Raw genomic sequence first — 81,829 nt, forward strand, 5'->3', positions numbered from 1 at the left:
TCAATGGCTTACTGCCAGGATTTGATCAGCTCGTCATAGGAAATCGTGACGGGCTCTTCGTCTTCGTTCTCAAGCTTTGGCTTGGGCGAACCGGGCTGCGACAGCCAGTACTCCGGATCCTGCTCTTCGTTCATGACCGGGCCGTATTCGCCCTGAACACCGGCACGCTCCAGACGGATCAAGACTTTTTCCTGATCTGCGCAAAGTGAATCCAGCGCTTCTTGCGGGGTTTTCGCACCGGACATTGCGTCGCCGATGTTCTGCCACCACAGTTGGGCCAGCTTCGGATAGTCAGGCACGTTGGTGCCGGTTGGCGACCACTGAACCCGTGCAGGCGACCGGTAGAATTCGACCAGACCACCCAGTTTCGGCGCACGCTCGGTAAAGCTTTCGTGCTGGATCGTGGATTCACGAATGAATGTCAGACCAACATGGCTTTTCTTCACGTCCACAGTCTTGGAGGTAACGAACTGCGCATAAAGCCACGCGGCTTGTGCACGGTCCACAGGTGTGGATTCCATCAGCGTCCAGGAACCGGCATCCTGATAGCCGATCTTGGTGCCTTCGGTCCAATATGCACCATGTGGCGAAGGGGCCATGCGCCACTTGGGCGTGCCGTCTTCGTTCATCACGGGCAGATCAGGTTCAACGGATGCTGCGGTAAAGGCCGTGTACCAGAACATCTGCTGGGCGACGTTGCCCTGGGCAGGAATTGGCCCCGCTTCGGAGAATGTCATACCGGCTGCGGCTGGCGGGGAATATTTTTCCAGCCATTCGATCGCCTTGGTCACAGCATAAACAGCCGCTGGCCCGTTTGTGGCACCGCCCCGCGCAACACACGACCCGACGGGCTGTGATTTCTCGTTGACGCGGATACCCCATTCGTCGACGGGCAGACCGTTCGGTTCGCCCACGTCACCGGCACCAGCCATGGACAGCCACGCGTCAGTGTAACGCCAACCCAGCGACGGGTCTTTCTTGCCGTAATCCATGTTGCCAAAGACTTCGCCTTCGACACCCAGACGCGACAGGTCGCGGCCGGTGAAGAACTCTGCGATGTCCTCATATGCGGTCCAGTTGACCGGAACACCCAGATCATAGCCGTATTTGGCTTTGAAGTCGGCCTTGTTCTGTTCGTCGTTGAACCAATCGTAGCGGAACCAGTAGAGGTTCGCGAACTGCTGGTCGGGCAGTTGGTAGACCTTGCCATCGGGACCGGTCGTGAAGGACAGGCCGATGAAGTCTTCCAGATCAAGGTTGGGGTTTGTCACGGCCGCGCCTTCGCCCGACATCCAGTCGGTCAGGTTGCGCGCCTGCTGGTACCGCCAGTGCGTGCCAATCAGGTCCGAGTCGTTGATATAGGCGTCATAGATGTTTTCGCCCGACTGCATTTGCGTTTGCAGCTTTTCAACAACATCGCCTTCGCCGATCAGGTCATGCGTGATCTTGATGCCGGTGATGGCTTCAAACGCAGGCGCAAGCACTGTCGACTCGTATTCATGTGTCCCGATCGTTTCGGAAACGACATTGATCTCCATACCGACAAAAGGCTGTGCCGCGTCGATGAAGAATTGCAGTTCGGCTTCTTGCTCGGCGCGGGTCAGCGCCGACAGTTCACCGATCTCGCTGTCCAAGAACGCCTTGGCGGCCTCCATGTCGGCGAATGCGGGTGCTGCAAACATGCAGGCCGCAAGCCCGATGGCCGTGGTCCCTTTTAATCGCAAGTTCATATTGTTCCTCCCTAGATAGAACGTTTCAAGTTGCCCGGTTCTTGCGCGCCGGGCCCTGTTCGCCTTCCCTCAGACCCAGCGAAACACCGCCACGGCATAGAAAAAGCATACGACCAACGCCCCCCACTGGGGCGCGCTGAGCAGTCCAAGCCAAGCCAGATTGATAAAGGCCGAGCCCAGTAGCGTGATGAACAATCTGTCACCCCGCGTCGTTTCGATCCCTAGAACACCATTGCGCGGCACCTCGGGAAATTTGATTGCAAGCACCGTGAACGTGATCAGCGTGACCGCGATCAGTGCGAAAAAGGCGGCGGTCGGCCATGTCCATGCCATCCATTCCATTAGATTTCTCCCTTATACGCGCCCAAGGGCAAAACCCTTGGCGATGTAGTTGCGAACAAAATAGATGACCAAGGCACCAGGCAGGATTGTCAAAACGCCCGCCGCAGCCAGCACGCCCCAGTCGATGCCCGCGGCCCCCACGGTACGGGTCATGGTGGCGGCAATCGGTTTGGCGTCCACACTGGTCAGGGTGCGGCTCAGCAACAGTTCGACCCAGCTGAACATGAACAGGAAGAACGCCGTGACGCCGATGCCTGACGCCACCAGCGGGGTGAAGATGCGGATGAAGAACCGCGGAAAGGAATAGCCGTCGATATAGGCGGTCTCGTCGATTTCCTTGGGCACGCCGCGCATGAACCCTTCGAGGATCCAGACCGCCAAAGGCACGTTGAACAGGCAATGCGCCAGCGCCACCGCGATATGCGTGTCGAACAACCCGACCGAGCTATAGAGCTGGAAGAACGGAAGCGCGAAAACAGCAGGCGGAGCCATCCGGTTGGTCAGCAGCCAGAAGAACAGGTGCTTGTCCCCCAGAAAGGTGTAGCGGCTGAACGCATAGGCCGCGGGCAAAGCCACCAGCAAAGAGATGACGACGTTCATCACGACATAGGCCATCGAGTTCAGATACCCGGTGTACCACGACGCATCGGTCAGTATCGTCACGTAGTTCTCGAGGGTCAGGTCCTGGGGCCACAGGCTGAATCCGTTCAGGATTTCCGTGTTGGTCTTGAGGCTCATGTTGAGCAGCCAGTAGATCGGCAGCAGCAGAAACAGCAGGTACAGCCCCATCACCACGGCACTGCCGTTTATCCGAAAACCGCCCCCGCCGCGCTTTTGTGCAAGATCAGACATCAGTGGCCATCCCTTTTATCAAGGTTCGTCATGACGGTGTAGAAGACATATGAAATCAACAGGATGACGAGATAATACATGATCGAAAACGCTGCCGCAGGTCCCAGATCGAACTGACCAAGCGCCATTTTCACAAGGTCGATCGACAGGAAGGTCGTCGAATTGCCCGGCCCCCCGCCGGTGACCACAAACGGTTCGGTATAGATCATGAAGCTGTCCATGAACCGCAACAGGATCGCGATCATCAAGACCCCCATGATCTTGGGCAATTCGATGAAACGGAAGACTTTCCAGCGGCTGGCCTGATCAATCTTGGCGGCTTGGTAATAGGCATCCGGGATCGACTGCAAACCGGCGTAGGCCAGAAGAGCCACCAAGGATGTCCAGTGCCAGACATCCATCACGACAACGGTGATCCATGCGGCATAGAAATTCTGGGTGTAGTTGTAGTCCACGCCCATTGCATCAAGCGTATAGCCCAGAAGGCCAATGTCCACGCGCCCGAAAATCTGCCAGATCGTGCCCACCACGTTCCACGGGATCAGCAAGGGCAAGGACATCAGGATCAGACAGACCGAAGCCCAGAACCCTTTCTTCGGCATGTTCAGGGCCACGAACACGCCCAGCGGGATCTGTATGAACAGGATAATCGCCGAAAAGGCGATCTGGCGGCCCAACGCATCCCACATCCGCTCGGAGGACATGAGTTCCTTGAACCACTCAAGCCCGGCCCAGAAGAACTGGTTGTTGCCGAACGTATCCTGCACCGAATAATTCACCACCGTCATCAGCGGAATGACCGCCGAGAAGGCAACAAGCACAAGCACGGGAAGAATGAGAAACCATGCCTTTTGATTGACGGTCTTATTCATCACGCATTCCTTTTGATTTTGTCGGATAAGGGATGGTCATCTCAGGCCCCCATCGGCGCGACACGCCAGCTGTCTGAATAGACGTTTACGCCTGCGGTATCGAAAACGATCCGGTTCATGTCGGGCGAGATACCTTCACCTTCTGCGGCAATGACGTTGATCTCTGTGCCGTGGAAATCGGCACGCACGATCTTGTGGCGGCCGACGTCCTCTACGCGCTTGATGGTCACGGGCAGACCCACGTCGCCAGCGGCCAAGGCGGTAAATTCGGGCCTCACGCCGATTTCGACTTTGCCCTTTGGCGTGCCAAAGCCCTTTCCCAGCGAAATCTGCGTCCCCGCCACGACCGCCTGATCGCCGGTCACCTGCGCGTCCAGCACGTTCATGCCGGGCGATCCGATGAAATAGCCGACGAACGTGTGTTCCGGCGTCTCGAAGAGCTGCTGCGGGGTACCGATCTGCACGACGCGGCCATCATACATCACCACCACCTTGTCGGCGAAGGTCAGTGCCTCGGTCTGGTCGTGGGTCACGTAGATCATGGTGTGGCCGAATTCGTGGTGCAGGGATTTCAGCTGCGTGCGCAATTCCCACTTCATATGCGGGTCGATCACCGTCAGCGGTTCATCGAACAGCAGGGCATTCACGTCCTCGCGGACCATCCCGCGCCCCAACGAAATCTTCTGCTTGGCATCGGCGGTCAATCCGCGCGCCTTGCGGTTCAGCATCTCTTCCATACCGATCATCTGTGCGATCTGCTGCACGCGGTCCTTGATATAGGCCGGGTCAGCGCCACGGTTGCGCAGTGGAAAGGCCAGATTGTCGCGGACGGTCATGGTGTCGTAGACCACCGGAAACTGAAAGACCTGCGCAATGTTGCGCTGCGTCGTCGGTTCCATCGTCACGTCGCGGTCATTGAACAGGATGCGGCCCTGGCTGGGGTGCAGCAGGCCGGAGATGATGTTCAAGAGCGTTGACTTGCCACAGCCCGACGACCCGAGCAGGGCATAAGCTTCGCCATCTGCCCAGTCGTGGTTCAGTTCCTTCAACGCATAGTCGTCCTCGCGCGTCGGGTTCGGCAGGTAGGAATGTGCCAGATTATCAAGGGTGATCTTTGCCATGATGTCTCTCCCTCAAGCTGCGGTTGCATAGGATGCAGCGGCAACAGAGGTGCCGTCTTCTGCAAAAATGTAGATATGTCTGGGGTCAAGATAGACGTTCAACGATGTGCCGATCCTGAGGTCCTTGACACCGTGCACAAGGCCAACCCAGTTTTCGCCATGATGGTCCAAATGCACAAAGGTCTCTGACCCGGTGATTTCCGTGACATTCAGTTTGCCGTTGAATTCCAACGCATCGGGCGCGTGTTTTTGCAACTCCAGATGGTTGGGGCGGAAGCCCGCCAGATAGTTACCATCTGCCAGCGGTGCCAATGCGCCAGTGGCCGCAGCAGTCTGACCGTCACCGAAAACCACGCTGTCGCCGGATTTGCGGATCTTGAGAAAATTCATCGGCGGGTCGGAGAAAACGCGGGCCGTTGTCGCATCCACGGGTTGACGGTAAACGACCGGGGTCTGGCCGAACTGGGTTACCCTGCCCTCCCACATCGTGGCGGTGTTGCCCCCCAGCAAAAGCGCCTCTTCCGGTTCGGTGGTTGCATAGACAAAGATCGAACCGGCTTCTTCGAAGATCTTCGGGATCTCGGCGCGCAGTTCCTCGCGCAATTTATAGTCGAGGTTGGCAAGCGGTTCGTCCAGCAACACAAGGCCCGCGTCTTTTACGAGGGCGCGCGCCAGTGCACAGCGTTGCTGCTGGCCACCCGACAGTTCAAGCGGTTTTCGGTCCAGCATACCGGTCAGCTTCATCAGGTCAGCGGCCTTTTTCACCGCCGTATCAATCTGGTCCGCCGTCTGGCCAAGCAGACGCATGGGGCTGGCGATGTTGTCATAAACCGTCATCGACGGGTAGTTGATGAACTGTTGGTACACCATCGCCACACCGCGGTCCTGAACCCGCATGCCGGTGACGTCCTTGCCATTCCAGATCACCTTGCCGCTGTTGGGCACGTCCAGCCCCGCCATCAGGCGCATCAGCGACGTTTTCCCCGATGACGTCGGCCCAAGCAGGACGTTCATCGTACCCGACGACAGTTCCAGATCGGTGGGGTGAATATGTGTCTGGCCGTTCACGACCTTGGACACACCTTCTAGAACAAGCGACATTTCTCTTCTCCCTTCGCAGCTTATACTGCGTTTGGTGCAGATGGCACGGCAGCCGCATCGGCAAGCCATGCGTCCAGCCTATCAATTTCCTGCTTTGTCAGTCTCAGGCCCAGTTTGGACCGGCGCCAGACGATATCCTCGGCACTGCGCGCGAATTCCTTTTCAACCAGCCAACCGGCTTCTCGTTCGGTCAGGTCGGCACCGAAATCCTGCCCAAGATCGGCTTTGGTTTCGGCCTCGCCCAGAACGTCAAACGCTTCGATGCCATAGGCTTTGACAAGCCGCGCGGCCCAGCGTTCGGACAGGAACGGATAGCGCGCCATCAGCCGGTCGTTCAGGGCAGCAACGCCATCGACCGGAAAATTACCCCCCGGCAACGGCACGCCAGCGGTCCAGTCCTGGCCTGTCGTCGGGCAGAATGGCGCGATCTTTTCCAGCGCCGATTCAGCCAGCTTGCGGTAGGTCGTAATCTTGCCACCGAACACATTCAGAATGGGCGCACCTGCTGATTGGTCGACCTTCAAAACATAGTCGCGCGTCGCCGCCGTGGCCGAGCTGGCCCCGTCGTTATACAGCGGCCGCACGCCGGAATACGTCCAGACGACGTCATCGGCGGTTACGGGGTTTTTCAGGTATTTCGATGCGAATTCCAGAAGATAGGATTGTTCTTCCGGGGTGCAGACCGGTTTTGCGTTTGTATCGGCGTGATCGGCGTCCGTTGTCCCGATCAGGGTAAAATCCGTCTCGTAGGGGATCGTAAAGATGATCCGTCCGTCTTCGCCCTGAAAGAAATAGCATTTATCATGATCGTAAAGCTTGCGCGTCACGATGTGGCTGCCCCGGACCAACCGCACGCCTTCGGTCGAATTGATCCGCACGGTGTTGCGAATGACATTCTCGACCCACGGCCCCCCTGCGTTGACGATCATGCGCGCAACGATCACGCGCTGTTCACCGGTGTCTTGCCCCTCGACTGTGACATGCCAAAGGCCATCGACCTGTTCGGCGGACACCACCTTGGTGCGAACATTGATCCGCGCGCCCCGCTCTTGGGCGTCGCGCGCGTTCAGCACCACCAACCGGCTGTCTTCAATCCAGCAGTCCGAATACTCATAGGCCTTCTGAAAACGGTCCTGCAAGGGCGCACCCTCGGGAGAACCGGGCAGGTTCAAGGAGGTCATCCCCTTCAGGATCTTACGGCCCCCGAGATTGTCATAAAGAAACAACCCGAACCGGATCAGCCACGCCGGGCGGCGGCCTTTCATCCAGGGCATCACAACGCTCAGCACCTTTGACGTCGGCGTGTCGCCCTCGAACCGCATGTCCGGATGATAGGGCAGCACAAACCGCATGGGCCAGCTGATGTGCGGCATGGCCCGCAGCAGCGTTTCGCGTTCAATCAACGCCTCGCGGACCAGACGGATTTCCCAGTATTCAAGATACCGCAAACCACCGTGAAAAAGTTTGGTCGATGCCGAAGACGTCCCAGACGCCAGATCGTTCATCTCGGCCAGCTCGACCGTCAGACCACGGCCTACAGCGTCACGCGCGATACCGCATCCGTTGATGCCCCCGCCAATGACGAAAAGGTCGATCACGTCCTGATGCTGCCACTCGGTCAATGACGCCTCCTCGCATCCTTGCTGCGTCCCGGCCTCCCTGCCTGCGACGTCTCGGTACTAAGCACCATGCAAGGTGATCGGTCAATAACGAATGTTCGTATATATTCGCTTTCGGCTATATCCTTGAATTACATTCTCTTTTCGGTTCGCCCACAGGTGCGTTTGGGCAAATACTTGCAAAACGCGCGATTCGACCCCTTGACGGGAGGACCAAGTCGTTGATTGTTCGGTAACCGAATACAGCCCGTGAAACATCGTCTTGCGGTCCCCGCAGCTTCCAAAGGAGAAGGCTTTGGTCTCGAACTTCAGACAACAAGAGATACTGGAACTTGCCCGCAAAGAGGGCAAAGTCACCGTTGACGGCCTGGCCGAACGCTATGACGTGACGGTCCAGACCATCAGGCGCGATCTGTCTGAACTGGCTGAAACCGGACGGCTTGCGCGGGTGCATGGCGGTGCGGTCATTCCATCAGGTGTCGTGAATATCGTCTATGACGAACGGCGACGCCTGAACGAAGACGGCAAGAAGGCGATTGCCGTGGCCTGTGCGGCATCCATCCCCGACGGGGCATCGGTATTCATGAACATCGGCACCAGCACCGAAGCCGTCGCGCGCGAGCTTCTGGACCATGAAAACCTGTTGGTCGTGACAAACAATCTGAACATCGCAAATATCCTGGCGGCCAATCACAGCTGCGAGATCATCCTGACCGGCGGTGTCCTGCGCCGTGCGGACGGGGGCCTTGTCGGCGGGTTGACCGCCGAGATGGTGAAACAGTTCAAGTTCGATTTCTCGGTGCTGGGGTGCTCTGCCATTGACGAAGACGGTGACCTTCTGGATTTTGACGGTCAGGAAGTTCTGGTAAGCCGAAGTGCGATCCAGCGGTCCCGCAAAGTGATGGTGGTCGCCGACCACCACAAATTCGACCGCAAGGCCCCCCTCACGATTTGTTCGCTCAGCGATGTAAGCCGGCTTTTCACCGACGGAAAGCTGCCCAAGAAGCTGATCGAAGACTGCAAACGCTGGGGCACCGAGGTCGTGAATGTCTAGGGCCGGACGCGTGCCCGCCCCATGAAGGATCACAGCAACACCGGCTGGATTTTCGTGCTTCCCGCAGCCTTGCTCTTGGGGCTTGTCGGGGTGATCCCGCTGGTCACTGTCATAAATTACTCATTCTTCGAGATCTTCATTCTGGACCAGCGGTTCTGGGTTGGCACGGAATGGTACGGCGACATCATACGATCGGGCCGTTTCTGGTCCAGCTTCGGGCGCAGCGCGCTTTTTTCGGCGCTGGTGCTGTGCATCCAGATCCCCTTGGGCATCGCCATCGCGCTGTGCATCCCCAGAAACCAATTCTGGGTGGGATTGGCGCTGGCGGGCATTGCGTTGCCGCTGCTGGTCCCGTGGAACATGATCCCGTCCCTTTGGCTAAGCCTTCTGAACCCCGGCACCGGCATCCTGGGGCGCATCATGGCGGACTATGGCTGGACGACCGACTGGAAGCTTTCGGCTGTCCAGACATGGGCGGTTCTGTTGGCAATGGACACCTGGCACTGGACCAGCCTTGTCGTGATCCTGTGCTATTCCGCCCTGACCACGATCCCTTCCGCCTATTATCAGGCCGCCAACATCGACGGTGCCGGCCCCTGGCAAGTGTTCCGCCACATCCAGCTGCCCAAGTTACAGCATGTCCTGCTGATGGCCGTCTTGTTACGGTTCATGGATTCCTTCATGATTTACACCGAAGCGTTTCCGATCAACGCCGGGGGCCCTGACGGTGCGACGATGTTCCTTGCCGTCGATCTGGGAGAAGACATCAAAGCCTTCAACTACGGCCCCTCCGCCGCTCGCTCCGTGCTGTATTTCCTGATCGTTTTGACGGTGGCCTGGGTATTTATGAAACGCCAGAACCAGATTGACGCGCCCGAAACGCGCGAAGGCCATTGAGGATGGTTCGGCGTGCGCTCCCCTTCATAAAGACGACCATTCTGCTGGCTTTCATCGTCTTTGCCTGCCTGCCGCTTGTCCAAATGACCATCATCAGTTTTGTCGCCACCCTGCCCCGCCCGGACACCGCCGTGGGTAGCCTGACGTTGGGAAATTACGCCAATATCCTGAACGACCCCAACCTGCGGTCCGCCTTTGGCAATTCGGTCGCCTATGTGCTGATCAACATCTGCATTACTATTCCGGTCGCCATCCCTGCCGCCTATGCCTTTTCACGGATGTCGTTTCTGGGGGACAAACACCTGTTCTTCGCGTTCATTGCCTTTCGGATCACGCCACCAGTGGTGCTGACATTGCCTGTGTTCCAGCTTTTTTCCGCGCTCGGCATCTCAAATTCCGTGTTCGGCATCGCCTTGGCGCATTGCCTTTTCAATCTACCGATCTCGATCTGGATCTTGCAGAGTTTCATTTCTGCAATCCCAAAGGAACTGGATGAAACCGCATTTTTGGACGGCTATTCGAAACCGCGTTTCATCTGGACCTTCCTGTTGCCGCAAATCGCCCCGGGCATCGCGGTCACCGCGTTCTTTTGCTTCATGTTCTCTTGGGTCGAAGTGGTCTTCGCACGTATCCTGACAACCACCAACGGCAAGCCGATCAGCATGGCGATCAACGCCCTGTTCGGGTTCCAGACCGACATCGGCTTGGTCATGGCGGTGACATTGGCATCCATGATCCCGGGTGCCGTGCTGGTCTTTTCGATGCGCCATCACCTGTCCCGAGGCTTCAAACTGGGCAGAATTTAGCGGTTCACGCGGGGCCTCGCCCGGCGTTTCAGCAATATCGCGCGGAATTTCTGCCGAGCGGATCATTTCCGTGTCCCTTCGGATCATTTGGCGGCTAGTATCCAAGGGGCCGCCCCCCGTACCGCATGGAGACCCTTGATGACGCAATCCCCGGACACCGCAGAAAACACTGTGCGCCACCCGCTTGATCCGATTACGGCCCACGAAATCCAGACCCTGAAAGCTGTCCTTGCCGAGGCTGGACATGGTGGCCCACAGATGCGCTATGCCTATGTCATGCTGCGCGAACCGGACCATGGCGTGCTTGACTAATTCCGGATCGGGGATGCGGTTCCGCGGGAACTGGGCGTTCTGGTAACCGATTTGCAGGCCAACACAGCCCGCGAAATGGTTGTCGACATCCCCGCATGCACCATCCTGCGTGATCGCCCCCTGGATCCCGCAACCGATGGCTGGGGCCCGATACTGGACGAAGACTACCTTGCCGCCGGCGACATCGCCAAGGCTGATCCCGCCTATGTCGCCGCGATGGCCAAACGTGGCATCACCAATCTGGACGAGGTGTGCTGTGCGCCCCTGTCAGCGGGGGTTTTCGGCCATGCGGAAGAGATCGGAAAACGTATGATCCGCGTGCTAAGCTTTCATGCCAAGGAAAAGACCCACAGCATGTTCGCCCATCCGATCGACGGGATCGTGGCGCATGTAAACCTGACCGAGCGCAAGGTGATGCGGCTTAGCGACACGGGTTATCTGCATGTGCCCCAGGATTCAGGCGACTATCTGGACCCTGAAGTGACCGGACCGATGCGCGACACGATGAAACCGTTGACGATCACCCAGCCCGACGGGGCCAGCTTTGAAATCAAAGACAATGTCCTGACCTGGCAGAACTGGCACATCCGCGTCGGTTTCAATGGGCGCGAGGGGTTGACCCTGCATGACATCAGCTTTGACGACCAAGGCACGCGCCGCAAGATCCTGAACCGGGCGTCGGTGTCGGAAATGGTCGTTCCCTACGGCGAACCGTCGCCGAACCACAACTGGCAGAATTACTTTGACGCGGGAGAATACACGTTCGGGCGTCTGGCAAAATCGCTGGTTCTGGGCTGTGACTGTCTGGGCAAGATACACTATGTCGACGCCACCGTGGTCGACGATTTCTGTGAACCCGTCCCGATCAGAAACGCGATCTGCATCCACGAAGAAGACTTTGGCACGCTGTGGAAACACACCGATTTCTTCACGGGCCAAGGCACCGTGCGCCGCCAGCGCCGTCAGGTGGTGTCGTTTTTCGTGACCGTCGGCCCGAAGGCCCGTATGAATTCGCCACCGAAATGGCACCGGGTCTGGGCGCTCCGATCCACCAACACATGTTCTCGGCGCGGCTGGACGTGGCGATCGACGGCCAGCGCAATCATGTGGACGAGATCGAGGTCAAGCGCCTGCCAATGAGCGATACGAACCCGGTCGGCAACGCCTTTACCCGCACCATCACCCGTCTGACGTCCGAAACCGACGCACAACGCGACGCCGCCAATGACAAGGGGCGCGTCTGGCGCATCGGCTCGAACGAACGCAAGAACCGTTTCGGTGACGCCACCGGCTTTGTGCTGATCCCCGAAGGTCAGCCACTCTTGCTGGCCGCTGATGCCGCATCGATCCGCAAGCGGGCCGGTTTCGCCACGCATAGTCTTTGGGTGACGCAGTTTGATCGCGACGAACTTTGGGCTGCTGGCTATACTCCGAACCAACATCCAGGCGGCGCGGGTCTGCCCAGCTATGCTGCGGGCAACCGGTCTGTCGATGATGAGGACATTGTCGTCTGGCACACTTTCGGTCTGACCCATTTTCCGCGGAGTGAAGACTGGCCGATCATGCCGGTGGACTATGCCGGCTTCAAGCTGCGGCCCGAAAACTTCTTTGACCGCAACCCCACGCTGGACGTTCCCGAAGACCCCAATGGCGCGCGCAAAGACGGTGGCTCATCCTGCTGTCATGGGGCCGACTGATCGCATGAGAAAGTTTGACCACCTCACGAAACCCTAACACCGTAAAATACAATGGCTGGATGTCATCGCCCTTGGCCGCAGCGATGATCCTGGCACGGAACAGTGTTGTCTGAAGTATCAAGGGATCGGCCAAGTTTTCGGCAGTCTTACCATCCTGCGGGCGCTTACCTTGGGTGGGTAAACGGGGAACAGTTCAGTTCAATATACACAGTTTTCTAAAGCCATTCAGAGCACATCTCAGGCCACCTGCGGCCTCAACGTCCAGCGCGGACGAATGCGCCAACTATGGGGGTTCGCAGGTCACTCCGATCCTCGCGGTTGAATACTTTCAATCACACCAGCAAGCCTCTTGGACTGCTTTTAAGAAGGTCTTTAGGACCGATTGAAGCGCCGAAATCCCACCCGCTTCGGAGATCACGCAACCTTGCTTTCCCGGGTTTCAGGCTCGGACGTCTGGAAACGGTGGGTCAATTCCCGCAGCGCAGTCGCGCTTTTGGCGAGGCTGATACATGCAGCATTCGTCTCTTCGAACTTTGCGGCATTAAGTTGGGTCGCCGCGCCCAAGTCCGAAATTGAGGAGTTAAGGGTTGAAATCTCCACGCTCTGTGTCTGACTGCTTTGCGCAATTACATCCATTTTCGAAGTAGTCCCCAGGACGGCGGTGACAACTTCCTTGAGGGCGATCACCGTATCGGCGATCTTTTTGGACCCTTTGGCGACTTGTGCTTCAGAACGGTTGATCAATGCGCGGATGTCCGTGGCACTTTCAGATGATCTTTGTGCGAGGGCGCGGACTTCGGATGCAATAACGGCGAAACCGCGCCCGGATTCGCCTGCCCGAGCAGCCTCAACCCCAGCATTGAGCGCAAGCAAGTTTGTCTGGAACGAAATGGAGTCGATGACTTCAATGATCTTGCCAATCTCCTGACTTCCATTTTGAATGGCCTCCATCGCGACGGACGCATCCGAGACGACATCACCGCTTTTCGATGCGCTGGATTGAGCATGTTGCGAGGACGTGTTCACTTCGGCAACCGTTCTGACGTTGTCGTTGACCGTCTTAGTCAAATCTTTCAGCGCGTTCGAAATATTGGTGAGCGTCATCGCCTGCTCTTCGGTTTGCTTGGCCAGATGATCAGTCGATGTGGAGATCTCATGAATTTCAAAATCCATCTGCGTCGATCTGTTCGCGACTTCGGAAACCATATCCTCAAGCGACTGAACCGCCGTGTTGAAACCCTCTTTCAATTCATTGTACTGGGGTGGGAATTCCTTGACAATTCTGGTGGTTAGATCACCGGCTTCAAGCTGCGCCAAGCCCATGCGAAGGGCTTCGACGATGCCCGCTTGTTCCTGAGTTCTTGCCAGATCTCTTTCCATCTCGACTTGCTGGTTTTTCTGTCTTTCTGTCTCCAGACCCACCCGGTTTGCCTCTGTTTCGTTCAAACGTGCCAGTGATGCTTCTGCCTTTTCTTTCGCGGAATGTGCATCTTCCTTGGCACGCTCCGACTCCGTTTGCGAAACCTGCGCATCCTGTCGGGCGGCGTCAGAAAGTCTCAGGCTTTGCTCCAACGCATCCGCCTTAACCTCCATCTCTTTGTTCAGACGCTGAAGTTCGAGAACCGCAATCACCAAGGCAGCAGTCTCGAATACAACGATCACGGCGTGTACTGCAGTACGCCCGATATTCTCTGCAAAACCACCGGAGGGGTAGACCAGCGACGGCATGAACACCGTCAGCGACGCATGGTGCACGGCGATGACAACGGCACCGACAAGCAAGGCCGGAACGCTGCGCAGCGCGACAAGACAAGCCAGCAAGGCGAAGAAAAACATGTGGCTGTCAATCTGCCACGGGTGTCCTTGAAAGGCGTTTGTAAACGCGATGGCTTGGCCAATCAAAGCAATGGCAGCACCAATCGAAAGCAGGTTCGACTGGCTGCGCCCCATCATGAAACCGAAGGCAAGAAAAACTGTTGAGACGACGGCGGTCGAAATCATCGCCGTTCCAACAAGGGCAGCGATCAGTGTGACGCAGGGGAACATTAACGCCGAGGTCCAGAATATCATTCGAACGGGTGACGAGGTAATGTTTGAAAACAGCATTTTTTGTTCCATCACTAGCTAACCGACTCTTTGATTTTAATCCCGCAGAGCAAGGCCAATGCACTTGCGGGCATGATTAGATAACCGGATTTTTGTAAATCCGCATGTCCGGTTGGCACTGCGGTGATCAACCGGGCGAAAGTGGCACGCAGCGGCCCGATTTCCTTGGCCCCGACACGCGCAAGATCGCGTGTCAGACCAGCTGATGCGCGGGGTTCGAGAACCAGATATATGTCGGCACCGTCCGGACGGCCCGATTGCGCCATGGCGAATGTCACGGGACCGATGGTCATGGCAAGAAGGAGAGCCGCACAGAGCCAGAGACTGGTTTTAATCATGGCTTGACCTAAGCGATCTTGAGTTACCTTTAGGTTAAGGCCTCAAAGGACTGCCGCTGGCATTGCTGAAAAGTTTAACCGAACAGGCAATTTCCAACCAAGATGGGAGCTATGATTATGGTGGTCTAGAGAACTGTAAAGCGCGGTAAGCCTTGAGTTATCTCATCCAAAACTCATGTGATTAAAGAATAAAAGTAATTATATTTCAGTGCATTGATGAACTTCATTAATCCACCCCACATCCGCTTGTTCGCGATTTCCTGTTCCTCATAAAAAGCTAAAGCAAGATGGCAACAATCACCTTACCAACGTCCGACGTTTGAATGCTGGCATCAGGTGCGCTGAGCGTTGTCAGCACGGCTGTCACCAACAGGACCCCAGCCACAAAAACCGACTCGAGCAGGATCGACTGGCGCAATCTGACACCTGCACCGGGGGCATTGCGCTGCAATTCAGGGGTCAGCCGCATCTTGTTCCATGCGGCAAGGCCAAGCACGGCCAGAAACAACCCCAGTTTGATGGCAAAAAACTGGCCATAGGGAGTGTAGAGCGCCCCGAGGAAATCACCTGTCAAAATCCAGAGCGCCACGCCTCCGGCGACCGTTAAGGCGGCAACCACCCCCATCGCTTTGCGTCCGAATTCATGCGCTACGGCCCCCGCCCCTTGTCCGGCCCCCGCCCCTTGTCCGGCGGGCTGCCCCGCAAGACGGTAGAGCGGCGCAAACGAACCGACCCAGAACGCCAAGCCCAGGATATGAGAGGTGATCAGGACAGCCAGCAAGAGCCTTGGTTCTTCCAGCGCATGACCACGCATGATGAATGAGGCTGCGACAATGCACGCCCCCAGAACCGCCAGGCTTTGTCCGGACCAATGACGGATGACGATCGCACAGATCAACGCCAAACCCACAAGACGCAGCGCCACGCTGGTCCCCAAGGGGCTATCAGCGACCATCGTCAGCAGCATCGGATCGGCAGCCCCCTGCCAGGTGCCCCCCATCAGAAAACTCGCACGCAGGGGCAGACGCAACACCGACAGGACGGCTGCCAAGACAGCGCAGGAAATGGCGATCCGTTTAAGGATTTGCACTTCGGATTCCGGCAGCGTTTTCAGAGAGATGGCGCTTAGCACACTGCCCGCCGCCAGCAGCGTCGTCACATAGACCAGCGCCTTGGTACCAATCGACAGCCATGTCAGCATATCGGCAGTCGCAAGGGTGCCTAGCATGATCTGTCAGTCCGAAATTTCAAAGCTGAAGGCCCCTTGCATCGGGTGCCCGTCCCCGGCCAATCCGCGCCAGTCAACCTTGTATTCGCCGGGTGGCAAGTCGTCGGGTTCAGCCGTGAAATTTTTGACCGGCTGCATGTTATCATTGCGCGTCAGGGCATGTTCGGTGCCGGTCTGGTCCGTCAAGGACACCAGCGTCACCCGCAGTGGCATCGTGAACGTCATACCGATCAGATCAGGGGCCATGGCCAAGACTGCGCCATCGGCAGGCTGCGTGGCTTCCTTTTTGGAGTGAGCCTCCGCAGGTGCCGTAAGACATCCAAAGGCAACCGCAAACGCCGCCATCTGTCGTACATAAAGCTTCATCGAAACATCCTTTTTATCATCGGCCCCGCAGGCCGAGGCATTTCAACGGTAAGCTGGCCAGAAAGCAACCTCTTTGGCCAGCCCACGTCCTTGCTTATTCGGGTATCATGCCGGCGATGGCAAACATACCGTCTTCGCCTTTGATCAGCATAAGCGTGACGGCATCACCTGCGGCAACATCTCCCATCGCCAATGCATCGGGCATCAATGCCATATCCATGGTCATCGCAGGCCAGCCGATTTCGGGGATCGGCTCGTGGCTGACGTTGGCGGTACCGTCACCGATCGCATTCACGATGGCCTTCGTGTGCACAGCTTCCTCCATCTGCGCGTCAGTCATTCCCATTTTGGCATGGTCCATCGTCGAATGGTCCATTTGGGCATATGCAACCGGTGCGGTCATACCAAAGGCCACAAGGGTCAAAGAGAGCGTTTTCATAAGTCGTCCTTTCAGGTTGGGTTAATTCATTGGCCTATTCGGCCGGGACTGGTGCTGCCGTCGGGCCGGGCCCGCGCGACAATTCGCGGTTGACCCGTTTCAGGGCCAGCCGCTTCCAGATCACGAAGATCGCTGGAATGACAAAAAGCGTCAGCAAGGTGGCCGTGGCCATTCCGCCGACCATCGGGGCCGCAATCCGCTGCATGATCTCGGACCCCGTGCCGGTGCCGTACATGATGGGGATCAGCCCGGCAAAGATCGTGGCCACAGTCATGATCTTGGGCCGCACACGCAGCAATGCCCCCTCAAAGACTACCTCCTCGACGTCCAGCGGGGTCATTTTGCGGGCATCCTCCGCAGCCTGTGCCCGGCGCTTTTCCCAGGCAAGGTTAAGGTATAAAAGCATGACAATCGCCGTTTCCACCGCAACCCCTGCAAGCGCGATAAAGCCCACCAGCACGGCGACCGAGATGTCGAAGCTGAGATACCACAAGAACCAGACCCCGCCCGCCAAGGCGACCGGCAGGGCCGCAAGGATGATCGCCACCTCGATCACCCGGTTGAAGGCCATGAACAGCATCAGCGTGATGATCAAAAGCGTCGCGGGGGCCACCAGTTTCAGCCGTTCCTGCATGCGTTCGATATATTCATATTGACCCGACCACGTGATGGAATATCCAGTCGGCAGCGTGACCTGTTCGGCGACGCGCGTGCGGGCCTGTTCGACATACCCGCCCAGATCGCGGCCCTTGATGTCGATGAACACGAACCCCGTGCGCCGCGCATTTTCAGACCGGATCATCGCAGGGCCATCGACCACTTTGATTTCCGCCAGTGTTCCCAACGGGATATGCGCGCCCGACGGTGTGACCACCGGCAAATCGCGCAGCCGTTCGGGGCTGTTGCGCCAGTCCTGCGGATAGCGCAGGTTGATCGGAAACCGTTCAAGTCCTTCGACGGATTCCGACACCTGCATGCCACCGATTGCCGTCTGCACCACGTCCTGAACATCGCGCACCGTCATCATATAGCGGGCGGCCGCCGCGCGGTCGGGGTTGATCTCGATAAAGCGCCCGCCGATGGGCCGTTCCGCATAGGCCGATGCAGTGCCGTCGATGCCGGTGACCACGCGCTCTACCTCGATCCCGATCTGTTCGATCACGCCCAGATCAGCGCCCGAGATCTTGACCCCCACAGGGGTCTTGATGCCCGTGGCCAGCATGTCGATGCGGTTCTTGATCGGCTGGATCCAGACGTTTGTCACACCGGGGATCTGCACGACGCGGTCCAGTTCGCTGCGGATGTCCTCCATCGTCATGCCGGGTCGCCATTCGGCTTCGGGCCGCAGCTGGATCGTCGTCTCGATCATGGTCAGCGGGGCCGGATCGGTCGCGGTGTCAGCGCGCCCCAGCTTGCCATGCACGGTCAGCACCTCTGGCACGGTGGCGATCAGGCGGTCGGATTGTTGCAGCACCTCGCGCGCCTTGCCGATAGACACGCCGGGGTACAGCGACGGCATGTAAAGAAAATCACCTTCGTTCAGTTCGGGCATGAATTCGGTCCCGATGCGTTGCAGCGGCCACCACATCGAGGCCACCAGCGCCCCCGCCAGCACAGTCGTCGCCCATGGCCACGCGACGGCGGCATCCAGAAACGGCCGGTAGACGAAGATCACCAAGCGGTTAAGCGGATTCTTGCGCTCGGGGATGATCCGTCCGCGCACGAAATAGCCCATCAGCACAGGCACCAGCGTGACCGACAGGATCGCAGCCGCCGCCATGGCGTAGGTCTTGGTAAAGGCGAGCGGCTTGAACAGCCGCCCTTCCTGGCTTTCCAGCACAAACACCGGCAGGAAACTGACGGCGATGATGGCCAGCGAGAAGAACAACGCAGGGCCGACTTCCTCGCAACATTCCCGGACGATCCGCCAGCGGTTCGCGTTGGTCAGCGTTTCCTTCTCAAGCCGCCGGTGCATCGCTTCGATCATTACGATCGCCGCGTCCACCATCGCACCGATGGCAATGGCGATGCCGCCCAACGACATGATATTGGCGTTCACCCCCTGAAATTTCATGATGATGAAAGCGGCAAAGATACCCAGTGGCAGCGACAGCAAAATCACCAGCGATGACCGGACGTGCAGCAGGAACGCAGCGCAGACCAAAATGACGACGACGAATTCCTCGGTCAGTTTGTTTTGCAGATTCTCGATCGCGCGCTCGCTCACGCCCGCCCGGTTGTAGGTCGTCACGATCTCGACCCCTTCGGGCAGGCTTGTGCGCAGATCGTCGATCCGGGCTTCGACCGCCTTGATCGTGGCCAGTGCATTGCCGCCCCACCGCAGGATCACGACACCCCCAACAGCATCGCCGATCCCGTCGAATTCGCCCACACCGCGCCGCATTTCGGGGCCAAGACGGATGTCGGCAACGTCCGCCAGTGTGATCGCCGCACCGCGCGCATTCACCATCAGCGGGGCCTTGGCCAGATCGGCAATCTCGTCGACATAGCCGGTCGACCGCACCATGAATTCGGCTTCGCCCATTTCGATAACGCTGCCGCCGGTTTCGCGGTTGGCCCCCTGAACCGCCTGCCGAATCTGTGCCAGTGTCACATCGTAGGCGCGCAGTTTGTTGGGGTCGACGACGACCTGATACTGTTTGACCATGCCGCCGATCGTGGCAACCTCTGACACACCGTCGACGGTTTGCAGTTCGTATTTCAGGAACCAGTCCTGAAGCGTGCGCAGTTCGGCCAGATCATGTCCGCCCGTACGGTCGATCAAGGCGTATTGGTAGATCCAGCCGACCCCCGTCGCGTCCGGCCCAAGCTGGGGTGACACACCTTCGGGAAGGTTTGCAGTGAGCTGGCCCAGATATTCCAGCACCCGGGTCCGCGCCCAGTAAAGATCGGTGCCATCCTCGAAGACGACATAGACATAGCTGTCGCCGAAAAAGGAAAATCCCCGCACGTCGCTGGCCCCCGGCACGGCCAGCATGGCGGTGGCGATAGGATAGGTAACCTGATCCTCGACCACCTGCGGGGCCTGCCCGGCGTAGGGCGTGCGCACGATGACCTGTACGTCGGACAGGTCCGGAATGGCATCGACCGGGGTTTCGCGGATCGCCCAAACCCCGACCACCGCCATCATCACTGCAAGGGCCAGAACGATCAGACGGTTCGCCAGCGACAGGCGAATGACCGCCGCGATCATTGGGTGACCTCGGGGGCCGCTGCGACACCGACCAGCGTCATTGAAAAGTCAGGGTTCTGTTTCAGCAACAGGGTCTGTTCCCCGCCCGTGGGCAGGGTTTCCGCATCCACAGACGGATCAATCGCAAAATCCATCGTCATACCCGGCATACCGATCTGCATCATCGGGCCGTGGGTGATATTGGCCATGCGGCTGTCGGGATCGACCGAATTGATCGTCCCCATCACCTCTATCGGCGGGACCACGGGTGCGGCAGCGGCAAGGACCATCGTCATGCCATCAGGGCGCGCGAATGTCAGGGTCATATCCCGCCCTGTTACCAGCGCGGCGGGGTCAATCGCAGCGTCCAGCGCAAAGTCCATGGTCATGCCCGGCATGCCGATTTCCTTGATCGGACCGTGGCTGATGGTGGCCATGCGCGTCGCAAGGTCAACGGCGTCGATGGTGCCCGAAACCACGATGGCGGCAGCCTTGGTCGGTTCGGTTGACTGCGCGACCGGCTTGGTCTTGATAGCCACTGCATCCCCGCGTACGGCGACAATGGTAAAAAGCCCGTCCTCGCCCTTGGTCAGATCAAATTCGATGGGCTGATCAAGGGGCACGTGCGCCGCATCAACCCCCGCGACCGGCATGTCCATCTGCATCGACGGCCAGCCCAGTTCCGGGATCGGATCGTGAGACACAGTCAACTTGCCATCTGTCGTAACGGCCAAAACAGTCCCGGTGCCAGTGGCCGCGATGCCGTCGTCACCGCCAAGTTCAATAAGGCCAAGCAGACCATCCGCACCGCGCGCCGCGCGAAAGGCGACCTGCTGGCCCGGCTGCAAACGGTTTAACGCAACATCGGCCCGCACGGGAAATTGCGAGGTCATTGCAGGCCAGTCCAGCGCGTCCAATGCCCCGTGCCGGATCGTCGCCATGCGTGTCTCTGCATTCAGCGCCAGCAATTCACCACTGCCCCGTGCGGGGTCCTGATCCGTGGGGGCCATGCGCATCAATCCCGCGCTCAGCGCGCTTTCACTGTCGATCAGGAATTGCGCAGAGGCCACGACCTCTTCGCCCGGGGCCAGCCCCTGCACAATCTCGGTCGGGCCCCCCGTTCCGAAATTGTCCCGCAACCCGGTGGTGATCAGGCGCGGCTTGAACGTGCCGTCGCCGGTCTTCAAGATCACCCGTTCGGCAGATCCGGTGCGGATGATCGCTTCGGTCGGGACGGTCAGGGCCATGCGTGTCTGGTTGGGGGTCAGGGTGACAGTGCCGAACATGTTGGGCTTCAGTAGCCCTTCGGCATTGTCGAACCGCAGACGTACGGGCAAAGTGCGCGTCTTTGCATCAAGTTCGGGGTAGATGTAATCGATCTTTCCCTCAAAGCGACGGCCTTGCAGGTGTTCAAACTGCGCGACGGCGCGCATGTCATCAGTCAACCGCGCAATGTCACGTTCAAACACATCGACGATCAGCCAGACGGCGTTGAGTTCGGTCAGCGATACCGCGCGGACACCGGGTTGCAGGAACATCCCGTCCGCCGCCTCAAGCGAGATCACGACACCGTCCTGGGGGGCCAGAACCTTGATATTGCGGGCAATCTCGCGGGTCGATTCGATCTGGGCGATCTGGTCGTCGGACATGCCCAGGCTCTGCAACTTGCCCCGCGCCGCGTCGATGATGCGTCGGTCGCCAGCCTGAAGCGCGCGCACCAGATCGCCGGAAGAAGACCCGATAACCTGCGAGAACATCTCGAACAAAACATCGCCCTTGCGCACCCGGTCACCGACCGCGCGCACATTCAATGCCTCGATCCAGCCATCAACGCGGGTGTGGACATGGCTTGTCAGATGGTCGTCATAGGCGATGATCCCGACCGTTTCGATCTGGCGGGACACCTCGGACATCCGGGCAATCGCAGTGCGCACGCCGATGGCGTTGATTTCAGCGGGCGACAGCGTCACTTCGGCGGGATCGCCGGAGGGTTCCTGACCTGCATAGACAGGTATCAGATCCATCCCCATCGGCGACTGGCCCGGACCGGGCTGCCGGAAATTCGGATCCATCGGGGCAACCCAATACAGGATATCGGGTTCCCCAGTTCCGGCTGTATCCGTCGGGTTCAGGTAAAGCCGCTCAAGGTAAATGCCGCCCGCCACGCCCGCCGCAAGGGCAAGAATGCTGAGTGCTGAATATCGTCCACGCATGATCAGATGATCCCCGGCCGCAAAATGCGACCGTTTTCAAGTATTGATAGAAACGATGCCGCGATATGCGACGCCGAAAGGCAATCAATCAGATGATTTGTGGGGGACGGTCTTGGGGCGTGTGAGGGCCTGAGGCCAGCACCGTGCCGCTGTCGAAAACGCGGCGCGTCGGCAAAAGCAAGGCGACTGCGACCGGTTGGGTCACAGTGAACGTCTCGTGAAAGCAGCACATGGACGGTGTGCAATGCGGTACATTCTTAGAGCTGCTGCCATTGTCCTGCGTGGTGTGCTCAGGTGCGGTATGCCCGGTGTGGTGCATCTGAACTGCCTGCGTGTCACAATCGCCGCCGGCAGTTGCATGGTCGTGATGGTGCGCATGATTATCACCGGCAAACGCGGAACTGGCCACCCCTTGCAGCAAGATCGTCAGCACCAACAGCAAAAGCGCCATCGCTTTCGCGATTTTCGTGTTCCCGAATCTTTGGCCAATGCTTTGCATGCGCAACCAATCCAATCGAAACGCTCGGGTTTCAAGTCAGAACTTCGTGATTGCGTTTCGTGCGGTCCGCTGCGCCCCATCGGCCACGCAGCACATACCACCGTTTCAGCGCAGACAAACCGGACAACCGCTTGAGGTGTGGCCGGTTATTTAGTCATCGCGCGATCACGATATCCGCCCGCAGCCCCCCCAGAGTGTCCGACGCCCCCAATCGCAGCACGCCGCCATGCGCCCGCGCGATATCGGTGGCAATCGCCAACCCCAGCCCGACACCGCCGCCCTTGTTCTGGTTGCGCGACGGGTCCAGCCGGGAAAAGGGGCGCGCGGCTTCGATGCGACGGTCTGCGGGGATACCGGGGCCATCATCTTCAACGCGGACGCGCAGCGTCTTGTCGGTCAGCAAAACAGACACCTCAGCCCGCGTACCGTAGCGAACCGCATTCGAGATCAGGTTGTCCACGGCGCGCAGAAACGCGGTCTTGCGCAGGCGGACCATGCCGGTGCCGTCGCCCTCAAAGGGCAATAAGGTGACATTGCGCCCTGCCCGCTGCGCTTCGGCCACGGCAGCTGTCATCAAGGCACGCGGGTCCAGCTTTTCAGGCTCGCCTTCGGCAGCACCTTTGGCAAAGTCCAGAAATTCGTCCAGCATCCGTTGCATGTCATCCACGTCCTGCAGCAGCGGCCCGGCCTCGTCATCCTCAAGCATCGCAAGGCTTAGCCGCATGCGGGTCAGCGGCGTGCGCAGGTCATGGCTGACGCCCGACAGCATCAAGGTCCGCTGTTCGATCTGCCGTTCGATCCGCGCGCGCATGTCGACGAATGCGTTCCCCGCCGCACGCACCTCGACGGCCCCCGAGGGACTGTAGGGCACGTGCCGCCCCCGGCCAAAGGCTTCTGCCGCACGGGCCAGTCGCTTGATCGGACGCAACTGGTTGCGCAGATATACGAATGAAATCAACGTCATCAGAAAGCCGAAAACAAATGTATAGACAAAAAGCTGATGCGGATTCGATGCCGAAATCCGCCTGCGGTCAAAGCCGATGCGGATCGGCCCGAGATCGGTCAGGGTCACCAGTTCCACGCGACCCGGCTGGATCAGATCAAGGGTCTGAAACCCCGGCAGCCGGTCCTGAAACCGTTTGATCATCACGCGGCCCGAATAATCATACCACGTCAGTTTGTTGCCCTGCGGCACCGCGTCAGTGGGCAGCGGCGTGACCTGCATCTGCAACGGGGCCAGGTTTTGACGCACCAGCGGCGCGATCTGATCGACCGACGGGGCCTGCGCCGCGACGTCCAGCACCAGCGCCACTTCGCGCAGCACCGTATCGGTCATCTGATGGGTCACACCCTCGTAATTACGCTGCGCAAAGATCACCGTGACCACAAGTTGCAAGATCACAACAGGCAGCAGCAATATAAGCGCGGCGCGCCCATAGATCCCGCGGGGCATATATCGTTTGAGCCATACAAAGAACATAAGGTAGATCTTAACCAGCCCCCTGCCCCTGTGAAAGGCCAAACCATGCTGCCCCCTGACGACTTTGATCCCCCAATCGGTATCGCCCAAGAACTGGAGCCCGGCTTGCGCCGTATCGTCGCCGACAACCCGTCCCCCATGACCTATCGCGGCACCAACACATATCTTGTCGGCACGCGCGGCATTGCGGTAATTGATCCCGGACCCGCGTCAGAGGCTCATCTGGCCGCCATTCTGGGGGCCATCCGACCAGACCAGCACATCAGCCATATCATCGTGACCCACACCCACCTGGATCATTCCCCGCTGTCGCGCGACCTGGCGCAGGCCTGCGGTGCACCGATCCTGGGATTTGGGGGACCCGCTGCGGGACGTACGCCAATCATGGAAACATTGGCCAGCGATGGCGACATCGGCGGAGGCGAAGGCATTGACCTCGACTTTAGCCCGGATCAATGCGTGGCGGATGGGGACATGATCGCCGGTGACGGGTGGTCACTGCAAGCCATCCACACGCCGGGTCATATCGGCAACCACCTGAGCTTTGCCTGGGGCGATGCCTGCTTTAGCGCCGATCACGTCATGGGCTGGGCGAGCTCTCTTGTCTCCCCTCCCGATGGCGATCTGACGGACTTCATGGCCTCCTGCGCGCGCTTGCAGCGCGACATCTGGCGCGTGTTCTACCCCGGTCACGGTGCCCCGGTCAGTGACCCCGCTTCCAGAATGGCGTGGCTGGTGTCCCATCGCCGCATGCGCGAAGCCGGCATCCTTGAGGCTCTTGCCGCTGGTCCCGCCACGGCCCAAGCGCTGGCCGAACAGATCTATACCGAAACACCCCCCGCCCTGCTTGGGGCAGCCATGCGCAATGTGCTTGCACATCTGGTTGATTTAACCGGCAAAAACCAGGTCGCCCCTGTCGGGCCCCTCGTAAAATCAGCAGCTTTCAAGCTGATTTGAAAAGCTTTGATAAAAATACGAAAAAACTACCAAAACCCTCTGGACGCCACAAAATACCACTGCTATATCGCCCAGACCGTTCCGACGTAGCTCAGCGGTAGAGCAGTTGACTGTTAATCAATTGGTCGTAGGTTCGATCCCTACCGTCGGAGCCATTTACAACTTAAGTTGTTGAAATACCTACCGAAGTCACAGCGTGGCTTCGTAGGTGTGGCATCAGGGTGTTACATCCCCTCCAGCCAAATGGCATGACCGTTTCGTTTCCGTCCCAATCGGATCTGACACGAATGTTGAACCAACCCCATCTCTCAAAACGCGGAAATACCTATCAGTGGCGGCGTCGTTTACGCCGACAATCCACAGGAATCGTTGATATCAAGCTCTCGCTGGGGACGACAGACCTGCGCTGCGCACATATATTGTCCCGCAGGATCAGTGCGGAAAGCGATATCGTCATGGAGCAACTCATTCACCAACAGATCACGTCAGACATGGCGCGGCGCTGGCTTGCCAGCGTCATTTCGAAAGAGCGGGAGAAGATCGAGAATCTCAAACTGCTGCATCGTTTTGATTCCCGCGATCTGGCAGATGACAATCACCACGATCAGGCAACAGCGGACGCTTGGGCAAAGGTGAATGCGGACGGCCTGAACGGCGCGACGTCTGATCAGCCATTGGTATCTTTGAATCTGGACATCATCCGCAATGACCTAACAAGCGAAGCCCGCCAGAACATCATTCAGCGCGATTTCAAGGCATTAACGGGCCATCCACAGCTTTCGGCCTTTGACCGTGCAAAGCTGGTATCCTTGCTGATCGCTGGGAAGTCCGCTGCATGGAACCGGCACGAAGAGGCCTTGGCAGATATCGACACTGCGGCGGATGACCTTTGGGACAGGGCCTCTCAATTGCTCGCACCAGAGCCAGAGGCGCCCGCCGCCCCCCTGCAGCTTGTCCCTGCCCCCGAGGTAGAAGCTGACACTCTCGATCCCGACATGCACGCCGTTGTGTCCCGCATGAACGACATGAAGCGCAGCGAAGGCATCGAGGAAAAGACCCTGCGCCAATATGAGAGCTTTGCTGGCCTGTTTACCACGCTGACGGGCATCCATGACGTGCGCCAGATCCGGCAAACGGATGCCACGGGATTTCGCGCGGCGCTTTACAAGCTGCCGAAAAGCTGGGGCAAAAGCCCTGCAGACCGCAATGCCACCCGCGAAGAGATCATGGCCCGCGCCGCCAAACTACCGCCGGAAAAAGTCGGGCTGTCCATCGGCACGATCAACCGCCACCTTGAGCATCTGGGCCAGATCGTTGAGTGGGCCTCTGATGAGGGCATTTCGGTCAACCCCAAGCTCAAACCCGGCAAATTGCGACGCAAGGATACCGTACGGGACTGCGACAAGAAACAGGCGTTCACCGAGGCAGAGCTGCACCGCCTGTTCAAATCTCCAGTTTGGACCGGATCGAAGTCCGAATATCACCAAACCGATCCGGGCACCAATATCTACTGCAACGGCGTTTATTGGTCGCCTTTGATCGGCGCTTTTACAGGGGCCCGGCGTGAAGAGATCGCCGGTCTGGCCCCTGCTGACATTGTTGAGCGCGATGGCATCCCATGCCTCAGCATCGAGGATTCCGAGGTGCGGCGGATCAAGAACATCTCGTCAAAACGGATCGTGCCGATCCACAGCCGTTTGATCACGCTGGGGTTTCTCGATTTCGTGGAAGAAGCTCGCGCCAAGGGGCAAGCCGAGCTGTTCCCTGATCTGCGCGAACCTGCAACGGGGAAACATGGCCGCAAACTGGGCCGCCGGATGCGCCAGATCGTCGATAAAACCTTTGGTGCCGAAGGTGCTGGCCTGTCGTTCCACAGCCTGCGCCACTATGTTCAAGCAGTGCTGGAGCACGTTCCCGAAGTGACCGACAAGGTGCTACGCGACATCGTCGGTCATGAGGGCAAAGACACCCATGAGCGCACCTATAGCAAACCTACGCCGCCCGCTGTACTGCAGGCGGCCATTGAGAAGCTGCCAGCCGTGATCTGATCAAGTTCCCGGCCCGTCAGACGTCGGGTCGGTTTGCGCATGTGCATGTGCATTCAGAATGCGGTTCAACTCGGCCCGCTGCTCTGCCTCCAAATTCTCGCGCTGCTCGAGAACATAGGCCGCATCTGCGGCAATCTCTGCGCGCTCGTGGCTCAGGGTTTCTTCAATCGTGCGGCGGATTGATTGCGCGAGGGGCATCAGTTTCGGCATTACAGGTTGAATGCGTTTTGCAATCCGCCTGCGATCCTCACTGACCTTTGGCGCATTCGGTCCCCAGACCAGCTTGTCCTCACTCGGTTTTGGCCCGGACATCCAGCGCAAGACGGCACCGCCAAGCAAATCGATGCCGTCCACAAGCGTTTTCATCAAAGACACCACCTTTGTAAGCTTCGCCTCAGCGGTCACAACCTTTGCTTCAACATCCGCCAACTCAACTTCTGCCGCCGCCCGCTTTATCTTCTCCTCGTCCAAGGCCTGCGCTTCAGCCTGCCTTGCCGATTTCAGTGACCGAACCATCTCTTCAGTCTGGAGCAAGTCCTCCCTTTCCTTCTTAGCCGCCGACCGAAGGCGATCAAGCTTGTGGCCCTGCTCCGCAACCTCATCCTTAACCTGATCTCGTTCCAACGCAGCGCCCTCAACCTCCACCAACACATCAGCCAGCCCTGTCTTGGCCTTTTCTGTTTCCGCCCTCACTCCCTGCAATTTCCCGACCTCAGCACCCATCTCCTCCTTCACCTGCTGCAACTCTCCCGCCGCCGCTTGCGCTGTCTGAACAATATTTGCTGCCTTTTCTTCGATGAAGCCGAGCGTCGCTTCGGCATGAGCCCTCTCTTTGCAGGCGGCATCCGCTGCCCGCTCCTCTTCTTTACGGTGGCGCTCTGCCGCCGCCACCTCGCGCGTCGCGGCCTCTTTCCTGTGACGCGCCGCCTTTACTGCGCGTTTGCGCGATTTCCGGATCGTGGCCTTCTCGTCTCTGACAATCATCCATTCACCTCTAAACTGATCGCGCCTCATAGCTACAGCCGCCCCTGGCCTTTGCCCTGTTCCCAAGATCAGATTGGCCAAGATCGAAAAGGCCTTGCCGTCAGACAAGGTGAAAGACCTACGCGCGTTTTTGGAGTGCCTGGGGCAGGACGCCGTGACATACATGAATGGATGACGCATCAGCTGCTCGATGCGTGGGGCCCGTTTTCCTAATCATCGTGACAAATTTTTTCCGTAATCGCTCTACATGCAACCCGGTGACGCCGTCGATGACGAAGACGACACATCAGTGCCGTCCTCCGTGCTCGTCTCTGCGATATTGGTCCTGATTAGCTTGGTGATCTTGATGTTCGGCGCACGTTTTCTGGTTGATGATTGCGGCATCACTGGCGCTGACCGCTCTGCTTTTGACCCGTCCAGTGATAGGCAGGGGCATCGGGTTGGTGGCGCTGATCGCATACGTTGTCTACGGTTGGCCTGCGCACTAATTTAAGGGCTTTTAGCGGTCATCCGCTGCGTGGGGCACGAACAGCCGGTCTGATATGTGCTGCCATTCGCCGCATCACGCACTAAGTCACATACTGCGGACTAAGCGAGCTTTCGCAGAAAACTTGGAGTTTCTTCGCTTCTCAACGATCCACAGGAATTCAACGCTATGTGCTATTTTTCTGCTTCAACCTAATCTGATGTCTGAGACGGCCAATTCATCAAACAAAGAGGCCATGAATTTTGCATGTTTATCCAATCTGTCAAATGAGGCGTCATATGCGAGTGCAACGGATGCAATGTCTTCACTAAGCTCATACTGACCGAATTTTTTTGGTGACTTGGCAAGGTCGTACAGCACATCAATAATCCAATTTTTGTTCAAGATTTCCATAGGATACATCCCCTTTTTAGTAGATTCGCTCTCATTAATTAGTGATTAACCATGGTAAGAGCAGTAAGGTAGTGAACATCGGAACAGGACTAAATCGCTGGGGGATACTTATTGTATCCTTAAGTATAGTTTGAATATAACGTTCAGGCCCTAACTTCTGGTTCGATGAATGCAGAACCGTCAACCGCTATAATTTCTTTGGCATGAGTGGGCTGATTTTGTTGAAAAACTCCGCCACCCAAAAATGGCGTCCAAAAACCGGAACATGGTTCTCGAAATGCAGGCCATTGCAAATATTGGCTACGGAACGGGCGGTTCAGCGGGAAGGTGTTCTGAGAATTCGATCGACTCTGAGCAGACACCGAGTTTTTCAACACAATCGGCTAAGACCGGACCTTCGCACCGCGGCAGGGCCAAGCGCTGGTCGCACCCAAGCGTGGCGTCGCTCCCGGCCCTAAGCGGGCATTCAGGTTTGTTGCAGCGAAGGTCCGGTTGTCGTATTTTCCCCGTCAGATCTGGTGCAGCGCCTGATGGCGAAAGCTTTGAGGATTTAGCGGTGACCTCTTGGTCGAATGGCTGAATCGTTGTGAAAACCGGCTTGAGCTTGCGCAATGGTGAACTTGTGCTATCAGACCTTCATCATGGAACGGCTTTTTCGCATATGGCCTTTGCGCGTCGCGGTAACGCTGCTGGTTCTCGCCTTGGCGAGTTCAGGGTTCGCGCATCGTTTCGCCACCCCGGATGATCAGGCCGCAGCCGCCTACATGCAGGCCTTTGGTCTGGATGCGGGCGCGATCTGCGGCGATGTCGAGGGTGACGGTGCCGCGTCGGATTGCGAAGCCTGCCGTCTGCACGCAGCCATGTCCCTGCCTGTCCGGGCAATTTCCGAGATTGTGATCCAGCTTTCGCTTGATCCGGCCGAGTGGACGTCGGCCCCACCCGTTCCGCACGCGCTGACCGCCGAAGCCACCCGCCCGGCACGGGCCCCGCCAACCGTCTGAGTTTTCCGATCCTTTCGTAAAACACGCCCGGCCTGTCGCCGGGATCAGACAGTTGGAGACCACAATGAAGAAATTCGCAATTCTCGCGGCGCTTGTCGCGACCCCGGCCTTTGCCGATCAACCCGTAACCATCAATTTCGCCGCCGAGATCGGCGGGCAGCCCTTTGCCTGTGATGCCACATATGCTGGCCTTGGCAGCACCGGTGCCGCCGTTCGTGGCGCTGATTTCCGGCTCTATGTCAGCGATGTGGCGATGGTTGCCGCCGATGGCAGCCGCGCGTCTGTGACGCTGGACGCAAGCGATTGGCAACATGCAGGCGTGGCGCTGCTGGATTTCGAGGATGGCCGCGCCGCCTGCGCCAATGGCACCGCGCCGATGAACACCGCGTTGCAGGGCACCGTTGCGGCGGGCGACTACATCGGCGTCGCCTTTAAGGTCGGCGTGCCGTTCGAGATGAACCATGGCGACCCGACCACGGCACCGTCGCCGCTGAACCTGACCTCAATGTTCTGGAACTGGCGTGGCGGCTATAAATTCATACGGATCGACATGGTTCCGACCGACCGCAGCAAAGACGGGCCGAAGGGCTGGTTCCTGCACCTTGGGTCCACCATGTGCGCATCCGAGGGCAAGACCGATGCCCCCGAGGCCCCTTGCAAGAACCCCAACCTGATGGAGATCACGCTGGACGGGTTCGCCCCGGCGACGCAGACCGTCGTGATCGACCCGTCAGATGTGGTGGCGGGTGCCGATCTGCGCGTCAATGCGGCAGATACCTCGCCCGGGTGCATGTCCTTTTCCGGCGATGCGGATTGCATGACGGTGATGGCAAAGCTGGGGTTCAGCTATGGCGACCTGCCGGCCACCGATCAAGCCCTGATCCGCGGGCGCTGAGCCATGCGACACGCCGCGCTTGGCGTGGTGCTGGCGCTTTTGGCCGGGGCTGTGATGGCCCCGGCCCAGGCCGAAGGGGGTTTCGACTGGCCCTTGCCGGACTGGATGCCGCGCCCGCCCGTGCCCGAGGACAACCCGATGAGCGCCGTCAAGGTCGAGCTTGGCAGGCACCTGTTCTATGACGCCCGCCTGTCAGGCGATGGCACGGTGGCTTGTGCCTCGTGCCATGACCCCGCGCGTGCCTTTACCGACGGGCGCGACCGGGCGGTTGGCATTCATGGCACAGTCGGCAACCTGAACGCGCCCAGCCTTGCCAATGTGGCCTATCTGCCTGTGAACGCTTGGGCCAATCCGCATATGACCTCGCTTGAATTTCAGGCGCTGGTGCCGCTGTTCGGTGACGCCCCGGACGAAATGGGCGCAACCGGACAAGAATCGCGCATTTTCGCCACTCTCGCGACAGACCCTAATTACAGCAGGGCTTTCGCCGCCGCCTTCCCCGACCGGCCCGGCCCCGATCTTTTCACCGTGACGCGCGCGCTGGCGGCGTTCCAGCGCAGCCTCACGTCGTTTGACAGCCCCTATGACCGGTTCAAATACGGCGGCGATCTGGACGCGCTGTCAGAGGCCGCCAAACGGGGCGAGCAACTGTTCTTTGACCATCGTTTCGAGTGCTATCACTGCCATCAGGGGGTGCTGTTTACCGACAATTTCCAGCGCGAGGGCAGCCCCTGGGTCGAAACCGGTTTTCACAACACCGGACTATACGCCGATTATCCCGCAACCGCGCCGGGCCGGATCGAAATCACGGGCGAGCCCGGTGATGCCGGACTGTTCCGCACGCCAAGCCTGCGCAATGTCGCGGTGACGGCACCCTATATGCATGACGGGTCGATCGCCGATCTACGTGGCGTGCTGGCGCATTACGCGCGCGGCGGACGCGAAGGGCATGCCAATCAGGACGGTATGATCGTCGGCTTTCAGGCGTCCGAGGCGGAAATCGATGACATCCTCGCCTTTCTGAACAGCCTGACCGACGAGACATTCCTGACCAACCCCGCCCATGCCGACCCATGGCCCGATGATCACCTCGCCCGGATCAACCGGGCAGCCCCATAAAGCCCCATAGAGAAAGGACAACAATGAAACACGCTCTTATCGCCCTGCTGATGCTGGCAACACCCGCCATGGCCCATGACCAGATGGCCGGCACGCTGCATATCATCCACCCATCGATCCCGTTGCCCGCTGGCATGGCCAAATCCGCCGCGGGCTATGTCACCATATCGAACGAGGGCGAAAGCCCCGAGGAGCTGGTAGGCGTGCGCAGCCCCTTTGCGGCCTCGACGACCCTGCACACGACCCTTTTTGAGGACGGCATCGCCAAGATGCGCCCGCTGATCGGCGTCACCATTGCGCCGGGTGAGGTCATCAACCTTGAACCCGGCGGGATGCATGTGATGTTCATGGGCCTGACCGGCACGGTCGCCGAGGGCGACATGATCCCCGCCACGCTGATTTTTCGCAACGCTGGCGAAGTCGCGGTGGAATTCATGGTCGACCCCGCTGATGGCGTCGACCATTCGACGATGGACCATTCCGGGTACTGACGGATGCATCTGGTCGGCATCATAACGCGCGCGCTGCTGCTTTTGGCGCTTCTCGGCATCGGATCGGTGCCCGAGGGGATGATGCGCGCGGGTGGGGCCGACGGGATGCGTCTTGTCCTTTGCACGACGGAAGGTCCGCAAGAGGTCTGGCTGTCAGACGATGGCCGGACAACACCGATAAACGAACACGACAACGAACATGACCGCCCCCACTGCGTTCAGGTATCCATCGGCAGCGTCGATCTGACACCGCCGCAGCCTGTTGCCGTGGCGCTCCGATTGCGGCTGACTGAACTGATCAGCAGCGGTGAGGCTCTGCCCACGGGTCAGACCGCACGCTCATACAATCGCGCCCGCGCGCCGCCCCGGTTCGCCTGATCCATCAGCCCGGGGGCAATGCGCCCTCTTTTTCTACCCTGAAACAAGGCTGAACCGCGTGGCTGCGGGGTTTTCCCCATGGCCCCATCCTGCGGCGCAACCTTTGCCTGAACGCATGACAGCGGCGGATCGCGCCGTTGCAAAACTAACAATCCAAAAGGACACCGAATGAAACTGGTTTTGACAAGCTGCCTCACCGCATTGGTGGGCACGACCGCAATGGCACAGATTACCATCACCGATCTGCGCGACCGAACCGTAACACTGGAGGCCCCCGCCGAGCGGGTGATGTTGGGCTTCTATTATGAGGACTACCTTGCCGTCGCAGGCGATGGCGCAGTCGACAAGATCGTCGGCCTGTCGCGTGGTCCCTGGGCCGAGTGGCGGCCCAGGCAATGGGAAGCCTACACCCAGACCTTTCCGCAACTGAACGATCTGCGGGATGTAGGCGATACGGAATCGTCCACATTCTCGATCGAAAGCGCCATAGCAACCGATCCGGACCTCGTGATCCTTGCCGGTTGGCAATATGATGCCTTGGGTGAAACGGCTGGGCAATTCGACACGGCAGGTATCCCGGTTCTGGTGCTTGATTACAATGCGCAGACCCTGGAAGCGCATCTTGCGTCAACCCGTGCCTTGGGTCTGGCGATGGGCACTTCTGACAGGGCCAACGCCTTGGCCACCCTTTATGCAGAAAAGACCGCTGATACCGAAGCCCGTCTTGCCCGATCGGACGCGCGGCCGAAGGTCTACGTCGAGCTGGCACAGAAGGGTCCGGACGAGATTGGCAATTCATATGCAGGGGGCATGTGGGGCGGTATCATCGACCGGCTCCAAGGGCAGAACATCGCCAATGGCCAGATCGAAAACTGGGGTCCGCTGTCACCGGAATACGTGCTGGCTGAAGCGCCCGAGGTCATCCTGCTGTCTGGCTCGGAATGGCTGAACCGTCCCGCTGCCGTGCCGTTGGGGTTCGGGGCCGATAAGGGTTTGGCGCAGCAACGGATCGACGCCTACAAAGCCCGCGCCGGATGGTCGGATCTGCCTGCGGTTCAAAATGGCAAAGTCTATGGCATCTATCATGGCGGTACACGCACGCTGTCTGATTTCGCCTATTTCCGTTTTCTCGGAAAAGCGCTGCATCCCGAGGCCTTTGCCGATGTCGATCCAGAGGCAGAACTGGCACAGTTCTACGCTGACTGGCTGCCGATCGAGCCAGTTGGAACTTTCGTGATGCACGCGGAATGAGTGATCTCGCCAGTGACCAGAGCGCCGCAAAGCGCTTTGGTTTCGGTCAGGCGGGGGCGGTAAGCGCCGCCCTCGCACTCCTGATCTGTCTGATGGTGGCCGACCTTGTCACCGGTCCGGCGGGATTACCGCTGGATGACGTGCTGCGCGGGCTGATGGACGGGCCTGCAGCCGAGGATCGCCGGTTGGCCGTGATCCTGTGGCACCTGCGGATGCCACAAACGATCATGGCGGCCCTGGTTGGCTGCACGTTGGGGATTGCAGGCCTGATGATGCAGACGATCCTGAACAACCCGCTTGCCAGCCCCTATACGCTGGGGTTTTCCGCCGCCGCAGGTTTCGGTGCGGCCCTGGTCATTCTGTTCGGCTCTGCCCTGCCGGTGGCCATGTGGATCGGCGTACCGCTTGCGGCCTTTGCCGCGACGTTGACTGCTGCAGCGCTGGTGTATCTGGTCGCGCGCTATCGCGGCGCGTCACCCGAGATGCTGGTGCTGGCGGGCATCGCTGTGCTCTTTCTGTTTCAATCGTTGCAATCACTGCTGCAATTCATGGCCGCGCCCGAAGTGCTGCAACAGATCGTGTTCTGGCTTTTTGGCAGCCTGCTCAAGGCCAGTTGGACCAGCGTGAAGGTGATGAGCGTTATTCTGGTGGTCACCTTACCTTTTATCCTGCGCGAGGTCTGGAACCTGACCGCGCTGCGCCTTGGCGATGGCAATGCCGCCAGCCTTGGCCTGAATGTCGAAGCCCTGCGCCGCCGTGTTCTGATCCTGGTTGCCCTTCTGACGGCGGGCGCGGTCAGCTTCACTGGAACCATCGGGTTCGTTGGCCTGATTGCACCGCATGTCGGGCGGGCGCTGGTGGGCGAGGATCACCGCTTTGGCCTGCCGATGGCGGGCATCATGGGTGCGGTGGTGCTGGTCGCGGCTTCTGTCATCGGGAAAGCAATCTCGCCCGGTGCCGTGATCCCGGTCGGCATCATCACCGCAATCGCCGGCATCCCGATGTTGCTGGCGATCATTCTGTTGAAGGGAAAAAGATGAGCCTGATTCTTGAGGGTTTCACCGTGGATGCGGGCCGCCGCCGACTGTTGCACATTGATGCGCTGGATCTGCCGTCAACCGGGCTGATCGCCGTGATCGGCCCGAACGGCGCTGGTAAGTCAACGCTGCTCGGGGCACTGGCCGGAGTGATCGCGCATCGCGGCACAAAAAGTCTGGACGGCGATTGGCCCGCGCCGGAACGCATCGGGTTCATGCCGCAGAATTTCGCAGTTTCGGCGGCCATGAGCGCGGCCGATTGCGTGCTGCTTGGACGGCGCGAGAGACTGGGCTGGCGTGTCACCGCACAGGACCGCGCAGAGGTTGCCCGCGCACTCGCAGCTCTGGACCTCAGCGCGCTGTCTGATCGTCGGATGGATCGCCTGTCCGGCGGCCAGCAACAGCGCGTTCTGCTGGCGCAACGCCTGATCCGTGACCCGCGCGTACTGATCCTCGATGAACCCACCAGCGCGCTTGACATGCACCACCAGCTCGAAGTTCTCGACCACCTGCGCGCCCTCGCGTCCGAACGGCTGGTCCTTGCCGCCTTGCATGACCTCACCCTCGCAGCGCGCCATGCCGACCATATTGTTTTTCTCGACAACGGAGAACTGGTCATCGCGGGTCCCACCGCAGAGGTGCTGCGCCCCGCAAGCCTCAACCACGCCTACCGCATCGACAGCGAGATACTTACGGACCGCAATGGCGGAGCGGTCATCGTGGCCCACCGTACCGTGTCGAACTGAGCGATCTGGCAAGTGCTCCAATGCTTCTCTGCCGTTCGTCCTTGATGCAGCGAAGGTCTGTTTTCCGCCAACATGGCACATTACCCGGACAAACCTGATACCCGCTGAAGCGCGAGATCCCCCGCCTACTCCACCCACTCCCCGATCTCGTATCCTTTATCCTTGAGAACGGCTTTTAGCAGCCTCCGTATCATCTCGGGCCTGCTTGGATCATCTGCTTCCTTTGAGATCAGATCATCGACAGCTTCGAGCGTTTTCGCATGAAGACGCACGAGCACGCCTGTCGTATCTCTTTTTGGTGGTGCCATTTATCTCTACCTTAGCCCGTTCGTGATATTAATATCACGAACGGCTACCGCGACAAGGTGAATCATGCCTTTAGAGGTTTTTTCTTCAGAATATTATTGCAATATTGATATCAGTATTGCATACAGTAAGCAGATGACGGGCAGCTGTAACTGCGCGCCATCCTAATCACAACGATCCTTAGGAGATCCTCATGACTTCCCTCACAATTACCACGCGCGCAGCGCGTTCCGCCACCCCTTCGCTGTTTTCTCTCAAAGCATTTGAAGCGGTACTGCTTCATATGGAGCGCACCATCGAGCTGGACCGGGACGTGCAGCACATGCCGCATCATGATTACTCCGCCGTCGAGAGTGCGGGTGAAGCGACGGCCGATGCCTGGGTCGCGACCGAAGCATCCGCTTTTGCATTTCTGCGCGCGCATGCAGGTGCCACTGCTGTTCCTTTGCTTGTCGAGACGGTGAAGAATCTGGTCTCACTGCTCGATATCGAGACGGGCGATCACCCCACACTGAGTGAGACAATGGAAGCGGCAATTGCCCGTCGCGCATCTGCAACGCGCGGCACGGATCTGCGCAACATGTTGAACCGGGCGCTGCCTTTGTTGTTCGGCATCGCGTCTATGCAGGCCGCGTTTTTCGAGCGGGATCACGCCCAGCACGCCGCCTGATCTCAAGCGCACGGGCCGCGTCTTGCGCGGTCCCTACCCTCCCTCTTTCACATCAAATATAGGAGCGCTTCATCATGATGCTGCCCACCGTCTCCCCTATGCCTGCCGAGCACCCATCCACACCTGCCGCACTGTTTCCCGACTATGTCCGGCTTTCACGCTCCGCGAGCCCGACTTACGCCCCTTTTGACGGAAAGGTCCCTGCAAAATGGCGGAAGGCCGCGCGCAAAAAGGGCTTCACCATCGTTGATCGCGTCAAAGACCGACTGCATGTTGCTCTGCTCTGTCATGACTGCGGTTGCACACATGCAAAACGGGTGAGTGTCGTTCTCGGGCATAGCCCCGAATGCCCCCATTGCATCAAACACCAGCGCATCGAGCATGCACGGACAGTAGGTGCAGTGCTCTTGGGGCGTGACCCCAAAAACCGCCACTATGGGTTTTACCAGCTCTCGTGTGGACATCGGGTGCGGCGCCAGTACCACCGGGTAGCACGCGCTGCTGACGGTGGGCACAGTCTCGGCTGCGAGACATGTCGCGAAGAGCGTTATCGCGCGCAAGCAAACAAATTTGGGTGGGACCTCCTGGGTCCCGCCTCACGCGGCAAACCGGGCTACCGCAGCTATCGCCACACCTGCGGTCAGACGCAGGATATCATGGTCGGCAACATGGTCTGGGGCGATTGCGCCTGTTCGGGCTGTAGTCTTGGCAGAACGGCGCGGCCTTCCCACATCTACATTTTTCGGATTGACCTTCCTGGACGACCCGTTCTCAAGCTCGGCTACAGCGCACGTCCGGCAAAGCGCCTCCGGCACCAGTTGGGCATCGACAAAGGCATCACCACGGAGGTGCTGCGTGTCGTGAACCTGCCGACCGGACACGACGCCCGGGCAGAGGAGGAACGCGCGCACAGGACGCTCACCGCGCAGTTTCCGGACATGGTTGTGGCCAAGGCCGAGTATGGCGACGCCATCAACGTCACACGCGAGATCTATCGCCCCAAGGCTGCACCACTCATCCGCCGCCTCCTCGACGAGATCGAAACGCGCTTTCCCGATACCGGCGAACGGTTTCCGGACATCGCTGCCTGATCCCTCTCCTTCCCGTTATTCATTGAACAAAAGGAGGCATGCCAATGCCCCATCCTTCCATCGCGCGCGACAGCGCAACTCCCGCCTTCACTCTCGACCTGATGCAGAATCTCCTCCGGCACGTCTATGTCGAGAACCACCGGCGGACCAATACCCCTGCCCGGTTCGCATCTTCAAAGCCCCCCTTCGATGATGACACTGACGACGACTTAATGGACTTTCCGGACACGCCCGAGGACGTCCCCACCCTGCCCTCGTACAAAACTACAGCCGCTGACAATCTCGGATCTGAAGAAATTGCTGAGTTGCAGGCGCGCGGCATCGACCCCTATGCCACTGCAGCCGATGGCACCGCCTGCCTCCAGCAGGCAAAACTGCCGCTGGCCCGACTGATTTTTGCCGCACGCTTTGCGGCCATCTTCAAAACGCCGGACATGGCGCGGTCTCTTGTGTCACCGCAAGCTGTTACGCTGCTGTCGATTCCCGACGATGAAGAGCGTCAAGTCTTCTTCGACATGTTCCCGGACATTCTGGAACAGACCGCAAAGGCACTTGATGACTTTGGCATCAACGTGCATGGGATCGCTGTTGCGGAGCTTCCGAATGTTCAGGCCGCATCAAGCAATCGTGGCCGCAAAGACTTCAACGACAAGGTTGACCGGCTGATCGCCGAAGGCAACAACGTGATCGTTTGCGCCAGAACCCGCGATGATCTGCCGCCCAGCGGAAAGCTGCTTTGGATGCGGACCGCTACATTGCCCCCAATGACGGGCGATATGGTCATCGAGATCTTACGGCAGACCCATTCCATCACGGGACAAGTCTCCGAGGCCGCCATCCGCGACCGCCTCCCCGATGACCTGGCTCTTCAAGCCCTGCACATGCCGCTGCTCAAAAGTGCGTTTACAGAGCAGACCACCCTTATGGTTGCAGCGCGCCTCTACGCTCTGACCCGCCGCCTTGACACAGGCAAAGTGGCGCGTGGCCCAACCCTTGATGCCATCTATCTCCCGCCCCAAGCGCAACAGGAAATGCAGCATCTCCTCGGCGACCTTGCACAGTGGCGGACCGGCCATCTGCCGTGGTCCGAAGTCACTTCATCAGTGCTTCTCTACGGACCTCCCGGAACAGGCAAAACGCTGCTCGCTCAAGCTCTTGCTGGCTCTGCGGGCATCCCGCTCATCGCAACCAGCTACGGCATTTGTCAAAAAGCGGGCCATCAGGGTGATTTTCTCAGGACATTGTCCGAGAGCGTGGAAAAAACAATCGCTTCTGCCCCCTGCGTTTTCTTCGTTGATGAACTGGATAGTTTTTCCAAACGATCTGTCTCTCACCGCAACTCGGGCTATGTCGCCGCCATCGTCAACGCACTGCTCGAGCACATCACAACGCTCAATAACACTGCGGGTGTCATCGTTCTGGGTGCAACAAATCTGCCAGAGAACGTGGATCCTGCAATTATTCGCCCCGGCCGTTTTGATCGGCATACGGCGCTTGAGAACCCCGACCGCGCAGGGATCAAACGGATCTTCGAGATTGAGTTGGGCGCAAGCGCTCAGGATCTCGATCTTGCGCCTGCCGCCGACCGCCTGCTTGGTATGTCAGGCGCGCAAGTTGCAGCCGTCGTCCGCGACGCCCGCGGACAGGCGCGTCATAGCAACACGACGCTCGGCAACCATCACCTCAAGGCAGCTGTCGACCATGTTGCCCCCGAAGGACGCCAGGAGGATCTGCACCGCATCGCCATCCACGAGGCAGGCCATGCCGTCGTCGCACATAGTCTTGACCTCCCCCTGCCCGACATGGTGCGCATCACGGCCCGCGGCGGGGCCTATCATGGAAAGATGCCCTTTGCCGCAACAAAGAAAACCGTCTGTGATCAGATCGCCGTTACCCTGGGGGGCCGTGCCGCAGAAGCGGTCCTTCTCGGATCAGTCTCAAACGGCGCAGAAGCCGATCTGGAACAGGCGACCGAGCTTGCTTTCAAAGCGAGATATTCATGGGGCCTCTATGCAAACAACCTGCTTTCCGTCGGTTCCGTGAAGTTGGCGCAGCTCGATCCCCTCGACCCCCTCGGATCAGTTGTGAACTCGGATATCAAAGGCCACTATCTGCGTGCGAAAGAGATCGTTGAGGGCAACGCAAAACTGGTGGAGCGGGTGGCAGAAGCCCTCTTGGAGCAGCGGGAGATCGACGGGGACGCGTTGGCCGAGGTACTGGCCGCGCACGACATCACGAACTCTGATCGACCAACGGAGGCGTTGGTTGGCTAACCTTCAGGGCCGTCTTTACCAGTGCGGCGAGCAAACACGGACAAGGACCTTGTCGGCCACCACCATGGTGATGAAACAGATGGCCGATATCGTGATCCAACACCGCTTGAATTGCTTCAGGAGGTCGTTGAAGCAATTCGTGTAGTTTTTTGAAGGTTCTCAGGGATAGAACCGCTTAGAATGGATCGAAGGTAGGTCCTTCGTCCCTCATACTCCGTAATGGCACTTGCCAGTCAAAAAGCGTCTGAAAGCGGCCTGCTAGGGCATACCAACGCTCATCCCATTCCTGCCCGCCAGGCTCAATAGCAAGCTGAACGAGGTCAAAACAGCCCTGTCGACCTGTGTCATCCTTTAACAGGATAGAGGAATAGTCCGGACTGAATTTCTGTGTGGCTTTCAGCCCCGCATCCTTGGCCAACCGTTTCAATCGGAAAAACCAGATTCCTCGTCCTGCGTCGCCACGTCTGTAAGAATTTTCAGGTAGGCCATCATCTCGGTCAGCTGCCTGTTGAGCTGTGCCAGCAGACGTTCCTGCCGGTCGCCCTTCTCGATGAGGCTCTGGAGGAGATTGAACAGGCGGTCCGCGAAATCGAGGTCCTTCTCCTGTTCCTCTGTGTCGAGGAGCGTCAGGATTGGCATCAATTTCCGAATGTCTTCCCGTGTCAAATCCAGTTTCTCGTGAGTGATCTTGTGGTTCGGGTTGAGATCGGTCATCGTTATATCCTTCAATAGATGAAATTTCTGGGAGCGCTTTGTTCCCAATGTGCTGTCTTATGCGTCGTAGAAAGAGGGCTGTTCTTGCGAGGCGGAGCCGAGTTGCGAACGCCAGTCTGCGCAGGATGTTCTTTGAGGAGAACGCGGAGCCCGCGTCCCTTGGGTTGATCCGGCGTCCGGTCTCTGCATGCTCGGGGATCAGATAGCCGGCATTTTGCGCGCAGATATCAATCTGCCATGGCGACTTAATCCGGCGCAGTCCCCGGTTCAGCATATCGAGAGTTTCTGGCCGGAACCGGCCCATCACCGCATTCACGTCTGTGGCGAACTGGAAAGCAGCGGCGTTTTTGCGCTGCCTTCGCTTTGGTATCGGCATCACCAGGCACATTTCCGGATCAGGCATCCAGTCTGGTTCAGGTAGGCTAAGCCGATGACACAGGTCACGCGCCAGCTTTTGTGTGAAGGCGACGGATGTAGCAACCTCAAGAGAGCGGCCCGTAAAGGTCTGCCGTGCCGCAATGATGTGTACATGGTCGCAGTTTGTCTGCTCGCCGCCCCAAACGACCCATGGCACAATGTCTGGCGGTAGGCCACTTTCTCTCAAGACATGCCGCGCGACCTCGTGCCACTGCTCCTCATTCAGCTGAATTCCAGCCGGCAGCGACAGCGTAAAATGGACAAGGCCATCCCCTTTTGGTTCTTCGAAACGAGCGAAAAACTTGATCAAGGCTTTCGTATTCTTTTCTGGAACACTGCCGCTGAGCACATGACCGTCCTTGGATGGATAGTACATCAGAGGATCGGCCTTTGAGGGAAATGTTGCGTGCCTCCACATCAATCAGACCCTTGGATCAGGGCAGTCATCGCTTCCCGGACATGGCGAGAAATCGTCTTAATCTGACGTGGTTTCAACAGGTGGAGGCGCCCACTGTCCGCCCGTACCAACTGATGGAGCGAATAGGAAATATGTGACAACTGCATGAAGACATCATCGGGTGTGTGCTGTCCGTATTCCGCGGCAGCATGACTGAGGAATTTTGCCCGCGTCGCAAAGCCATAACGTTTCGCTTTGGCATCGATCGATGCGAACTCTTCGGGGCTAGCGCGGTATGTGTAGTTTGTCTTGTTATTGCTCATGATCTCACCTGAATTTGTGAAATCAGAATACAGGGCATGAACCTGAAAAGCTGCTTTTCTCCTTTATTGCGAAGGCGGAGATACCTCTGAAAACCCCAATAATCGTATGAAATAAAGGGGATTCAATCCGTAGATGAGGAATAAATAAAAATGACGCCAGCAAGAGGTTTTCGCCTGCGACCGATCCATCCCATAATTTATTTGGCGGATACAAAATGACGTCACACTTTAGGTTCCCAAGATCAGGAAAACCCAAAATGACCCGAATTACACACCTTTGACGGGCTGAACTTGCTCAAACATGACTCAGAAAATTGATCGGTTAATAATCAACTTCAAGCGGGCTATGATGAACCTGCACTGTCTTGAGCAATCCGAGAACCCCCTCTAAGGTTGTACGAAACAAAATATAGCTTTCATAATAAGCGCATAGCCCTGAGGAATATCCGAGCCGTAAACCTGTCAACGGCGGCGTAACAACCTGCCATTGGGGCGGAGCAAAAGTCGGCCACTTGGTTACGCGCCTTGGGGCGTGATGCCATTAAGTAGCAAGCACGTTCCATGGCGCGTTGGCCGTCAGGCCAACCTGATGATGTGTTAAGTTTTGGTACGCTTTGATTTGCTCTGATTGAGCCTGTAGCTTTCACCATTCATTTCCAGAATGTTCACGTGGTGTGTCAGCCGATCCAGTAATGCGCCGGTCAGTCGTTCTGTGCCGAAGGTTTCTGTCCACTCTTCGAACGGCAGGTTGCTGGTGATGAGTGTTGATCCACGCTCGTAGCGTTGCGAGATCAGTTCGAACAGCAGTTCAGCGCCTGTTTTACTGAGCGGCACAAAACCCAGTTCATCGATGATCAACAGGCTGACCTTAGCGAGCTGGCGTTGCAATCGCAGCAGCCGTTTCTCGTCTCGCGCTTCCATCAACTCGTTCACCAGTGAGGCCGCCGTGACAAAAGCGACAGGCATGCCCTTTTGGCAGGCGGCCAGGCCCAACCCGAGGGCGATGTGGGTCTTTCCAGTGCCAGATGGGCCAAGTGCGATGACATTCTCCCGCCGTTCGACCCAATCACACCGCGCCAGATCCAAGACCATCATCTTGTTCAACGACGGGATTGCCTTGAAGTCGAAACTGTCCAGGCTTTTGACGGCTGGGAACTTGGCCGATTTGATCCTGCGCTCGACCATGCGGCGTTCGCGGTCGATCAGTTCAAGCTCGGTCAGCCGGGCCAAATAACGGACATGATCCACGCCCTGCGCGGCACAGATGCGCGCGAGCTTGTCGTGTTCACGCTGGAAGGTCGGTAAGCGCAGGGTTTTGAGATGGTTGGCCAAGAGCAGTTCTGGTGCATCGGTCATGCGCCACCTCCATCCAGCAGGCTCATGTAGGATGCGGCTGATGTCGTCGCGACATGCGTTCTGGGCAGAAACGGATAGAGATCCAAATCCAACCGAGGCTGCCTGCGTTCAACGCGGCATAGCACAAGGTGTTTGATGGCATCAAAGCTGATGGCTCCCATTTGAAGCGCATCTTTGACTGCATTGTGCAGCACCTCCATCTCAAAGCGTTCCAGCAGACGGAGGACCTGCACGTACTCGCGCTTCCCAGCCTTGCCCTGCCGCGCTTTGAACCGCGCCGGGTTTGCCGGAGGCTAATTTGTCTTAGTTACGCGGCCATGTCTGATCTTTCCATAGCGGCATAGAAGTTTGCCTCTGCTTCGGCTGGCGGGATGTTCCCGATTGGCTCCAGCAGGCGGCGATTGTTGAACCAGTCGACCCATTCGAGGGTGGCATATTCGACGGCTTCAAAGCTGCGCCATGGCCCGCGTCTGTGAATGACTTCTGCTTTGAACAGGCCGTTGATCGTCTCGGCCAAGGCATTGTCATACGAGTCGCCGACGCTGCCGACCGATGGGGCAATTTTGGCTTCAGCCAGCCGTTCGGTGTACTTGATTGATAGGTATTGGGAACCGCGATCCGAGTGATGCACCAGTTGATCTTGTGCTGGCCTGCGTTGATGAATGGCCTGTTCAAGTGCGTCGAGAACAAAGCCAGCGTTTGCTGTACGGCTGGCACGCCAACCGACGATGCGCCGCGCAAAGACATCGATGACGAAGGCCACATATACGAACCCTTGCCAGGTTGCGACGTAGGTGAAGTCACTCACCCAGAGTCCGTTTGGCGCAGGCGCATAGAACTGGCGGTTCACCCGATCTAATGGGCACGGCAGCGCCTTGTCAGGCATGGTTGTTCGTGGCTTCTTGCCACGAATGACGCCTTCGATGCCAATGTCCTTCATCAGTCTGGCAACAGTGCAGCGTGCAATGTCAAAGCCTTCCCTGCGCATCTGGTGCCAAATTTTACGAACGCCATAGACCTTCAGATTCTCCTCAAAGACACGTTCGATCTCAGGCGTCAGTTCTTCGTCACGTTTGGCGCGATCCGACAGACGCGAAGGATCAGCCTGCTTGGCCAAATGATCATAGAAAGTGGCTGGGGCAATCGGCAGAACCCTGCAAATCGGCTCGACCCCATGATCTGCGCGGTGATCGTTGATGAAGCGGATCATTTCTTGAACGGGCGGTCGAGCTCCGCCTGTGCAAAATACGCAGAGGCCTTGCGAAGGATCTCGTTGGCTTGCTTCAACTCGCGGTTCTCACGTTCAAGCGCCTTCATCTTCTCGACCATCTCGGTCGTCACGCCACCACGCTGACCGGTGTCGACCTCGACCTTCTTCACCCATTCGTTCAGCGTTTGCGGCGCACAGCCGATCTTCGCAGAAATTGACAGGATCGCAGACCAGCGGCTGTCATGCTGCCCTTGATTGTCCAAAACCATCCGTACGGCACGTTCGCGCACTTCTGGAGTATATTTGTTCGTTGTTTTGTTCATGATGCTCCATCCTACTCATGAGTTGGAGCCTCCGGCAAACCCGGCGCGGTTCACTTCCAACAACCGTTGCAACGTTGAAAATGCATCAGGTAGGTTCCAGTTTTGCAACGGAGCTGCCTGATCAAAGGCCATGATCTTACGCTCAATCAGTCGTAGATAATGCACAGGGTCAAAGGTGATATCGTCTTTGTCGTATGACCTGACATGCTGCGCAATCACCTCAGCAGCGCAGCCAATAACGACCCGATCCACAAATCCCTTTATCCAGACCTCACGGTGACCAAAGGCCACCGGCACTGAGTAATCATTGCCGCGATAGCGCACCACGGATGTCGATGTGACCTGGCCACTGCGCAGGTCGCAAGCTTCAAACGGCGCATCTGGCAAGCCCTGCATCGCAGCCAGATCAGCCTGCAATCGTTCACCGATGCTGATCTTATAGCCGCGCAAGATGTCTGCTTGCCGTTTGCAGCACTGTTCTTCGAGGTAATCGTTGAACGCTGCCCAACTCGCAAAGCGGGGCATTGGTACCATGAAGTTACGACGAGAATAGCCGACGAGACCTTCGACTTTACCTTTATCGTTCCCCTTTCCGGGGCGACCGTATCGGTCTCGGACCACGTAATGCGACAGCATCGCGCTGAACCGCTGTGTTCTCTGACGTTCGCCATTCGGCATGATCTTTGCAACCAAGCAACGGTCATTGTCGTAGAGCACCGACTGTGGCACCGCTCCAAAGAACGCAAACGCGTGAACATGCCCATCCAACCAAGCCTCGGTGTTCGCGGCAGGATAGGCACGGACATAACAGGCATCACTATGCGGCAGATCCAGCGCGAAGAAATAGGCTTTCTGCTCAATGCCACCAATCACAACCAACGCTTCGCCAAAGTCGGCCTGCGCATGTCCGGGCGGATGGCTCAACGGCACGAACATCTCACGCGAACCGCGCTTCTTGTTGCGCACATAATCTTTGACGATGGTGTACCCGCCGTTGAAGCCGCATTCATCACGGAGCCGTTCAAAAATGCGCTTGGATGTGTGTCGCTGCTTACGAGGGCGCATCTTGTCTTCCGCCAACCACCGATCAATCTGATCGATATATGCATCCAACTTCGGGCGTTTAATCGCCGCCGTCCGCCGGTATCCAGGGGGCTCAGAATGCGCCAACATCTTCCCAACACTGTCCCGGCTGATCCCAAAATCCCGAGCTATCTGCCGCCCGCTCAACCCATCCTGAAAATGGGCGCGACGCACCTTCAAATATAATTCCACAGTGAATATCCCCAAACCCTCCCATCAAATGAAAGGGCCAAAGTGGCCGACTTTTAAGCCGCCCGCGACCGCACTACGCCGCCGCTACCGTGGTCGAGTATTGCTCCGCCGATCACACACTTTGGGCTTAAGAATTATTAGCTTCAGCGTTTTTTTCAGGGCAGGGCCAAAAAAATGTCAGGCCATTTGAAAGGGTAACGATGCGGACGCTACGTCGACATTCGCTTCATCGTAGCGAAGGTCCGCTTTGTCCCGCTTCTACGACATTCGGCGGTAGAGAATGCTGCACGACCGACCAAGGTCTGCTTTGGGGAAGCTGCAGCGCAGCGCCCATCATCTGCGCCAATGTCTGCTCCGGGCCGTTCGCTCGACTTTGCAAAGTACACTATCTGCGCATTGCTGCCTTTGGTGGAGTGTGCAGCACGATTGATCGGGGGGTTCGATCTTTGAATGGCGGCTTTCGCGTCACCAAGGCATGGACCGAGCACTTGCAGCGAGTGCACACTTTCCGCCCCTTGGTGCCGATCGACATGAACGGCCCAAAGCCGACCTTGGTGCATCACGAAGCGGACTGCAGCAAAGAGCTCAAAATGACTGATGCTGCAAATCTTAAGCCTGCGCTGAGGGCGGGACGGCCTCGCTCTTGGCTTTGTTAGAGCAACCTTTACAACTGTCGCCTCAACATTTCAGAGTTGCAGAGAAAATCTGAAATACGGCATCAGCGCAAAGCGGATAACCTTATGGCTCGTTTTGAAACAGAGAGAGGGAGATGTGTCAGGCTTAGTCATCTCCAAACGCTGGAAATCTTCCCTGCCCGCCTTAAGCCGATTTACTCTGAAAAGATCGCCCTACCCTCCCGTTTCAACCCTAATCAGCCTTACCTGATCCGCCGTCAGATATCCCGTCGCAGTCTCGCCTTCTCTCGCCTGCCATTCAGCAACAGCGCGCCGGGTCTCAGAACTAAATATTCCGTCGGTGGGCGATGATTTGTAGCCAAGCCGCACCAGTCGGCGCTGCAAATCTACCCTCTCTGCGCGCGTAAGCCCGAGAAGGCTTTCCTCTAGCGCTGGACCAGACGCGCTATCATCCGGCGCAGCGGCAGCAGTTCCCGCTTGGTTGGCGATCAACCTGACCTGAGTCTCAGTGACGTACCCGGTAGGCGTCCCTTGGTTCGCTCGCTGCCAGGCAGAAATTGCTGCACGCGTGCGGCTGCCCCAGAGCCCGTCTGCCACACCAGCATCATAACCGACCGCTTTCAGTTGGCGTTGGATCGTAATCCGTTGAGCGCGCGTAAGGCGCAACGCTGCCTCGATCTGAGCAGGCGTCAAATCGCCCGACGACTGATCCTCAGAGGGTGGTGTCACCACAGTGCCCCGTGCCAGCAGCCGCAATTGCTCGCCTGTGACGTAACCAGTGACTTTGTCACCCCTGTCTCGCTGCCAGTTGGAAATAGCACTGCGGGTATTGCGACCCCAGATGCCGTCGGTGCCGTAGGTCTTGTAGCCCATCCGTGTCAACTCTCGCTGCACCGACACGCGCTGTACGACGGTGGTGCTCAGCCTAGCCTCAGCCTGAGCAGGCGTCAAATCGCCCGACGACTGATCCTCAGAGGGTGGTGTCACCACAGTGTCCCGTGCCAGCAGCCGCAATTGCTCGCCTGTGACGTAACCAGTGACTTTGTCACCCCTGTCTCGCTGCCAGTTGGAAATAGCACTGCGGGTATTGCGACCCCAGATGCCGTCGGTGCCGTAGGTCTTGTAGCCCATCCGTGTCAACTCTCGCTGCACCGACACGCGCTGTACGACAGTGGTGCTCAGCCTAGCCTCAGCCTGAGCAGGCGTCAAATCGCCCGACGACTGATCCTCAGAAGGTGGTGTCACCACAGTGCCCCGTGCCAGCAGCCGCAATTGCTCGCCTGTGACGTAACCAGTGACTTTGTCACCCCTGTCTCGCTGCCAATTGGAAATAGCACTGCGGGTATTGCGACCCCAGACGCCGTCGGTGCCGTAGGTCTTGTAGCCCATCCGTGTCAACTCTCGCTGCACAGACACGCGCTGTGTGAAGGTGATGCCCAGCCTAGCCTCAGCCTGAGCCGCTGATGCCGGAGAACCCTCAACCGGCGTGCCCAGCCGTGCAAGGGCATTTTCGGCATTGGTACGGTACCTCCCGTTCTCAAACTTCGCCAGATAGTCGCGGTAGGCTGAGACGGTATTTGCGTTCTGCGCGGCGACATAGGCGTTTCGGTCCACCTCTTGCTGGATCAGTGATTGGGCAATACCACCGATGACGTCGCTCAGATCCCGCCCCAGGACGGGCGTGCTCAGCCCAAAACTTGCCATTAAGATAAGAGGGAGTGTGAAGGTCCGCATTGGGCTTCCTTTTCTGAAGAAGGGAAGCGTCTGGTGCCACCGCTTGTACCGATAACCTGACCTTCCCCTATTTGCATAGCGCTCATGAACAATCGAGTGATTTTGCCTACTGATCAAGCGCTTTAAGCCCCGGCAGAAGATTGATGAGCGAAACCGCTCAAATGGGTGTTGTCGGAAGGATTTGAACTAGTCTTAACCCTCCAGCAACCGGAATGTGTTAGGCGGGCTTGAAGAGACGTTGGTGTCTCAAGCCATGGCAGTGCTTCAACGCTGGGACTTTGCTGGTTAATTGGGCAAACTATCCTTTTAAGACCATTGTATCAGCAACAGATTTCGATCCTATCGGGAGCTCGACCTAAGTGCATGGTCAGCCCAATTACGCATGCTTTCCGCCCTTGGTGTCGATCGACACGAACGGCCCAGTGCGGACCTTCGAACAAGGTGCAGGTAATGGCGGGTCAGAGCCCAAAGTGTCGAATGCTGCAGAGGTAACGAATGACTACTTTTGGAGTATCCGATACGAGGGAAATGTAATGCGATTTGCAGCGTTGAGGCGATAGTTTTCGGACTATAAAACCAATTGCAGTGGAACGACCCGCTCCCGCCTGCAAATAGTTGGATCAGCTACCCTTCGATTATAATTATCGTCCCGACCATTCCAGCGCCGTGATGTGGATCACAGAAATACTTATACGTTCCCGGCACAGCCAATACCTGTCAATAAATACCGCCCGCAGGTATTTCGCCGGAATCAAAGCTTTCTGCTCCAGCAGGCAGTTCAGTCGACGCGGTTTCTTCTGGCGTGGCAGGGCGTGTCGATACCGAGTGAACAAATGCCGACACATTGTGGAACTCGACAGTGTCACCGACCAAGATAGTTTGCGGTGTCGGTGCGAAACGAAAGATCGGTTATATGTCGATCACCACCGCCGTGCCAGGTTCTGTTTCACCAGTGACAGCAGGGCCGGTCGTCGTACAAGCGACAGCCAGATAAAGCGGTGCGATGGCCAAAATTATAGGTTTTTTTATGATTATTGATGTCTGTTTGGCATATCTTTGCCGACATGATTTTTGAAAATTCTTGTGAAGCTGCTGGCAGTGAACACCATTTATCTGCCAAATGAGATATCTGACATCATAATGCTCGGGTCACTGCGATCCGTAGACCGCAATCGAAGCGTTCCATCCGAGACACGCCATTCGACGTTTTGTGCAAGCTTACCGCCCGTTGCTGGATCAGTTGCGCTAAAGTTGAAAGCGACAATCCCATCGCGTTGGGTACCTACGATACGAACACTGCCAATGCCATCTGGGTTGGACCAACGCCCCGTGATCCGCTCTATGCCTTCTGACCCTGTCAGTGTTCCTGCTATGGTCAACCTACGTCTAGGCACAACGCATTGACCTGAGAGCGTCAATGTCAAAGCTGACTTGTCATAGCTATTCGCTATCTGGCAACGCACTGTCTCTTGCGGGCCTTGCAGGGTTTCTCTGGCCCAGCCTGATCCTCTCCAGCTGCCATCCATGTCGGCAAGAGGCCCTGACAGCGCAGTCGACGCCGCCGTCAGCGCTATGAGGAAAGTGATTTTAGACAGAAACATCTGCGGTCCTTTTCCAAGTCAACAAAGCAGGCAGTAATAGAAGATCGATCAACAATGCAGCCCATAGCGTTGCGATCATCATGCCGCCAAACAGGCGGATCGGGGTAAAATCGCTGAACAGCGTCACCGACAATCCCACCGTCAGCAAAAGCGTCGTCAACACCATGACTTGTCCCGCTGACTTGGCTGCTGTCGTCACGGCCTTTGCAGAGGTTTCGCCATTCGCCTTCGCATTGTAGAACCGGTTGAGAAAGTGAACGGTGTCATCAATGGCGATACCAAATGCGATTGTCAGAGCAAGAACGGCTGTCGGACTAAGCTGACCCTGCGCCCAAAAATGCAGCGATGCGCCGGTGATCATAAGCGGCAAGGTGTTAGGAATAATGAGTACCGGAATCAAGCGAGCCGAACGAAATGCGATGGCCACTAGAACCGTCGCGCCAAGGCTCGCTACGATCAAGCCATACGAGAGCTGTTCAATAAGACTAACAGCTTCTTGCCGCATGATCGTGGGCAGGCCGATGATCGTGTCAGCACCTGCCGTGACGGCGGTGTCATAGATCAGATCAAAGTGGGCCAAACTTTCATCGCTGCGCATGGGTTCGGGCATGGACACAAAGATGCTGGCAGTATCATTTTCACTGCGCAGTTGATCGACCAGAGCATTTGGGAGAGTTTCCAGCTCTTCTGCCGTCGGCTGCTCGTTTGGATGGCCCAGCCAACGTGCAAAATTCACTTCCGAAAGGACCGTCTTTGACGGGCTGACGGCCTCGAGCTGTGCGACCAAGTTTTGCCTTTGCACCCAGTCACCTGTAGTTTCGACGATCATCTGGAAAACACCGCCGAAATCATCTGCAATAGCGTCGTTGGTTCTGAGGGTTGCGCTGCTATCTGGGAGATTTTGATAGAGAGGAAACCATGCCTTCGTCTCGCTAAAGCCCCATGTCGCGGCAACAAGGGTCAAGATACAGGTTGCCACCGTTGCGCTGGGAAGCGATGCACCTATAGCTGTCAGTTTGTTTGCAAAAACCGCGCTGGTTTGGGGAATTGGCTCGTCTGATAGCGGTATGATCCGCCCCAACAATGCGAATGTCACGATGACGAATACAAAGGACAGCGTCGTGCCGATTGCACCCAGTATTGCAAACTCAAAAAGCTGCGCGTTTCCAGTAAACATGATGCTGGCGAATGCGACCGCCGTTGTCAGCGCCGTCAATGCACATGCGGGACCGACGTCTTCAATAGCACCCCGCAAAGAGCCATTCTCTTTTAGATGTGCCGTGAGGTGAACACCGTCAGCGACTCCCAAAACCAGCAACAGGATCGGGATGACATTGCTCAACACGGTGATCGGATACCCCAGCCAGACTGACAGCGCCAGCACACTTGACGCCCCTAAGAGCGCCGGCACAACCGCCAACAGCGCCAGCCGCAAATCACGCAACAGCGCAAAGGCGGCAAGCGCGATAACCAAAGCGCCCCAGACATTCAACGCGATCAGATCATCCTTTAACCCGGAAACGATTTCATTGCTGATAATGTCTTCGCCGGTCAGGCTGGCAGATAAACCTGCGGGTAAGGCGCGGTCCAGTTCTGCTTGGATATCGGTCATTGCAGTGGCAATGGTCGTTTGATCGGTGTCGATCGACACACTGAGCAACATCGCCGTCAGAGTGTGGTTTACAAATGTTGGCAACCCTGTGTCCAAAGCCTCAAAAGTGGTCAAGTCATCCGCAAAAGTCGCATCAATCTGGGTTCCGAATAGGGGCATTCCTGACGGTGCTTCGACAGAGGGTGGCCGTCTGAGGACAAAAGGCGACGCAACTGCTGTGACTCCCTCCACAAATTCAAGGTCCAGCGACAAGTCGCGCAGTGCGGTCAATTGCTCTGCATTTAGCGCCCCTTGCGATGTGACGTAGACCATTGCAGTGCTGAGAGGGGGAGATTGCTCGGCCTCATACGCGCGTTGCGCCTGTGACAATTGGCTGTCTGATAGAAAAACACGGTGGATATCATCGTCAAAGGAGAGGCGGGAAAAACTGGTGCCAATGAGGGCCAGTGCGGCGAGCAGGCAAAGCGCGATGATACGTGGAAATATGAGGGCGACCAAGCCCAGGCGTTCAGCCCCGAACCCTATGCCCCACGACAAGATTAGGCCGTCCGAAGTGGCGCAAGCGCTTTGTGCTCCATCCCAATGCGAACCCACAACATGACGGCATTCAGCCCGGTAAAGACTACTGCTACCCAAACGAGGCCCAAAACCATTGGCGCGACAATGATTTCGGCCACGACCAGCATATAATTGGGGTGAGAGAGGTATTTGAACGGGCCGCGCACAACCAGCGGTTCTTCAAGGATGATGATGCGCGTTGTCCATGGGCTGCCCAAACTGCCCAGTATCCAGACCCTGAAAATTTGCAGAACTGCAAACACGGCAAGCCATCCGAAAGTGACCGCTTCATCGTATCCAAAAATCAACAGGCACGTGATCCATGCGCTATGCATCACTACCATGACCGGATAATGCGACGCGCCTACCTCGTAAGCGCCCTTTGCCAAAAGGTTTGCAGTGTTGCGTTTTGCGATGACCAGTTCGCTAAGCCGCTGGATGACGATAAATCCAAGGAAGAGCAGAGTTGCAGTTTCTATCATGCCGCCTCCGCGGTGACGTGGAACGGCATGAAGGACGCGGTGAATCCTGGTCCCAATGCACAAGCCATCATTTGCCCTGTATTTCCTGCCTCAAGCACTGATTTCATTACGAACATCACTGTTGGGGCTGACATGTTTCCTGCTGCCCTCAATGTGTCACGTTCTGCGTTCAACGATCCCTGTTCAAGGCGCAACGCGCCCTCGATCGCATCCACGACCTTTGCGCCGCCAGGGTGGCAAACGTATCGGTCAATTTGACCGTGGTCCAAATTTGCGGCCTTCAGCGCTCCATCGGTTGCGGCGGCGAATTCTTCCGTCACAAAGGTCGGTATCGAGCGATCAAAGACAACGCCAAAGCCCGTTTCATCAACATCCCAGCCCATGATATCAAGCGTGCCTGGCCACATTTTTTGGTGGCCTTGGCTGAGTGTGATGATCTTGCCGGAAGCCGGCGCGGCAGAACTGATACAAGAGGCGGCAGCCCCGTCACCAAATAGGACCGTCGCGATGATGTCAGCTTTTTGGAGGCGATCTGCGCGAAACGACAGGGAACATGCCTCAACAACGACCAACAGCACTTTCAATCCTGGTCGGCCTGCTGCAATTGCTTGCGCTGTAGATAGTCCTGAAACGCCACCAGCGCATCCCAAACCAAAAACCGGAACGCGCATGACATCTTCTCGAAAGCTCATTTCGGAAAAGACTTGAGCCTCTAAGGACGGCGTCGCGATACCCGTAGACGTCACAGTGACGACGCAATCGACGTCAGCCCCAGTCCAACCTGCATAATCAAGAGCGCGTTGTGCTGCCTCAATGAACAGCGCCTTTGCACCTGTCATGAAAGCTGCATTCCGGTCTGACCAGCCATGATTTTGCGTGAACCAGTCGATAGGCACAACGGAATATCGCTTGTCGATACCGGCTGTGTCGAACGTCTTCGACAGCCGGTCAAACTGCGGGTACTTCTGACCAAAGATGATGGATGCGCGTTCCCTGACCTCGGATTGAGTTAAACAGTGCGGCGGCAACGCGGTGGACAAACCATGAAGATAGACTGACATCACAAACCCTTTACAAACTTAGGGCTGATCGGATGGCGTTCAGTCCTCAATAGAGATGTAGCTTTTTCGCTAAATGAACAACTCGCAAGAGGCTGTTACGTTCCGTCATCTAGAGGGTAGAACCCTGTCACCTTCAACAGCTCTGGGTTTGCGGGGTGCATACTAACATCGCTTTCCCGCAAGCGGACGCTGGCGCGACTGCAGCGAAAGATCACTTCGTCCGCACTGTGCCATTTCATGCCCGGCGCAGCGAACGACCGCTGTCCGCCGACCATGCTTGCCTCAGTTGCGTGGGCATCGGATACACGCTATGGAGTGCTACATCATACTGCGGCATCATCCACGGCTACGTTGCGGTCATATCTATAATATTCAATGACTTACATAGACGTTGAAGATTGCTCCGATCCCTACCGTCGGAGCCATTTCCCTCATAAGTTTTTGTTTTATAAGATCTTTTGAGGGAAATGGTATTTGACTGCGGCACCGCAGTATTCCACCACCTCAGCCAGTTGCGTCCCATCCGTTTGCAAAGAACGGAACGAAAATGAACACGCAACCTCACCTGTCAAAACGCGGCGATGTTTACCAATGGCGGCGTAAAACCAGACGGTTTTCCACAGAAATCATTGATATCAAGCTCTCTCTAGGGACGACGGATCGTCGCCATGCGCTTATCTTGGCCCGGAAAGTCAGCGCAGAAAGTGACAGGATCATGGAGCATATCGTCGGGAGCCGCATCACGCCGGAGCATGGTCGGGCGTTTTTGTCTGAGGTCATTCGCCAGGAACGGGCGAAGATCGCGCAGCTTGCCATGCTCAGCCGCGTCGATAGCCTTGATCCGGCAGATGACGCCCGCCACGATGCGGCCATGGCGGAGGCTTGGGCGCGCGTCTCAACCGATGGTCTAAACAATTTGGTTCCGGCAGATGCGTCTGATTTGGTGCGCAGCAATATTAACCTGATCAGAAAGGACCTGGGCAGCGATGCACGCAGGCAGGCGCTGCTGCGTGTCCTTAAAGAGCAAACAGGCCAAGAAACGCACTCGGCTCTGGATTATGCCATGCTGAAGGACCTCTTTGTATCGGCAAAGGCAAAAGCATGGGCCGGAGAAGCCCCGGAAGCGGCCCCAAAGCCCGAGATCGTGCCGGACGAGCCGACCGCAACTGAACTACCCTCCCCTGCCCTCACAGCCGTCGTCGAACGTATGAACGCGATCAAGCGCACGGAAGGCATCGAGGAAAAGACGCTGCGCCAGTATCAGAGTTTTGCTGCCCTCTTCACAATGCTGACAGGGCTGGATGACATCACCAAAATTCACCAGCCCGATGTGAAATCCTTCCGCGCTGACCTGGCCAAGATGCCTAAAAGCTGGGGCAAAAGCCCCAAGGATCAGGCGATGGCCCGGGATGAAGTCATGGCAAAGGCGGCATCGCTTCCGTCCGACAAGGTCGTGCTCTCGGTCGGCACAATCAACCGGCATCTTGACCACCTGAACCAGATTGCGGAATGGGCACGCGACGACAATCTGCCGGTCGATCCGAACCTGAAACCCACCAAGCTGCGCCGCAAGGAAACCGTCCGCGCCCGTGACAAACGCGATGCCTTCTCCGTCGAGCAGCTCCGTAAGATCTTTCGAAATCCCGTCTGGACCGGATCACGCTCGGAACGCCACCAGACCGAAGCGGGATGCAATATCTTCAAGAATGGGATCTATTGGTGCCCGCTCATTGGCGCTTATACCGGTGCCCGCCGAGAGGAAATCGCGGGCCTTTCGCCATCGGATATTGTCGATGCCGACGGTATTCCATGCTTCTCGATCGAAGATTCCGAACTGCGCCGGATCAAGAACCTGTCTTCACGCCGATTGATCCCTATCCACTCCCACTTGATAACCCTCGGCTTTCTGGAACACATCCAGAAAGCAAGAAATGCGAAGCAAAAAAGTCTCTTCCCCGATCTTTATGAAGCTGGGAATGATGCCTTTGGGCGCAAGGTCGGCCGTCGAATGCGGCAAATTATCGATCAAGAACTGGGTGCAGAAGGCACAAAACTTTCGTTCCATAGCCTCCGGCACTACGTGCAGAACGAGTTAGATCACGCAGGCATTGAAGACAAAGTCGTCCGCGATATCATCGGGCATGAAGGCAAGGACATCCACGATAAGGTATATCGCAAGGGTTCGCCGACGACTGAGCTTTCGCGGGCGATTGAGGCAATTCCCGATGTTGCTATTCCGCCTAAATGCTAGCGCCCTCAAATATGGGCGGGAAGCCCCCATGCTGCGCTGCGCACCAAGGTCGGCTATGCGCAGACAGCGGACCCTGCAAAGTTGCGAACCATGGTCGTCCTTCAGGACGTGAACGGCCCAGACCTGCCGTTGGCCAGATGTCCGAGCGCTGCGTTGTAGCTTCCCCGAAGCAGACGTTCGACACATTGTGCAGCATTTTATTTACCAAAGGTCCGGTGAGCGGGACTTAGCGTCCTGTCGCCGACCTTCTGTTAGATGAACCTTTTGCCAGCCGTCTAAGCTAAGAGCTGACGAAACACCTTTGACATTTCGGCCAGAGAATAGGGCTTCCGCAGCCAGAGTGTACCGGCATTGGGGATACCACCGTCTTCAGCATATCCCGACGTTATTAGTTGCATTATTTGTGGGTATAGGTCCTGAACTTGAACGAGGAGTTCAGCGCCCGTCATACCGCTGGGCATGATCATATCGGTAAAGACGACGTCGATATCATTCCTTTTCGCCAGAATGTCCAAAGCCTGCTGCCCGCTTTCGGCCTCCACAACTTGATAGGCGAGTTTTTCCAATCGCGCGACAGCTATCTTGCGGACACGGGCGTCGTCTTCGACGACCAGGACCGTCCGATTGCCGCCAATGTCAGTGTTCCTTTCGTCATTGGTGATCGCACACTCGTCCTCGCTTGCGTCTGTCATAGGCAGATAAAGATTCACTGAAGTACCATGCCCAAGTTCGCTGCAAATATCGAGGTGTCCACCAGATTGCTTTGCAAATCCGTGAACCATGCTCAGCCCCAGGCCAGTGCCTTTGTCTTGCACTTTGGTCGTAAAAAACGGCTCCATAACTCTTGATTTTATGTTGGCAGGCATCCCCACACCGTTATCCGAAACCGTCAAGCGTACGTATTTTCCGGGCTCGATGCCATAGCTTCGGGTGGCCTCCGCCTCAGCAAATACCATATTTTTGGTCTCGATGGTCAGACGGCCTCCTTCTGGCATCGCGTCTCGGGCATTGATCACCAGATTGAGCAGTGCGCTCTTAGTTTGACTGGGGTCTGCAAGCGTATTTCCCAAATCAGACGCCAGTTTCTTGGTTATTTCTATAGTTTCCCCGAGTGAGCGGATCAACATGTCGGACAAGTCTTCAACCAGATTGTTCAGGTTTAGTACCTTTGGTTGAAGCGGCGACTGGCGCGCAAATGACAAAAGCTGTTTCGTCAGGCTTGCACCGGTTTCCGTTGCTCCTATTGCTTCGGTTAGAAGGTTTTCTGCATATTTATCACCTCGAACGCGATCAAAAAGTAACTCGCAGTTCCCCAATATAACTGTCAGTAGATTGTTGAAATCATGCGCAATCCCGCCTGTGAGCTGACCGATGGCTTCCATTTTCTGAGACTGGCGAAGTCGTTCTTCAGTGTGAAGTTTATCGGTCACATCAGATTGCGCACCGATAAAGTGAGACACATTGCCTTTCTCATCTCTAACAGGCGAGATACTAACCTCAACTGTCAGCTGCGAACCGTCTTTGCGATAATTTCTTAGTGTTTCGCGGGCTGGGACTGAATTACGAATGGCAGATCGGATACGCTCAAGGCCTGGTTGGTCACGATCATCACCTTGCAAAAAACGCGGGTTCTGGCCCAGCATTTCTTGCATTGTATAGCCTGTCATCTGCTCCATGGCTTTGTTGGCATAGACGATCGGATTGTCGTCCTCTCTGGCATCGGTAATCAGGATGCCGGTATCTACCTCGGCAATTGCAAGGTCGCGCAGGCTTAGCGCTTCCGTTTGGTTATGGAGTACAGTGATGTCTTGGATGACAGCAACGAAAGCTAAGCCTTCACCCGAGTGAACAAGCTGCAAATGGACTTCGACAGGATAGGTGGAACCGTCTTTCCGTTGGTGTACGGTTTCGAATATCAGACGTTGCTCAATGCCGTTTCTCAACGGCTCGACAATTCTGTTGAAGGCGTCGAGCGTCATATCCGGCTTGATATCGATGGGTGTCAGTTCGAGAAATTCCGCGTAGGAATAACCCATGTTTTTTCGGGAACCAAAATTCACATGAATGAACTTCAGCGTATCGGCTTCAAACATATAGATTTCATTAAGCGAAGTCTCAACAATCTGAATGAGTGATTTAAGACGGCTTTCCATGTTCACCTGATCGGTGATGTCGCGCCCATTGCCACGATAGCCTGCAAATTCTCCGTTCTCGTCATTAAACGCTTTGCCGCTGGTTCTAACCTTGCGGTGCTCGCCATCATCTCTGACAAACGTAAACGTGAAATCCTTCCAGTTTTCATGGGCCATCATTTTGGCCTTATTTTCTCTAAAAAGGTGGGCTTCTGACGCAAGCCGATTGCGTTTGGTGAAATCGTCAAATGACCTACCGAGCAGATATTCCGGTGCGATGCCAATCACCTGCCGTAACTGACCTGAGACGAACGAGAACCTTAATTCTCTGTCGAACTCAAAGAGCCAATCCGATCCCGCTTCAGCGAAATCGCGCAAGCGTTTCTCATTGAGACGCATCTCTTCAATAAGACGCTCGGCTTTTTCAATACTTTCAATTCGAGGATTTCGAGTCACACCCGAACACTCGTATTTCCACACAGTAATTCCATGTGTCGCGCCCCCACGTAACAGCAGAAAAAGCTACCCGAGTCTGGAGAGAAAGTACAAGCGTAGGATGACTAATTCAAGTGGAATTCTGCAAGATTGACCAATGTCTTCTTTAGGGAATTTGCTAACTTCTAATTCTCATGTCGGATTCGAGCCGGGACTGACATCCTCCACAAAGGGCGGAGAGGGGTCGATCGCTGCGGTCTGCAGAGAGGTCCGCTGTACGGACAAAGCTGCCGTTGTCTGTAGGCAGCTTCGAGTGCTCGTTGGATGGCATTTGCCATCCCGAAGGGCGGCTCAAACTGGCTCCGCTATTGGCCCCATCTATTCGGGTGTTTGCAAAGACTGCTCAAATGTTGCATTTCAACGTCGTTGGAGCTGTTTTGCGCTTCGGCTACTAACGTCGAGGTGAAATCATGGACGTGGTCGTTATAGGCGCAGGACTGTCTGGACTAACAGCTGCAGCGGTGTTGCGCGAGGCAGGTGCCAGTGTGCAACTGCTCGAAGCGGATGCACAGATTGGAGGCCGTATTCGCGCACTACGAGATCCGACCAGTGATCATGCAGTTGCCGATCTCGGCCCTACCTGGGTTTGGCCAAACCACCAACCTGTGGTTGCGCGTTGGCTTGACATTCTTGGTGCGACAACCTTTGAGCAATTTAACGAAGGTGATGCTGTCGTCGTCGGTTATGGGCCTACACCGCTGCGCCAACCTTTGCCCGGCCAAGATGGTATGGTCCGCATTGCAGGTGGACCATCGACCTTAATCGACACCCTGACCAACCGTGTTGGCCAGATCAATATCCGAAGGTCAGCTCCGGTTACTGAAGTGTCTGAAGACGGGCCAGATCACATGGCCGTCCATCTTGGTTCAGGCGAGATCATCACGGCACAAAAGGTGATTATCTCGGTTCCACTACGTGTTGCAGCCAAAACTATGCATCTTCCCTGGGCGTCATCCGCCTTGATTGAGACCATGCGTGGGATGCCAACGTGGATGAGCACCCAAGCCAAGGCCGTCGCAATCTATAACAAGCCTTTCTGGCGAGACGACGGACTGTCCGGCAGGATCGTTAGTCGGATCGGACCACTTGCTGAAGTCCATGACCACACGGGTGTGGACAACGCGCCTGCAGCGCTGTTCGGCTTTGTGAGCTGGTCTCCGGAACAAAGAAGAGCGGAGCCGGAGCGTCTCAGGTTGGCAATCTTGGAACAGCTTTCAGATTGCTTTGGAAAAACTGCAGCGCGCCCCCTTGATCTGGCGATCCAAGACTGGGCAATGAACCCTCGCATCGTAAACGAGCTGGATACCTTGCAACCCGCAACTCATCCTTACATCGGTCCAGCCAACTTGAGGCAACCGCTTCTTGATGGTCGCGTTCGGTTCGCTGTGTCCGAAGCGTCAGAGCGTAGCCCCGGTCTAATCGAAGGTGCCTTTGCGATTGGAGAGAAGGCAGCCTTGGAGTTGCTTGGGACCGATCTATGAGGTCAAGCTTGTGTAAGAGGATTCGCGAGGCCGCTTTCCTTTGTCGACTACCGCCTTCATGAAGCCATGTCTGCAATCGGTTGTCTTGGGCTCATTGCTGCCTTTAGCCGCGAATTGCAGCAAGGTCCGGTCTGGGCCGTCCTTGCCATCCAGCGAGGCCCTGCGGCCTCGACACTGCAAAGGTCGCAAATCTGCACACGGCCGACCTTGGTGCGCAGCGCAGCATGGGGCTTCGGTCTGCTACGCCTTGAATGGCCGCTTATGCAATTCTGGCAAAGAACCTTCGCAGACGCAGCTAAGGTCCGGTTTCCGCCCGACCTGCATGTTCTCCCTCGGCGGGAGAGTCACAAGACATGGGTCCGATCTGGGCTGGGACCGGCCATCAGGTTGGTCGCGCCGAAGCATGCAAGGTCAAGATTTGCGTGCCGCACCGCCGCAAGTCCGGTTTGAGCCCAAATTACCGACCTTCTGCGGAGCCTTGAACGTCCGCATTCAAAAAAACGCCGTGCGAGAGAGAACAGTTTTTTTGTTAACTATTGAGATTGTCTTTGATACACTTTGTCTATTGTTGCGGTACATAGACGAGTTCCGCTTTTCGGGAGCGAATACCATCGACGTTGACATGCTACGCAAAATCGATCCTGCAGAAATTGTCGCGAGCCTAAGAGAGAGCCTTTTGGTTCTCACTGAGGACTTGGTGGTCGAATACGCTAACGATCAGTTCTTCGCCACCTTCGAGGTCGACCGTGATGAGACGATCGGAGCAACCTTATCGTCGCTTGGGAACGGGCAGTGGAATATTTCGACGTTGATCGGCGAACTGGAGCGCATTCTTGACCATGGTCAAAAAGTTGAAGATGTGGAGGTCGATCACGTTTTCCAACACATAGGTCGTCGCGTCATGCGGCTTAACGCGCGCAAGACGATCCGTCCTGGGAATGGGTCACGGCGTATTCTGTTGGCCATAGATGATGTGACGGCCGAGAGCGACGCGGCCGCAGCTCTTGAGCGTGAGCAGCTGTTGTCCAAGGGTATCGTCGATACCGTCCGCGAACCTCTCCTAGTTCTTGATGATCGGCTCGAAATTATCAGTGCCAGTCGTGCGTTTTATTCTACGTTTCATGTAGACCCTGCTGAAACCGTGGGTCGCAGACTGGACGATTTGGGCAACGGACAGTGGGCCATACCTGCTCTTCTTGAATTGCTCACGGAAGTCGTCCCACGAAATACGACCGTCGAAGACTTTGAGGTCAAGCACGTCTTTTCCAAGATTGGTGAGCGAAGCATCCTTCTGAATGCGCGCAAAATCCATCGTGAGGGCAACCACACCCATACGCTGTTGCTGGCCATGCAGGACATCACAGAACGTCGCCGCTTGGAAGCCGAACGGGCAGCCGCACTGCATTACGCCGAACGTCTTTTGGAAGAGCTCAACCACCGTGTCATGAACAGCCTGTCTATGATCGGCGGCATAATAGCTTTGGAGGCACGCAACCTCAGCGATGAGGCTTGCAGGGCAGCCTTCATGCGCATGAGAGCGCGGGTAGATGCTGTTGGCAGTCTCTACAAGACGCTTTCGCGGGCCGGAGCTGTCGATCAGGTGAATACGCGACAGTATCTCACCGCTCTGGTTGAGGATCTTCTCGTATCATCGGGCCAAGCGAAGCCACCAGAATTGCAGGTTGACGTCGTTGAACTGCCCCTATCCACACGGGTCGCCGTTCCGTTGGGGCTAATTGTAAACGAGTTGGCCACGAACAGTCTGAAGTATGCATTCAGCGAACACGGCGGTGGTCAACTGTCCGTTCTTCTGAAAGTTGAAAACAAAACGCTCCAATTGTCCATTTCTGACAACGGTGCCGGAATTGACGCCAACGCCCGCGTAGACTCCGGATTGGGGCAAAAACTCACAGAAGCCTTTACGACACAGCTTGATGGCCAGATGACAATTGAGAGCGATAGAACCGGCACGCGCCACATGCTGGTATTTCCGCATATTTCCGCCGAATCAAGAAGTTGGTAACACATGAGTTCCGGGTCGGATGTTAAAAAGCTGTCATACTGTTGATTTACAGGTCGAATTGACCCACTTTTCCATTTGTCGCTGACCCCTCTAAAGCATGAAATTTCATGGAAATTATGCAGTATTACTTACAATTGGTGGGTCACTGCAATTGGGAAATTGGGTCGATTTCTTGCAGAATTCAACAAATAGGCTCTTAAAAGCTCATCACCGATGTATTGGGGGCGACGATCGCGTCCCCCATCGCATCGGGTGCAGCTGTGCTCACACCGTCAATCAGTACAGAGGCGTCTGCAGACTTGCCTGGCAAATAGATCGCACAGACCTGCACCTTGAGACCCATTTGCACCATCATCATTTTCATCAAGCCTTGCGGGCTTGCATCTCTTGGTGGCTGGCCTGCAGTCGCGGAAGCAGGCGCATCACGTAGTGCGATGTCCCCGGCTGGACCACATAAAAGGACTTCTGCGTCAGCCCCCGCACTGATTGCGTTCATGGTCAGAACCATTGCCATAAGCTGGGTTTGTGGTTCCGGGCTTGTTAGAATGGTGATTAATTTGTTCGGGTCTTCTGCTTGGGCTGTCGTCCCAAGACCGAGTGCAAGAGCGGAGGCCGTCAGAAGTCTGAAAATACGCATTTGGGTTCACCTCTAGATGCGTTGTTAGTTTGATGCGTTGTTAGTTCCGAAAACGGCGCGGCATCTCAAATCGATACCGCGCGGGGGGTTTTAAGAGTTGATTGCAAGGCGTATCGCGTAAGCAACGATGCCGAGGGCGAGTACACTGATAAGCCATAGCGCGACGAACCAACCAATCCGGCGAAACGTTGAAGTATTCATCAGTGATACCCCTCAGCCGGATCAATTTTTCCACGAAAGACCCAATAGGCGTAGGCAGTGTAGGCAAGGATCATTGGTACGAGAACGACAGTGCCGACCAAGGCAAAGCGCAAGCTTTTGTCAGGTGCTGCCGCCTCCGCAATTGTAAGGCTGGGTGGCACAATATTGGGATAGAAGCTGATCCCAATGCCGATGAAACACAGTACGAAGATGCTGATTGCAGCCAGAAATGGTTGACGATCTTTGCCTGCATTCAATCCTGTGAACAGCGCCCAAGCCGCGGCCAGAACCGCACTCGGCATCAACACGCTAAAAATACTGCCCGGCTGGTTCAGCCAGCGGTTGAAGTATTCCGGATCCTGAAACGGGGTTAGAATGCTGACGATCCCGATAAATCCGAGAGTCCCAGCCGCCAGCCACCACGCATAACCCTGCATCTGGCGTTGCAGGCTGCCTTCGGTTTTTAGAATGATCCATGTTGCACCCAACAATGCATAGCCGACGACGACAGCCAATCCGGTCAGAATGGAGAACACGCTCAGCCAATCCCACCAGCCACCGGCATAAGCCCTGTCAGCGACTTCGATCCCTTGAACCAAAGCGCCCAGAGCAATCCCTTGCATGAACGCCGCAACGATCGAACCACCAAAGAAAGCGACGTCCCAAACCGGCTTCCACCGGTCCGTCCGCCAGCGGTATTCAAACGCGACGCCTCGAAAAATCAGCGCTAGCAGCATCAAAATGATCGGCATGTAGAGCGCGGGCATGATGACAGCGTAGGCCAGTGGGAACACTGCAAACAGCCCCCCGCCGCCAAGCACCAACCACGTCTCGTTGCCGTCCCAGATCGGCGCAATCGAGTTCATCATCGTCGCCTTTTCCCGTTCACCATCAGCGAGGGGAAAAAGGATACCAACGCCAAGGTCAAACCCGTCGAGGATAACGTAGGTCAAGACTGCGAAAGCGATAATTCCAGCCCAGATAAAGGAAAGTTCAAACATGGTAAGGCTCCTTATTCGCCTGGAATTGAATCAGGGTCTGTTTGCATGATCGGGGTGATTCCGGCCGTACGGATTGGCCCGTCCTTAAGGCCCAAATGTACGGTGCCCGCAGTTTTATTCATCATGCGCAGCAGATAAAACGTGCCTGCGCCAAAGACGAAGAAGTAGACCGCAATGAAGGCCAGCAAAGACGCAGCAACGGCGGGTGCGCCAACGGGGGCAAGACTATCGCTGGTGCGCAGCAGACCATACACCGTGAACGGCTGACGTCCGACTTCGGTCGTGATCCAGCCAGCCAACACCGCGACAAAACCCATCGGTCCCATCACGATTGCAGCACGGTGCAACATGGCTGAGTCGTAGAGGTGACCGCGATAGCGGTGCCATGCCGCCCAAGCGCCAAGACCAAGCATGGCAAACCCGAGTCCGACCATCACGCGAAAGCTCCAGAACACGATCGCGACCGGCGGTTCGTCCTCATCGGGGATCGTATCCAGACCGTCCAACGGTGCATCCCAATGGTGTTTCAGTATGAGGCTCGACAGGTACGGAATTTGGATGGCGTAATCGATCCGCTTTTCTTCCGGGTTCGGAATACCAAACAGGATCAGGGGCGCGCCATCGGGGTGACTGTCGTAATGCCCTTCCATTGCCATCACCTTGGCCGGCTGGTGCTCCAACGTGTTGATCCCATGAAAGTCACCCGCAAGGATTTGCAGCGGTGCCACAACGATCAGCATCCACATCGCCATCGAGAACATCCGACGCGCGGGCGCATCTGTGCGGTTGCGCAAAAGGTGCAGGCCACCGACACCGCCCACGACAAGTGCCGTTGTCAGATAGGCCGCCAAAACCATGTGAACCAACCGGTATGGGAAAGACGGGTTAAAGACGATCTGCCACCAGTCTTCGGGAACAAACTGTCCCAATTCGTTGATGCTGTAACCGGCGGGTGTCTGCATCCATGAGTTGACGGACAAGATCCATGTGGCAGACATCAGCGTACCAAAGGCGACCATCGCCGTGGCAAACATATGCAATTTGTCGCCAACCCGTTCGCGCCCGAACAACATGATCCCGAGAAACCCTGCCTCAAGGAAGAACGCCGAGAGGACTTCGTACGCCATCAATGGCCCCAGGATTGGTCCGGTCTTGTCCGAAAACACCGACCAATTCGTGCCGAACTGGTAGGACATCACAATGCCCGACACGACGCCCATGCCGAAAGCGACGGCGAAGATCTTTTTCCAGTAGTTGAACAAGGTCAGATAGGTCTCGTCCCGCGTCCGAAGCCAAAGGCCGTTCAGAACAGCCAGATAGCTGCCCACCCCAATCGAGAACGCCGGAAAGATGATGTGAAACGACACGGTGAATGCAAACTGCATTCGGGCGAGTGTTTCTGCGGTCATACCGTCAAACATGGTTGTTGCCTCATTGAAATTCTCGACACCCCAGACGATTCCAGGGTACCGTTAGGGACTGTCAGTTGCCTTGCGGACCGAAATCAGCAGCGCTAATCGCGCCATCGCCATCGCGGTCCACCCCAGCGACCCAAGCGGCAGAATTGGCGATGAATTCTTCCTGCGATACTTCGCCATCCGCGTTGGTATCATTGAACGCAAGGGTCAGACCTTCCTGCATGCGGCCCCCACCAGCACCGTGACCACCTGCGTTATTTTCCATGTCAGCGGCGCGTGTTTCATTGAACAGCACATACTCTGCCGCATCCAGCCTGCCATTTTCATCCTGGTCGAACATGACAAACACATCGCCACGGCGTTCAGTGATCTCTTCGAGCGAGACAGACCCGTTTGCATCCAGATCCCAATTCTCGATGAAATGAGACCCCGGAGTGCCCTGTGCAGAGACGGCAAGTGGCATCAGAAGGGCAAGTGTTGCTAGCATGGTAAGTTTGGTCATGTTATTTTCCAATTTCTAAGAGGTTTGACTTACAATTTCACGGTGCGCAGGTAGGGGCGGATGGTCTCAAAACCCTGCGGGAAAGCTTTCATCGCATCTGCGTCTGTGACCGATGGCGGGATGATGACCTGTTGACCGGGAACCCAGTCGGCAGGCGTTGCGATCTTGAATTTGTCACCTGTCTGCAGCGCGTCGATCACGCGCAGGATTTCGTCAAAGTTGCGCCCGACGCTCATTGGATAGGTCATGGTCAGGCGGATTTTCTTGTCGGGGTCGATGATGAAGACGGACCGCACGGCGGCAGTCTCGCTCTCGCTGGGGTGGATCATGTCATAAAGTTTGGCGATCGTCAGGTCTGCGTCAGCGACGATCGGGAAACGCAATGTTGTGTTTTGCGTATCGTTGACGTCGTCGATCCACTTCACGTGCTCGGCCACGGTGTCTGTGGATAGCCCGATGGGCTTAACGCCACGCGACGCAAACTGCTCTGCCAACTGCGCCGTGCGACCCATTTCAGTCGTGCACACGGGTGTAAAATCTGCTGGGTGGCTAAAGAAGAACGCCCAGTCGTTACCAATCCAATCGTGAAACCGGATGGGTCCAGTCGTTGTATCTGCGGAGAAGTCTGGGGCTGTATCACCGATTCTGAGGCTCATAATGTATATCCTATATTTCAAATAGTGGTTTCCATAGCGTAGGTAGCCTAAGCTATTTACAAAAGCAATACTTTGAATGTATCTTTTGAGTGCGACAACAGGATGCACCATGAAACTGACCAGTTACACCAACTATGCCTTGCGCTCTCTGCAGCTTGCAGCGCTGAAATCCCCTGACCTTGTTCGCGTTGATGATGTGGCTAAAATCCATAACCTCTCACGCCCCCACATCATGAAGATCGTGCATGAGCTGGGACGGGCCGGCTACCTCGAGACCGTTCGAGGGCGCGGGGGTGGCTTTCGTCTTGCCCGTCCGCCAGAAGAAATCATTGTCGGCGACGTTATACGGCTTACTGAGGGCCCTCTCGACGTCGTTGAGTGTTTTAACCCCGAGAAAAATACCTGTCCGCTGATGGGGATATGTATTCTGTCGAAGAAGATGCAGGAAGCCACGGCGGCCTTCATGTCTGTTTTAGACGATCTGACGATAGCGCATATCGCGGCAAACCGCGGCCAACTGATGGACCGGATTGCACCGCTGGAAATGCCAAGGACGGAGACCATGGGCCGGTGAATGATGTGCAAGAATGGGTGGAGCGCTTTCCAGGGCTTTCACGTCTGGAAACACCAATAAAGCAGCTTCTACTCTCCCGGAGTGCCATCATCGAGGTTCCTAAAGGGACGACAATCTTCGGCCCCGGAAATTCACCCGAAAACATGCTATTCCTTTTGGACGGGACGGTCAGGGTACAACAAGTATCTGATACAGGACACGAAATCGTGCTCTATCGTATCCAGGCGGGCCAGAGCTGTGTTTTGACGACCGCCTGTCTCCTAGCTTACGAGAACTATTCAGCAGAAGGCATTTCGGAAACAGCCGTCCAAGCCGCAACGGTGCCCCGCGATGTATTCGATGATCTTGTCGCTCAGTCAAAGTTGTTTCGCGACTTCGTCTTTGCCGCATTTTCCAAGCGGATCACGGACCTATTTCTGATGATTGATGAAGTGGCCTTCCAGCGGCTAGACGTCCGACTAGCAGACAAGCTGCTCGATCTTTCGAATGGACAGGAAAAAGTCGCAACAACGCACCAAAAGCTGTCGGTGGAGTTGGGCACAGCCCGCGAAGTCGTTTCCCGACAGCTTCAGGAGTTCCAGCGTCGCGGCTGGATTGAGCAAGGCCGCGGGAGCTTGAACCTGCTTGATCGCTTGCAGCTCCAAAAACTGGCTGACCATAATTCGTAGCTGACTTTTCTGACTTGGTGACAATGTCACCAAAGTCTGAAGCCATAAGGACTATATCAAATATATCTTTTATAGGAGACAGCGAAATGACGACGAATCTTGGCACAATCGACCGGGTTTTCCGCCTCTTGCTTGGCATCATCTTTCTGGCCGCGCCGTTTGTGAGCGGTCTGGCGATGTTTGAGTCTAGCACAGCAATTATAATCTCTGTTGTCGCGGGCATTGTGATGGTCGGGACCTCTGTAATGAAATTCTGCCCCTTGTATCGAGTCTTCGGCATCCGGACCTGTAAGATATGATCGAGACCGTCTTCACACCCTTTCAATCGCTTGGCGGCGGTAGCTTGATCGGTCTTGCTTCCGTTCTCCTTATGGCAACCCTTTGCCGGGTCATGGGGGCCAAGGGTATTCTTGCCGGGTTGATGCAACCAGCGAATTTCTGCGATTGGTCATGGCGTGCCGCCGTCATGGTCGGCATGATCACTGGCCCGATTGCGGTTCTTCTCATCGCCGGACAGTTTCCGGCAGTGCAGGTGCCTGCTTCTAAGACGATGCCGTCATCGGCGGCTTTATTGTGGGCATCGGCGTGACCTTTGGGTCGGGCTGCACGTCCGGCCGCGGCGTCTGCGGAATGGTCAGATTGTCACCACGCTCCATTGCGGCAACGCTCACCTTCATGCTGACAACCGGCGTCACAGTATTTGTGGTCCGCTACGTATTAGGGGCATAAGCAATGCGCATCCTTATCTCATACCCTATCGGCCTCATCTTCGGTGTCGGGATCTCCATCTCGGGCATGGCAAACCCTGCCAAAGTCCTAAATTTCTTCGATGTCGCTGGGACGTGGGATCCGAGCCTTGGCTTCATCATGGGGTGTGCTTTGATCGTTACCTTCATCGGCTATCGCTACGTCCTGAAGCGTCCTGCCCCATATCTGTCCACAGGCTTACAACTACCGACGCGCCGCGATCTCGATCTGCATTTGATCGGTGGTTCTGCTGTCTTTGGTGTGGGCTGGGGGATCGCCGGTTTTCGTCCAGGCGGTGTGCCGCCCGCTATCGGTACATTCCGAACTGAAGTTCTCATCTTTGTCGCCGCTCTGCTCAGCGGGATTGTCGCGTACAAACTGCTGCAAACGGCAATCGCTAACCGGGCACAAGCCCACGCTTAATCAATTTGAGGAAAACACATGACCTATCCGGTCGATATGTCCGTCAAACCTGATGTTTCAGCCCATTTTGACGAACCCACCAATACAATCACCTACATCGTAAAAGACCCAAATAGCGATCATTGCGCCATTATCGATAGCATTATGGACATCGATTATGCCGCTGGCCGGATCACCTATGACGCAGCCGATGCCCTGATTGCAGAAATACAAGACCGTGGCCTGACGCTGGATTGGATCATCGAAACCCATGTACATGCCGATCACTTAAGCGCTGCCCCGTATATCCAGGAAAAACTGGGCGGAAAGATCGGCGTCGGTGAAAAGATTCTGGTCATCCAAGAAACCTTTGGCAAAGTCTTCAACGAAGGCACCGAGTTCCAGCGCGACGGGTCCCAATTTGATGCACTGTTCAAAGACGGCGACACCTACCAGATCGGCACGATGCAGGCATTTGCTATGTACACGCCCGGTCATACACCGGCTTGCATGGTGCATGTCATCGGTGACGCGGCCTTCGCTGGCGACACTTTGTTCATGCCTGACGGTGGGTCGGCTCGTTGCGATTTTCCGGGTGGCAGCGCCAGCGAATTATACAACAGCATCATGAAAGTGCTGTCCCTGCCTGACGAGATGCGGCTGTTTATGTGCCACGACTACGGCCCGAACGGTCGTGCGATAAAGTGGGAAACCACGGTGGCTGAGCAAAAGGCCAACAACATCCATGTCGGGGGCGACAAAACTCGCGAAGACTTCATCAAGTTCCGCTCCGAACGTGACACGCAGCTTGCCATGCCTAAATTGATCATTCCGTCTTTGCAGGTGAACATGCGTGCCGGAGATGTTCCCACCGACAAAGACGGCAACCCAATGCTGAAAGTACCGATTAACGGGCTTTAACACATCACATGAATGGAGACATCGCATGTCTAACATCACAACCGTCAAAAATTTGAACAAAGCGCTCCAAATGGAGATAACCGCTTCACATCAATACCAGCTTCACGCCCATATCCTTGACGACTGGGGGCTAGATAAATTGGCCGGCAAAATGCGTGAAGAACAAGTCGAGGAAATCGGCCATTCGGATTTGTTCATCGAACGGGTTCTGTTTCTCAAAGGAGATCCGGAAATCGCCTTTGAGAAAGCGCCCAAGCGCGCTGCGACCTTGGTTGAGATGTTCAAAGCGGACCTTGCCGATGAAGAAGAGGCAATTGAATTCTATTTGAAGGCTGCCAAGCAGGCCTACGACGAAAACGACGTCGGTTCTCGGACCTTATTCGAGCGCATTGCTCTAGACGAAGAAGGTCACAAGTCATGGCTGGAGTTGCAACTCGAACTGATCGAGCGTCTGGGCGAAAAAGCCTACAGTGCAAAACTTGTTTCTTCGCCGAACGTCGCAGGCGCTAACGCTGAAAACGCATAAGAAGGTAGACACCATGGACACCAAATCACTGACCGCAGGATTATCTGTAAGCAAACAGGTCACGCCCGAAGATATGAAAGCCATCAAAGACGCTGGCTTTCGCGCCATCATATGTAATCGCCCAGACGGCGAAGGGGCTGACCAGCCAACATTCGAGGAAGTATCAAAAGCCGCCACGAAAGCGGGGCTTGAGGCTGCCTATCTGCCAATCGTATCCGGCAAGGTCACCGATGAAGATGCGGGCGCATTCGACAAAACGCTTACCGAATTGCCTGGCCCCGTGCTGGCCTATTGCCGCACGGGCACCCGGTCGGCAACCTTGTGGTCGCTCTCGCAGGCGGAACAGCGCAGCCTAGCAGACATCCTCGCCGCGACCAAAGCGGCTGGATATGACATGGCTGGCGTCGTCCGGCGGATTGTCAATGGAGGCAAAACTCCGACAGATACCGGCGATGCAAACTATGAGGTTGTTATCGTGGGAGCGGGCGCTGGCGGCATTGCCGCCGCAGCGAGCCTAAAAGCACGCAAGCCAGGTCTTGAAGTTGCAATCATCGACCCTGCTGACATCCACTATTACCAGCCCGGTTGGACGATGGTCGGTGGTGGTATTTTTGAAGCCGAGCAGACCTCACGCACAATGGGTTCTCTCATCCCCAAGGGCGTGCATTGGATCAAGTCAGCCGTCGCGGCTTTTGAGCCTGAAAACAACGCAGTAATCCTTGATGGATGTCGCGTCGTGAAATACAAACGACTGATCGTGTGCCCCGGCATTAAGCTGGATTGGAGCAGGGTTGAAGGGTTGGTCGATACGCTTGGCAATAACGGGGTGACGTCAAACTACCGCTATGACCTTGCGCCCTACACATGGAAATTGGTCGAGGGTCTGAAAGGAGGCCGCGCGATCTTTACCCAGCCGCCGATGCCGATCAAATGCGCAGGTGCGCCGCAAAAGGCGATGTATCTGTCAGGCGATGCGTGGTTCCGGCGTGGTGTGCTGAAAAACATCGACATCCAGTTCAACAACGCCGGTGGTGTGTTGTTTGGCGTCAAAGACTACGTTCCTGCACTGATGGATTACGTCAAGAAATACGACGCCTCCCTCAACTTCTTCCACAATCTGGTTGCTGTGGATGGGCCCGCCAAAAAGGCATGGTTTGATGTGGCCAAGCCCGGCACGCCGCTTGAACGGATCGAGATAGAATTTGACATGATGCATGTTTGCCCGCCGCAGACCGCTCCTGATTTCATTCGTGTGTCACCGCTGGCCGACGCTGCAGGTTGGGTCGATGTCGATCAGGCAACTTTGCGCCACAAGACCTATGATAATGTCTGGTCTTTAGGCGACGTGATGAATGCCCCGAATGCCAAGACAATGGCCGCTGCGCGCATCCAAGCCCCCATCGTCGCCGAAAATGTTGTGGCAGACATGCGCGGCGGATCGCCCGTGGCGCAATACAACGGCTACGGGTCTTGCCCATTGACGGTCGAGCGTGGCAAGATCGTTCTGGCAGAGTTCGGCTATGGCGGGGCGATGCTGCCCAGCTTCCCGAAAGCCATCATCGACGGCACGAAACCCTCTCGTGCAGCGTGGTTCCTGAAAGAAAAAATGCTACCTCCAATTTATTGGCAAGGCATGCTTAAAGGTCGTGAATGGATGGCAAAGCCTGAAAAAGTAGTCGTTCAGTAAACTGATCTCAACGCCCCCGCGTACCCCATGCGGGGGCTTCTTAAATCTCCAGAGAACATCATGAAAACCGAAATGACGCGCTACCTGCCCATCCTGACATGGTGCCGGGCCTATAACCGCTCCGCCCTGTCAAACGACCTTGTTGCCGCGTTGATCGTGACGATCATGCTGATCCCGCAATCGCTGGCCTATGCGTTGTTGGCTGGGCTGCCACCCGAGGCAGGGCTTTACGCCTCAATCGCGCCGATCATGCTCTACGCGGTCTTTGGCACCAGCCGCGCCCTAGCAGTTGGCCCTGTTGCGGTTGTCTCATTGATGACTGCGGCGGCACTCAGCAATATCGTTGATCAAGGTTCGATGGGCTATGCCGTGGCTGCGCTATCGCTCGCTGCCTTGTCGGGTGCGATCTTACTGGCGATGGGTTTATTCCGCCTAGGGTTCATTGCCAATTTCCTGTCTCATCCCGTCATCGCGGGTTTTATCACCGCATCGGGCATCATCATCGCCGCCAGCCAGCTCAAGCACATCCTCGGAATTGATGCGGAGGGCCACAATCTGCTGGAACTGGTTATTTCACTTTCGGAGCACGTAAACGAGACAAATTTGATAACAGCCATCATCGGCATCCTTGCGACGGGGTTCCTTTTTTGGATGCGTAAAGGATTGAAGCCTTTGTTGAAGCGGGTTGGCCTCTCAGATGTTGTCACGGGTGTTCTCGTGAAAACCGGTCCTATGGCTGTCGTTGTGGCGACAATCGCAGCCGTGTGGGCCCTCGGGCTGGCCGACGAAGGCGTCAGGATCGTCGGCTAGGTGCCGCAAAGCCTGCCCCCGCTCACTCTCCCGTCTTTTTCACCCGACCTGCTCGGGCAGCTTCTTCTTCCGGCATTCCTGATCTCAATCATTGGCTTTGTAGAATCGATTTCTGTTGCCCAGACTCTTGCCGCCAAGAAACGTCAACGCATCGATCCCGACCAAGAATTGATTGGCCTCGGGGCCGCAAATATTGGCGCGTCTTTGACAGGTGGCTTTCCTGTTACTGGCGGGTTTTCGCGATCCGTGGTAAATTTTGATGCAGGAGCTGAAACGCCTGCCGCAGGCGCATTCACTGCCGTCGGCTTAGCTATTGCCGCTCTGGCCTTTACACCCCTGATCTACTTCCTGCCCAAAGCCACCCTAGCCGCAACGATTATCGTCGCCGTCTTGAGCCTTGTTGATTTTTCAATCCTTACGCGCAGTTGGGCCTACTCAAAAGCTGACTTCTCGGCCGTCTTCGCCACGATTGTCATCACACTTGTGATGGGCGTTGAAGCAGGCGTTTCTGCTGGTGTCGGACTGTCAATTCTGTTGCATCTCTACAAGTCATCAAAACCGCATATTGCTGAAATCGGACAAGTTCCGGGCACAGAGCACTACCGCAATATCCTGCGCCGTGACGTAACAACCGACCCGCGCATCGTGTCCTTGCGGGTCGATGAGAGCCTGTATTTCGCGAATGCGCGTTACATGGAAGACAAGATTCACAACCGTGTCGCGGATGACAAAAACGTCCGCCACGTCATTCTTCAATGTTCGGCAATCAATTACATCGACTTCAGCGCGTTGGAATCGCTCGAAACCATCTATGACAGGCTTCATGAAATGGATGTAAAGTTGCATCTGTCTGAGGTCAAAGGCCCCGTGATGGACCGCTTGAAACGGGCGAATTTTTTGTCTGAACTGACCGGTGAAGTGTTTTTGTCGCAGTTTGATGCAATCAGAACTTTGAAGTGTTGATTCACAGGTCGAATTGACCCATTTTTCCATTCGACGCTGACCATTCTGAGGCATGGAATTTCGTGGAAAGTCGGCCGAATTACTTACATTCGATGGGCCGCCAGTCGTAAATCGTGCGTGGCGGGAGTTGGTGGCTTCGCTGGATCACCCGCACATGCTCACACAGGATCTGACCCTCCGCGGCGATTACCAGCCTGTTAGGATAAGCGCTCCAAATCGACCTTCTCTGCGTAGAAGGGCCAAGCGCCTGCTCGACCTTAGCCCGGCGTCGCTCCTGGCCCAAAGCCGCCTTCCAGCAACCACCCCGGATGCTGTGGTGCGGCCCGTCGAAGCGGCCGTTGGTGCATGGTTGACGCATTCCGCGCGGTGGGAGGTTGCTCTGTAGTTTTAATTGACACCAATTGAATGAAATAAATAACTGCTACCCAACGGGCCGCAGTTATTTATGTGCCTAAACCTCATATTTCGCAATAGTTGCTGCGCATATCCATCGGCATCCTTTTTTCCTTGGTAGGCTGCATCTTGCTGGTAGATTAACGCAAATATTGCGTCACGAACGAACTCTCAGATCGCCAAAAACGTGAGTATCCTTGCTTAGTTGTCGGCTTGCTTTGGCTTCTGAGTTGTTCCGGCGGCGTTCTCACTCTCAGTTCCAGTATCAGAACCAGCAGATTCGCCTTCGGCGTTATGGTTTTCCGCCTCCTTTGACGATGCCGTGTCAGACGCGTTGCCCTCAATCACGGACGTATCACCCGACGCGCCATCGGTCGCTGCGTCGGTCTGCTGATCGCTGCTCAATGTCGTGATCTGCGTCCCATCTTTCGATGATGCGCCGGAGGATTCGGCATTCTGGCTATCCGCCTGTGACGGTTCGTCGGATGGTAGGCCACCGGATTCCTTTAACGAATCCACCAAGTCGGCGCTGTCGTTAATGTCGCTGTCGTTCTCAGTTACGTCCTCACTTTCGGCGTCGGACGACGTGCCCTCTTCTTCGTTCTCCGCGGCGGACTGCCCGGAAGAGTTAGAATTCGAAGATGGCGCTTTGGAAGCGTCCGAATTGTCAACGGCGGCGTAACAACCTGCCATTGGGGCGGAGCAAAAGTCGGCCACTTGGTTACGCGCCTTGGGGCGTGATGCCATTAAGTAGCAAGCACGTTCCATGGCGCGTTGGCCGTCAGGCCAACCTGATGATGTGTTAAGTTTTGGTACGCTTTGATTTGCTCTGATTGAGCCTGTAGCTTTCACCATTCATTTCCAGAATGTTCACGTGGTGTGTCAGCCGATCCAGTAATGCGCCGGTCAGTCGTTCTGTGCCGAAGGTTTCTGTCCACTCTTCGAACGGCAGGTTGCTGGTGATGAGTGTTGATCCACGCTCGTAGCGTTGCGAGATCAGTTCGAACAGCAGTTCAGCGCCTGTTTTACTGAGCGGCACAAAACCCAGTTCATCGATGATCAACAGGCTGACCTTAGCGAGCTGGCGTTGCAATCGCAGCAGCCGTTTCTCGTCTCGCGCTTCCATCAACTCGTTCACCAGTGAGGCCGCCGTGACAAAAGCGACAGGCATGCCCTTTTGGCAGGCGGCCAGGCCCAACCCGAGGGCGATGTGGGTCTTTCCAGTGCCAGATGGGCCAAGTGCGATGACATTCTCCCGCCGTTCGACCCAATCACACCGCGCCAGATCCAAGACCATCATCTTGTTCAACGACGGGATTGCCTTGAAGTCGAAACTGTCCAGGCTTTTGACGGCTGGGAACTTGGCCGATTTGATCCTGCGCTCGACCATGCGGCGTTCGCGGTCGATCAGTTCAAGCTCGGTCAGCCGGGCCAAATAACGGACATGATCCACGCCCTGCGCGGCACAGATGCGCGCGAGCTTGTCGTGTTCACGCTGGAAGGTCGGTAAGCGCAGGGTTTTGAGATGGTTGGCCAAGAGCAGTTCTGGTGCATCGGTCATGCGCCACCTCCATCCAGCAGGCTCATGTAGGATGCGGCTGATGTCGTCGCGACATGCGTTCTGGGCAGAAACGGATAGAGATCCAAATCCAACCGAGGCTGCCTGCGTTCAACGCGGCATAGCACAAGGTGTTTGATGGCATCAAAGCTGATGGCTCCCATTTGAAGCGCATCTTTGACTGCATTGTGCAGCACCTCCATCTCAAAGCGTTCCAGCAGACGGAGGACCTGCACGTACTCGCGCTTCCCAGCCTTGCCCTGCCGCGCTTCCAACAACCGTTGCAACGTTGAAAATGCATCAGGTAGGTTCCAGTTTTGCAACGGAGCTGCCTGATCAAAGGCCATGATCTTACGCTCAATCAGTCGTAGATAATGCACAGGGTCAAAGGTGATATCGTCTTTGTCGTATGACCTGACATGCTGCGCAATCACCTCAGCAGCGCAGCCAATAACGACCCGATCCACAAATCCCTTTATCCAGACCTCACGGTGACCAAAGGCCACCGGCACTGAGTAATCATTGCCGCGATAGCGCACCACGGATGTCGATGTGACCTGGCCACTGCGCAGGTCGCAAGCTTCAAACGGCGCATCTGGCAAGCCCTGCATCGCAGCCAGATCAGCCTGCAATCGTTCACCGATGCTGATCTTATAGCCGCGCAAGATGTCTGCTTGCCGTTTGCAGCACTGTTCTTCGAGGTAATCGTTGAACGCTGCCCAACTCGCAAAGCGGGGCATTGGTACCATGAAGTTACGACGAGAATAGCCGACGAGACCTTCGACTTTACCTTTATCGTTCCCCTTTCCGGGGCGACCGTATCGGTCTCGGACCACGTAATGCGACAGCATCGCGCTGAACCGCTGTGTTCTCTGACGTTCGCCATTCGGCATGATCTTTGCAACCAAGCAACGGTCATTGTCGTAGAGCACCGACTGTGGCACCGCTCCAAAGAACGCAAACGCGTGAACATGCCCATCCAACCAAGCCTCGGTGTTCGCGGCAGGATAGGCACGGACATAACAGGCATCACTATGCGGCAGATCCAGCGCGAAGAAATAGGCTTTCTGCTCAATGCCACCAATCACAACCAACGCTTCGCCAAAGTCGGCCTGCGCATGTCCGGGCGGATGGCTCAACGGCACGAACATCTCACGCGAACCGCGCTTCTTGTTGCGCACATAATCTTTGACGATGGTGTACCCGCCGTTGAAGCCGCATTCATCACGGAGCCGTTCAAAAATGCGCTTGGATGTGTGTCGCTGCTTACGAGGGCGCATCTTGTCTTCCGCCAACCACCGATCAATCTGATCGATATATGCATCCAACTTCGGGCGTTTAATCGCCGCCGTCCGCCGGTATCCAGGCGGCTCAGAATGCGCCAACATCTTCGCAACACTGTCCCGGCTGATCCCAAAATCCCGAGCTATCTGCCGCCCGCTCAACCCATCCTGAAAATGGGCGCGACGCACCTTCAAATATAATTCCACAGTGAATATCCCCAAACCCTCCCATCAAATGAAAGGGCCAAAGTGGCCGACTTTTAAGCCGCCCGCGACCGCACTACGCCGCCGCTACCGTGGTCGAGTATTGCTCCGCCGATCACACCCGCGTGCTCCGCCTTCAAAATGAAGTTGATTTGTTCTTCCGTGAACCCTGATTGCTTTGCTGTCTGTCTCCTTCGATCGGAACAGACTAACCCCAAATCGCGGGCACTTCAGGCCGAGCAGGTCATTTGCCGTCCGTATTATTTACCGGCCGCATTCATGTACAAGGATCGTTGACCTTCTTTAATGTAAGTCCATGCAATGAAACGGCTTGTCTTTTGCCCCTGCGCCATGTCGACGACCTTAAACTCGGCAACTTTTGCATTTTTGAGAATTCTGTAGAGGGGCTGGAGGTTATCCTTTTTCGACACCAAGGAGCTGAACCACAGGCACTGGTCGGCGAACTCCATGCTCTGCTCAACCATGGTCGCCAGAAACTTTATCTCGCCACCCGGACACCAAAGTTCGGCATTTTGTCCCCCGAAATTGAGCTTTTTTGAATGCTCCTTGCCAAGGTTACGCCACTTGCGTTGGTTGCCTTTATTGGCGTGTTCGATGGAAGCATGGAAAGGCGGGTTGCACAGGGTGACATGGAAAGCATCGCAGGGTTCGATCACCCCTCTAAAAATATTCTGACGTGATTTATGTCGTCTGAGGGTGATCTTCAGCTTATTGAATTCGCAAATCTGCTGCGCCGACTTGATGGCACCCGCGTCTATATCGACGCCGGTGAAGTGCCAGCCGTATTCACTCTGGCCGGTAAGAGGGTACACTAGGCTTGCCCCGGTGCCTATGTCCAACGCTTTGATCTGACGCCCACGCGGGATTTCTTGATTGTTGCTGCAAGCCAGCAAGTCCGCCAGATAGTGGATGTAGTCGACACGACCGGGAATTGGAGGGCATAGATAATTGGCCGGGATGTCCCAGAAATTAATATCGTAATACGTCTTCAGCAACGCCCGATTAAGCATACGGACCGCTGCCACGTCTTGAAAATCAATGGTTGTCTGACCGACAGGGTTGGTGATCGTGAATGCCTCAAGTTCAGGTAAATCCGACACCAAACGCACAAAATCGTAACCTTCTCTGTGTTGATTACGCGGGTGCAGATTAGTTTTGGTAGCCATGGGGAAGCCTTTATTAACACTGGTGGAAATACCTAACCAAACCGTTCGTCGATCTTAAGTCCTGAGGTAGAAATAGTAAAACTAATAGGGTGTTACATGTGGATGATAGATGAAGAATATCCAAAATCCTGTGTATCAGGTTTCGCCGACGCTGTTTCGACAGATCAGTTATTGGCCCGTTCCGAGTATAGGATGCCACATCAATTTCGACCGCCATCGCATTCTATGAAGCTATTGCCTGACCGTTCGGTCTGGCGGGCGACATCCGCAATTTCGGGCTCTTTTCAGCCGTTCGCCGTGCGGTGCACCAATGCCGCTTAAGCGGGACGAAGCTGTCGTTATGTTTGGTTGCGCGAAAGTCAGCGAAGCGAGAACTTCTACCACCGTTGTTTTGGGGAGAGCGTTACTGACCGCTCGGCGTTCTCGCAGATCAATTCGTGCATAGCGTCCCATTACATTTCGAAACCAGATGACCGGTCCCAAAAACCTCCCGTTCTAGGGGGACATCTACAAACCCGAATGGGGTGATGACTGTTTGCTGGAAGTTGTGGACCCGAACGAAACGTCCATAGGTTGATACGATCTGTTCGACGATGATTAGGCCGTGTTCGAAGAAGCGGTCGCACCTGTCCGGAATGAAGGCGCTGCAGCATTTGCAAATGGCAGCTCGAACGTCATTCGTTTCAGAAATCAGGCTGCGCGCAAACGCCCACCTTCGGCCCTCAATCCACAGCACATTGGACGGCAGCGTGCAGTTTTGCGGTGCAAGACGGACGCGAACGGCCCTCGACGATCCTTGGAGCCCGCCCCAAATTTGGACCGTGGTATTCCAAACAAGCCAGCCTTAAGCGGAGCAACTTTGCTGTAACTACGCAAATACAGCTTTCAAAATCGAAACCGCCTCAAAGCACAACGCGCGCCCGATATAGGGCGCGCGCTGTCGTCTTAGTCTCGGGTCGAACCCTCGGCATCGCCGCGCTGCATGCCGGATTTAACCTTGCGGGCAAAAAACAGCGGCAGGATAAAGCCGATAATCGCCACGACCCAAAGACCGATGGCCAGCGGGCTGTCGATAAGGGTCCACCAGTTTCCGTCGTCGATGGTGATAGCGCGGCGCAGATTGTTCTCCATCGCGTTGCCAAGCAGCGTGCCAAGAATGATTGGCACCAATGGCACGTCAAACTTGCGCAATACCCAGCCCAACAGGCCGAACCCGATCATCACCAGAAGGTCAAAGGATGACCCTGAGATTCCGTAGATCCCCACGAAGGAAACCATCGCGACGATAGGCATCAACACACGCGGCGGCACCAGCAACAGACGCGTGAAGATACCGACCATCGGGATGTTCAGCGCCAAAAGCATGAAGTTCGCGATGAAGAGCGCGGCAATCAGCCCCCAAACGACATCGGGATTGTTGGCAAACAACAAAGGCCCCGGCGTGATGTTCAGCGACAAAAGCACCGCAAGCAGCACAGCCGTTGTGCCCGATCCGGGCACACCAAGCGCCAGCATCGGTACCAGCGCACCGCCTGCGGCCGCGTTATTGCCTGCCTCGGGGGCGGCAACACCACGCGGGTCGCCGGTACCGAAAGTGCCGTCTTTGTCGACCAGCCTTTTTTCCAGCGAATACGACAGGAACGAGCCAAGCGAAGCCCCCGCCCCCGGCAGAACACCCGCAATAAAGCCCACGAAAGAGGACCGCAGCATGGTAGGCGTGCAGGCCTTGAGCATAGACCGCGGCGGGCTAAGGCGGCCGATTACGATAGTCTTGCCCTTTGCACTCGCCTCACCGTGGCGGTTCTCCAGAAAGATAAACACCTCTGACAGGGCAAAAAGACCAACAATCGCCACCAGAAAATCAAGCCCGTCATAAAGATGGACCTCGCCGAAGGTGAAGCGCGGAACGCCGGTTTGTGTGTCCACGCCGATCATGGCAAGCCCCAGCCCCAAAGCGGCCGCGAAGGCCGATTTCGCCTGGTTGGTCGAAGATACACCACCCAAAGTCATGAAGGCCAAGGCGAAGAGCGCGAAATATTCCGCAGGTCCGAAAAGCAAAGCGATTTTGACCAGCTGCGGGGCCAGCAGGATCAGCCCCCATGTTGCAAAAAATGCCCCGACGAAGGACGAGATGCCCGAAAGTGACAATGCCTCGCCAGCCATCCCTTTTTTCGCCATCGGGTAGCCGTCAAGGCAGGTCATCATCGCAGGTTCATCACCCGGAATGTTAAGCAGGATAGACGAAATCCGCCCGCCATACATCGCGCCGTAATAGACAGATGTGAGCAAGATCAGCGAAGGTGTCGCCGCCAGACCCAGTGTGAACGCCAGCGGAATGAGGATTGCCACCCCGTTTGAAGGGCCAAGACCGGGCAGCGCGCCCATGATTGTCCCTAAAAAACAACCCAGCAGGGCAAGACCGATATTCTGCCACGTCAGCGCGATGGCAAAGCCATCCGCGAGGCTTGATAACGTTTCCATAAAATTGACCCCTTAAAAGCCGAGCGGGCCGCGGGCAAGCGACAGCCCCAGCACCAGATGAAACACCACATAAATCCCGACAGAGGTCCCGACGCCTGTCATGCAGGCCCCCAGAATGGTCGAGCCGAGACGCCATGACAGGTAAGCGGCGGCAAATGCGGTCGCGGTGACAAAGCCCGCTACGGGCAACAACTGTGCATAAAGGATCATCACCACCGCCGCTGCGAGGATCTCGATCAATCGTCCCAGCGGTGGCCAGAGCGGCTCTGGGTCGGGACGCAGCGCGATCACGGCGCTTGAAAGCCCGAGAATAGCTGCAATGATATAGGGGAAGGCCTTGGGGCCTACAGCGTCTGACAGAAAGCTCTCTTTGATCTGGCTGGCCGCAATGGCAAAGCCGATGGCAAGAAGCACGCCGAACACGCCGAAAATTCGATCACTCATGGCGATCTCCTTTTGCTGGGGCGAAAATTGGGGGAAAGGAAACGGGGCGCAGACGGTCCGCGCCCCGTAGGATAGGCGTGATTACTGGATGATG

General features: G+C 56.5%; 71 protein-coding genes, 1 tRNA gene, 4 pseudogenes and 1 other annotated feature. Of the genes and pseudogenes, 32 read left to right on the forward strand and 44 right to left on the reverse strand.

Annotated elements, in window-relative coordinates; translation table 11 throughout:
• Positions 1–8: 8 nt before the first annotated feature.
• The 7 genes from RGAI101_RS05700 to glpD form a co-directional block, all read right to left on the reverse strand.
• On the reverse strand, positions 9–1,730 hold the full coding sequence (locus tag RGAI101_RS05700; RefSeq protein ID WP_008228046.1) for an ABC transporter substrate-binding protein: 1,722 nt from the start codon (positions 1,728–1,730) through the stop codon (positions 9–11).
• Positions 1,731–1,799: 69 nt separating this feature from the next.
• Positions 1,800–2,072 (reverse strand): DUF2160 domain-containing protein, encoded by a 273-nt coding sequence (locus tag RGAI101_RS05705; RefSeq protein WP_008225962.1) that lies wholly within the window; start codon positions 2,070–2,072, stop codon positions 1,800–1,802.
• A gap of 12 nt (positions 2,073–2,084) precedes the next feature.
• Entirely contained in the window at positions 2,085–2,924 is an 840-nt protein-coding gene (locus RGAI101_RS05710; protein WP_008229297.1) for a carbohydrate ABC transporter permease, read from the reverse strand.
• Positions 2,924–3,796: a carbohydrate ABC transporter permease gene (locus tag RGAI101_RS05715; RefSeq protein WP_008225346.1), complete on the reverse strand. Its 873-nt coding sequence runs from the start codon at positions 3,794–3,796 to the stop codon at positions 2,924–2,926. Before RGAI101_RS05715 ends, RGAI101_RS05710 begins: the two co-directional genes overlap by 1 nt.
• A 41-nt stretch (positions 3,797–3,837) precedes the next feature.
• Positions 3,838–4,917 carry an ABC transporter ATP-binding protein gene (locus RGAI101_RS05720; RefSeq protein ID WP_008225738.1) on the reverse strand — a complete coding sequence of 360 codons (1,080 nt, stop codon included), beginning with the start codon at positions 4,915–4,917 and terminating at the stop codon, positions 3,838–3,840.
• A 12-nt stretch (positions 4,918–4,929) separates the two neighbouring features.
• Positions 4,930–6,018: an ABC transporter ATP-binding protein gene (locus RGAI101_RS05725; protein ID WP_008229059.1), complete on the reverse strand. Its 1,089-nt coding sequence runs from the start codon at positions 6,016–6,018 to the stop codon at positions 4,930–4,932.
• A gap of 20 nt (positions 6,019–6,038) precedes the next feature.
• Positions 6,039–7,640 (reverse strand): glycerol-3-phosphate dehydrogenase, encoded by a 1,602-nt coding sequence (glpD, locus tag RGAI101_RS05730; protein ID WP_008227718.1) that lies wholly within the window; start codon positions 7,638–7,640, stop codon positions 6,039–6,041.
• Between the two features lie 292 nt (positions 7,641–7,932).
• Here glpD and RGAI101_RS05735 point away from each other — a divergent pair, with 292 nt between their 5' ends.
• From RGAI101_RS05735 to RGAI101_RS22115, 6 genes are all read left to right on the forward strand, one after another.
• Positions 7,933–8,691, forward strand: coding sequence for a DeoR/GlpR family DNA-binding transcription regulator (locus tag RGAI101_RS05735; RefSeq protein WP_008227072.1), 759 nt, complete (start codon positions 7,933–7,935; stop codon positions 8,689–8,691).
• Positions 8,692–8,712: 21 nt separating this feature from the next.
• Complete coding sequence (locus RGAI101_RS05740) at positions 8,713–9,588, forward strand: carbohydrate ABC transporter permease (RefSeq protein WP_008228647.1); 876 nt, start codon at positions 8,713–8,715, stop codon at positions 9,586–9,588.
• 2 nt (positions 9,589–9,590) lie between these two features.
• Positions 9,591–10,394, forward strand: coding sequence for a carbohydrate ABC transporter permease (locus tag RGAI101_RS05745; protein ID WP_008227328.1), 804 nt, complete (start codon positions 9,591–9,593; stop codon positions 10,392–10,394).
• Positions 10,395–10,532: 138 nt separating this feature from the next.
• Positions 10,533–10,706, forward strand: a complete 174-nt coding sequence (locus RGAI101_RS22105; RefSeq protein WP_008227656.1) for a hypothetical protein — start codon at positions 10,533–10,535, stop codon at positions 10,704–10,706.
• Between the two features lie 51 nt (positions 10,707–10,757).
• Positions 10,758–11,846: a copper amine oxidase gene (locus RGAI101_RS22110; protein WP_008225900.1), complete on the forward strand. Its 1,089-nt coding sequence runs from the start codon at positions 10,758–10,760 to the stop codon at positions 11,844–11,846.
• Positions 11,765–12,403, forward strand: a complete 639-nt coding sequence (locus RGAI101_RS22115) for a copper amine oxidase (RefSeq protein WP_254655244.1) — start codon at positions 11,765–11,767, stop codon at positions 12,401–12,403. Before RGAI101_RS22110 ends, RGAI101_RS22115 begins: the two co-directional genes overlap by 82 nt.
• A 414-nt stretch (positions 12,404–12,817) precedes the next feature.
• Here the strand turns inward: RGAI101_RS22115 and RGAI101_RS05755 are convergent, their stop codons facing one another.
• The 9 genes from RGAI101_RS05755 to RGAI101_RS05795 form a co-directional block, all read right to left on the reverse strand.
• Positions 12,818–14,521, reverse strand: a complete 1,704-nt coding sequence (locus RGAI101_RS05755; RefSeq protein ID WP_037227497.1) for a methyl-accepting chemotaxis protein — start codon at positions 14,519–14,521, stop codon at positions 12,818–12,820.
• A gap of 2 nt (positions 14,522–14,523) precedes the next feature.
• Positions 14,524–14,847, reverse strand: a complete 324-nt coding sequence (locus RGAI101_RS05760) for a hypothetical protein (RefSeq protein ID WP_157044639.1) — start codon at positions 14,845–14,847, stop codon at positions 14,524–14,526.
• A gap of 277 nt (positions 14,848–15,124) precedes the next feature.
• On the reverse strand, positions 15,125–16,075 hold the full coding sequence (locus tag RGAI101_RS05765; protein ID WP_008226737.1) for a copper resistance D family protein: 951 nt from the start codon (positions 16,073–16,075) through the stop codon (positions 15,125–15,127).
• Positions 16,076–16,081: 6 nt separating this feature from the next.
• Positions 16,082–16,441, reverse strand: a complete 360-nt coding sequence (locus tag RGAI101_RS05770; protein WP_008226529.1) for a copper resistance CopC family protein — start codon at positions 16,439–16,441, stop codon at positions 16,082–16,084.
• A 94-nt stretch (positions 16,442–16,535) separates the two neighbouring features.
• On the reverse strand, positions 16,536–16,880 hold the full coding sequence (locus tag RGAI101_RS05775) for a copper-binding protein (protein WP_008225197.1): 345 nt from the start codon (positions 16,878–16,880) through the stop codon (positions 16,536–16,538).
• A gap of 34 nt (positions 16,881–16,914) precedes the next feature.
• On the reverse strand, positions 16,915–20,094 hold the full coding sequence (locus RGAI101_RS05780; protein WP_008228874.1) for an efflux RND transporter permease subunit: 3,180 nt from the start codon (positions 20,092–20,094) through the stop codon (positions 16,915–16,917).
• Positions 20,091–22,286 (reverse strand): efflux RND transporter periplasmic adaptor subunit, encoded by a 2,196-nt coding sequence (locus tag RGAI101_RS05785; protein WP_037227499.1) that lies wholly within the window; start codon positions 22,284–22,286, stop codon positions 20,091–20,093. Before RGAI101_RS05785 ends, RGAI101_RS05780 begins: the two co-directional genes overlap by 4 nt.
• A gap of 88 nt (positions 22,287–22,374) precedes the next feature.
• Positions 22,375–22,785: a hypothetical protein gene (locus tag RGAI101_RS05790; protein ID WP_157044640.1), complete on the reverse strand. Its 411-nt coding sequence runs from the start codon at positions 22,783–22,785 to the stop codon at positions 22,375–22,377.
• Positions 22,786–22,939: 154 nt separating this feature from the next.
• Positions 22,940–24,265 carry an ATP-binding protein gene (locus RGAI101_RS05795; RefSeq protein WP_008228954.1) on the reverse strand — a complete coding sequence of 442 codons (1,326 nt, stop codon included), beginning with the start codon at positions 24,263–24,265 and terminating at the stop codon, positions 22,940–22,942.
• 45 nt (positions 24,266–24,310) lie between these two features.
• Here RGAI101_RS05795 and RGAI101_RS05800 point away from each other — a divergent pair, with 45 nt between their 5' ends.
• The 3 genes from RGAI101_RS05800 (at position 24,311) to RGAI101_RS05810 (ending at position 27,270) form a co-directional block, all read left to right on the forward strand.
• Entirely contained in the window at positions 24,311–25,222 is a 912-nt protein-coding gene (locus RGAI101_RS05800) for an MBL fold metallo-hydrolase (RefSeq protein ID WP_008225822.1), read from the forward strand.
• Positions 25,223–25,302: 80 nt separating this feature from the next.
• Positions 25,303–25,377 (forward strand) — tRNA-Asn (locus RGAI101_RS05805).
• A gap of 300 nt (positions 25,378–25,677) precedes the next feature.
• Positions 25,678–27,270 carry a site-specific integrase gene (locus RGAI101_RS05810; RefSeq protein ID WP_037227504.1) on the forward strand — a complete coding sequence of 531 codons (1,593 nt, stop codon included), beginning with the start codon at positions 25,678–25,680 and terminating at the stop codon, positions 27,268–27,270.
• Here the strand turns inward: RGAI101_RS05810 and RGAI101_RS05815 are convergent, their stop codons facing one another.
• Together RGAI101_RS05815 and RGAI101_RS05820 are read right to left on the reverse strand one after the other, a co-directional pair.
• The gene (locus tag RGAI101_RS05815) at positions 27,271–28,362 is read right to left on the reverse strand and encodes a hypothetical protein (RefSeq protein WP_157044641.1); all 1,092 of its coding nucleotides are present in this window, start codon (positions 28,360–28,362) and stop codon (positions 27,271–27,273) included.
• 565 nt (positions 28,363–28,927) lie between these two features.
• A complete protein-coding gene (locus RGAI101_RS05820; RefSeq protein WP_008225518.1) occupies positions 28,928–29,134 on the reverse strand; it encodes a hypothetical protein in 207 nt (68 codons plus the stop codon).
• A 641-nt stretch (positions 29,135–29,775) separates the two neighbouring features.
• Between RGAI101_RS05820 and RGAI101_RS05825 the strand changes: the two genes are divergently transcribed.
• The 8 genes from RGAI101_RS05825 to RGAI101_RS05860 all read left to right on the forward strand — a co-directional run bounded on the left by RGAI101_RS05825 (position 29,776) and on the right by RGAI101_RS05860 (position 36,052).
• Positions 29,776–30,135, forward strand: coding sequence for a polyketide synthase (locus RGAI101_RS05825; RefSeq protein ID WP_157044642.1), 360 nt, complete (start codon positions 29,776–29,778; stop codon positions 30,133–30,135).
• Positions 30,136–30,199: 64 nt separating this feature from the next.
• Positions 30,200–31,030 (forward strand): MbnP family copper-binding protein, encoded by an 831-nt coding sequence (locus tag RGAI101_RS05830; RefSeq protein ID WP_008227969.1) that lies wholly within the window; start codon positions 30,200–30,202, stop codon positions 31,028–31,030.
• A 3-nt stretch (positions 31,031–31,033) separates the two neighbouring features.
• Positions 31,034–32,149 carry a methanobactin export MATE transporter MbnM gene (locus RGAI101_RS05835; protein WP_008226719.1) on the forward strand — a complete coding sequence of 372 codons (1,116 nt, stop codon included), beginning with the start codon at positions 31,034–31,036 and terminating at the stop codon, positions 32,147–32,149.
• 23 nt (positions 32,150–32,172) lie between these two features.
• On the forward strand, positions 32,173–32,640 hold the full coding sequence (locus RGAI101_RS05840) for a copper chaperone PCu(A)C (protein WP_008228273.1): 468 nt from the start codon (positions 32,173–32,175) through the stop codon (positions 32,638–32,640).
• A gap of 3 nt (positions 32,641–32,643) precedes the next feature.
• The gene (locus tag RGAI101_RS05845) at positions 32,644–33,018 is read left to right on the forward strand and encodes a DUF2946 family protein (protein ID WP_008229251.1); all 375 of its coding nucleotides are present in this window, start codon (positions 32,644–32,646) and stop codon (positions 33,016–33,018) included.
• Between the two features lie 168 nt (positions 33,019–33,186).
• Entirely contained in the window at positions 33,187–34,269 is a 1,083-nt protein-coding gene (locus RGAI101_RS05850) for an ABC transporter substrate-binding protein (RefSeq protein WP_008225779.1), read from the forward strand.
• Complete coding sequence (locus RGAI101_RS05855) at positions 34,266–35,309, forward strand: FecCD family ABC transporter permease (protein ID WP_008227296.1); 1,044 nt, start codon at positions 34,266–34,268, stop codon at positions 35,307–35,309. Before RGAI101_RS05850 ends, RGAI101_RS05855 begins: the two co-directional genes overlap by 4 nt.
• Positions 35,306–36,052 (forward strand): ABC transporter ATP-binding protein, encoded by a 747-nt coding sequence (locus tag RGAI101_RS05860; protein WP_008228228.1) that lies wholly within the window; start codon positions 35,306–35,308, stop codon positions 36,050–36,052. The genes RGAI101_RS05855 and RGAI101_RS05860 overlap by 4 nt, the downstream gene beginning before the upstream one ends.
• A 125-nt stretch (positions 36,053–36,177) precedes the next feature.
• On the opposite strand, the gene RGAI101_RS05865 is transcribed toward RGAI101_RS05860, so the two are convergent.
• Positions 36,178–36,360 (reverse strand): hypothetical protein, encoded by a 183-nt coding sequence (locus RGAI101_RS05865; protein WP_008225352.1) that lies wholly within the window; start codon positions 36,358–36,360, stop codon positions 36,178–36,180.
• A gap of 191 nt (positions 36,361–36,551) precedes the next feature.
• Between RGAI101_RS05865 and RGAI101_RS05870 the strand changes: the two genes are divergently transcribed.
• The 3 genes from RGAI101_RS05870 (at position 36,552) to RGAI101_RS21205 (ending at position 40,392) form a co-directional block, all read left to right on the forward strand.
• Positions 36,552–37,028 carry a hypothetical protein gene (locus RGAI101_RS05870; RefSeq protein ID WP_157044643.1) on the forward strand — a complete coding sequence of 159 codons (477 nt, stop codon included), beginning with the start codon at positions 36,552–36,554 and terminating at the stop codon, positions 37,026–37,028.
• A 74-nt stretch (positions 37,029–37,102) separates the two neighbouring features.
• Positions 37,103–38,119, forward strand: coding sequence for a hypothetical protein (locus RGAI101_RS22120; RefSeq protein WP_008227737.1), 1,017 nt, complete (start codon positions 37,103–37,105; stop codon positions 38,117–38,119).
• A gap of 44 nt (positions 38,120–38,163) precedes the next feature.
• On the forward strand, positions 38,164–40,392 hold the full coding sequence (locus tag RGAI101_RS21205) for an AAA family ATPase (protein ID WP_050763182.1): 2,229 nt from the start codon (positions 38,164–38,166) through the stop codon (positions 40,390–40,392).
• 423 nt (positions 40,393–40,815) lie between these two features.
• On the opposite strand, the gene RGAI101_RS05890 is transcribed toward RGAI101_RS21205, so the two are convergent.
• The 12 genes and pseudogenes from RGAI101_RS05890 to RGAI101_RS05945 form a co-directional block, all read right to left on the reverse strand.
• Positions 40,816–41,106, reverse strand: coding sequence for a hypothetical protein (locus tag RGAI101_RS05890; RefSeq protein WP_037227512.1), 291 nt, complete (start codon positions 41,104–41,106; stop codon positions 40,816–40,818).
• A 439-nt stretch (positions 41,107–41,545) separates the two neighbouring features.
• A pseudogene (locus tag RGAI101_RS22690) lies at positions 41,546–41,941 on the reverse strand (relaxase/mobilization nuclease domain-containing protein); the annotation flags it as partial.
• Positions 41,941–42,243, reverse strand: coding sequence for a hypothetical protein (locus tag RGAI101_RS05900; RefSeq protein ID WP_037227517.1), 303 nt, complete (start codon positions 42,241–42,243; stop codon positions 41,941–41,943). The gene RGAI101_RS05900 and the pseudogene RGAI101_RS22690, both read right to left, overlap by 1 nt.
• Positions 42,244–42,840: 597 nt before the next feature.
• Complete coding sequence (gene istB, locus RGAI101_RS05905; protein WP_008225471.1) at positions 42,841–43,599, reverse strand: IS21-like element helper ATPase IstB; 759 nt, start codon at positions 43,597–43,599, stop codon at positions 42,841–42,843.
• Positions 43,596–43,868, reverse strand: a pseudogene (locus tag RGAI101_RS05910) (IS21 family transposase); the annotation flags it as partial. The pseudogene RGAI101_RS05910 and the gene istB (RGAI101_RS05905), both read right to left, overlap by 4 nt.
• A gap of 38 nt (positions 43,869–43,906) precedes the next feature.
• A protein-coding gene (locus RGAI101_RS05915) for an IS3 family transposase (protein ID WP_085980055.1) occupies positions 43,907–45,132 on the reverse strand; the annotation gives its coding sequence in 2 pieces (ribosomal slippage) (positions 43,907–44,844 and positions 44,844–45,132; 1,227 coding nt in all).
• Positions 44,735–44,851: a sequence feature (AL1L pseudoknot), on the reverse strand. It overlaps the preceding gene by 117 nt.
• Before the next feature lie 54 nt (positions 45,133–45,186).
• A pseudogene (gene istA, locus RGAI101_RS05925) lies at positions 45,187–46,407 on the reverse strand (IS21 family transposase); the annotation flags it as partial.
• An 848-nt stretch (positions 46,408–47,255) separates the two neighbouring features.
• Positions 47,256–48,776, reverse strand: coding sequence for a peptidoglycan-binding domain-containing protein (locus RGAI101_RS05930; protein ID WP_037227520.1), 1,521 nt, complete (start codon positions 48,774–48,776; stop codon positions 47,256–47,258).
• A gap of 624 nt (positions 48,777–49,400) precedes the next feature.
• The gene (locus tag RGAI101_RS22615) at positions 49,401–49,481 is read right to left on the reverse strand and encodes a plastocyanin/azurin family copper-binding protein (RefSeq protein ID WP_368072196.1); all 81 of its coding nucleotides are present in this window, start codon (positions 49,479–49,481) and stop codon (positions 49,401–49,403) included.
• 882 nt (positions 49,482–50,363) lie between these two features.
• Complete coding sequence (locus RGAI101_RS05935; RefSeq protein WP_037227523.1) at positions 50,364–52,526, reverse strand: efflux RND transporter permease subunit; 2,163 nt, start codon at positions 52,524–52,526, stop codon at positions 50,364–50,366.
• Positions 52,527–52,528: 2 nt separating this feature from the next.
• Complete coding sequence (locus RGAI101_RS05940) at positions 52,529–53,029, reverse strand: isoprenylcysteine carboxyl methyltransferase family protein (protein WP_008227076.1); 501 nt, start codon at positions 53,027–53,029, stop codon at positions 52,529–52,531.
• Positions 53,026–54,090, reverse strand: coding sequence for a type III polyketide synthase (locus RGAI101_RS05945; RefSeq protein WP_008226613.1), 1,065 nt, complete (start codon positions 54,088–54,090; stop codon positions 53,026–53,028). The genes RGAI101_RS05940 and RGAI101_RS05945 overlap by 4 nt, the downstream gene beginning before the upstream one ends.
• A 547-nt stretch (positions 54,091–54,637) precedes the next feature.
• On the opposite strand from RGAI101_RS05945, the gene RGAI101_RS05955 reads away from it, so the two are divergent.
• On the forward strand, positions 54,638–56,341 hold the full coding sequence (locus RGAI101_RS05955) for a site-specific integrase (protein WP_008226042.1): 1,704 nt from the start codon (positions 54,638–54,640) through the stop codon (positions 56,339–56,341).
• 275 nt (positions 56,342–56,616) lie between these two features.
• On the opposite strand, the gene RGAI101_RS21210 is transcribed toward RGAI101_RS05955, so the two are convergent.
• The gene (locus tag RGAI101_RS21210; RefSeq protein ID WP_157044644.1) at positions 56,617–58,953 is read right to left on the reverse strand and encodes a PAS domain S-box protein; all 2,337 of its coding nucleotides are present in this window, start codon (positions 58,951–58,953) and stop codon (positions 56,617–56,619) included.
• A gap of 425 nt (positions 58,954–59,378) precedes the next feature.
• Between RGAI101_RS21210 and RGAI101_RS05965 the strand changes: the two genes are divergently transcribed.
• Both RGAI101_RS05965 and RGAI101_RS05970 read left to right on the forward strand, forming a co-directional pair.
• Complete coding sequence (locus tag RGAI101_RS05965; RefSeq protein WP_008226650.1) at positions 59,379–60,449, forward strand: flavin monoamine oxidase family protein; 1,071 nt, start codon at positions 59,379–59,381, stop codon at positions 60,447–60,449.
• A gap of 418 nt (positions 60,450–60,867) precedes the next feature.
• On the forward strand, positions 60,868–62,472 hold the full coding sequence (locus RGAI101_RS05970) for a sensor histidine kinase (RefSeq protein WP_050763183.1): 1,605 nt from the start codon (positions 60,868–60,870) through the stop codon (positions 62,470–62,472).
• Between the two features lie 196 nt (positions 62,473–62,668).
• Here the strand turns inward: RGAI101_RS05970 and RGAI101_RS05975 are convergent, their stop codons facing one another.
• From RGAI101_RS05975 to RGAI101_RS05995, 6 genes are all read right to left on the reverse strand, one after another.
• Positions 62,669–62,968: a hypothetical protein gene (locus tag RGAI101_RS05975; RefSeq protein ID WP_368072186.1), complete on the reverse strand. Its 300-nt coding sequence runs from the start codon at positions 62,966–62,968 to the stop codon at positions 62,669–62,671.
• Between the two features lie 231 nt (positions 62,969–63,199).
• Positions 63,200–63,310, reverse strand: coding sequence for a DUF2474 family protein (locus RGAI101_RS22550; protein WP_083792018.1), 111 nt, complete (start codon positions 63,308–63,310; stop codon positions 63,200–63,202).
• The gene (gene cydB, locus RGAI101_RS05980) at positions 63,310–64,311 is read right to left on the reverse strand and encodes a cytochrome d ubiquinol oxidase subunit II (RefSeq protein WP_008227346.1); all 1,002 of its coding nucleotides are present in this window, start codon (positions 64,309–64,311) and stop codon (positions 63,310–63,312) included. The genes RGAI101_RS22550 and cydB overlap by 1 nt, the downstream gene beginning before the upstream one ends.
• A gap of 11 nt (positions 64,312–64,322) precedes the next feature.
• Positions 64,323–65,732, reverse strand: coding sequence for a cytochrome ubiquinol oxidase subunit I (locus RGAI101_RS05985; protein ID WP_008228069.1), 1,410 nt, complete (start codon positions 65,730–65,732; stop codon positions 64,323–64,325).
• A gap of 61 nt (positions 65,733–65,793) precedes the next feature.
• Entirely contained in the window at positions 65,794–66,231 is a 438-nt protein-coding gene (locus tag RGAI101_RS05990) for a calcium-binding protein (RefSeq protein ID WP_008228370.1), read from the reverse strand.
• Positions 66,232–66,260: 29 nt separating this feature from the next.
• A complete protein-coding gene (locus RGAI101_RS05995) occupies positions 66,261–66,887 on the reverse strand; it encodes a peroxiredoxin (protein WP_037227530.1) in 627 nt (208 codons plus the stop codon).
• Between the two features lie 109 nt (positions 66,888–66,996).
• Between RGAI101_RS05995 and RGAI101_RS06000 the strand changes: the two genes are divergently transcribed.
• The 9 genes and pseudogenes from RGAI101_RS06000 to RGAI101_RS06040 all read left to right on the forward strand — a co-directional run bounded on the left by RGAI101_RS06000 (position 66,997) and on the right by RGAI101_RS06040 (position 74,185).
• Positions 66,997–67,461 carry an RrF2 family transcriptional regulator gene (locus tag RGAI101_RS06000; protein ID WP_037227531.1) on the forward strand — a complete coding sequence of 155 codons (465 nt, stop codon included), beginning with the start codon at positions 66,997–66,999 and terminating at the stop codon, positions 67,459–67,461.
• Complete coding sequence (locus RGAI101_RS06005; protein WP_037227533.1) at positions 67,458–68,129, forward strand: Crp/Fnr family transcriptional regulator; 672 nt, start codon at positions 67,458–67,460, stop codon at positions 68,127–68,129. Before RGAI101_RS06000 ends, RGAI101_RS06005 begins: the two co-directional genes overlap by 4 nt.
• Before the next feature lie 86 nt (positions 68,130–68,215).
• Entirely contained in the window at positions 68,216–68,428 is a 213-nt protein-coding gene (locus tag RGAI101_RS06010) for a YgaP family membrane protein (protein ID WP_037227536.1), read from the forward strand.
• Entirely contained in the window at positions 68,425–68,718 is a 294-nt protein-coding gene (locus tag RGAI101_RS06015) for a YeeE/YedE family protein (protein WP_008228194.1), read from the forward strand. The genes RGAI101_RS06010 and RGAI101_RS06015 overlap by 4 nt, the downstream gene beginning before the upstream one ends.
• 143 nt (positions 68,719–68,861) lie before the next feature.
• Entirely contained in the window at positions 68,862–69,299 is a 438-nt protein-coding gene (locus tag RGAI101_RS06020; RefSeq protein ID WP_037227538.1) for a DUF6691 family protein, read from the forward strand.
• An 18-nt stretch (positions 69,300–69,317) separates the two neighbouring features.
• The gene (locus tag RGAI101_RS06025) at positions 69,318–70,199 is read left to right on the forward strand and encodes an MBL fold metallo-hydrolase (RefSeq protein WP_008229244.1); all 882 of its coding nucleotides are present in this window, start codon (positions 69,318–69,320) and stop codon (positions 70,197–70,199) included.
• A 25-nt stretch (positions 70,200–70,224) separates the two neighbouring features.
• A complete protein-coding gene (locus tag RGAI101_RS06030) occupies positions 70,225–70,725 on the forward strand; it encodes a bacterioferritin (protein WP_050763184.1) in 501 nt (166 codons plus the stop codon).
• 13 nt (positions 70,726–70,738) lie between these two features.
• Positions 70,739–72,412 carry a bifunctional protein tyrosine phosphatase family protein/NAD(P)/FAD-dependent oxidoreductase gene (locus RGAI101_RS06035; RefSeq protein ID WP_008229184.1) on the forward strand — a complete coding sequence of 558 codons (1,674 nt, stop codon included), beginning with the start codon at positions 70,739–70,741 and terminating at the stop codon, positions 72,410–72,412.
• 60 nt (positions 72,413–72,472) lie between these two features.
• Positions 72,473–74,185 (forward strand): annotated as a pseudogene (locus tag RGAI101_RS06040) (SulP family inorganic anion transporter).
• 594 nt (positions 74,186–74,779) lie between these two features.
• On the opposite strand, the gene RGAI101_RS06045 reads toward RGAI101_RS06040, so the two are convergent.
• From RGAI101_RS06045 to RGAI101_RS06070, 6 genes are all read right to left on the reverse strand, one after another.
• Complete coding sequence (locus tag RGAI101_RS06045; protein ID WP_198133677.1) at positions 74,780–75,295, reverse strand: hypothetical protein; 516 nt, start codon at positions 75,293–75,295, stop codon at positions 74,780–74,782.
• A gap of 85 nt (positions 75,296–75,380) precedes the next feature.
• Positions 75,381–76,139 carry an IS21-like element helper ATPase IstB gene (gene istB, locus RGAI101_RS06050; RefSeq protein WP_008225471.1) on the reverse strand — a complete coding sequence of 253 codons (759 nt, stop codon included), beginning with the start codon at positions 76,137–76,139 and terminating at the stop codon, positions 75,381–75,383.
• A complete protein-coding gene (gene istA, locus RGAI101_RS06055; protein WP_157044708.1) occupies positions 76,136–77,635 on the reverse strand; it encodes an IS21 family transposase in 1,500 nt (499 codons plus the stop codon). The genes istB (RGAI101_RS06050) and istA (RGAI101_RS06055) overlap by 4 nt, the downstream gene beginning before the upstream one ends.
• 248 nt (positions 77,636–77,883) lie before the next feature.
• Positions 77,884–78,810 (reverse strand): 23S rRNA (adenine(1618)-N(6))-methyltransferase RlmF, encoded by a 927-nt coding sequence (gene rlmF / locus RGAI101_RS06060; RefSeq protein ID WP_037227545.1) that lies wholly within the window; start codon positions 78,808–78,810, stop codon positions 77,884–77,886.
• Positions 78,811–79,755: 945 nt separating this feature from the next.
• Entirely contained in the window at positions 79,756–81,291 is a 1,536-nt protein-coding gene (locus tag RGAI101_RS06065) for a tripartite tricarboxylate transporter permease (protein WP_008226992.1), read from the reverse strand.
• A 12-nt stretch (positions 81,292–81,303) separates the two neighbouring features.
• The gene (locus tag RGAI101_RS06070) at positions 81,304–81,735 is read right to left on the reverse strand and encodes a tripartite tricarboxylate transporter TctB family protein (RefSeq protein WP_008228921.1); all 432 of its coding nucleotides are present in this window, start codon (positions 81,733–81,735) and stop codon (positions 81,304–81,306) included.
• Positions 81,736–81,829 lie beyond the last annotated feature (94 nt).

Origin of the sequence: Roseobacter sp. GAI101 (genome assembly GCF_000156335.1) — a bacterium.
GTDB lineage: Bacteria > Pseudomonadota > Alphaproteobacteria > Rhodobacterales > Rhodobacteraceae > Sulfitobacter.

What these genes read in the sequence shown, in the direction of transcription:
- RGAI101_RS05700 (WP_008228046.1), bottom strand. Translation starts at nt 1,730, where the DNA reads ATGAACTTGCGATTAAAAGGGACCACGGCCATCGGGCTTGCGGCCTGC.
- RGAI101_RS05705 (WP_008225962.1), bottom strand. Translation starts at nt 2,072, where the DNA reads ATGGAATGGATGGCATGGACATGGCCGACCGCCGCCTTTTTCGCACTG.
- RGAI101_RS05710 (WP_008229297.1), bottom strand. Translation starts at nt 2,924, where the DNA reads ATGTCTGATCTTGCACAAAAGCGCGGCGGGGGCGGTTTTCGGATAAAC.
- RGAI101_RS05715 (WP_008225346.1), bottom strand. Translation starts at nt 3,796, where the DNA reads ATGAATAAGACCGTCAATCAAAAGGCATGGTTTCTCATTCTTCCCGTG.
- RGAI101_RS05720 (WP_008225738.1), bottom strand. Translation starts at nt 4,917, where the DNA reads ATGGCAAAGATCACCCTTGATAATCTGGCACATTCCTACCTGCCGAAC.
- RGAI101_RS05725 (WP_008229059.1), bottom strand. Translation starts at nt 6,018, where the DNA reads ATGTCGCTTGTTCTAGAAGGTGTGTCCAAGGTCGTGAACGGCCAGACA.
- RGAI101_RS05740 (WP_008228647.1), top strand. Translation starts at nt 8,713, where the DNA reads ATGAAGGATCACAGCAACACCGGCTGGATTTTCGTGCTTCCCGCAGCC.
- RGAI101_RS05745 (WP_008227328.1), top strand. Translation starts at nt 9,591, where the DNA reads ATGGTTCGGCGTGCGCTCCCCTTCATAAAGACGACCATTCTGCTGGCT.
- RGAI101_RS22105 (WP_008227656.1), top strand. Translation starts at nt 10,533, where the DNA reads ATGACGCAATCCCCGGACACCGCAGAAAACACTGTGCGCCACCCGCTT.
- RGAI101_RS22115 (WP_254655244.1), top strand. Translation starts at nt 11,765, where the DNA reads ATGTTCTCGGCGCGGCTGGACGTGGCGATCGACGGCCAGCGCAATCAT.
- RGAI101_RS05755 (WP_037227497.1), bottom strand. Translation starts at nt 14,521, where the DNA reads ATGGAACAAAAAATGCTGTTTTCAAACATTACCTCGTCACCCGTTCGA.
- RGAI101_RS05760 (WP_157044639.1), bottom strand. Translation starts at nt 14,847, where the DNA reads ATGATTAAAACCAGTCTCTGGCTCTGTGCGGCTCTCCTTCTTGCCATG.
- RGAI101_RS05765 (WP_008226737.1), bottom strand. Translation starts at nt 16,075, where the DNA reads ATGCTAGGCACCCTTGCGACTGCCGATATGCTGACATGGCTGTCGATT.
- RGAI101_RS05770 (WP_008226529.1), bottom strand. Translation starts at nt 16,441, where the DNA reads ATGAAGCTTTATGTACGACAGATGGCGGCGTTTGCGGTTGCCTTTGGA.
- RGAI101_RS05775 (WP_008225197.1), bottom strand. Translation starts at nt 16,880, where the DNA reads ATGAAAACGCTCTCTTTGACCCTTGTGGCCTTTGGTATGACCGCACCG.
- RGAI101_RS05780 (WP_008228874.1), bottom strand. Translation starts at nt 20,094, where the DNA reads ATGATCGCGGCGGTCATTCGCCTGTCGCTGGCGAACCGTCTGATCGTT.
- RGAI101_RS05785 (WP_037227499.1), bottom strand. Translation starts at nt 22,286, where the DNA reads ATGCGTGGACGATATTCAGCACTCAGCATTCTTGCCCTTGCGGCGGGC.
- RGAI101_RS05790 (WP_157044640.1), bottom strand. Translation starts at nt 22,785, where the DNA reads ATGCAAAGCATTGGCCAAAGATTCGGGAACACGAAAATCGCGAAAGCG.
- RGAI101_RS05795 (WP_008228954.1), bottom strand. Translation starts at nt 24,265, where the DNA reads ATGTTCTTTGTATGGCTCAAACGATATATGCCCCGCGGGATCTATGGG.
- RGAI101_RS05800 (WP_008225822.1), top strand. Translation starts at nt 24,311, where the DNA reads ATGCTGCCCCCTGACGACTTTGATCCCCCAATCGGTATCGCCCAAGAA.
- RGAI101_RS05810 (WP_037227504.1), top strand. Translation starts at nt 25,678, where the DNA reads ATGGAGCAACTCATTCACCAACAGATCACGTCAGACATGGCGCGGCGC.
- RGAI101_RS05820 (WP_008225518.1), bottom strand. Translation starts at nt 29,134, where the DNA reads ATGGAAATCTTGAACAAAAATTGGATTATTGATGTGCTGTACGACCTT.
- RGAI101_RS05825 (WP_157044642.1), top strand. Translation starts at nt 29,776, where the DNA reads ATGGAACGGCTTTTTCGCATATGGCCTTTGCGCGTCGCGGTAACGCTG.
- RGAI101_RS05830 (WP_008227969.1), top strand. Translation starts at nt 30,200, where the DNA reads ATGAAGAAATTCGCAATTCTCGCGGCGCTTGTCGCGACCCCGGCCTTT.
- RGAI101_RS05835 (WP_008226719.1), top strand. Translation starts at nt 31,034, where the DNA reads ATGCGACACGCCGCGCTTGGCGTGGTGCTGGCGCTTTTGGCCGGGGCT.
- RGAI101_RS05840 (WP_008228273.1), top strand. Translation starts at nt 32,173, where the DNA reads ATGAAACACGCTCTTATCGCCCTGCTGATGCTGGCAACACCCGCCATG.
- RGAI101_RS05845 (WP_008229251.1), top strand. Translation starts at nt 32,644, where the DNA reads ATGCATCTGGTCGGCATCATAACGCGCGCGCTGCTGCTTTTGGCGCTT.
- RGAI101_RS05850 (WP_008225779.1), top strand. Translation starts at nt 33,187, where the DNA reads ATGAAACTGGTTTTGACAAGCTGCCTCACCGCATTGGTGGGCACGACC.
- RGAI101_RS05855 (WP_008227296.1), top strand. Translation starts at nt 34,266, where the DNA reads ATGAGTGATCTCGCCAGTGACCAGAGCGCCGCAAAGCGCTTTGGTTTC.
- RGAI101_RS05860 (WP_008228228.1), top strand. Translation starts at nt 35,306, where the DNA reads ATGAGCCTGATTCTTGAGGGTTTCACCGTGGATGCGGGCCGCCGCCGA.
- RGAI101_RS05865 (WP_008225352.1), bottom strand. Translation starts at nt 36,360, where the DNA reads ATGGCACCACCAAAAAGAGATACGACAGGCGTGCTCGTGCGTCTTCAT.
- RGAI101_RS05870 (WP_157044643.1), top strand. Translation starts at nt 36,552, where the DNA reads ATGACTTCCCTCACAATTACCACGCGCGCAGCGCGTTCCGCCACCCCT.
- RGAI101_RS22120 (WP_008227737.1), top strand. Translation starts at nt 37,103, where the DNA reads ATGATGCTGCCCACCGTCTCCCCTATGCCTGCCGAGCACCCATCCACA.
- RGAI101_RS21205 (WP_050763182.1), top strand. Translation starts at nt 38,164, where the DNA reads ATGCCCCATCCTTCCATCGCGCGCGACAGCGCAACTCCCGCCTTCACT.
- RGAI101_RS05890 (WP_037227512.1), bottom strand. Translation starts at nt 41,106, where the DNA reads ATGACCGATCTCAACCCGAACCACAAGATCACTCACGAGAAACTGGAT.
- RGAI101_RS05900 (WP_037227517.1), bottom strand. Translation starts at nt 42,243, where the DNA reads ATGAGCAATAACAAGACAAACTACACATACCGCGCTAGCCCCGAAGAG.
- istB (WP_008225471.1), bottom strand. Translation starts at nt 43,599, where the DNA reads ATGACCGATGCACCAGAACTGCTCTTGGCCAACCATCTCAAAACCCTG.
- RGAI101_RS05930 (WP_037227520.1), bottom strand. Translation starts at nt 48,776, where the DNA reads ATGCGGACCTTCACACTCCCTCTTATCTTAATGGCAAGTTTTGGGCTG.
- RGAI101_RS05940 (WP_008227076.1), bottom strand. Translation starts at nt 53,029, where the DNA reads ATGATAGAAACTGCAACTCTGCTCTTCCTTGGATTTATCGTCATCCAG.
- RGAI101_RS05945 (WP_008226613.1), bottom strand. Translation starts at nt 54,090, where the DNA reads ATGTCAGTCTATCTTCATGGTTTGTCCACCGCGTTGCCGCCGCACTGT.
- RGAI101_RS05955 (WP_008226042.1), top strand. Translation starts at nt 54,638, where the DNA reads ATGAACACGCAACCTCACCTGTCAAAACGCGGCGATGTTTACCAATGG.
- RGAI101_RS05965 (WP_008226650.1), top strand. Translation starts at nt 59,379, where the DNA reads ATGGACGTGGTCGTTATAGGCGCAGGACTGTCTGGACTAACAGCTGCA.
- RGAI101_RS05975 (WP_368072186.1), bottom strand. Translation starts at nt 62,968, where the DNA reads ATGAACGCAATCAGTGCGGGGGCTGACGCAGAAGTCCTTTTATGTGGT.
- RGAI101_RS22550 (WP_083792018.1), bottom strand. Translation starts at nt 63,310, where the DNA reads ATGAATACTTCAACGTTTCGCCGGATTGGTTGGTTCGTCGCGCTATGG.
- cydB (WP_008227346.1), bottom strand. Translation starts at nt 64,311, where the DNA reads ATGTTTGAACTTTCCTTTATCTGGGCTGGAATTATCGCTTTCGCAGTC.
- RGAI101_RS05985 (WP_008228069.1), bottom strand. Translation starts at nt 65,732, where the DNA reads ATGTTTGACGGTATGACCGCAGAAACACTCGCCCGAATGCAGTTTGCA.
- RGAI101_RS05990 (WP_008228370.1), bottom strand. Translation starts at nt 66,231, where the DNA reads ATGACCAAACTTACCATGCTAGCAACACTTGCCCTTCTGATGCCACTT.
- RGAI101_RS05995 (WP_037227530.1), bottom strand. Translation starts at nt 66,887, where the DNA reads ATGAGCCTCAGAATCGGTGATACAGCCCCAGACTTCTCCGCAGATACA.
- RGAI101_RS06000 (WP_037227531.1), top strand. Translation starts at nt 66,997, where the DNA reads ATGAAACTGACCAGTTACACCAACTATGCCTTGCGCTCTCTGCAGCTT.
- RGAI101_RS06010 (WP_037227536.1), top strand. Translation starts at nt 68,216, where the DNA reads ATGACGACGAATCTTGGCACAATCGACCGGGTTTTCCGCCTCTTGCTT.
- RGAI101_RS06015 (WP_008228194.1), top strand. Translation starts at nt 68,425, where the DNA reads ATGATCGAGACCGTCTTCACACCCTTTCAATCGCTTGGCGGCGGTAGC.
- RGAI101_RS06020 (WP_037227538.1), top strand. Translation starts at nt 68,862, where the DNA reads ATGCGCATCCTTATCTCATACCCTATCGGCCTCATCTTCGGTGTCGGG.
- RGAI101_RS06025 (WP_008229244.1), top strand. Translation starts at nt 69,318, where the DNA reads ATGACCTATCCGGTCGATATGTCCGTCAAACCTGATGTTTCAGCCCAT.
- RGAI101_RS06030 (WP_050763184.1), top strand. Translation starts at nt 70,225, where the DNA reads ATGTCTAACATCACAACCGTCAAAAATTTGAACAAAGCGCTCCAAATG.
- RGAI101_RS06035 (WP_008229184.1), top strand. Translation starts at nt 70,739, where the DNA reads ATGGACACCAAATCACTGACCGCAGGATTATCTGTAAGCAAACAGGTC.
- istB (WP_008225471.1), bottom strand. Translation starts at nt 76,139, where the DNA reads ATGACCGATGCACCAGAACTGCTCTTGGCCAACCATCTCAAAACCCTG.
- rlmF (WP_037227545.1), bottom strand. Translation starts at nt 78,810, where the DNA reads ATGGCTACCAAAACTAATCTGCACCCGCGTAATCAACACAGAGAAGGT.
- RGAI101_RS06065 (WP_008226992.1), bottom strand. Translation starts at nt 81,291, where the DNA reads ATGGAAACGTTATCAAGCCTCGCGGATGGCTTTGCCATCGCGCTGACG.
- RGAI101_RS06070 (WP_008228921.1), bottom strand. Translation starts at nt 81,735, where the DNA reads ATGAGTGATCGAATTTTCGGCGTGTTCGGCGTGCTTCTTGCCATCGGC.